95 protein-coding genes and 3 pseudogenes are annotated in these 105,946 nt (G+C 71.7%); 41 read left to right on the forward strand and 57 right to left on the reverse strand.

The features are described from left to right. Positions 1 to 737 precede the first annotated feature (737 nt). Entirely contained in the window at positions 738 to 1,736 is a 999-nt protein-coding gene (gene trpS / locus ABZ934_RS25880) for a tryptophan--tRNA ligase (RefSeq protein ID WP_361317571.1), read from the forward strand. Between the two features lie 47 nt (positions 1,737 to 1,783). Here the strand turns inward: trpS and proC are convergent, their stop codons facing one another. From proC to ABZ934_RS25905, 5 genes are all read right to left on the reverse strand, one after another. Continuing rightward, a complete protein-coding gene (gene proC / locus ABZ934_RS25885; protein ID WP_361317573.1) occupies positions 1,784 to 2,593 on the reverse strand; it encodes a pyrroline-5-carboxylate reductase in 810 nt (269 codons plus the stop codon). 65 nt (positions 2,594 to 2,658) lie between these two features. After that, a complete protein-coding gene (locus ABZ934_RS25890; protein WP_361317575.1) occupies positions 2,659 to 3,396 on the reverse strand; it encodes an ABC transporter permease in 738 nt (245 codons plus the stop codon). Then, positions 3,393 to 4,187: an ABC transporter ATP-binding protein gene (locus tag ABZ934_RS25895; protein ID WP_361317577.1), complete on the reverse strand. Its 795-nt coding sequence runs from the start codon at positions 4,185 to 4,187 to the stop codon at positions 3,393 to 3,395. Before ABZ934_RS25895 ends, ABZ934_RS25890 begins: the two co-directional genes overlap by 4 nt. 87 nt (positions 4,188 to 4,274) lie before the next feature. Further along, a complete protein-coding gene (locus tag ABZ934_RS25900) occupies positions 4,275 to 4,811 on the reverse strand; it encodes a hypothetical protein (protein ID WP_361317580.1) in 537 nt (178 codons plus the stop codon). A 90-nt stretch (positions 4,812 to 4,901) separates the two neighbouring features. Then, positions 4,902 to 5,201: a peptidase gene (locus tag ABZ934_RS25905; RefSeq protein WP_361317582.1), complete on the reverse strand. Its 300-nt coding sequence runs from the start codon at positions 5,199 to 5,201 to the stop codon at positions 4,902 to 4,904. A gap of 106 nt (positions 5,202 to 5,307) precedes the next feature. Here ABZ934_RS25905 and ABZ934_RS25910 point away from each other — a divergent pair, with 106 nt between their 5' ends. Next, positions 5,308 to 7,488, forward strand: a complete 2,181-nt coding sequence (locus ABZ934_RS25910; RefSeq protein WP_361317585.1) for a serine/threonine-protein kinase — start codon at positions 5,308 to 5,310, stop codon at positions 7,486 to 7,488. 43 nt (positions 7,489 to 7,531) lie between these two features. Here the strand turns inward: ABZ934_RS25910 and ilvD are convergent, their stop codons facing one another. The 4 genes from ilvD to ABZ934_RS25930 form a co-directional block, all read right to left on the reverse strand. After that, complete coding sequence (ilvD, locus tag ABZ934_RS25915; RefSeq protein ID WP_361317588.1) at positions 7,532 to 9,382, reverse strand: dihydroxy-acid dehydratase; 1,851 nt, start codon at positions 9,380 to 9,382, stop codon at positions 7,532 to 7,534. A 125-nt stretch (positions 9,383 to 9,507) separates the two neighbouring features. After that, positions 9,508 to 10,128 carry a TetR family transcriptional regulator gene (locus tag ABZ934_RS25920; protein WP_361317590.1) on the reverse strand — a complete coding sequence of 207 codons (621 nt, stop codon included), beginning with the start codon at positions 10,126 to 10,128 and terminating at the stop codon, positions 9,508 to 9,510. Then, the gene (locus ABZ934_RS25925; RefSeq protein WP_361317593.1) at positions 10,125 to 10,961 is read right to left on the reverse strand and encodes a sugar phosphate isomerase/epimerase; all 837 of its coding nucleotides are present in this window, start codon (positions 10,959 to 10,961) and stop codon (positions 10,125 to 10,127) included. The genes ABZ934_RS25920 and ABZ934_RS25925 overlap by 4 nt, the downstream gene beginning before the upstream one ends. A gap of 519 nt (positions 10,962 to 11,480) precedes the next feature. Beyond that, entirely contained in the window at positions 11,481 to 12,410 is a 930-nt protein-coding gene (locus ABZ934_RS25930; protein ID WP_361317595.1) for a Ppx/GppA phosphatase family protein, read from the reverse strand. Between the two features lie 87 nt (positions 12,411 to 12,497). Here ABZ934_RS25930 and ABZ934_RS25935 point away from each other — a divergent pair, with 87 nt between their 5' ends. Further along, positions 12,498 to 13,283, forward strand: a complete 786-nt coding sequence (locus ABZ934_RS25935; RefSeq protein WP_361317598.1) for a hypothetical protein — start codon at positions 12,498 to 12,500, stop codon at positions 13,281 to 13,283. 38 nt (positions 13,284 to 13,321) lie between these two features. On the opposite strand, the gene ABZ934_RS25940 is transcribed toward ABZ934_RS25935, so the two are convergent. Beyond that, entirely contained in the window at positions 13,322 to 15,049 is a 1,728-nt protein-coding gene (locus ABZ934_RS25940) for a hypothetical protein (RefSeq protein ID WP_361317601.1), read from the reverse strand. 203 nt (positions 15,050 to 15,252) lie between these two features. Here ABZ934_RS25940 and radA point away from each other — a divergent pair, with 203 nt between their 5' ends. Further along, positions 15,253 to 16,665 (forward strand): DNA repair protein RadA, encoded by a 1,413-nt coding sequence (gene radA, locus ABZ934_RS25945; RefSeq protein WP_361317603.1) that lies wholly within the window; start codon positions 15,253 to 15,255, stop codon positions 16,663 to 16,665. Between the two features lie 183 nt (positions 16,666 to 16,848). After that, complete coding sequence (gene disA / locus ABZ934_RS25950) at positions 16,849 to 17,973, forward strand: DNA integrity scanning diadenylate cyclase DisA (protein WP_361317606.1); 1,125 nt, start codon at positions 16,849 to 16,851, stop codon at positions 17,971 to 17,973. Between the two features lie 46 nt (positions 17,974 to 18,019). Here the strand turns inward: disA and ABZ934_RS25955 are convergent, their stop codons facing one another. Next, complete coding sequence (locus tag ABZ934_RS25955; protein ID WP_361317608.1) at positions 18,020 to 18,823, reverse strand: hypothetical protein; 804 nt, start codon at positions 18,821 to 18,823, stop codon at positions 18,020 to 18,022. Between the two features lie 268 nt (positions 18,824 to 19,091). On the opposite strand from ABZ934_RS25955, the gene ABZ934_RS25960 reads away from it, so the two are divergent. The 6 genes from ABZ934_RS25960 to ABZ934_RS25985 all read left to right on the forward strand — a co-directional run bounded on the left by ABZ934_RS25960 (position 19,092) and on the right by ABZ934_RS25985 (position 24,794). Next, complete coding sequence (locus ABZ934_RS25960; RefSeq protein WP_361317610.1) at positions 19,092 to 19,997, forward strand: A/G-specific adenine glycosylase; 906 nt, start codon at positions 19,092 to 19,094, stop codon at positions 19,995 to 19,997. Positions 19,998 to 20,205: 208 nt separating this feature from the next. After that, entirely contained in the window at positions 20,206 to 20,766 is a 561-nt protein-coding gene (locus ABZ934_RS25965) for a SigE family RNA polymerase sigma factor (RefSeq protein WP_136217549.1), read from the forward strand. Between the two features lie 44 nt (positions 20,767 to 20,810). Next, positions 20,811 to 21,452, forward strand: coding sequence for a hypothetical protein (locus tag ABZ934_RS25970; protein ID WP_361317799.1), 642 nt, complete (start codon positions 20,811 to 20,813; stop codon positions 21,450 to 21,452). Between the two features lie 13 nt (positions 21,453 to 21,465). Continuing rightward, complete coding sequence (gene cseB, locus ABZ934_RS25975; protein WP_361317614.1) at positions 21,466 to 22,176, forward strand: two-component system response regulator CseB; 711 nt, start codon at positions 21,466 to 21,468, stop codon at positions 22,174 to 22,176. 13 nt (positions 22,177 to 22,189) lie between these two features. After that, positions 22,190 to 23,509, forward strand: a complete 1,320-nt coding sequence (cseC, locus tag ABZ934_RS25980) for a two-component system sensor histidine kinase CseC (protein ID WP_361317617.1) — start codon at positions 22,190 to 22,192, stop codon at positions 23,507 to 23,509. Between the two features lie 88 nt (positions 23,510 to 23,597). Beyond that, a complete protein-coding gene (locus ABZ934_RS25985; protein ID WP_361317620.1) occupies positions 23,598 to 24,794 on the forward strand; it encodes a LamG-like jellyroll fold domain-containing protein in 1,197 nt (398 codons plus the stop codon). A gap of 64 nt (positions 24,795 to 24,858) precedes the next feature. On the opposite strand, the gene ABZ934_RS25990 is transcribed toward ABZ934_RS25985, so the two are convergent. Together ABZ934_RS25990 and ABZ934_RS25995 are read right to left on the reverse strand one after the other, a co-directional pair. Continuing rightward, entirely contained in the window at positions 24,859 to 25,479 is a 621-nt protein-coding gene (locus ABZ934_RS25990; protein WP_361317622.1) for a M23 family metallopeptidase, read from the reverse strand. Positions 25,480 to 25,870: 391 nt separating this feature from the next. Then, the gene (locus tag ABZ934_RS25995; protein ID WP_361317624.1) at positions 25,871 to 28,396 is read right to left on the reverse strand and encodes an ATP-dependent Clp protease ATP-binding subunit; all 2,526 of its coding nucleotides are present in this window, start codon (positions 28,394 to 28,396) and stop codon (positions 25,871 to 25,873) included. Positions 28,397 to 28,859: 463 nt separating this feature from the next. Between ABZ934_RS25995 and ABZ934_RS26000 the strand changes: the two genes are divergently transcribed. Then, positions 28,860 to 29,465 carry an SCO3374 family protein gene (locus ABZ934_RS26000; RefSeq protein WP_361317627.1) on the forward strand — a complete coding sequence of 202 codons (606 nt, stop codon included), beginning with the start codon at positions 28,860 to 28,862 and terminating at the stop codon, positions 29,463 to 29,465. On the opposite strand, the gene ABZ934_RS26005 is transcribed toward ABZ934_RS26000, so the two are convergent. The 11 genes from ABZ934_RS26005 to ABZ934_RS26055 all read right to left on the reverse strand — a co-directional run bounded on the left by ABZ934_RS26005 (position 29,447) and on the right by ABZ934_RS26055 (position 37,916). Next, positions 29,447 to 29,782: an Lsr2 family protein gene (locus tag ABZ934_RS26005; RefSeq protein WP_361317629.1), complete on the reverse strand. Its 336-nt coding sequence runs from the start codon at positions 29,780 to 29,782 to the stop codon at positions 29,447 to 29,449. The two genes, ABZ934_RS26000 and ABZ934_RS26005, sit on opposite strands and share 19 nt — an antisense overlap. A gap of 186 nt (positions 29,783 to 29,968) precedes the next feature. Beyond that, the gene (locus ABZ934_RS26010) at positions 29,969 to 30,499 is read right to left on the reverse strand and encodes an amino-acid N-acetyltransferase (RefSeq protein WP_361317632.1); all 531 of its coding nucleotides are present in this window, start codon (positions 30,497 to 30,499) and stop codon (positions 29,969 to 29,971) included. Between the two features lie 9 nt (positions 30,500 to 30,508). After that, the gene (locus ABZ934_RS26015; protein ID WP_361317635.1) at positions 30,509 to 30,940 is read right to left on the reverse strand and encodes a BlaI/MecI/CopY family transcriptional regulator; all 432 of its coding nucleotides are present in this window, start codon (positions 30,938 to 30,940) and stop codon (positions 30,509 to 30,511) included. 120 nt (positions 30,941 to 31,060) lie between these two features. Next, the gene (locus ABZ934_RS26020) at positions 31,061 to 31,228 is read right to left on the reverse strand and encodes a hypothetical protein (protein ID WP_361317638.1); all 168 of its coding nucleotides are present in this window, start codon (positions 31,226 to 31,228) and stop codon (positions 31,061 to 31,063) included. Positions 31,229 to 31,287: 59 nt separating this feature from the next. Further along, positions 31,288 to 31,947 (reverse strand): hypothetical protein, encoded by a 660-nt coding sequence (locus ABZ934_RS26025; protein WP_361317640.1) that lies wholly within the window; start codon positions 31,945 to 31,947, stop codon positions 31,288 to 31,290. 72 nt (positions 31,948 to 32,019) lie between these two features. Next, on the reverse strand, positions 32,020 to 32,211 hold the full coding sequence (locus ABZ934_RS26030; protein ID WP_361317642.1) for a DUF397 domain-containing protein: 192 nt from the start codon (positions 32,209 to 32,211) through the stop codon (positions 32,020 to 32,022). A gap of 152 nt (positions 32,212 to 32,363) precedes the next feature. Further along, a complete protein-coding gene (locus tag ABZ934_RS26035) occupies positions 32,364 to 33,173 on the reverse strand; it encodes a type III pantothenate kinase (protein WP_361317644.1) in 810 nt (269 codons plus the stop codon). A gap of 3 nt (positions 33,174 to 33,176) precedes the next feature. Then, positions 33,177 to 34,166, reverse strand: a complete 990-nt coding sequence (nadC, locus tag ABZ934_RS26040) for a carboxylating nicotinate-nucleotide diphosphorylase (protein WP_361317647.1) — start codon at positions 34,164 to 34,166, stop codon at positions 33,177 to 33,179. Further along, a complete protein-coding gene (locus ABZ934_RS26045; RefSeq protein ID WP_361317649.1) occupies positions 34,163 to 35,905 on the reverse strand; it encodes an L-aspartate oxidase in 1,743 nt (580 codons plus the stop codon). Before ABZ934_RS26045 ends, nadC begins: the two co-directional genes overlap by 4 nt. Further along, a complete protein-coding gene (gene panC / locus ABZ934_RS26050; protein WP_361317651.1) occupies positions 35,902 to 36,912 on the reverse strand; it encodes a pantoate--beta-alanine ligase in 1,011 nt (336 codons plus the stop codon). The genes ABZ934_RS26045 and panC overlap by 4 nt, the downstream gene beginning before the upstream one ends. After that, the gene (locus ABZ934_RS26055; protein ID WP_361317653.1) at positions 36,909 to 37,916 is read right to left on the reverse strand and encodes a DUF2520 domain-containing protein; all 1,008 of its coding nucleotides are present in this window, start codon (positions 37,914 to 37,916) and stop codon (positions 36,909 to 36,911) included. The genes panC and ABZ934_RS26055 overlap by 4 nt, the downstream gene beginning before the upstream one ends. A 109-nt stretch (positions 37,917 to 38,025) precedes the next feature. Between ABZ934_RS26055 and ABZ934_RS26060 the strand changes: the two genes are divergently transcribed. The 3 genes from ABZ934_RS26060 to ABZ934_RS26070 all read left to right on the forward strand — a co-directional run bounded on the left by ABZ934_RS26060 (position 38,026) and on the right by ABZ934_RS26070 (position 42,856). Continuing rightward, the gene (locus tag ABZ934_RS26060) at positions 38,026 to 39,150 is read left to right on the forward strand and encodes a beta-eliminating lyase-related protein (protein WP_361317656.1); all 1,125 of its coding nucleotides are present in this window, start codon (positions 38,026 to 38,028) and stop codon (positions 39,148 to 39,150) included. Positions 39,151 to 39,951: 801 nt separating this feature from the next. Further along, a complete protein-coding gene (locus ABZ934_RS26065) occupies positions 39,952 to 41,076 on the forward strand; it encodes a DUF5937 family protein (RefSeq protein ID WP_361317658.1) in 1,125 nt (374 codons plus the stop codon). A 220-nt stretch (positions 41,077 to 41,296) separates the two neighbouring features. After that, complete coding sequence (locus ABZ934_RS26070) at positions 41,297 to 42,856, forward strand: M28 family metallopeptidase (RefSeq protein ID WP_361317660.1); 1,560 nt, start codon at positions 41,297 to 41,299, stop codon at positions 42,854 to 42,856. 76 nt (positions 42,857 to 42,932) lie between these two features. Here the strand turns inward: ABZ934_RS26070 and ABZ934_RS26075 are convergent, their stop codons facing one another. After that, complete coding sequence (locus ABZ934_RS26075; protein ID WP_361317663.1) at positions 42,933 to 43,967, reverse strand: SAM-dependent methyltransferase; 1,035 nt, start codon at positions 43,965 to 43,967, stop codon at positions 42,933 to 42,935. A 107-nt stretch (positions 43,968 to 44,074) separates the two neighbouring features. Between ABZ934_RS26075 and ABZ934_RS26080 the strand changes: the two genes are divergently transcribed. Further along, a complete protein-coding gene (locus tag ABZ934_RS26080) occupies positions 44,075 to 45,277 on the forward strand; it encodes a sensor histidine kinase (protein WP_361317666.1) in 1,203 nt (400 codons plus the stop codon). 10 nt (positions 45,278 to 45,287) lie between these two features. Then, a complete protein-coding gene (locus ABZ934_RS26085) occupies positions 45,288 to 45,965 on the forward strand; it encodes a response regulator transcription factor (RefSeq protein ID WP_361317669.1) in 678 nt (225 codons plus the stop codon). 56 nt (positions 45,966 to 46,021) lie between these two features. Here ABZ934_RS26085 and ABZ934_RS26090 read toward each other — a convergent pair whose 3' ends face one another. Both ABZ934_RS26090 and ABZ934_RS26095 read right to left on the reverse strand, forming a co-directional pair. Beyond that, positions 46,022 to 47,365 (reverse strand): PH domain-containing protein, encoded by a 1,344-nt coding sequence (locus ABZ934_RS26090; protein WP_361317672.1) that lies wholly within the window; start codon positions 47,363 to 47,365, stop codon positions 46,022 to 46,024. Between the two features lie 29 nt (positions 47,366 to 47,394). Continuing rightward, positions 47,395 to 47,886, reverse strand: coding sequence for a PH domain-containing protein (locus ABZ934_RS26095; RefSeq protein WP_361317674.1), 492 nt, complete (start codon positions 47,884 to 47,886; stop codon positions 47,395 to 47,397). A gap of 31 nt (positions 47,887 to 47,917) precedes the next feature. Here ABZ934_RS26095 and ABZ934_RS26100 point away from each other — a divergent pair, with 31 nt between their 5' ends. The 3 genes from ABZ934_RS26100 (at position 47,918) to ABZ934_RS26110 (ending at position 50,395) form a co-directional block, all read left to right on the forward strand. Further along, positions 47,918 to 49,060, forward strand: coding sequence for an NADH-quinone oxidoreductase subunit D (locus ABZ934_RS26100; RefSeq protein WP_361317676.1), 1,143 nt, complete (start codon positions 47,918 to 47,920; stop codon positions 49,058 to 49,060). 133 nt (positions 49,061 to 49,193) lie between these two features. Continuing rightward, a complete protein-coding gene (locus ABZ934_RS26105; protein WP_361317678.1) occupies positions 49,194 to 50,060 on the forward strand; it encodes an arylamine N-acetyltransferase in 867 nt (288 codons plus the stop codon). 119 nt (positions 50,061 to 50,179) lie between these two features. Further along, entirely contained in the window at positions 50,180 to 50,395 is a 216-nt protein-coding gene (locus ABZ934_RS26110) for a hypothetical protein (protein ID WP_361317681.1), read from the forward strand. Positions 50,396 to 50,428: 33 nt separating this feature from the next. On the opposite strand, the gene ABZ934_RS26115 is transcribed toward ABZ934_RS26110, so the two are convergent. The 4 genes from ABZ934_RS26115 to ABZ934_RS26130 all read right to left on the reverse strand — a co-directional run bounded on the left by ABZ934_RS26115 (position 50,429) and on the right by ABZ934_RS26130 (position 54,134). Beyond that, positions 50,429 to 51,523, reverse strand: coding sequence for a hypothetical protein (locus tag ABZ934_RS26115; protein ID WP_361317684.1), 1,095 nt, complete (start codon positions 51,521 to 51,523; stop codon positions 50,429 to 50,431). A 112-nt stretch (positions 51,524 to 51,635) separates the two neighbouring features. Beyond that, positions 51,636 to 52,625: an ABC transporter substrate-binding protein gene (locus tag ABZ934_RS26120; RefSeq protein ID WP_361317687.1), complete on the reverse strand. Its 990-nt coding sequence runs from the start codon at positions 52,623 to 52,625 to the stop codon at positions 51,636 to 51,638. Between the two features lie 105 nt (positions 52,626 to 52,730). Further along, the gene (locus ABZ934_RS26125; RefSeq protein WP_361317690.1) at positions 52,731 to 53,402 is read right to left on the reverse strand and encodes an ABC transporter permease; all 672 of its coding nucleotides are present in this window, start codon (positions 53,400 to 53,402) and stop codon (positions 52,731 to 52,733) included. Positions 53,403 to 53,405: 3 nt separating this feature from the next. After that, the gene (locus ABZ934_RS26130; RefSeq protein ID WP_361317692.1) at positions 53,406 to 54,134 is read right to left on the reverse strand and encodes an ABC transporter permease; all 729 of its coding nucleotides are present in this window, start codon (positions 54,132 to 54,134) and stop codon (positions 53,406 to 53,408) included. A gap of 170 nt (positions 54,135 to 54,304) precedes the next feature. Here ABZ934_RS26130 and ABZ934_RS26135 point away from each other — a divergent pair, with 170 nt between their 5' ends. After that, positions 54,305 to 55,267, forward strand: a complete 963-nt coding sequence (locus ABZ934_RS26135; protein ID WP_361317695.1) for an ATP-binding cassette domain-containing protein — start codon at positions 54,305 to 54,307, stop codon at positions 55,265 to 55,267. A 104-nt stretch (positions 55,268 to 55,371) separates the two neighbouring features. On the opposite strand, the gene ABZ934_RS26140 is transcribed toward ABZ934_RS26135, so the two are convergent. Further along, positions 55,372 to 56,481, reverse strand: a complete 1,110-nt coding sequence (locus ABZ934_RS26140; protein WP_361317698.1) for an alpha/beta hydrolase-fold protein — start codon at positions 56,479 to 56,481, stop codon at positions 55,372 to 55,374. Between the two features lie 152 nt (positions 56,482 to 56,633). Between ABZ934_RS26140 and ABZ934_RS26145 the strand changes: the two genes are divergently transcribed. The 6 genes from ABZ934_RS26145 (at position 56,634) to ABZ934_RS26170 (ending at position 61,689) form a co-directional block, all read left to right on the forward strand. Continuing rightward, positions 56,634 to 58,490 (forward strand): phosphatidylglycerol lysyltransferase domain-containing protein, encoded by a 1,857-nt coding sequence (locus ABZ934_RS26145; RefSeq protein WP_361317701.1) that lies wholly within the window; start codon positions 56,634 to 56,636, stop codon positions 58,488 to 58,490. Between the two features lie 221 nt (positions 58,491 to 58,711). Further along, positions 58,712 to 59,581: a dihydropteroate synthase gene (gene folP, locus ABZ934_RS26150; protein WP_361317703.1), complete on the forward strand. Its 870-nt coding sequence runs from the start codon at positions 58,712 to 58,714 to the stop codon at positions 59,579 to 59,581. Positions 59,582 to 59,609: 28 nt separating this feature from the next. Beyond that, positions 59,610 to 60,053, forward strand: coding sequence for a nuclear transport factor 2 family protein (locus ABZ934_RS26155; RefSeq protein WP_136216386.1), 444 nt, complete (start codon positions 59,610 to 59,612; stop codon positions 60,051 to 60,053). 129 nt (positions 60,054 to 60,182) lie between these two features. Further along, on the forward strand, positions 60,183 to 60,542 hold the full coding sequence (gene folB / locus ABZ934_RS26160; protein ID WP_136216387.1) for a dihydroneopterin aldolase: 360 nt from the start codon (positions 60,183 to 60,185) through the stop codon (positions 60,540 to 60,542). Then, complete coding sequence (gene folK / locus ABZ934_RS26165; RefSeq protein ID WP_361317706.1) at positions 60,539 to 61,147, forward strand: 2-amino-4-hydroxy-6-hydroxymethyldihydropteridine diphosphokinase; 609 nt, start codon at positions 60,539 to 60,541, stop codon at positions 61,145 to 61,147. Before folB ends, folK begins: the two co-directional genes overlap by 4 nt. 53 nt (positions 61,148 to 61,200) lie before the next feature. Further along, positions 61,201 to 61,689: a DUF3180 domain-containing protein gene (locus tag ABZ934_RS26170; protein WP_361317709.1), complete on the forward strand. Its 489-nt coding sequence runs from the start codon at positions 61,201 to 61,203 to the stop codon at positions 61,687 to 61,689. Between the two features lie 40 nt (positions 61,690 to 61,729). On the opposite strand, the gene folE is transcribed toward ABZ934_RS26170, so the two are convergent. From folE to dacB, 6 genes are all read right to left on the reverse strand, one after another. After that, positions 61,730 to 62,338, reverse strand: a complete 609-nt coding sequence (folE, locus tag ABZ934_RS26175; RefSeq protein WP_361317712.1) for a GTP cyclohydrolase I FolE — start codon at positions 62,336 to 62,338, stop codon at positions 61,730 to 61,732. Positions 62,339 to 62,460: 122 nt separating this feature from the next. Next, positions 62,461 to 64,491, reverse strand: a complete 2,031-nt coding sequence (gene ftsH, locus ABZ934_RS26180; protein ID WP_361317715.1) for an ATP-dependent zinc metalloprotease FtsH — start codon at positions 64,489 to 64,491, stop codon at positions 62,461 to 62,463. A 238-nt stretch (positions 64,492 to 64,729) separates the two neighbouring features. Continuing rightward, positions 64,730 to 65,290, reverse strand: coding sequence for a hypoxanthine phosphoribosyltransferase (hpt, locus tag ABZ934_RS26185; protein ID WP_136216392.1), 561 nt, complete (start codon positions 65,288 to 65,290; stop codon positions 64,730 to 64,732). 69 nt (positions 65,291 to 65,359) lie between these two features. After that, entirely contained in the window at positions 65,360 to 66,478 is a 1,119-nt protein-coding gene (gene tilS, locus ABZ934_RS26190) for a tRNA lysidine(34) synthetase TilS (protein WP_361317717.1), read from the reverse strand. A 286-nt stretch (positions 66,479 to 66,764) separates the two neighbouring features. Further along, positions 66,765 to 67,928 (reverse strand): zinc-dependent metalloprotease, encoded by a 1,164-nt coding sequence (locus ABZ934_RS26195; protein ID WP_361317720.1) that lies wholly within the window; start codon positions 67,926 to 67,928, stop codon positions 66,765 to 66,767. 50 nt (positions 67,929 to 67,978) lie between these two features. After that, positions 67,979 to 69,403: a D-alanyl-D-alanine carboxypeptidase/D-alanyl-D-alanine-endopeptidase gene (dacB, locus tag ABZ934_RS26200; protein ID WP_361317723.1), complete on the reverse strand. Its 1,425-nt coding sequence runs from the start codon at positions 69,401 to 69,403 to the stop codon at positions 67,979 to 67,981. 162 nt (positions 69,404 to 69,565) lie between these two features. On the opposite strand from dacB, the gene ABZ934_RS26205 reads away from it, so the two are divergent. Beyond that, positions 69,566 to 70,060: an inorganic diphosphatase gene (locus tag ABZ934_RS26205; protein WP_030031597.1), complete on the forward strand. Its 495-nt coding sequence runs from the start codon at positions 69,566 to 69,568 to the stop codon at positions 70,058 to 70,060. 208 nt (positions 70,061 to 70,268) lie between these two features. Then, complete coding sequence (locus ABZ934_RS26210; protein ID WP_361317726.1) at positions 70,269 to 71,909, forward strand: threonine/serine exporter family protein; 1,641 nt, start codon at positions 70,269 to 70,271, stop codon at positions 71,907 to 71,909. Between the two features lie 88 nt (positions 71,910 to 71,997). Here the strand turns inward: ABZ934_RS26210 and ABZ934_RS26215 are convergent, their stop codons facing one another. From ABZ934_RS26215 to ABZ934_RS26235, 5 genes are all read right to left on the reverse strand, one after another. Beyond that, the gene (locus ABZ934_RS26215) at positions 71,998 to 72,705 is read right to left on the reverse strand and encodes a VTT domain-containing protein (protein WP_361317729.1); all 708 of its coding nucleotides are present in this window, start codon (positions 72,703 to 72,705) and stop codon (positions 71,998 to 72,000) included. Between the two features lie 175 nt (positions 72,706 to 72,880). Further along, a complete protein-coding gene (locus ABZ934_RS26220) occupies positions 72,881 to 73,639 on the reverse strand; it encodes a MerR family transcriptional regulator (protein ID WP_361317732.1) in 759 nt (252 codons plus the stop codon). An 83-nt stretch (positions 73,640 to 73,722) separates the two neighbouring features. Further along, the gene (locus tag ABZ934_RS26225) at positions 73,723 to 74,265 is read right to left on the reverse strand and encodes a DinB family protein (RefSeq protein ID WP_361317734.1); all 543 of its coding nucleotides are present in this window, start codon (positions 74,263 to 74,265) and stop codon (positions 73,723 to 73,725) included. A gap of 105 nt (positions 74,266 to 74,370) precedes the next feature. After that, positions 74,371 to 75,828, reverse strand: coding sequence for an aldehyde dehydrogenase family protein (locus ABZ934_RS26230; protein ID WP_361317737.1), 1,458 nt, complete (start codon positions 75,826 to 75,828; stop codon positions 74,371 to 74,373). A 92-nt stretch (positions 75,829 to 75,920) separates the two neighbouring features. Beyond that, on the reverse strand, positions 75,921 to 76,799 hold the full coding sequence (locus tag ABZ934_RS26235; RefSeq protein ID WP_361317739.1) for a helix-turn-helix transcriptional regulator: 879 nt from the start codon (positions 76,797 to 76,799) through the stop codon (positions 75,921 to 75,923). Between the two features lie 374 nt (positions 76,800 to 77,173). On the opposite strand from ABZ934_RS26235, the gene ABZ934_RS26240 reads away from it, so the two are divergent. Then, positions 77,174 to 77,662 carry an ATP-binding protein gene (locus ABZ934_RS26240; RefSeq protein WP_361317741.1) on the forward strand — a complete coding sequence of 163 codons (489 nt, stop codon included), beginning with the start codon at positions 77,174 to 77,176 and terminating at the stop codon, positions 77,660 to 77,662. 191 nt (positions 77,663 to 77,853) lie between these two features. Here the strand turns inward: ABZ934_RS26240 and ABZ934_RS26245 are convergent, their stop codons facing one another. The 3 genes and pseudogenes from ABZ934_RS26245 to ABZ934_RS26255 form a co-directional block, all read right to left on the reverse strand. After that, the gene (locus tag ABZ934_RS26245; RefSeq protein WP_190185982.1) at positions 77,854 to 78,099 is read right to left on the reverse strand and encodes a DUF397 domain-containing protein; all 246 of its coding nucleotides are present in this window, start codon (positions 78,097 to 78,099) and stop codon (positions 77,854 to 77,856) included. Positions 78,100 to 78,248: 149 nt separating this feature from the next. Beyond that, positions 78,249 to 80,291 (reverse strand): annotated as a pseudogene (locus tag ABZ934_RS26250) (FUSC family protein); the annotation flags it as partial. 146 nt (positions 80,292 to 80,437) lie between these two features. Beyond that, positions 80,438 to 81,610: a DUF2786 domain-containing protein gene (locus tag ABZ934_RS26255; protein WP_361317744.1), complete on the reverse strand. Its 1,173-nt coding sequence runs from the start codon at positions 81,608 to 81,610 to the stop codon at positions 80,438 to 80,440. 206 nt (positions 81,611 to 81,816) lie between these two features. Here ABZ934_RS26255 and ABZ934_RS26260 point away from each other — a divergent pair, with 206 nt between their 5' ends. Beyond that, a complete protein-coding gene (locus ABZ934_RS26260) occupies positions 81,817 to 83,496 on the forward strand; it encodes a bifunctional 3'-5' exonuclease/DNA polymerase (RefSeq protein ID WP_361317747.1) in 1,680 nt (559 codons plus the stop codon). A gap of 103 nt (positions 83,497 to 83,599) precedes the next feature. On the opposite strand, the gene ABZ934_RS26265 is transcribed toward ABZ934_RS26260, so the two are convergent. Continuing rightward, positions 83,600 to 84,118 (reverse strand): GNAT family N-acetyltransferase, encoded by a 519-nt coding sequence (locus ABZ934_RS26265; RefSeq protein ID WP_361317750.1) that lies wholly within the window; start codon positions 84,116 to 84,118, stop codon positions 83,600 to 83,602. 53 nt (positions 84,119 to 84,171) lie between these two features. Next, entirely contained in the window at positions 84,172 to 85,434 is a 1,263-nt protein-coding gene (locus tag ABZ934_RS26270) for a serine hydrolase domain-containing protein (RefSeq protein ID WP_361317753.1), read from the reverse strand. Positions 85,435 to 85,800: 366 nt separating this feature from the next. Between ABZ934_RS26270 and ABZ934_RS26275 the strand changes: the two genes are divergently transcribed. Further along, positions 85,801 to 86,505, forward strand: a complete 705-nt coding sequence (locus tag ABZ934_RS26275; RefSeq protein WP_361317755.1) for a LuxR C-terminal-related transcriptional regulator — start codon at positions 85,801 to 85,803, stop codon at positions 86,503 to 86,505. 106 nt (positions 86,506 to 86,611) lie between these two features. Here the strand turns inward: ABZ934_RS26275 and ABZ934_RS26280 are convergent, their stop codons facing one another. Further along, positions 86,612 to 87,562 carry a UbiA family prenyltransferase gene (locus tag ABZ934_RS26280; protein WP_361317802.1) on the reverse strand — a complete coding sequence of 317 codons (951 nt, stop codon included), beginning with the start codon at positions 87,560 to 87,562 and terminating at the stop codon, positions 86,612 to 86,614. Positions 87,563 to 87,878: 316 nt separating this feature from the next. Between ABZ934_RS26280 and ABZ934_RS26285 the strand changes: the two genes are divergently transcribed. The 7 genes from ABZ934_RS26285 (at position 87,879) to ABZ934_RS26315 (ending at position 94,645) form a co-directional block, all read left to right on the forward strand. Beyond that, entirely contained in the window at positions 87,879 to 88,649 is a 771-nt protein-coding gene (locus ABZ934_RS26285; protein ID WP_361317757.1) for a YqcI/YcgG family protein, read from the forward strand. Next, positions 88,646 to 89,464, forward strand: coding sequence for an arginase family protein (locus ABZ934_RS26290; protein WP_361317760.1), 819 nt, complete (start codon positions 88,646 to 88,648; stop codon positions 89,462 to 89,464). The genes ABZ934_RS26285 and ABZ934_RS26290 overlap by 4 nt, the downstream gene beginning before the upstream one ends. 167 nt (positions 89,465 to 89,631) lie before the next feature. Beyond that, entirely contained in the window at positions 89,632 to 90,636 is a 1,005-nt protein-coding gene (cysK, locus tag ABZ934_RS26295; protein ID WP_361317763.1) for a cysteine synthase A, read from the forward strand. A gap of 98 nt (positions 90,637 to 90,734) precedes the next feature. After that, complete coding sequence (locus ABZ934_RS26300; RefSeq protein WP_361317765.1) at positions 90,735 to 91,922, forward strand: homoserine O-acetyltransferase; 1,188 nt, start codon at positions 90,735 to 90,737, stop codon at positions 91,920 to 91,922. Positions 91,923 to 92,002: 80 nt separating this feature from the next. Further along, positions 92,003 to 92,749 carry an SDR family oxidoreductase gene (locus ABZ934_RS26305; RefSeq protein ID WP_361317768.1) on the forward strand — a complete coding sequence of 249 codons (747 nt, stop codon included), beginning with the start codon at positions 92,003 to 92,005 and terminating at the stop codon, positions 92,747 to 92,749. A 61-nt stretch (positions 92,750 to 92,810) separates the two neighbouring features. Beyond that, positions 92,811 to 93,743 (forward strand): hypothetical protein, encoded by a 933-nt coding sequence (locus ABZ934_RS26310; RefSeq protein ID WP_361317771.1) that lies wholly within the window; start codon positions 92,811 to 92,813, stop codon positions 93,741 to 93,743. Then, a complete protein-coding gene (locus tag ABZ934_RS26315; protein ID WP_361317773.1) occupies positions 93,740 to 94,645 on the forward strand; it encodes a DMT family transporter in 906 nt (301 codons plus the stop codon). The genes ABZ934_RS26310 and ABZ934_RS26315 overlap by 4 nt, the downstream gene beginning before the upstream one ends. Positions 94,646 to 94,733: 88 nt before the next feature. Here the strand turns inward: ABZ934_RS26315 and ABZ934_RS26320 are convergent, their stop codons facing one another. The 3 genes and pseudogenes from ABZ934_RS26320 to ABZ934_RS26330 form a co-directional block, all read right to left on the reverse strand. Further along, positions 94,734 to 94,910: an N-6 DNA methylase gene (locus ABZ934_RS26320; RefSeq protein ID WP_361317776.1), complete on the reverse strand. Its 177-nt coding sequence runs from the start codon at positions 94,908 to 94,910 to the stop codon at positions 94,734 to 94,736. A 64-nt stretch (positions 94,911 to 94,974) separates the two neighbouring features. Further along, a pseudogene (locus ABZ934_RS26325) lies at positions 94,975 to 95,160 on the reverse strand (N-6 DNA methylase); the annotation flags it as partial. Between the two features lie 275 nt (positions 95,161 to 95,435). Beyond that, complete coding sequence (locus tag ABZ934_RS26330) at positions 95,436 to 96,599, reverse strand: alpha/beta hydrolase-fold protein (protein ID WP_361317779.1); 1,164 nt, start codon at positions 96,597 to 96,599, stop codon at positions 95,436 to 95,438. Here ABZ934_RS26330 and ABZ934_RS26335 point away from each other — a divergent pair. Continuing rightward, on the forward strand, positions 96,579 to 96,941 hold the full coding sequence (locus ABZ934_RS26335) for a hypothetical protein (RefSeq protein WP_361317781.1): 363 nt from the start codon (positions 96,579 to 96,581) through the stop codon (positions 96,939 to 96,941). The two genes, ABZ934_RS26330 and ABZ934_RS26335, sit on opposite strands and share 21 nt — an antisense overlap. A 1,004-nt stretch (positions 96,942 to 97,945) precedes the next feature. Further along, positions 97,946 to 98,770, forward strand: a pseudogene (locus tag ABZ934_RS26340) (tyrosine-type recombinase/integrase); the annotation flags it as partial. Positions 98,771 to 99,392: 622 nt separating this feature from the next. On the opposite strand, the gene ABZ934_RS26345 reads toward ABZ934_RS26340, so the two are convergent. From ABZ934_RS26345 to ABZ934_RS26365, 5 genes are all read right to left on the reverse strand, one after another. Beyond that, positions 99,393 to 99,599, reverse strand: a complete 207-nt coding sequence (locus tag ABZ934_RS26345; RefSeq protein WP_361317784.1) for an MbtH family NRPS accessory protein — start codon at positions 99,597 to 99,599, stop codon at positions 99,393 to 99,395. 223 nt (positions 99,600 to 99,822) lie between these two features. Continuing rightward, the gene (locus tag ABZ934_RS26350) at positions 99,823 to 100,821 is read right to left on the reverse strand and encodes a TauD/TfdA family dioxygenase (RefSeq protein ID WP_361317787.1); all 999 of its coding nucleotides are present in this window, start codon (positions 100,819 to 100,821) and stop codon (positions 99,823 to 99,825) included. A gap of 22 nt (positions 100,822 to 100,843) precedes the next feature. Beyond that, positions 100,844 to 101,788 carry a TauD/TfdA family dioxygenase gene (locus ABZ934_RS26355; RefSeq protein ID WP_361317790.1) on the reverse strand — a complete coding sequence of 315 codons (945 nt, stop codon included), beginning with the start codon at positions 101,786 to 101,788 and terminating at the stop codon, positions 100,844 to 100,846. Positions 101,789 to 101,918: 130 nt separating this feature from the next. Beyond that, entirely contained in the window at positions 101,919 to 103,193 is a 1,275-nt protein-coding gene (locus ABZ934_RS26360) for an MFS transporter (RefSeq protein ID WP_361317793.1), read from the reverse strand. A 26-nt stretch (positions 103,194 to 103,219) separates the two neighbouring features. Beyond that, on the reverse strand, positions 103,220 to 105,946 hold a 2,727-nt coding region (locus ABZ934_RS26365), incomplete at its 5' end, for a serine hydrolase (RefSeq protein WP_361317796.1).

Here is a 105,946-nt window from a genome sequence, read left to right on the forward strand (position 1 = left end):
TTTTTGGCACGCTGTTGAGTTCTCAAGGAACGGACGCTTCCTTCGTACTCACCCTCGCGGGTTTTCCTCCGGGCGCTTCCTTTGTTCTTCGTTTTATTCTTGCGTTTCCGACTCTATCAGACTCTTTCGTGTCCGATTCCCGGTCGAAGCGGGGTTCGCTTTCCAGTTCTTCGCTTTCGCGCTTTCCCTATTCCGGCGAGTCCGACTCTATCAGATCCTTTCGGGCCTGACTCCCGGTCAGCGGGATGTGCCGCTCGGGCTGTTGGGCCCTCGCGGCGAGTGAGACAGTAGCGGATTCCCTGCCCCCGAAGCCAATCGGCGGCTGCGTACTCGGACGCGGATTCCTCATTCGCAAATACGCATGAAAACAAGACGACACAATGCGTCGTTCGTTCGAATGTGTAGTGCGGAATGGCTGTCCGGGGACCGACCGGGGTCGGCGCTCACTTCGGACAACTCGAAGAACCTTACGGACCTGCCACAGGTGTGTCAACCCTGGCGGGCGGCGGCCCCGCCCCGCTAGCCTCTGTCCATGACTACGCACGCGCTCACGCTCAACCTTCGTTGGTGGGCCGCCTAACGGCGGCCGATCTGCACCAGAGCACGCATGCGCTCACGGCCGCCGCTTCGGCGGCCGTTTCTGTTTCTCCCCCCAGGGAGTGGCTCGGTCGCCCCACGCGGCGCCACCGACCGGTCGGCCGCACGGCCGACCGGACACTCACACGAGGAGACAGGACATGACGAGGATCTTCAGCGGGATCAAGCCGAGCGGGCACCTGACCCTGGGGAACTACCTGGGCGCCCTGCGGCAGTGGGTCGCGGTCGAAGGCGAGCCGGACGACGCGCTGTTCTGCGTGGTGGACCTGCACGCGCTGACCGTCGACCACGATCCCGCGCGCGTGCGGCGGCTCAGCAGGCAGGCGGCCACCCTGTTCCTCGCCGCCGGGTTGGACGAGCGCAGGTGCACGTTGTTCGTGCAGAGCCACGTGGACGAGCACACCCGGCTCTCGTACCTGCTGGAGTGCACCGCCACCGACGGTGAGCTGCGGCGGATGATCCAGTACAAGGAGAAGACGGCCAGGGCGCAGGCGGCCGGGGACGGGGTGCGGCTGTCGTTGCTGACGTATCCGGTGCTGATGGCCGCCGACATCCTGGCGTACGAGACGGCCGAGGTGCCGGTCGGTGAGGACCAGCGGCAGCACGTGGAGCTGGCCCGCGATCTGGCGGTCCGGTTCAACCAGCGGTACGGGCACACCTTCACCGTGCCCCGGGTGGTGCTGCCCACCGTGGCCGCGCGGGTCATGGACCTCCAGGACCCGACGTCCAAGATGGGGAAGTCGCACGAGAACGCGGCCGGGATCGTCTATCTGCTCGACGAGCCGGCGGTGATCACCAAGAAGGTGATGCGGGCGGTCACGGACAGCGGGGAGGGCGGGGTCGTCTACGACCGGGCCACCCGCCCGGGGGTGGCGAACCTGCTCGACGTCCTCGCCGCTTGTACGGGTGGCGAGCCGGGCGCGCTGGCCGCCACATACACCGGCTACGGGGCGCTCAAACGGGACGTCGCCGAGGCCGTGGTGGAGCTGCTGCGCCCGGTGCGGGAGCGCCACGCGGAGCTGGCGGCCGATCCCGGGGGCGTGGAGCGGGTGTTGCGGGCCGGGGCGGAGCGGGCCCAGGGGCTGGCGCGGCCGGTGGTGGACCGGGCGTACCGGGCCATCGGGTTGCTGGAGCCCTGAAGCGGAAACGGCGTACGGTCCCGCCCCGGGGCGGGACCGTACCGCTGTCAGCTGTTGCCGGAGGCCAGTTCGCGGCTGCGGTCGCGGGCGGCTTCCAGGGCGGCGATCAGGGCCGCGCGGACGCCGTGCTTCTCCAGCTCGACGATGGCGTTGATGGTCGTTCCGGCCGGGGAGGTGACGGCCTCGCGGAGTTTGACCGGGTGCTCGCCGCTGTCGCGGAGCATCACGGCCGCGCCGATGGCGGCCTGGACGATCAGGTCGTGGGCCTGGGCGCGGGGCAGGCCGAGGAGGATGCCGGCGTCCGTCATGGCTTCGACCAGGAAGTAGAAGTAGGCGGGGCCGGAGCCGGAGAGGGCGGTCGCGGCGTCCTGCTGGGACTCGGGGACGCGCAGGGTCTTGCCGACGCCGCCGAAGATCTCCTCGGTGTGGGCGAGGTGCGCGGCGGTGGCGTGGCTGCCGGCGGAGATGACGGACATGGCCTCGTCGACGAGGGCGGGGGTGTTCGTCATGACGCGGACGACGGGGGTGCCGGGGGCGAGCCGTTCCTCGAAGAAGGAGGTGGGGACTCCGGCGGCGCCGCTGATGACCAGCCGGTCGGCGGGGACGTGCGGGGCGAGCTCGTCGAGGAGCTTGCCCATGTCCTGCGGTTTGACGGTGAGGATGAGGGTGTCCGCGCGCTTCGCGGCCTCGGCGTTGCTGACGGCCTCGACGCCGTAGCGGTCGTGGAGTTCCGCGGCCCGTTCGGCCCGGCGGGCGGTGACGAGGAGCTTGCCGGCCGGCCAACCGCCGCGGATCATCCCGCTGAGCAGGGCCTCGCCGATCTTTCCGGTGCCGAGGACGGCGACTGTCTGGGTCATGTCCTCATCCTTGCATCCGGGCGGGGCGCCGGGCCCTGGTGTCCGCAGTGCGGTCAGGGGTGGGTCTACGGGGTGCGTCGGCGGAGGGTGGCCGCGCCGACGGCGAGGACCAGCAGGGCGCAGGCGGCGACGATGACGGCGTCGCGGACGAAGTCGGCGGTCATGTCGGTGTGGGTGAGGACCTGGGTCATGCCGTCGACGGCGTAGGACATGGGCAGCACGTCGGAGATGCCTTCGAGGACCGGGTGCATGGTGTCGCGTGCCGCGAAGAGGCCGCAGAGCAGCAGCTGGGGGAAGATCACCGCCGGCATGAACTGGACGGCCTGGAACTCGGAGGCGGCGAAGGCGGAGACGAACAGGCCGAGGGCGGTGCCGAGGAGCGCGTCGAGGAGGGCGACGAGCAGGAGCAGCCAGGGGGAGCCGACGATGTCGAGGCCGAGGAACCAGAGGGCCAGTCCGGTGGCGAGGAGCGACTGGACGACGGCGACGAGGCCGAACGCGAGGGCGTAGCCGGCGATGAGGTCGCCCTTGCCGAGGGGCATGGCCAGGAGGCGTTCGAGGGTGCCGGAGGTGCGCTCGCGGAGCGTGGCGATCGAGGTCACCAGGAACATGGTGATGAGGGGGAAGATCCCGAGGAGTGACGCTCCGATGGTGTCGAAGGTGCGGTCGTTCGCGTCGAAGACGAAGCGGAGCAGCGTCAGCATCAGTACGGGGACCAGCAGCATCAGGGCGACGGAGCGCGGGTCGTGGCGGAGCTGGCGCAGGACGCGGCCGGCGGTGGCGGTGGTGCGGGATGCGTTCATCGGGTCTGCTCCCGGGCTCGGGCGTCGGCCTCGTCTACGAGGTGCAGGAAGCCTTCTTCGACGGTGGCGCAGTGGGTGCGGGTGCGCAGGTCGTCGGGGGTGTCCTGGGCGAGGATGCGGCCCTCGCGCATCAGGAGCAGGTCGTGACAGCGCTCGGCCTCGTCCATGACGTGCGAGGAGACGAGGATCGTGGTGCCGCGGCCGGTGGTGAGGTCGTGGAAGAGGTTCCACAGGTCTCGGCGCAGGACGGGGTCGAGGCCGACGGTGGGTTCGTCGAGGACCAGCAGTTCGGGGGCGCCGAGGAGGGCGACGGCGAGGGAGACGCGGCTGCGCTGGCCTCCGGAGAGGTTGCCGGCGAGGGCGGTGGCGTGGCTGGTGAGGTCGACGTCGGTGATGGCGCGGGTGACGGCGGTGCGGCGGCGTTCGGCGGCCGCCCTGCCCGGGTCGAGGACGGCGGCGAAGTAGTCGAGGTTCTGTCGGACGGTGAGGTCGTCGTAGACGGAGGGCGCCTGGGTGACGTAGCCGATGCGGGAGCGGAGTTCGGGGTGACCGGCCGGGCGGCCGAGGACGTCGAGGGTGCCGGTGACGTGGGCCTGGGTGCCGACGACGGCCCGCATGAGGGTGGATTTGCCGCAGCCGGAGGGGCCGAGGAGGCCGGTGATGCGACCGCGCGGGACGTCGAAGGCGAGGTCGTCGAGGACGGTGCGGGGGCGGCGGCCGGTGCCGCGGCGCACGGTGAGGGCGTGGGCGTGGACGGCGGGGCCGGCCCCGTCGGGCGGTTTATTCATCATGTGATGAATAATGCTCCCGCCGGTGCCGGGGCGTCAACCGGCCGGGCGGGTGGCCGGTGGCGGACCGTGAGGGTAGGGGGGCGGGGGTTACTTCTTGCGCTTGGGTCGGCGGGCGGCCGGGTTGCCCGTACGGGTGCCGCGGCGGCGGGCGAATTCGGCGCGGGCCTGCTCGTACTCGGCGCGGGCGAGCTTCTCGCCCGGCGCTTCGGTCAGGCTGCGCAGGAAGTACGCGATGAGGGAGCCGATGAAACCGATGGCCTTGAGCCCCTTGAGGGCGGCCTCGTCGGAGGACGGCCTGGGGCGGCGGCTGAACGACTCCCAGGTCTTGACGAACGCGATGGCGCCGGCGATCGCGAAGAGGACCACGACGGAGATGCTCAGGAACGGGCCGACGTCGCCGATCTCCAGCCCCTCGTAGGCGAAGCGCAGCAGGTACGCGGCGGCGAAGGCGGAGACCAGGGACCCGACGGCGACCCCGGCGCGGCGCAGGGCGTAGCCGCCGTCGTGGTCGACCCAGGTGGTGCCGAAGAACCGGAGGCGTTCGGGGCGCGGTCCGGCGGCGGCCGGGGCCGGCTCGGCGGGGGCCGGCCCGGCGGGGGTCTGGTCTCGCTGGTCGTCGCTCACGCCGCCGATTATTCCAGCCGGAGACGCACCCGACGGGTGCGTCTCACCTGGCAGACCAGTGGGACCGCGGCAGCGGTCCGACGCGGCCCGTCAGCCGCAGCGGGTGGCGACGTACCCGTCGCTGCCCGTCTTCACGTACGCGTCCGACACGAATTCGCCGTTGCCGACGCAATCCCAGATGTCCGTGGTGCCGTAGGGGCCCGAGACCGTGGTGCCGTCGCACTGGCAGTGGATGGAGACGGAAGCGCCGAGCGGCAGGACGCGGGAGATCGAGTAGCCGGTACCCGGGCCGGTGCGGACGTTGACCTGGTAACCCGGAGCGACCGGGAACGTCGGGAAACCGGAGCCGGACAGACTCTGGATCTGGCTCGAATCGTTCTCAACGGACATGCGAAAACTCCCCCCGTGGGCGTTGCCCCGCGCAACGCGCGCGGGGCGGCAAGCCCTTGGATGGTCGCACGGGCCATCGACTAGGCTCCGGCGGGGGTGGTGAGTGGTGCATGCGCGGCGCGCGGACTACGCGGGCTTTCCCGAGTACGCCGGGCATTACCGGCTCGAATCCGTGCTCGGCTCCGGCGGTATGGGCGTCGTCCACCTGGCGACCTCCAGCTCGGGGCTGAAACTCGCCGTCAAGGTGGTGCACGCGCAGCACGCGGTGGACCCGGAGTTCCGGGCGCGTTTCCGGCAGGAGGTCGCGGCCGCGCGGCGGGTGAGCGGCGCCTTCACGGCGCCGGTGGTGGACGCGGACCCGGATGCCGAACGGCCGTGGATGGCCACCCTGTTCATCGACGCGCCGACGCTGTCGGAGCGGGTACGGGAACGTGTGCTGGACCCCGCCGAGTTGACGCGGCTCGCCGCTGGGCTGGCGGAGGCGCTGCGGGACATCCACCGGGCGGGCGTGGTGCACCGGGACCTCAAGCCCAGCAACGTGCTGATGGCCCCCGACGGGGTCCGGGTCATCGACTTCGGCATCTCGCGTCCCACCGACAGCGACCTGCGGACCGAGACGGGCAAGCTGATCGGGACGCCGCCGTTCATGGCGCCGGAGCAGTTCCAGCGACCGCGCGAGGTCGGCACGGCCGCCGACGTGTTCGCGCTGGGCGCGGTCCTGGTGCACGCGGCGACCGGGCGCGGCCCGTTCGACTCCGACAGCCACTACCTGGTCGCGTACCAGGTGGTGCACGGCGAGCCGGATCTCACGGGGTTGCCGGGGCCGCTCGTCCCGCTGGTCGCCCGCTGCCTGGCGAAGGACCCGGCCGAGCGGCCGACCGCCGACGCGCTGATCGCGCGGATGCGGGAGCTGGCCTACCCCACCGGCGAGGACACCCAGAGGTTCACCCCACAGCCGCGCCGGGTCGCCGGGGCCGCGGCCACGAAGCTCTCGGAGGCCGCCCAGTCCGCCGAGGTCGACACGCACCGGCGGGAGGCCGCTGCCGTCGAAGGTCACCCCGGCGGGGCGAACGGCAGGCGTCCGGCGCGCCGGCGGGTCCGTACGGCGTGGGCGGCCGGGGTCGTGGTGCTGCTCGCGGGCGGCGCCGTCGGCGGCTACCTCGGCTCCGCGACGGGCGAGGAGTCCCCGGGGTCGCTGACGCCGAAGCGGGCGCAGGCCGGGCCGGCGAAGGGCTTCGCGCCCTGGTCGGTGCCCCTGGGCGGCTCAGGCCCCGGAAAGCGGCTCGGGGCCTGCTCCTGGGGGGCCGCCGCGCTGTACTGCGCGGGGCAGGGGCTGGCGGCGGCCCGGCTGGACCCCGCGAACGGCTCCCTCGGCTGGACGGTGCCGGCTCAGGCTCCGCCCGGACCGGCCGCCGCCCGGGCGCCCCTGTACGCGGGCGGCCTCGTCATCGCGGCCGGGGCGGGCAGTGACGTACTCCAGGCCCTGGACCCGGCGACCGGCGCGCGGCGCTGGCAGCGGGAGCTGCCCGGCGGGTCCCAGGTGGTCGCGGAGGGAGGGTACGTCCTGACGGCGGGACCGGACGGGGACGTGACCCTGCTGGACGCGGCGACCGGCACGCGGAAGTGGGGCCGGCGGATCGGCGGGACGGGCTCGGTGTGGTGGTCCGGCCCGGACGCCTCGGGCCGGCCCGCGCTGTACGTGGCTACGCGCGACCCGGACGGCTCCAAGACGCAGGTGGCGGCGGTCGATCCGGGTGACGGGGCGGTGCGCTGGCAGCTCCGCACGGCCGGGCTCCTCCAGCCGGTCGCCACCGTGCAGGGCGGCGCGTACCTGCTGGCGAACGACGCGCAGGGCAAGACGGACGCCGTGGTCCGCGTGGACCTGGCGACGCGTGTGGTGCGGCGGGTCGGTCTGGCGGTCCCCCTGTACGAGGTGCAGGCGACGGCGGGCCCCGACGGCGTCGTGTACCTCGTGGGCTCGGCGGGCGGGCTGGCCGCGGTGGGGCCGGAGCGGGAGCGGTGGCGGTCGGAGACGGGCCTGGCGGTCGCGTCCCGGCCGGCGGTCGCCGGAGGGCGGGTCTACCTGACGGCGCCCGACGGGCGGCTGCTCGCGCTCGCGGCTTCGGACGGGCGGATGGTGGGACAGACCAAGCCGCGGATGGACGGCGGCCAGGGCACGTTCACCGCGTCCCTGCCCGCGCCCGTCGTCGCGGAGGACGCCGTGTACGCGTCCGCGCCCGACGGGTCGGTGTTCGCCGTGGACGCGGCGAACCCCGCCGGGTGGTGAGGACGCCGGCGGGGTTCGGGGGTGGAGCGGGGGCGGCCGGGGCTCAGCCCAGGCGGGACACGTCGCGGACCGCGCCCTTGTCGGCGCTGGTGGCCATCGCGGCGTAGGCGCGCAGCGCGGCGGAGACCTTTCGCTCGCGGTTCTTCGGGGCGTAGACGCCGCCCAGGGCGTCGCGGCGGGCGGCCAGTTCCTCGTCGGAGACCAGCAGCTCGATCGAGCGGTTCGGGATGTCGATGCGGATCCGGTCACCGTCCTCGACCAGGGCGATGGTGCCGCCCGAGGCGGCTTCCGGGGAGGCGTGGCCGATGGACAGGCCCGAAGTGCCGCCCGAGAAGCGGCCGTCCGTGACCAGGGCGCAGACCTTGCCGAGGCCGCGGCCCTTGAGGAAGGAGGTCGGGTAGAGCATCTCCTGCATGCCGGGGCCGCCGCGCGGGCCCTCGTAGCGGATGACGACGACGTCGCCCGCCTTGATCTCCTTGCGCAGGATCTTGTCGACGGCCTCGTCCTGCGATTCGCAGACCACGGCCGGGCCCTCGAAGGTCCAGATCGACTCGTCGACACCGGCCGTCTTGACCACACAGCCGTCGGTGGCGATGTTGCCGCGCAGGACGGCCAGTCCGCCGTCCTTGGAGTAGGCGTTTTGGACGGAGCGGATGCAGCCGCCCTCGGCGTCCAGGTCGAGGGTCTCCCACCGCTCGGACTGGGAGAAGGCGGTCGCGGAGCGCTTGCAGCCGGGGGCCGCGTGCCACAGCTCCATGGCCTCCTCGGACGCCGTGCCGGACCGGGCGTCCCACGTGGCCAGCCAGTCTTCGAGGTTCTCGGAGTGGACGCTGGTGACGTCCTTGTTGAGGAGGCCGCCGCGGTGCAGTTCGCCGAGGATGGCGGGGATGCCGCCGGCGCGGTGGATGTCCTCCATGTAGTACGTGCCGCCGGGCGCCACGTTCGGCGCGACCTTGGCGAGGCACGGGACGCGGCGCGAGACCTCGTCGATGTCGGTGAGGTCGTAGTCCAGGCCGGCCTCCTGGGCGGCGGCGAGGAGGTGCAGGATCGTGTTCGTGGAGCCGCCCATGGCGATGTCGAGGGCCATGGCGTTCTCGAACGCCTGGCGGCTCGCGATGGCGCGGGGCAGGACCGACGCGTCGTCCTGCTCGTAGTAGCGCTTGGTGATCTCCACGATCGTCCGGCCGGCGTTCTCGTACAGGGCGCGGCGGGCGGTGTGCGTGGCGAGGACGGAGCCGTTGCCGGGGAGGGCCAGACCGATGGCCTCCGCGAGGCAGTTCATCGAGTTGGCGGTGAACATGCCCGAACAGGAACCGCAGGTCGGGCAGGCGTTCTCCTCGATGCGCAGGACGTCCTCGTCCGAGACGTTCTCGTTGGAGGCGTCGACCATGGCGTCGATCAGGTCGAGCTTGCGGACGGTGCCGTCGACGAGCGTGGCCTGGCCGGCCTCCATGGGGCCGCCGGAGACGAACACGACCGGGATGTTGAGGCGCATGGCGGCCATCAACATGCCGGGGGTGATCTTGTCGCAGTTGGAGATGCAGATCAGGGCGTCCGCGCAGTGGGCCTCGACCATGTACTCGACGCTGTCCGCGATGAGGTCGCGGGAGGGCAGGGAGTACAGCATCCCGGCGTGGCCCATGGCGATGCCGTCGTCGACCGCGATCGTGTTGAACTCGCGCGGGACCGCGCCGGCGGCCAGGATGGCGTCGGAGACGATCCGACCGACGGGGGCCAGGTGGGTGTGGCCGGGGACGAACTCGGTGAAGGAGTTGGCCACCGCGATGATCGGCTTCCCGATGTCCGCGCTCGCTACGCCCGAGGCGCGCATCAGCGCGCGTGCGCCTGCCATGTTGCGGCCGTGGGTGACGGTGCGGGACCTCAGCTCGGGCATCGGGTTCACTCCCCATGAGTACGGTGGCGTTCGCACGCCGCCGCGACTGTGGATATGGCTCGGTTACGAGGCTACGCTCCTCGCCCGGGATACGGACAAGGCGTCCGGATGCCGGGACGGGCGGCTCAGTCCTCGGTCAGGTAGCGCTGCAGCGTAGGGGCTACGAGGGCCACGATGGACTCCGGATCGGCCGACGCGAGGGGCTCGACCCGGACCACGTAGCGCAGGATCGCGATGCCGATCATGTGGGAGGCGGCGAGTTCCGCGCGGAAGGTGGGGTCGGGCACGTTGAGGTCGGCCGCGACCCGCTCCAGGACTCGACGCAGGATCAGCCCGCGCAGCACCTTCGCCGCCGCCTCGTGGGTGAGCGCCGACCGGATGACGGCGAGCAGCGGCACGCGGGTGACGGGGTTCTCCCACACGCCGAGGAAGTAGCGGGCGAGCCGTTCGCCGATGCCCTCGGGGCCGCTGCCGATGATCTGCGGGACGACGAGGGCGGGCTCCAGGCTCAGCTCGATCGCGGCGGCGAAGAGGTCGTCCTTGCTGCCGAAGTAGTGGTGCACCAGCGCCGGGTCCACGCCGGCGGCCTTCGCGATGCCGCGCACGGACGTCTTGTCGTAGCCGCGCGCCGCGAACTCGGCGCGGGCGGCGACGCGGATGCGCTCCTGGGTGCCGGGGCCCTCGTCGGCTTCGTCCTGCCGGGGGCGGCCGGGGCCGCGGCGGGGGCGGGGTGCGGGTTCGGTCATGGGCGGCGGGCCGGCTTGGGCGCGTGGGCCGGGACGGCGGCGAGGTGGGCACGGGTGAAGGCGAGGGCCTCGGCGAGGTCCGCCTCGCGTTCGGCGGAGGACATCGCGCGGCGGGTGTTGACCTCGATCACCACGTGCCCGTCGAAGGAGGTGCGGGCGAGGCCGGCGAGCAGCTCGGCGCAGGGCTGGGTGCCGCGGCCGGGGACGAGGTGCTCGTCCTTGGCGGAGCCGTTGCCGTCGGCGAGGTGGATGTGGGCGAGGCGGTCGCCCATCCGGTCGACCATGGCGGCGGCGTCGGTGCGGGCGGTCGCGGTGTGCGAGAGGTCGACGGTGAAGTGGCGGTAGTCGTCCTTGGTGACGTCCCACTCGGGCGCGTACGCGAGCATCTCGCGGTCGCGGTAGCGCCAGGGGTACATGTTCTCGACGGCGAACCGGACGTCGGTCTCGTCGGCCATGCGCCAGATGCCGGTGACGAAGTCGCGGGCGTACTGGCGCTGCCAGCGGAACGGGGGGTGCACGACGACGGTGCTCGCGCCGAGCCGTTCGGCCGCCGCCCGGGCGCGGCGGAGCTTGGTCCAGGGGTCGGTGGACCACACGCGCTGCGTGATCAGGAGGCAGGGGGCGTGTATGGCGAGCACCGGGACGCCGTGCCGGTCGGAGAGGCGGCGCAGCGCGTCGATGTCCTGGCTGACCGGGTCCGTCCAGACCATCACCTCGACGCCGTCGTAGCCGAGGCGCGCGGCGATCTCGAAGGCGGTCGCCGTGGACTCCGGGTATACGGAGGCGGTGGAGAGGGCGACCTTGGGAGTCGGGGTCCGGAGTGGTTTTGCCACGGGGACAGGTTACCGATGCCGCTGCCCTGGCCGGGCGGGGCGGGGGTACGGGGGCGCGCCTCGGCCCGGCGGGCCGTGTCACGAGGGCTCTCCCCCGGTCCGGGGTCCGGGGAAGACCCGCGCCTCGCCTGCCCCCGGGGCCCGGCGGCCGGGTACGGGGCCGCGCCCCGGGGGCCCGGCGGCGAGCCGCGCCCATGCCGGGGCGGGACCCACATCGGCGAGGACCGGCCCGCCCGGGCGGGGGCACGGCCAACCCGGCTCCGCCGGGCCCCGGGCTCCGCCCGGACCCGCGCCTCAAACGCCGGCGGGGCTGAGATGGCCCCGGCGCGGACGGGGCCGCGCACGACACCGCTGCCGGGGCGCAGTCGCGAGGCCGACATCCGGCGCAGCGGGGGTGGAAGTGCCGCGCCGCAGGCGTGGGGGCGGGCTTCGCGCAGGCCGCGCCGGCAGGCCCGCCGGGTTCCGGTTCGTATCCGTGCGGCGGCCGGAGCCGTGCATGGCCCGCCCACCGCCGGGGGCTCAGGTCGGGAGGTGGTCCAAGCGGCGGAGGATGACGCCCTCTCGGAGGGCCCAGGGGCAGATTTCGAGTTCGTCCACGCCGAAGAGGTCCATCGCGCCCTCCGCCACCAGCGCCCCCGCCAGCAGCTGGTGCGCCCGGCCCTCCGAGACGCCCGGGAGGGCGGCCCGCTCGGCGGTGGTCATCGTCGCCAGGCGCGGGACCCACTCCTCCAGCGCCTTGCGCGTCAGGTCCCGCTGGACGTACAGGCCCTCCGCGGAACGGGCCGCGCCCGCGATCCGGGCCAGTTGCTTGAAGGTCTTCGACGTCGCCACCACGTGGTCCGGCGTCCCGAAGCGGCTGAACTCCCCGACGGTCCGGGCGATCTGCGCCCGCGCGTGGCGGCGCAGCGCCTTCACGTCGGCCGGCGCCGGCGGGTCGCCCGGGAGCCACGCCGAGGTGAGGCGGCCCGCGCCCAGCGGGAGGGACACCGCCGCGTCGGGTTCCTCGTCTATGCCGTACGCGATCTCCAGCGAGCCGCCGCCGATGTCCAGGACCAGCAGCTTGCCCGCCGACCAGCCGAACCAGCGCCGCACGGCGAGGAAGGTGAGCCGGGCCTCGTCGTCGCCGCTGAGGATGGGCAGGTCGATACCGGTCTCGGCGTTGACCCGGGCCAGTACCTCGTCCGCGTTCGTCGCCTCCCGCACCGCGCTCGTCGCGAACGGCAGCAGGTCCTCGCAGCCCTTGTCCTCGGCTGCCTGGACGGCGCCGCCGATCACCGACACCAGCCGCTCTATGCCCTCCGGCGTGACCGAGCCGCGCTCGTCCAGCAGCTCCGCGAGCCGCAGCTCCACCTTGTGGGAGTGCGCCGACAGCGGGCGCGCGCCGGGATGCGCGTCCACCACCAGCAGATGAACCGTGTTCGAACCCACGTCAAGGACACCGAGTCTCATAACCGGAAACGCTACTGGGCTCGTCGCGTAGGGGTGAGGTAAGGGGCGCTTAGGCTTGGGTTTGTGCCAAATACGAAGAAGGCCAACATGTCCAAGACCCCCAAGAAGCCGAAGGTCGTGGCCGACGAGAAGGGGATCGACTTCCCCCGGGCCTGGGTCGAGTTCCCCGACCCCGCAGACGACGAACAGGTCTTCCGCTGCGACCTGACCTGGCTGACCTCCCGCTGGACGTGCATCTTCGGCAGCGGCTGCCAGGGCATCCAGGCCGGTCGGGCGGCGGACGGCTGCTGCACGCTCGGCGCGCACTTCTCCGACGAGGACGACGAGAAGCGCGTCGCCGGGCACGTGGCACGCCTGACGCCGGAGCTGTGGCAGTTCCACGACGTCGGCAGCGAGTCGGGGTGGACGCAGCTGGACGACGACGGGGAGAAGCAGACGCGCCGCTGGGACGGCGCCTGCATCTTCCTGAACCGGCCCGGCTTCCCGGCCGGCGCGGGCTGCTCGCTGCACATCCTGGCGTTGAACAGCGGCCAGGAGCCGCTGGAGACCAAGCCCGACGTGTGCTGGCAGTTGCCGATCCGGCGTACGTACGACTGGATCGACCGGCCCGACGACACCCGGGTGCTCCAGGTGTCGATCGGCGAGTACGACCGGCGCGGCTGGGGCCCGGGCGGCCACGATCTGCACTGGTGGTGCACCTCGGCCACCTCCGCACACGGCGCCGGGCAGCCGGTGTACGTGTCCTACCGGCCCGAGCTGACGGAGCTGATGGGCGAGGCGGCGTACGCGGAGCTGGTGAAGCTGTGCGAGGCGCGGCTGGCGTCGCTGCTGCCGATGGCCCCGCACCCGGCGGACCCGCCCGCGGGCGGCTAGTGCCGTGACCGCGGTCCGGGTGGCCGTCCGGGTGGCCGTTACGTCGGCGAGCCCGAGGGGTCGGGGCCCGGGTCGGGGGAAACCGTTCCTTCGGGTGCCGTCGGCGTGGGCGTGGGACTCGGCGGCGTCGGGGTCGGTGTCGGATCCGGGCTGGGGGTGGGTGTCGGCGTGGGCGTGGGACTCGGCGGCGTCGGGGTGGGCGTCGGGTCCGGGGTCGCCGGCGGCGTGGGCGTCGGCGCCGGGCGACCGCGGCCCCGGATGGAGACCACCGCGCCGTCGGGGTCGATGCCGACCCGGGCCGTCCAGGCGCCCACCGGCTGGGCGTCGGTGTCGACGGTGATCCACAGGATGACCGATTCTCCCGGCGCCAAGGTGCCCGCGCTCCGGCTCGCCCGGAGCCACGGCGCGTCCGACCACAGACGCCAGTCCACCGGGGCGCCCCCGGAGGCGGTGAGGGTGAGCAGCGTGGCGCCGCCGCGGGTCTCGGCGCTGACGCCGATGTGGCTCGGGACGCCCGGACCACCGGGTTGCGGGGTGCCGGACGCGCCGGGGCTGATCACCTCGACGGAGACGTCCGGTACGTCCGCGCCCGGCGCGAAGCCGGGCTCGCCGGTGGTGTGCGCGGTGTTGCCGGCGTTCTCGTAGGCGGCGAGGGGGTGCCCGTCGACATGCGCGGGCGCGAGCTCCGATTCGCTGGCCGAGATCCGAGCGCCGCCCCCGACGGGTTCGCCGGTGTTGGGGGCACCCCGGTAGGCGGCCCACAGCGCGAGGACGGGCGCGGCGACCACGGTGGCGACCACGGTGGTGGTGACCGCCCGCGCCCGCAGCCGGTCGCGGCGGGCCGCGCGGTCCTTGGGGTCCATCGGGAAGCCGGTGCGGTCGAAGCGCGGGCCGGGCCCGCCCCGGCGGCGCCGGCCGGAGCGCAGCATCGCGGCGTGCACGGCGGTGCGAGGGGCGGGGACCAGGGGGAGGCCGGGGGTATGGACACCGCCGGAGCCGGGCCAGGGGGCCGCGGCGCCCACCCGCTCGGCGACCCGGCGGCAGCGCGGGCAGTCGTCGACGTGGCGGACGAGTTCGGCGCGCAGGGTGGTGGACAGCAGCACCTGGCCGTCGCCGGTGAGCCGGGAGACGGCCGGACAGTTGCCGGTCTCGACGACGGCGAGGGCGGCGCGGGTGCGTTCCACCTCGCAGGCGGCGCCGGTCAGCAGTTCCCGGGCGGTGGCGGCCTGGGTGCCGAGGACGGCGGCCAGTTCGGGCACGGCGAGGCGGTGGCGGACGGCGAGTTCGAGTGCCTCCCGCTGCTCGGGGGTGGTTCCGGCGGCTTCGGGCCACGCGAGGCGGGCCAGTTCGGTACGGCGGTAGGCGTTGACGTCCAAGGCCTCCGGCGCACGTTCTTCCTCGGTGTGCTCCGGCGTGCGCCGGGCGGAATGCGCCCCCTGTCGTGTGCGCCGTTCTTCGCCCAGCCGGGTGAGACAGCCCCAGCGGGCCAGGGCGTAGAGCCAGGCGCGCCGGTCCCCTTCGTCGGGGCACCGGCCGGGATACCGTTCGGCGACGGCGAGGACATCACCGAGCACGTCGGTGGCGGTGTCGTGGTCGCACAGCACCGACAGGCAGTAGGTGAACAGTCCGTCGAGGTAGGGCTCGTGCCGGAAGGGGGGCGGCTGCTCGCCCGCGGGGGCCGGTTCCGGTCCCCGGGACGGCGTGCGCCCCTGCGCCCGGTGTGCGCCGGTGCGCGCCGGGGGGTGTGGTTGGTTGCTGCTGTTCACTCGGCGACCGTAGGCGGCGGGCCGGTGACGGTCCGGAAGCCTTCAGCGGTTTTAGCCCTTACGGGTGAACAGATCGGGCTCGTGCTGACAGCTCCCCTGACGCGGTGGCCGGCCGCCGGCCCGAGGCGGTGCCGACGTCACGGCGACGTCACGGCGACGCCACGGCCGGCGGCGGTGTCGGTGGCGGCGGCTACGGTGTGCGCATGGCTGCCCGTACATCTCGTTCATCCGCCAAGGACCGGCCGTCCTACCGCTGCTCCGAGTGCGGCTGGACGACCGCGAAATGGCTCGGCCGGTGCCCCGAGTGCCAGGCGTGGGGGACCATCGAGGAGATGGGCGCGCCCGCGGTGCGGACCACCGCGGCCGGTCGCGTCTCGGCCCCTGCCGTCCCCATCGCCCAGGTCGACGGCCGCACGGCGACCGCCCGCAGCACCGGCGTGGACGAGCTGGACCGGGTGCTGGGCGGCGGGCTCGTGCCGGGGGCCGTCGTACTGCTGGCGGGCGAGCCGGGCGTCGGCAAGTCCACGCTGCTGCTGGACGTCGCGGCGAAGGCGGCCAGTGACGAGCACCGCACCTTGTACGTGACGGGCGAGGAGTCCGCGAGCCAAGTGCGGCTGCGGGCCGACCGGATCAACGCGCTCAATGACCACCTGTACCTCGCCGCCGAGACCGACCTGTCGGCCGTCCTCGGACACCTGGACGCCGTCAAGCCCTCCCTGCTGATCCTGGACTCCGTACAGACCGTAGCCTCCCCCGAGATCGACGGCGCGCCCGGCGGCATGGCGCAGGTCCGCGAGGTTGCCGGGGCGCTGATCCGGGCCTCCAAGGAACGCGGCATGTCGACCCTGCTCGTCGGCCACGTCACGAAGGACGGCGCGATCGCCGGCCCCCGGCTGCTGGAGCACCTGGTGGACGTGGTGCTGAGCTTCGAGGGCGACCGACACGCGCGGCTGCGCCTGGTGCGCGGTGTGAAGAACCGTTACGGGGCCACCGACGAGGTCGGCTGCTTCGAACTGCACGACGAGGGCATCACCGGGCTCACCGATCCGAGCGGACTGTTCCTCACGCGCCGCGCGGAGGCCGTGCCGGGTACCTGCCTGACGGTGACGCTGGAGGGCAAGCGGCCGCTGGTCGCCGAGGTGCAGGCGCTGACGGTGGACTCGCAGATCCCCTCGCCGCGCCGGACCACCTCGGGCCTGGAGACCTCGCGCGTCTCGATGATGCTGGCGGTGTTGGAGCAGCGCGGCCGGATCACGGCGCTGGGCAAGCGGGACATCTACAGCGCGACGGTCGGCGGGGTGAAGCTCACCGAGCCGGCCGCGGACCTGGCGATCGCGCTGGCGCTGGCCTCGGCGGCGAGTGACGTCCCGCTGCCGAAGAACCTCGTCGCGATCGGCGAGGTCGGCCTCGCGGGCGAGGTGCGGCGGGTGACCGGCGTCCAGCGGCGGCTCGCCGAGGCGCACCGGCTCGGGTTCACGCACGCGCTGGTGCCGGGCGATCCGGGGAAGGTGCCGGCGGGCATGAAGGTGATCGAGGTCGCGGACATGGGCGACGCGCTACGGGTCCTGCCGCGCGGGCGCTCCCGTACGCCGGCCCGGGAGCGGGCGGCCGAGTAGGGGGTGTCGGGCCGGCTCCGGCCGCTGCCCGGGACCGCCCGGGGCCCCGCCCGCACGCCCCTCCGCAAGCCCGCGGCGGCGATACGGAACAAGGCACGGCGGACGCACAGACCGCGCCGGTAGACTTTGTGCTGGTCCGCCCGGCCGTACGCAGGCGGCGCAACCCGCGACCGGAGGAGTGCAGTGGCAGCCAAGGACGGTGCAGCAGCATCCGGGAAGTCGGGCGCGAGCTCCAAGCAGGAAGCCATGATGCGTGCCTCGCTGAGCGCGGTCGCACCTGGTCAGCCCCTGCGTGACGGTCTCGAACGGATCGTCCGAGGCAACACCGGCGGCCTCATCGTCCTCGGGATGGACAAGTCCGTCGACGCGATGTGTACCGGCGGCTTCGTGCTGGACGTGGAGTTCACCGCGACCCGGCTGCGCGAGCTGTGCAAGCTCGACGGCGCCCTCATCCTCGACAAGGACCTCACCAAGATCCTTCGGGCGGGCGTGCAACTGGTCCCCGACGCGTCGATCCCGACGGAGGAGACCGGCACCCGCCACCGCACGGCGGACCGGGTCTCGAAGCAGTGCGGTTTCCCCGTCGTGTCCGTGTCCCAGTCGATGCGTCTGATCGCGCTCTACGTCGACGGCGAGCGCCGGGTCCTGGAGGAGTCCGGGGCGATCCTGTCGCGGGCGAACCAGGCGCTGGCCACGCTTGAGCGGTACAAGCTCCGGCTGGACGAGGTCGCGGGCACGCTGTCGGCGTTGGAGATCGAGGACCTGGTCACGGTGCGCGACGTGACGGCGGTCGCGCAGCGGCTGGAAATGGTTCGCCGTATTGCCACGGAAATCGCCGAATACGTGGTGGAACTCGGCACCGACGGGCGCCTGCTGTCGCTCCAGCTGGACGAGCTGACGGTCGGCATCGAGCAGGAACGGGAGCTGGTGATCCGGGACTACGTTCCGGAACCGACGGCGAAGCGTTCCCGCACGGTGGAGGAGGCGCTGCCGGCGCTGGACGCGCTGACACATCCGGAGCTGTTGGAGCTGGGGATCGTCGCGCGGGCCCTCGGGTACACGGGCTCGCCGGAGACCCTGGACTCGGCGGTGTCGCCGCGCGGCTACCGGCTGCTGGCGAAGGTGCCGCGGCTGCCGGGGGCCATCATCGAGCGGCTGGTCGAGCACTTCGGGGGCCTGCAGAAGCTGCTGGCCGCGAGCGTGGACGACCTCCAGACCGTGGACGGCGTGGGCGAGGCCCGCGCGCGCAGCGTCCGCGAGGGCCTGTCCCGTCTGGCGGAGTCCTCGATCCTCGAACGCTACGTGTAACCGTCCGGGAGGCCGGCGGACCGGCCCGGGCCGTCCCGTTCGAGACTCAGTCCTGCTTGAGGACGAACGAGGTGCGGGCGACCGGCAGGCCGGGTGCCTTGACCTCGACCACGTACGTGTCCGGGGCGGCCGACCCCGCCGGGGGCGTCTGGCACTGGTCGGGCGCGCTCGGCTTGCGGTCCCACTCCAGCGACTGCTTCGCCTCGCCCTGCGCGGGCAGCCGGTAGAAGACGTTGCCCGCGCCCGCCGGGCAGTCCGCGCCCGACCAGACCGGCTTGTTGCCACTCGCCTGAGTGATCGTCATGACGGCCTGCTTCGGGCCGAGTCCGACCTTGCAGGTGGTGCCCGACACGTTGCGGACGACCAGTTCGAGCCGGGGCTTCTCGTTCGCCTCGTACTCGTTCTTCACGCTCTTGACCTCCCACTGCACCACGCCCGGCGCGCAGGTGGGCAGTGCGGCGTCCGCGGGAACCTGGGCCGCGGCGCCGGAACCGCCGGAGCCGGAGCCGTCGCCCGAACCTCCGCCCCCCGTCTCGCCGTTCTTGCCCGCACCGGCACCCGTACCCGCACCGGCCGCCGTCCCGGCGCCGCCACCGGAACCGGAACCCGAGTCCCGGCCGCCCGGCGCCTGACTGATCGCCGGGCCGGAGCCCGAGGGACCGGGGGTGATCGTGGCGGCGGGACGCGGGCCGCCCTTGCCCTCGCCGTTCGTACTGGGCTTCCCCCCGCCGGAACTGACGGTCCATACGGCGAGGAGCGCGAGGAGCGCGGCGACGGACGCCAGCACAGCCCTCCGTCGCCAGTAGATGGAGGAGGGGAGCGGCCCGACCGGATTGCGCAGTGATCCCACGAACGGAACTTTACGAGAACCGGGAGCGCGATCAGCGCCCCACATGCCGCGCAACCGGCTTGTTTTGCCGATGATCATCCTGCCGGCCCCATCCGGCCGAATGGATCCGGCCATACGAGGAGCCGAGCCGCGTACCGTTGGTGCCTACGGTCGGTAAGCGGGGGCGGCCCGCCACGCCCGGCCGGGTACGGCCTTCGGCTCCGGGAAGACGAGCTCCGGCGTCGGGGACCGGCGCGAAGGGGGCGAAACGTGCCAGGATGCGTGTGCCATGACTGCACCCACCTTCCCCTCCTCCGACGTCTCCCACGCGCTGCACTCCCCCGTCATCGCGTGGTTCGACGAGCACGCCCGCGACCTGCCCTGGCGCCGCCCCGAGGCCGGCCCCTGGGGGGTCATGGTCAGCGAGTTCATGCTCCAGCAGACCCCGGTCAGCCGGGTCCTGCCGGTGTACGAGCAGTGGCTCGCCCGATGGCCCCGCCCCGCCGACCTCGCCGCCGAGGCCCCCGGCGAGGCCGTCCGGGCCTGGGGCCGGCTCGGCTACCCGCGCCGGGCCCTGCGCCTGCACGGCGCGGCCGTCGCGATAACGGAACGGCACGGGGGCGACGTACCTCGCGACCACGCCCAGTTGCTCGCGCTGCCCGGGATCGGCGAGTACACGGCGGCGGCGGTGGCCTCCTTCGCGTACGGGCAGCGGCACGCGGTGCTGGACACCAACGTCCGCCGCGTCTTCGCCCGCACCGCGACCGGCGTCGAGTACCCGCCGAACGCCACCACGGCCGCCGAACGGCGCCTGGCCCGGGCGCTGCTGCCCGATGACGAGGCGACCGCGGCACGCTGGGCGGCGGCCTCGATGGAACTCGGCGCGCTGGTGTGCACGGCCAAGTCCCCGGACTGCGACCGCTGTCCGGTGGCCGGGCAGTGCGCGTGGCGGCTCGCCGGGAAGCCGCCGCACGACGGCCCGCCGCGGCGGGGTCAGACGTACGCCGGAACGGACCGGCAGGTGCGCGGCCGGCTCCTCGCGGTGCTCCGGGAGGCGGTGGGACCGGTTCCGCAGTCGGTGCTCGACACCGTGTGGGAGGAACCGGTGCAGCGGGCGCGGGCGCTGGACGGGTTGGTCTCCGACGGACTGGTGGAGCCGCTCGCGCAGGGCATGTACCGGCTGCCGCGCGGCTGACGCCCGACCGGGTACACGGAGCCGCACGAAGTTGACTCTGCGGCTCCGCTTCGGCCGGGGAAACCGCAGCTCAGCGGCGTTGTTACACAATCTACGGGTGTCCGTGCGCCCACCGAAGGCTGACCCGCACAGTGCCGTGACAACGCCTCCGTACCTTCGGATCCACAAGCGGCGAATGCACGGTGGGACGGAACGGAGGCGGTCTGAGATGGCGCACGGCGAGGTACTCGAATTCGAGGAGTACGTACGCACCCGGCAGGACGCGCTGCTGCGCAGCGCCCGGCGCCTCGTCCCGGACCCCACCGACGCCCAGGACCTCCTCCAGACCGCGCTGGTGCGCACGTACGGCCGCTGGGACGGGATCGCAGACAAGGCCCTGGCCGATGCGTACCTGCGCCGCGTCATGATCAACACGCGGACCGAGTGGTGGCGGGCCCGCAAGCTGGACGAGGTCCCCACCGAGCAGCTCCCGGACGCCTCCGTCGAGGACGGCTCCGACCAGCGCGCCGACCGCGCCCTGCTGATGGACATCCTGAAGGTCCTGGCACCCAAGCAGCGCAGCGTCGTGGTGCTGCGACACTGGGAGCAGATGAGCACCGAGGAGACGGCAGCGGCGCTCGGGATGTCGACGGGAACCGTGAAGAGCACCCTGCACCGCGCACTGGCCCGCCTCCGGCAGGAGCTGGAGAGCCGGGACCTCGACATGCGCGCGCTGGAGCGCGGCGACCACACGGCGCGGTACGAGGGGCGGGAGCGGTGCGCGGCCTGAACGGCCAGGGCAGGGACGCCGGCGGCCGTAGGCCGCTGGCGCTTATGTCGGCGGGGACGGTCGTCCTCGTCGGCACCGGGCTGCTCGCCGCCGGTTGCGCGACCGGCGGCACGGGGCTGCGCGACGGCGGCCCGGCCCGCACCGAGACCGTGGCCCGCACCGGCGGGCCGGTCGGCTCGGCCGCGTCCCCGCACGCCGAGGCGTCCGCGACGGCCTCGGGCCGGCCGGCCGTGAAGGTCGACCCGGTCGCGCTGCTGAAGGCGGACCCCAAGGTGAGCGCCGAGGTCAAGCGGGACCTCAAGCCCTGCACGGGCAAGGAGTACCCCGTCGACGTCAGCTACGGGAAGGTCACCGGCAGCACGGTCGTCGACATCGTGGTCAACGTGCTGTCGTGCGCCGACGCACTGGGGCGCGGCTCGTACGTGTACCGCGCCGAGGGGACGACGTACGAGAACGTGTTCGCGGACGAGCAGCCCCCGGTCTACGCGGAGATCGACCGGGGCGACCTCGTGGTCACCAAGCCGGTGTACGGCAAGAGCGACGCGCTGTCCTACCCGTCCGGCGAGGACGTGATCACCTACCGGTGGACCGGGGACAAGTTCTCCGAGCAGGACCGCATCCACACGGACTACAGCAACGTCGACAGCGGCGGCCAGCCCGCCCCCGCCGTGTCGCCCAAGAACTGAAGCGAGGCTCCGCATGGCCGAGACCCACGTGCTGTTCGTGGAGGACGACGACGTCATCCGCGAGGCCACGACGCTGGCGCTGGAACGCGACGGCTTCGTGGTCACCGCCATGCCCGACGGCCTCGCCGGCCTGGAGTCCTTCCGGGCGGACCGCCCCGACATCGCGCTCCTCGACGTGATGGTGCCCGGCATGGACGGGGTGAGCCTGTGCCGCCGCATCCGCGACGAGTCCACCGTCCCGGTGATCATGCTGTCCGCGCGGGCCGACTCCATCGACGTCGTCCTCGGCCTGGAGGCGGGGGCCGACGACTACGTCACCAAGCCGTTCGACGGCTCCGTCCTGGTCGCCCGCATCCGCGCCGTGCTGCGCCGCTTCGGGCACGCCAACGGGCTGCACGGCGGCGGCACCGGGAACGAGGGGGAGGACTCCGGGGAGCGCGGAGTCCTGACCTTCGGCGACCTGGAAGTCGACACCGAGGGCATGGAGGTGCGCAAGGCGGGCACCCCCGTGGCACTGACCCCGACCGAGATGAGGCTGCTGCTGGAGTTCTCCTCCGCGCCCGGCACCGTACTCTCGCGCGACCGGCTGCTGGAGCGGGTCTGGGACTACGACTGGGGCGGCGACACACGTGTCGTGGATGTCCACGTCCAACGGCTGCGCACCAAGATCGGGCAGGACCGGATCGAGACGGTCCGCGGCTTCGGATACAAGCTCAAGGCATGAGACGGTCGAAGCAGTGAAGCAGTTCACCCTGCGCACCGGGATCCGCTGGAAGATCGCGTTCGCCGTCGCGGCGGTCGGCGCGCTGATCGCCGTCGCGCTGAGCCTCGTGGTGCACAGTGCCGCCCGCGTGTCGATGCTGGAGAGCGCCCGCGAGGTCCAGTTGGACCGCGTGCAGTTCATCTCCCGCAACGCCGAGGCCGGGCGCAAGCCCCCCATGGGCGCCAAGCTCAACGACCCCGACCTGCCGGCCGAGCTGCGCGAGAAGGCGCGCAGCGGGCGGCGCGGGACGTACGTCCAGGAGAACCCGAGGGGACTCCCGGAGGTGTGGGCGGCCGTACCGCTCGGCAACGGTCAGGTGGTGTCGCTGCACACCCAGTTCCGCGAGAGCGCCAACATGGTGCGCGACCTGGACCGGGCGCTGGTCGTCGGCTCGCTGTCCGTGGTGCTCGCCGGCTCCGCGCTCGGCGTGCTCATCGGCGGGCAGATCTCGCGCCGGCTGCGCAAGGCCGCGGCCGCCGCGCAGCGGGTGGCGCACGGCGATCCCGACGTACGGGTACGCGACGCGGTGGGCGGCGTCGTACGGGACGAGACGGACGACCTCGCGCGGGCGGTGGACGCCATGGCGGACACCCTCCAGCAGCGGGTGGAGGCCGAGCGGCGGGTGACCGCCGACATCGCGCACGAGCTGCGGACCCCGGTGACGGGGCTGCTGACGGCGGCGGAGCTGTTGCCTCCGGGCCGGCCGACCGAGCTCGTACGGGACCGGGCGCAGGCGATGCGCGCGCTGGTCGAGGACGTGTTGGAGGTGGCCCGGCTGGACAGTGCCTCGGAGCGGGCCGAGCTGCAGGACGTGGCGCTGGGCGAGTTCGTGACCCGGCGGGTGAAGGCGCTGATGCCGGAGGCGTCCGTGCGGGTCGTCGCGGACGAGATCGTCAGCACCGATCCGCGCCGCCTGGAGCGCATCCTGGGCAACCTGCTGGCCAACGCCGGTCGGTACGGGCAGCCGCCGGTGCAGGTCGACATCGAGGGCCGGGTCGTCCGGGTACGGGACCACGGGCCGGGCTTCCCGGAGGCGCTGCTGCGCGAGGGGCCGAGCCGGTTCCGTACGGGGTCCACGGACCGGGCCGGGGTCGGGCACGGGCTGGGCCTGACCATCGCGGAGGGCCAGGCGCGGGTCCTCGGCGCCCGGCTGACGTTCCGCAACGTGGCGGCGGCGCGGGGCGCGGCGGCGGACGAGGGCGCGGCGGCCGGGGCGGTGGCGGTGCTGTGGCTGCCGGAGCACGCGCCGACGGCGACGGGCAGTTTCCCGATCCTCCAACCGCCGCCCGGGTAACCCCGCCCGCGGCTCCTGATCGGGATCGGTTCCCGATCGGAACACGGGGGCGTTCGCTCCGCCGGGCTGATGTCTTAGCATCCGTGGAATGACCGACGGTACGAATCCCCCCAGCAGCCCGCAGCCCGAGCAGCCCGCCCCGGGGAGCGGCGGCTACGGGTTCCCGCCGGGCACTCCCGCCTCCGGCGGCTACGGCTTCCCGCCCGGCGCTCCCGGCGCTCCCGGCGCTCCCGGCGGCCACCAGGCGGCGGGCGGCTTCGGCCCGCCGCCGCAGGAGGGCGGGTACGGCTACCCGCAGCAGCCCCAGCCCGGCCCCTACCAGCAGGGCCCCTACCCGCAGGGGCAGCCCCCGCAGCAGGTCCCGCCGCAGCAGCCGCTGCCGATCCCGGCGCAGCCCTCGCAGCCCGACTGGGACGCGCTCGCGGACCGTTCGGCGACGGCGCGCCGCAAGAAGCGGCTCTGGCTGATCGTCGGCGGGGTGACCGTGGTGGCGCTGCTCGGCGCCGGAGGAACGTTCCTGCTGCTGGGCGACGGCGACGGACCGAAGAAGGGCGCCGACACTCCCCCGGCGTCCGCCTCCCCCTCGCAGAACCAGGCGCCCACCGACCTCACGCCGACCGTGCCGGGCGACCAGACGACCATCCGGGACCAGATCGGCAAGTCCAACCTCAAGATGGGGCCCGACGCCGGGGTCTTCCCCATGGACAAGCGCTACGAGGTCCGCCTCAAGGGCAACCCCAACTCGTTCGCCGAGTCCCAGCAGCGCGTCGTCGACACCACCAAGAGTTTCACCGTCTCGACCCGCGTCTGGAACCGGACCGCCACGGGGCGCCAGGTCGCCATCAGCCAGGGCAACGAGAAGTCGTTCTCCTTCGAGCTGGGCCTGGACCAGGTGAACGGCAAGCCGGCCTGGGTCTTCCGGGTGCAGACCGGCGAGCAGGGCGCCGAGAACACCACCACGGCCGTCACCGGCGTGGGCCCGAAGATGGACCAGACCTGGTCGGAGCTGACGGCGACCTACGACGCCCCCGCCAAGAAGATCACCCTGTACGTGAACGGCAAGAAGGCGGACGAGGCGTCGGTGCCCTCCGGCATCTTCCCGGCCCCCGGCCCGCTCCAGCTCGGCCGCTCCCGCCACCAGGACAACTGGACGGGCCCCTTGAGCGGCGCCCTGGACAGCCTGCGGATCTACGCCGATGCCCTGCCGCAGGACCGCATCGACGCCCTCAAGGCAGGCAAGCTGGACCCGATGGCCCGCCGGACGGCTGCCTGGCTGCTGTACTGAGCTCCCGGACCGGGGTGGGGTCCGCGGCTGCTCGCCGCTGCCCCACCCGCGGGCGGGACGGGACTCAGACGGTGATGCCGACCTTGCGCAGGAAGGCGACCGGGTTGACGGCCGAGCCGTAGTTCGGGGTCGTGCGGATCTCGAAGTGCAGGTGCGGGCCCGTGGAGTTCCCGGTGTTGCCCGAGAGGCCGATCTGCGCGCCCATGGCGACCTTCTGGCCGATCCGGACCTGTATGCGCGAGAGGTGGGCGTACTGGGAGTACGTGTTGTTCGCGTGCCGGATCACGATGGCGTTGCCGTACGCCGGGCCGTCGCCGCCGCCATTCGGGCCGGCCTTGACGACGACGCCCGCGCTCGCCGCGTGCACCGGGGTGCCGATCGGGCAGGCGAAGTCCTGGCCGGAGTGCTTGTGCGCCCACAGACCGCCGGCCTGGGCGAAGGTCGCGGAGAGCGTGTAGTGGGCGACCGGCTTGTTCCAGGTGAGCGCAGGCTTCGCGGCGGTCACGGCGGCCTGGGCCTGGGCCTGCGCCTGGGCGGCCACGAGCCCGGCGGTACCGGTGAGGGCGCTCTGGGCCTCGTCGGCGAAGGCGGCGGTCGTCCCGGCCCCGAGAGCCAGTGCCGCACCGAGACCGGTGGCGACGAGGGCGAGACGGGTACGACGGGTGCTGACGCGCTTCGCGGACATGTGGGGACCTCCGGGGCCGGGTACAGGGCAACGAGTGGCCCGCGCGCTCGGCGGTTGCCGAAGGGCCGGGCGGGACTCGCACACTTTGGTAACCCGGCGCCCCGGTCTCCCCCAAACCGCCCTTTTACTACCGAAGGCCGTAGATGCCCGGAAGAGTCCGGCGCCTGTTGACGGCCCCCTACCAGGGGGAAGCGGTGGGCAAAACGGACACTCGATCTACGAAACGTCATAGGAGGTCCGATTTGCCCTGTGCGGCTTGTCACCGCTTCAACGACGTGTACGACCGGCGTCCCGGGGCAGTGCGACACGCCCCCGCGCACGCGAAAAAGGGCGGCCCCGGGACCTTCTCGGTCCCGGGGCCGCCCTTCGTACCGCTAGGTGCGGGTCCTGCTCACGCGCCCTTGGAGAGGTCCGGGCCGGAGCCCGTCGCCTCGATCGGAGGCATGTCCGGCAGAGCCGTCTTCTCCTCGCCGCGGAAGGTGAACTTGGCGTTTTCGCCCTCACCCTCCACACCGACGACCACGATGTGACCGGGGCGCAGCTCGCCGAAGAGGATCTTCTCCGACAGCATGTCCTCGATCTCGCGCTGGATGGTCCGACGCAGCGGACGCGCACCCATGATCGGGTCGTAACCGCGCTTCGCCAGGAGCTGCTTCGCCTCACCGCTGAGCTCGATGCCCATGTCGCGGTCCTTGAGGCGCTCGTCCACCTTGGCGATCATCAGGTCGACGATCTGGATGATGTCTTCCTGCGTCAGCTGGTGGAAGACGACCGTGTCGTCGACACGGTTGAGGAACTCGGGCCGGAAGTGCTGCTTGAGCTCCTCGTTGACCTTCGCCTTCATCCGGTCGTAACCGCTCTTGGTGTCGCCCTGGGCCGCGAAGCCCAGGTTGAAGCCCTTCGAGATGTCCCGCGTACCCAGGTTGGTCGTCATGATGATGACCGTGTTCTTGAAGTCCACGACCCGGCCCTGGGAGTCGGTCAGACGACCGTCCTCCAGGATCTGGAGAAGGGAATTGAAGATATCCGGGTGCGCCTTCTCGACCTCGTCGAAGAGGACGACGGAGAACGGCTTCCGGCGGACCTTCTCGGTCAGCTGGCCGCCCTCTTCGTAGCCCACGTAGCCGGGGGGCGAACCGAAGAGACGGGAAACCGTGTGCTTCTCGCTGAACTCCGACATGTCGAGGGAGATCAGCGCGTCCTCGTCACCGAAGAGGAATTCGGCGAGCGTCTTGGAGAGCTCGGTCTTACCGACGCCCGAGGGGCCGGCGAAGATGAACGAGCCACCGGGACGCTTCGGGTCCTTCAGACCCGCGCGGGTACGGCGGATCGCCTGCGAGAGGGCCTTGATGGCGTCCTTCTGGCCGATGACGCGACGGTGGAGCTCGTCCTCCATGCGCAGGAGTCGCGAGGACTCCTCCTCGGTCAGCTTGAAGACGGGAATGCCGGTCGCGGTCGCGAGGACTTCGGCGATGAGCTCACCGTCGACCTCGGCGACGACGTCCATGTCGCCGGCCTTCCATTCCTTCTCGCGCTTGGCCTTCGCCGCCAGCAGCTGCTTCTCCGAATCACGGAGGGAGGCCGCCTTCTCGAAGTCCTGGGAGTCGATGGCCGACTCCTTGTCGCGACGCACGTTCGCGATCTTCTCGTCGAACTCGCGGAGGTCCGGCGGCGCGGTCATCCGGCGGATGCGCATCCGGGAGCCGGCCTCGTCGATCAGGTCGATCGCCTTGTCCGGCAGGAAGCGGTCCGAGATGTAGCGGTCCGCAAGGGTGGCCGCCTGCACGAGGGCCTCGTCCGTGATGGAGACGCGGTGGTGGGCCTCGTAGCGGTCGCGCAGGCCCTTGAGGATCTCGATCGTGTGGGGGAGGGAAGGCTCCGCCACCTGGATCGGCTGGAAACGGCGCTCCAGCGCCGCGTCCTTCTCGAGGTGCTTGCGGTACTCGTCCAGAGTCGTGGCACCGATGGTCTGGAGCTCACCACGGGCCAGCATGGGCTTGAGGATGCTGGCGGCATCGATCGCGCCCTCGGCGGCGCCCGCACCCACGAGGGTGTGGAGCTCGTCGATGAACAGGATGATGTCGCCGCGGGTGCGGATCTCCTTCAGCACCTTCTTGAGGCGCTCCTCGAAGTCACCGCGGTAACGGGAACCGGCGACCAGGGCGCCCAGGTCGAGGGTGTAGAGGTGCTTGTCCTTGAGGGTCTCGGGCACCTCGCCCTTGACGATGGCCTGGGCCAGGCCCTCGACGACGGCGGTCTTGCCGACGCCGGGCTCGCCGATGAGGACCGGGTTGTTCTTGGTCCGGCGGGACAGCACCTGCATGACCCGCTCGATCTCCTTCTCGCGCCCGATGACCGGGTCGAGCTTGGATTCGCGGGCAGCCTGGGTGAGGTTGCGGCCGAACTGGTCGAGGACGAGCGAGGTCGAGGGGGTCCCCTCGGCCGGGCCGCCTGCCGTGGCCGACTCCTTGCCGCCTCCGGAGTACCCGGAGAGCAACTGGATGACCTGCTGCCGGACCCTGTTCAGATCGGCGCCCAGCTTCACGAGGACCTGGGCGGCGACGCCCTCGCCCTCGCGGATCAGGCCGAGCAGGATGTGCTCGGTGCCGATGTAGTTGTGGCCGAGCTGGAGGGCCTCTCGGAGCGAAAGCTCCAGGACCTTCTTCGCCCGCGGGGTGAAGGGGATGTGGCCGGACGGGGCCTGCTGCCCCTGACCGATGATCTCCTCAACCTGCTGGCGAACAGCCTCGAGCGAAATCCCGAGGCTCTCCAGGGCCTTAGCGGCGACACCCTCACCCTCGTGGATCAAGCCCAGGAGGATGTGCTCGGTGCCGATGTAGTTGTGGTTGAGCATCCGGGCTTCTTCCTGAGCCAGGACGACAACCCGCCGCGCGCGGTCGGTGAACCTCTCGAACATCGTTTATCGCTCCTCAGAGCGGTCGGGCAGTTCGGGGTCGGTCCCCGCCCTGTCCTTCCGCATGCTAGTCCCGCGGGGCGGGACAGCTCATTCCAACTGCCGACATCCGTCCGCGGCTCACCCCCACGTCCTGTGGGAAAAACCGGCCGTAAGAGCCGACACCTGCTCCAACCCGATGGTGCGAGACGATGTTCCCGCAGGCCAGGCAGATACCCGTCACACGTGTACGCCGATGGCGAACGTAAGCCCCTCGAAGGCCGTTCACCTCACCGTGTCGCCCCTATCCACTAGGAATGTCTTACCCCCGAGGACGCGCGGTCCATGCCGATGGGCACGGTCCCCTCCGCTACGGGCGAACAGGCTTCCGTCTTCTAATGTGGGACAGGGCCCGCCGGACGTTTACGTTCCGCATTCTTCCGTACGCGGCGCGTAACCCCGGAACGAATCCGGAGTTGCTCGGGACATGGCACTCATCGCCGCACAGAACGCCCCCGGTCTCGCCGTCGTCCCGCCGCCCCGGCTCGCGCCCGAGGCCGATTCACCCGCCGCCTGGTACGCCCGTGTGCCGGGCTGGGGCGTCGTGGGCACGGCGCCCCCGCGGCTCGCCACCGGGACCGCCTTCGACGTACTGGAGCTGCCCGCCGACGCGGGGACGCGGGTGCTGCGCCGCCGGATCGCCACCGGGCCGGTGGCCGTCGAAGGCCACCGGATGCGGTTCCTGGTGGCGCCGGGAAGCGCGGAAGAGCTGGACGGGCTCCTCGACTGGCTGGAATGGCGCGGGGTGGAGCTGGACCTGACCGCGCTCGGCGCGGGTGGTCTGATCACCGCCCCGGCGCCCCCCGGGCAGCCCGCGGCGCACGACCCTCGGGGGGCCGCGGTGTGGCTGCGGCCCCCCGAGCAGGGGTGCGAGGCGTCACTGCCCGCCCTGCCCGGTCGGGGGCAGGGCGCCGGACCCGATCTCGTACGCCTCGTCGCCGCGGCGGCGACGGAGTGCCACAGGGCGCGCCTGCGGCGGCGTACGGCCCCGGCGGGGCGGCCCGGTGCCGTGGGTCAGGCCCGGTTCTCGTAGGCCTCGCGGATCTCGGCGGGGACGCGACCGCGGTCGTTGACCGTGAGGCCCTTGGCCTTCGCCCACGCGCGGATCTCGGCGGTGTCCGGGTTGCCGGACGTCGTCGCGGTGCGGCCCTTGGCGCGACCCGCGGCGGCACGGCCACCGGTGCGGCGGCCGCTCTTGGTGTAGGGCTCAAGCAGGCCGCGGAGCTTTTCAGCGTTGGCGGCGGTGAGGTCGATCTCGTAGGTCTTGCCGTCCAGAGCGAACGTCACGGTCTCGTCCGCCTCGCCACCGTCGAGGTCGTCGACAAGAAGGACCTGAACCTTCTGTGCCACCGGATTTCCTTTCATCGAAAATGCAGTACGCGGAAAGGAAACCGCTTTTGCGGGGAAAACACAAACCCCCCGGGTGAGGTTCAGGACCGCCACGGAGCGGGAAACGTGCGCGATTCGGACATAGGCCACAGGCGGGCGGGGTCCGTAAAAGCGGCCGCGGTCGAGCACCCGCCGATCGCCCCCCGATCACAGGTTCAGAAGCATCCGACTGTTGCCCAAGGTGTTCGGCTTCACTCGTTCGAGACCGAGGAACTCGGCGACACCCTCGTCATAGGAACGCAGGAGCTCCATGTAGACATCGGTCTCGACCGGAGTCTCCCCGATCTCGACGAAGCCGTGCTTCGCGAAGAAGTCCACTTCGAAGGTGAGGCAGAAAACCCGGCTCACACCGACCCGGCGCGCGGTCTCCAGCAACTTGGCCAGCACCCGATGTCCGACGCCGGCCCCCTTCAAACTGCGGTCGACCGCGAGAGTGCGTACCTCCGCGAGGTCTTCCCACATGACGTGGAGAGCGCCGCAGCCGACGACCTGGCCGTCGGAGTCGCGTTCCGCTACCCAGAACTCCTGGATGTCCTCGTAAAGGACCACGGGGGCTTTGTCGAGGAGGATCCGCTGCTGCACGTACTGGTCGAGCAGGCGGCGCAGCGCGGGAACATCTCCGGTGCGCGCGCGGCGGATGGTCACTGTTTTGGCGTCTTCGGCGGAAAGCTCTCCCATGCGGCGACGTTATCGCTCCGGAGCGGGCGGTCGCTCCCCGGTGTCCCCTTCGGCTTCCGGGACTTCCGGGGGCGCCTCGTCGTCATGACTGACGATCCGTACGGCGTCCCGGAGGGCTTCGCGCTGTTCCTGGGACATCATGCCGAAGAAGGCCACGAGGGCGGCCGCCGGGTTGTCGCTGGTCGACCACGCCTCGTTCATCAGTGCGGCCGAGTAGGCGGCGCGGGTGGAGACCGCCGTATAGCGATAGGCGCGGCCTTCGGCTTCCCGACGGACCCAGCCCTTCTGATGGAGATTGTCCATAACGGTCATGACCGTGGTGTACGCGATGGACCGTTCCTGCTGAAGGTCTTCCAGGACTTCACGAACGGTGACCGGGCGGTTCCACTGCCACACCCGTGTCATCACGGCGTCTTCGAGTTCTCCCAGGGGGCGAGGCACAACAGCACGATAGTGCGGGTTGTGGGGAATTGCCCGACTATTCGGACGACAACGCGCGACAAATGTGGGGGCCCCGACGAAGTCAGGGCCCCCAAGGGGTTCTCCGGGTCAGTTGCCGGGTCAGTTGCCGGTCTGTCGGGCCGCCTCGGCGCGGGCGAGAACGGCGTCGACCGCCGCGTCTTCCTTTGCCTTGTTGGCGCCGCCCTGGCTCTTCACGATCGTCTTGACGAGGAAGATGAAGAACACGGCCATCACGAGGGGGGGCACGATCGCGGAAACGTAGTCCATGCCCTCCAGCGTAGCCAGTGCCGCGGCCGGGACGGTGTGCCGGGTCGCGGGCCGCGGGGTCAGCCGACGGCGCGGCCGTCGGCGGGAGGCGGGGTGGGCTTGCGGCGGGGCGGGAAGACCTCGCCCGGGGTGGGGATGGGCCGCTCCGGGTGCGGGGCCGGCTTCTCGCCCGGCTCGGCGGGCTTGGTGGCGGGTTTCTCCGCGGGCCGCTCGGCGGGCTTGGGGGCGGGCCGGGGTTCCGGGCGCCGATCGGGGCGCCGTTCCTCCTCGCGACGGCCCGCCAGGGCCAGCAGCCGGGTCCGGGGCGCGGGCGTGGTGGAGAGCCGGCGGCGTACGGAGCGCTCCGCGATCGTCTGGGCCCGTTCCAGCACCGCGGCGGCGACCGGGTTGGCCCGCAGCGCCCGTAGCGCCGCGAGGTCGTCGGGGACGGGCTCGTACCCGGCGGCCAGGGCGTCCTGGAGCAGCTCCAGGTACCCGGGCAGGCTTCCCGGCAGGGCGGCTCTGTAGCGGGCCAGGTCGGCGAGGAGGAACGCTCTGAGCCGCCCCGCCTCCTGCACCGCGTCGTCCACCGACGCGGCGAGGCGCAGGCAGTCCTGGACCTCGCCGGCCGTCAGGGGGGCCGTGGAGGACTGGAGGGCGTGGGCGAGCGAACGCCTGAGCAGGTGCAGCTCAGCAGCGCTGAACGCCATGCCGCCGCGGGAACCGTAGGGCGTGGGCATGGGGCGAAGATACGCGCTAATCGGACAAAATCCCCCGATGTCGCCTTTTCCCGGCGCGCCGGGCCGGCCCGCTCAGGGTTGCGCCTTGACCGCTTCCAGGAAAGCGGCCCACGCGGCGTGGGTGGTGGCCATCACCAGGTGGGCGGGGTCGGCGCGGTCCGCGACGCGGACCAGGACGCCGGGGGCGGAGGCGACGTAGACGCATGTGTCGCCGTCGCCGCAGTAGGACGACTTCTGCCAGGTGAGCCGAGCGGTCGCGGTCATGGTGGTCTCCTCCGCCGGGGAAGGGTTCGGGTGTTTCCCGGTGGGACCGTATCCCCGCCGGCCGGCCTTTCCGGCCATTTTCGGGAAAATTCCTCGCACGACGACGCGGGGCCGGCCCCGGGAGGCGGGGCCGGACACCGGCGTCGGTGGGGTCAGTCGAAGTTCGGCGCGTTGCGCTCGTAGACCAGCCTCAGGCCGATCAGCGTCAGCCACGGCTCGTGCTCGTCGATCGCCGAGGACTCGCCGAGGACCATCGGGGCCAGCCCGCCCGTCGCGATGACGCGCACGTCGTCCGGGTCGCCGTGCGGGCCGGCCAGTTCCTTGGCCATGCGCGCGACGACGCCGTCCACCTGCCCGGCGAACCCGTAGACCACGCCCGACTGCATCGCCTCGACCGTGGACTTGCCGATCACGTTGCGCGGGCGGGCCAGCTCGATCTTGCGCAGTTGGGCGCCCCGGACACCCAACGCCTCCATCGAGATCTCGATCCCCGGGGAGATGACCCCGCCCACGTACTCGCCCTTCGTCGACACCGCGTCGAAGGTGGTCGCCGTACCGAAGTCGACCACGATGGCCGGCCCGCCGTAGAGCTCGACGGCCGCGACCGCGTTGATGATGCGGTCCGCGCCGACCTCCTTGGGGTTGTCCATCAGGATCGGCACGCCGGTCTTGATGCCGGGCTCCACCAACACCGCCGGGACGTCCCCGTAGTAGCGGCGGGTGACCTCGCGGAGCTCGTGCAGCACCGAGGGCACCGTCGAGCAGATCGCGATGCCGTGGATGCCGTCGCCCAGCTCCGTGCCGAGCATCGGGTGCGTACCCATCAGACCCTGCATCAGGACGGCCATCTCGTCGGCCGTACGGCGCGGGTCGGTCGAGATGCGCCAGTGCTCGACGATCTCGTCACCGTCGAACAGGCCCAGGACCGTTTGGGTGTTGCCCACGTCGATGGTGAGGAGCATCGGTTACACCGCCTCGCGCAGATCGAGGCCGATGTCGAGGATCGGCGACGAGTGGGTCAGCGCGCCGACCGCCAGGAAGTCCACGCCGGTCAGGGCGTAGTCGCGGGCGGTGTCCAGGGTGAGCCGGCCCGAGGACTCCAGGGTGGCGCGGCCGGCGACGAGGGCGACCGCCTCGGCCGTCTGGGCCACCGTGAAGTTGTCCAGCAGGATCAGGTCGGCGCCCGCCGCCAGGACCTCGCCGATCTGCTCCAGCGTGTCGACCTCGACCTCGATCGGGACCTCCGGGAACGCCTCGCGGACGGCGGTGAACGCCTGGGCGACGCCGCCCGCCGCGACCACGTGGTTGTCCTTGACCAGGGCCGCGTCCGAGAGGGACATGCGGTGGTTGACGCCGCCGCCGCAGCGGACCGCGTACTTCTCCAGCGCGCGCAGCCCGGGCGTGGTCTTGCGGGTGTCGCGGACCTTGGCCGTCGTGCCCTCCAGGACGTCCGCCCAGCGACGGGTGGCGGTCGCGATGCCGGACATCCGGCACAGGATGTTCAGGGCGCTGCGCTCGGCGGTCAGCAGGTCGCGCGTGCGGGCGCGTACGGAGAGCAGCACCTGGCCGGCCTTGACGGTGTCGCCGTCCTCCGCGTGCCGTTCCACCTCGAACGCCTCGGTGCACACCATCGAGAAGACGGCCTCGGCGACGCGCAGACCGGACACGACGCCGTCCTCGCGGGCGACGAAGTCGGCGACGGCCTCGGCCTCTTCGGGCACGGTGGCGACGGTGGTGACGTCGACCCCGCCGTCCAGGTCCTCGGACAGCGCCATGTGCGCGATGTCCTCGACCTCGATCGGGTCCAGGCCGGCGTCGGTCAACAGCTGGGCCAGCGCCGGGTCCAGGCCGGACTCCTCGCCGTCACCACAGGCACAGTCGTCGCCGCAGCCGCCCTCCGCCGAGTCGAGGAGGGGAAGTTCGTCGTGCCGGTTGTCGTGCTCGTGCGTGCTCACGCTGACTGCTCCATGCTGTCGGAGATGAGGGGGTGCCGTACGGACGGGAAGTCCGCGGAGTCGGTGGGGGTGACGACCAGGGCCCGCTTCTCGGTCGCGGAGAGCCGTACGACGAGGTGGCGCCGCCAGCCGGCGTCGTCGCGGTCGGGGTGGTCCTCGCGCCAGTGGCAGCCGCGGGTCTCCTCGCGCCGCCGGGCGGCGGCGACCAGGACCCGGGCCACGCACAGCAGGTTGGTGGCCTCCCAGGTGTCGACGCCCGGTTCGGCGGTCTTGCCGTGGGCCTCCAGGCCGTTCAGCGCGGCGGCGTACAGGTCTTCAAGCGCGGCGGCTGCCCCGGCGAGGGAGTCGGCGGAGCGCAGGACGCCCGCGCCGTCCGTCATGATGCGCTGGACCTCGTAGCGCGCCCCGGCGGGCTGGAGCGGGCCGGTGGAGGGGACGGGGACGACCGGGCCGCCCACGGCCGGCGGGTGGGCGACGATGTCCTCGGCGATCCGCTCGGCGAAGACCAGGCCCTCCAACAGGGAGTTGGAGGCGAGCCGGTTCGCGCCGTGCACACCAGTGCAGGCGACCTCGCCGCAGGCGTACAGGCCGGGGACGGTGGTGCGGCCGTGCAGGTCGGTACGGACGCCGCCGGACGCGTAGTGGGCGGCGGGCGCGACCGGGATGGGCTCGGTCACCGGGTCGATGCCGTGGGCGCGGCAGGCGGCGAGGATGGTGGGGAAGCGCTGCTCCCACATCCGGGCGCCGAAGTGCCGGGCGTCCAGGTACATGTGGGCGGTGCCCTGCTCCTGCATGCGGCGCATGATGCCCTTGGCGACGATGTCGCGCGGGGCGAGTTCGGCGAGTTCGTGCTGCCCCACCATGAAGCGCACCCCGTCGGCGTCGACGAGGTGTGCGCCCTCGCCGCGGACCGCCTCCGACACCAGCGGCTGCTGGCCCTCGGCGTCCGGACCCAGGAACAGCACCGTCGGGTGGAACTGCACGAACTCCAGGTCGGAGACCTCCGCGCCGGCGCGGAGGGCGAGGGCCACGCCGTCGCCGGTGGAGACGGACGGATTGGTGGTGGCGGAGAAGACTTGGCCCATGCCGCCGGTCGCGAGGATCACGGCCGGGGCGTGGACGGCGCCGACTCCGTCGTGCTGGCCCTCGCCCATGACGTGCAGGGTGACGCCGGCGGTCCGACCCTCGGCGTCCTGGAGGAGGTCCAGGACCAGCGCGTTCTCGACGGTACGGATACCGGCCGCGTGGACGGCCTCGACCAGGGCCCGGGAGATCTCGGCGCCCGTCGCGTCGCCGCCCGCGTGCGCGATGCGGCGGCGGTGGTGGCCGCCCTCGCGGGTCAGCTCGATCTCGCCCGTCTCGGCGGAGGTGTCGAAGACGGCGCCGGTCTCGATGAGGCGGCGTACGGCGTCCGGGCCCTCGGTGACGAGGAGCCGTACGGCGGCCTCGTCGCACAGGCCCGCGCCGGCCACCAGGGTGTCGTCCAGGTGCTGCTCGGGGGTGTCGCCCTCGCCGAGGGCCGCCGCGATGCCGCCCTGGGCCCAGCGGGTGGAGCCGTCGTCGAGCCGGGCCTTGGTGACCACGACCGTACGGCGGCCGGCGGCGGCGCAGCGCAGCGCCACCGTCAGGCCCGCCACGCCCGAGCCGACGACCACGACGTCGGCGTCGACGGCCCAGCCGGGGGCGGGGGCGTGCAGCCGTATGCCGGTGCCGGCGGTGCCTGTGCCTGGGGTGCTCACGTGTGTGCTCCGAACTCCAATGGGATGTTGTCGATCAGCCGGGTCGTGCCAACCTTCGCGGCGACGGCCATGACGGCCTGACCGGTGAAGTCGGGGCCGACCTCGGTGAAGTCCTGCGGGTCCACCAGCGCCAGGTAGTCCAGGGCCAGCGGCGGGTCCTGGCGGCCCGCCTCGTCCAGGACGTGCCGGGCGGCCGCCCGCACGGCGTCGGGCAGACCGGCCCCGGCGGCGGAGACCGCCACCGAGACGGCGTGCGCGTCGGCGGAGGCGCGGATCTCGCCGAGCCGGGCCAGGGCGGTGGCCCGCTGGTCGCTGGCCGGGGAGGCCACCGCGCGGGCGCGCAGCGCGGCCTGGGCGGCGAGCCGGTCGCGGCCCGCGAACAGGGCGCGGGACAGTGCCAGGGCCGTGCGGCGCTCGGCGGCGGAGAGGTAGCGGTTGCGGGAGGACAGGGCCAGGCCGTCCTCCTCGCGGACGGTGGGCACGCCCACGACGTCCACCGCGAAGTTGAGGTCGGTGACCATCCGGCGGATCAGGGCCAGTTGCTGCGCGTCCTTCTGGCCGAAGAGGGCCAGGTCCGGGCGGGTGAGGTGGAGCAGCTTGGCGACGACGGTGAGCATGCCGTCGAAGTGGCCGGGGCGGGTGGCCCCTTCGAGGCGCCCGCCCATGGGGCCGGCGCTGATCCGCACCTGCGGGTCGCCGCCGGGGTAGACCTCGTCGACGGCTGGGGCGAACACGGCGTCCGCGCCCGCCGCGCGGGCGATCGCCAGGTCGGCGTCGAGGGTGCGGGGGTAGCGGTCGAGGTCCTCGTTCGCCCCGAACTGGAGGGGATTGACGAAGACGGTGACGACGACCTGGCCGGTGGGGCCGGCCAGGTCCCGGGCCGTACGGACCAAGGTGGCGTGGCCGTCGTGCAGGGCGCCCATGGTCATGACGACGGCGCGGCGTCCGGTGCGCGGGAGGCGGTGCAGCGCGTCGGCGGTGTTCAGCAGCAGCGGGTGCTCGGTCATCGGCCGTCGCCCTCGGGGTCGTCGCGGTCGGTTTCGGGGTCGGTTTCGGGGTCGGTGCCCGGGTCGCTGCGGGGGCCGGCCGGCGGGGCGGTGTCGGTCTGGGCGAGGGCGCCGAGCAGGTCCTCGGCGAGCTCCGCCTTGAGCAGGCCGTGCGCGAGGGCACGGTCGGCGGTGGTGCGGGCCATCGCGAGGTAGCCGGGGACGGCGGCGGGGGCGTGCTTGCGCAGTTCCGCGACGTGCGCGGCGACCGTACCGGCGTCCCCGCGGGCCACGGGGCCGGTGAGGGCGGAGTCACCGGAGCGCAGGGCGTTGTCCAGGGCCGCGCCCAGGAGCGGGCCGAGCATCCGGTCGGGGTGTTCGACACCGGCCTTGCCGAGCAGTTCCATGGCCTGGGCGACCAGGGTGACCAGGTGGTTCGCGCCGAGGGCGAGGGCGGCGTGGTAGAGCGGACGGTTCTCCTCCGCGATCCACTCCGGTTCCCCGCCCATCTCGATGACCAACGCCTCGGCGGCGAGCCGCAGCTCGTCGGGGGCGGTCACGCCGAAGGAGCAGCCGGCCAGGCGCTGTACGTCGACCTCGGTACCGGTGAAGGTCATCGCGGGGTGCAGGGCCAGGGGGAGGGCGCCCGCACGGCGGGCGGGGTCCAGCACGGCGGTCCCGTAGCGCCCGGAAGTGTGGACGAGGAGCCGGCCGGGGCGGATCGCGCCGGTCTCCGCGAGGCCCTCGACGAGGGCGGGCAGGGCGTCGTCCGGGACGGTGAGGAACACCAGGTCGGCGTGTTCGAGCACCTGCTCGGCCGGTACGAGCGGCACGTCGGGCAGCATCCGGGCGGCCCGGCGGCGGGAGGCGTCGGAGACACCGGAGACGGCGACGGGGCGGTGTCCGGCCTGCTGGAGGGCGCGGGCCAGCACGGGGCCGACCCGGCCGGCGCCGACGACGCCCACGGCGAGCCGGGCAGGGCGGTCGGACGGATCCCGGGGCTCCGTCTGATGGGGTGCGTTCACGCGGGCGATGCCTTCCGTTCCAGTCCGCGGGGGGTACCGGACGATACGCCGCCATGCTAGCCCCTGGGCGTGTCGGCCGGTCCGACGGCGGCCGGGCGATGATCGGGGCATGACGGATGACGAAGACCGGACGAAGCGGCTGGTGGCGGCGTGGCGGGGGGCCGACCGGGTCCTGTCGCGGAGCCTGCTGGAGCCGACGGTGGGCGAGCTCTTGGCGGCGCTGCCGGGACTGACGGAGGCGGACCCGGACGAGGGCGTGGACGTGTACGGCGACGGGGTGGTGGCCCGGCTGGAGCGGCGCGTCGCGGAGCTGCTGGGCATGGAGGACGCGGCGTTCTTCCCGAGCGGGACGATGGCGCAGCAGGTCGCGCTGCGGTGCTGGGCGGGGCGGACCGGGAACCCGGTGGTGGCCCTGCACCCGATGAGCCACCCCGAGCTGTGGGAGGACGGCGCGCTGTCGACGGTGTCCGGGCTGCGGACGGTGTACCCGACGCGGGAGGCACGGCAGCCGACGGCGCGGGAGGTCGCGGAGCTGCCGGAACCGTTCGGCACGCTGATGCTGGAGCTGCCGCTGCGGGAGGCGGGCTTCCTGCTGCCGACGTGGGAGGAGCTCGTCGCGCTGGTGGAGACGGGGCGGGAACGGGACGCGGTGGTGCACTTCGACGGGGCGCGGCTGTGGGAGTCCACGGTGCACTTCGGGCGACCGCTGCCGGAGATCGCGGGACTGGCGGATTCGGTGTACGTGTCCCTCTACAAGTCGCTCGGGGGGCTGAGCGGGGCGGCGCTGGCGGGTCCCGCGTCGCTGGTCGCGGAGGCCAGGGTCTGGCGGCACCGGTACGGGGGCCAGATCTTCCGGCAGTTCCCGCAGGCCCTGTCGGGCCTGGCCGGGCTGGAGCGGGTACTGCCCGAGCTGCCGTCGTACGTGGCCCGGGCGCGGGTGGTGGCGGCAGCGCTGCGGGAGGGCTTCGCGGAGGCGGGGCTGCCGTGGTTCCGGGTGCATCCGGAGGTGCCGCACACGCACCAGTTCCAGGTGTGGCTGCCGTACGAGGCCGAGCGGCTCACGGAGGCGGGCCTGCGGCAGGCGGAGGAGACGGGCCGCGTCCTGTTCCGCCGGTGGTCACCCGGCGGGCCGCCGGGTGTCTCCCTGACGGAACTGGAAATCACCGCCCCGGGCCTGTCCTGGACGGCGGCGGACGTCCGCGAGGCGGTCGCGGACTTCACCTCCCGCCTCTAGGGGGTGTGGCCGGGCAGACCTTCCCGGTCACGGCCCTAGCCTCTGGCGGGGATGGGTGCGGGGCTTCCGGACCCGGTCCGGGCGTGGGTCGGCCGGACCGGGCCCGCGCCGCCTGGCCCCGCCCGGCGGGGGCCGGGCGGGCGGGGACTGCGCCGCCGCGCGAGGGCCGGCCCGGCCCGGGACCCCGCCGTGCCCACGTGCGGCGCCGCTGCCGGGGGCCGGCCCCCGGACCCCCGCGCCTCAATCGCCGGCGAGGCTGAAAATGCCCACCAGCCGACCCGGGCAGCACCCCTGCCCCCCACACGATCCGGGCCGAGCCCCACCGCAGCCCCGACGGCGATGAAGGGGCAAGGCCGGGCCCAGACCCACCACCCAGCCTCGCGGCGCTTGAGGCGCAGGCTCCGGGCCCAGCCCGACCACCCAGCCCCGCCGGCGCTTGAGGCGCGGGGCCGGGCGGAGTCCGGGGAACGGTGGAAGGGCGGGTAGGGGATCGCTCCGCGCAGCGGTCACCCGCGTCGCGTAGCCGCCGCCCGGGGGCCGGAGTCCCCGCCCCCAGCCGCCGGCGGGCGTTGCGAGTGCCCGGCGCAGCCGCGCAGCCGGCCCCCGGACCGGGCGTCCGCCCCAGTCGACCCGGGGCCGAGCCCCACCGCAGCCCCGCCGGCGATTGAGGCGCAGCCCGGGCGGTGGCCCGGTACGGCCGCCCCCGGGGCGGAGCCGCACACCGCCCCCGCCCGGGGCGGGGTGTCGCTCGGACGGACCGGTGCGGGGGACGGGGGCGAAGGCCACCGGGAGAATGGGGCGATGAGCGTCACCATCGACATCGCCGGGCTCCCCGCGGAGCGCATCCGCTTCGCGCCCTCCCCCCTCGCGGAACTCTGCATGGCCCTGCACGCTCTCTCCCAGCCCGCCCACCACCCGCACCTCGCGTCCTGGGCCACCGCCACCACCACCGCCCTCGACCCCTGCCTCGCCGACCGGCTGCTCGAAGCCGACTTCCTGTGGCGCAGCTCCTTCTCCGACATCTTCATGCCCTTCGCCGGCACCCCCGGCGGCACCGGCCTGCCCGCCGCGACCCTGGCCGAGGAACTCGACGTACTCGACCTCCTCGACGACGAGCGCTTCGTGACGGCCGCCCTCGAACACTGTTGGCTCGCGCTCTACGACGAGGGCGGCGCGCGGTCCCCCCTCAAGGACCCCGCCTCCCGCGCCAAGGTCCTGGAGGCCGCCGCCGCCCGCGGGCCGGCGCAGCTGCGGTTCTCCTTGCGGCTGCTGGACGACACCGCCGCCGTCCGCGTCTGGCTGCGCCGCCTCCTGGAAGACTGCGACGAGGCGTTCTTCGCCGAGACCTGGCAACGGATCGGCCCCCAGCAGGTCGCCGACACCCGGCACAAGACCGAGGTGCTGCGGCACAAGGGCCTGCCCGCGGTGCTCCGGGAGGTCTCGGCGGCGCTCAGCGTCGACGAGGCCGGGACCACCATCACCGCCGACAAGATGGTCAACGGCTCCACCACCGCCACGGACCCCCGCGTCGGGCCGGGTCTGGTCCTCATACCCACCAATTTCGGCCGGCCGCACCTCCTCGTGCTGCACGCCCCCGGCTGGCGCCCGGTCCTCCATTACCCCCTCGGCTCCCCCGAACCGGCCTCCGCGCCCGGCTCGGTGGAACTGCTGCGGCTCCGCATGGACGCCCTCGCGCACCCCATGCGGATGCGGTTGTGCCGCAGCCTGGCCCGGGCCCCGTACACGACGGGCGAGTTGGCGACCGTCCACGGCGTATCCGCCCCGGAGGTTTCCCGCCACCTCGCCGCGCTCAAGAAGGCCGGCCTTCTCCACACCCGCCGCCAAGGCCGTTACGCGCAGCACCAGTTGGACCTCCCGGCGGTGGCCCGCATCGGTTCCGACTTCATCGAGGGGATCCTGCGGTAACCGACCGGACGGTGACCCCGGTGACCACAGTGATCTCGGCGATCTCGGCCATGTCGGCGCTCACGGACGCCACGCCGGCCGGGAACCGACGGCGCGGACACACCGATATCCGGATTTCACAAACCGGAAGCAGTGAAAGGTCTGGCGAGAGCGACGCTTCGCTGCTTACCGTGCGTCCACCGCCCAGCCTGCTTGCCCCTGTTGTCGTGAAAGGACCTTCATGCCCTCACGCCGTATAGCCGCGGCCACCACCGCCGCCCTTGCCGCACTGGCCCTCGCCTCCCCGTTGCTGCTCGCCGGACCCGCCGCTGCCGGCAGCCCGCAGAGCGACGCCGCCCAGGGCGACGCGCTGGCGAAGAAGCTGGTCAAGGAGGCGACGGGCAAGGGCGCCGAGAACCATCTGAAGGTCTTCCAGTCGATCGCCGACTACAACAACCGCACGCGCGTGGCCGGTTCGAAGGGTCATGTGCAGTCCGCCCAGTACGTGGAAGCCGTCATGAAGGCGGCCGGGTACAAGGTCACGAAGAACGCGTTCGACTTCGTGTACGTCGAGACGATCGCCGAGACCCTGAAGGTGAAGGGCGCCGCCCCTCGTGACGTCCCGATCAAGCTGATGACGTACACCGCGAGCGGTCCGGCCGACGGCGTCACGGCGCGGCTCGCCGTGGTCCCCGTCGACGCGGACGGCACGAACGGCTGTGAGCCCGGCGACTTCGCCCCCGGCGCCTTCACCGGGCGCATCGCGCTCGTCAAGCGCGGCGGCTGCGCGTTCGCCGTCAAGCAGGCCAACGCCGCGGCGGCCGGCGCGGTCGGCGCGATCATCTACAACAACACCGAGGGCGCGCTGAACGGCACCCTCGGTACCGCCGACGCCGGCAAGGTCCCCACCGGCGGCGTCAGCCAGACGGAGGGCGAGAAGCTCGCCGCCGAGGCCGCGGCCGGACCGGTCGAGGTCACCCTGGACATCCGCGAGCTCCGCGAGAACCGCACGACGTACAACGTCATAGCCGAGACCAGCGGCGGCGACGAGAACAACACCGTCTTCCTCGGCGCGCACCTCGACTCGGTCGCGGCCGGTCCCGGCATCAACGACAACGGCTCCGGCTCGGCCGGCATCCTCCAGGTCGCACAGCGCCTCGCGAGCAGCCAGAAGCACATCAAGAACAAGGTCAAGTTCGCCTGGTGGTCGGCCGAGGAATTCGGCCTGCTCGGCTCCGAGGCGTACGTGGGCGGCCTGACGGACGCGCAGAAGAAGCAGATCCGGCTCTACCTGAACTTCGACATGATCGCCTCGCCGAACGCCGCCTACTTCGTCTACGACGGCGACGACTCGGACAAGGTCGGCTCCGGTCCCGGACCCGAGGGCTCCGCCCAGTTGGAGAAGGGCATCACCGACTTCCTCGACTCGCGGAACATCCCGCACGAGGGCTCGGACTTCACCGGCCGCTCGGACTACGGCCCCTTCATCGAGGCCGGGATCGCGTCCGGGGGCACGGACACGGGCGCCGAGGGCATCAAGACCGCCGAGCAGGCGGCCAAGTTCGGCGGCCAGGCGGGCGTGGCCTACGACGTGAACTACCACGGGAAGGGCGACACCATCGCCAACATCGACCGCAAGGCGCTCGACATCAACGTCGACGTGATCGCGAACGCGGTCGGCCACTACGCCTACGACCTGGCCCCGCTCGCGCGGCCGGTCGTCCCCGCCCCCGCGGGTGGCGGCGCGTCCGGCAGCGGCGGGGGCCTGCGCGAGGGCCACGACCACGGCGTGACGCAGTAGTCCGGCGCTCCGGCCGGGCGGCGCCAGCCGGCGTCAGCCCGGCTGCGGGGGCGGGGGCGCCCGGCCGCGCCCGGCGTCAGCGCGGCCGGAGCCCCAGTCCGTCCAGCCGGCCCAGTCCGTCCAGCCGGCCCGAGCCGTCGGCGCCGCCCGCGCCGTCCAGGCCCACCGGCTGCACCAGCCACCCGAAGTCGCCGAGGCCGCCGCGAGCGGTGAGTTCGGCCGCCTCCCCCGCCGAGGCCAGGGCGCGCACGTACCCCGCCGGGTCGCTCGACGCCAGCGCCAGTGGCGGGCGGGCGCCCGAGACGCCGAGTGCGGCCAGCGCCTCCCGTTGCGTGAGCAGCGCCGCGTCCGGTCCCGCGCAGGCGTCGAAGGCGACGTGCGCGGTGATGTCGCAGCTCCCGTCGGGGACCGGCGGGACCTCACGGCCGCCGCGGAAGCCGGTCAGGGTGCCGTACGGGGGCCGGGCCTCGCGGGTGTGCGCGTAGTCCACGGCAACCGCCAGCCCCCGGTCGAGGGTCGCGACGGCCGCCGCCCACGCCTCGTCCCGGGGGCGGCCGATCTCCGCCCGGCCCGGGCCCGGCCACCACCGGTCCAGCCAGGCGCGGTCCCGGCCCTCCAGCGGGCCGCCCGGGGTCTCCGTACCGTCCGGCGCGACCAGGACGTACCGCCCGTCCTCGGCGACGTCCAGCGGTACGTTGTCCAGCCACTCGTTGGCGAACAGCAGCCCGGTGGTCCCCTCGGGCGGCGCCGCGACCCAGCGGACACGGGGGTCCAGCCCCTCGGGCCGGCCCACGCGCTCCACGGCGTACGGCCGCACCCGCGCCGCCGTCGCCGCCGGCAGGGCGTCGAGCACCCCGGTCAGGAGCTCCCCGCGCCCTGCCCCAACGTCGACCAGGTCCAGCCCCTCCGGGCGGCCGAGGTCCTCGTCCACCGCGAGGAGGAGCCGGGCCACGGCGCCCGCGTAGAGCGGCGAGACGTGCACGGAGGTACGGAAGTGCCCGGCGGGACCGGGGCCGCGCGGGTCCACGTAGAAACCGCCCTGCCCGTACAGCGCGGCCTCCATGGCCGTCGACCACCGGACCGGTCCGATCCCATCACCCTGAGCGTTCATCCCCCACAGGCTAAGCCGACCCTCCACCTTGGGGAGTACGCCCCCTTCGTACGGATCGCCCCTGTGGTTGACTCCCGCACCTGTCTCCTTTGCCTACGCTGGGTTACGTGCAGCGCCTCTACGATTTCCTCCGCAGACACCCGACCGGGGTGGACGCCTTCTGGGCCGTCCTCCTGTGCGGGATCGCGCTGCTGGACCTGGCGTCCGCCGACCACTACAGCACCGGGAAACGGCTGCTCATCGTCCCCTCGGTGCTCGCGATGGGCGTCGTCATCGCGCTGCGCCGCAAGTGGACGCCGCAGATGTTCTGGCTGGCGGTGGGCACGGGCGTCTACCAGCTGGCCGTCGGGGTCGAGGTGCACAACGGCGACTTCGGCATGCTGGTGATCCTCTACACCGTGGCGGCCTCGGGAGAGATCTCCCGCCGGCTGTCCCGCCTAGCGTTCGCCCTCGGCCTGACCGCCTCGCCGCTGTACGCCCTGCGCTTCCACGTCGACAAGGGCGACACGAGCGACAACTTCTTCTTCACGCTCTTCGCCGTCGTCCCCTTCGCCCTGGCGTGGGTGTTGGGCGACTCCCTGCGCACGCGCCGCGCCTACTACGCGCAACTCGTCGAACGGAACCAGCGGCTGGAGAGGGAGCGCGAGGCGCAGGCCAAGGTGGCCGTCGCCGCCGAGCGCGCCCGGATCGCCCGCGAGCTGCACGACGTCGTCGCGCACAACGTCTCGGTGATGGTCGTCCAGGCGGACGGCGCCGCGTACGTCATGGACGTGGCACCGGAACAGGCCAAGGAGGCGCTCCAGACCATCTCCGGCACCGGCCGGCAGGCGCTGGCCGAGATGCGGCGGCTGCTGGGCGTGCTGCGCACCGGTGAGCCGCAGGAGTCCGAGGACTACGTGCCGCAGCCGGACGTCGAGCAGATCGAGGTCCTGGTCGAGCAGGTCCGCACGGCCGGGCTCGACGTCGACTTCGCCGTCGAGGGCGCGCCGCGGCGGCTGCCGAGCGGGGTGGAGCTGACCGCGTACCGGATCGTGCAGGAGGCGCTGACCAATACGCGCAAGCACGGCGGCCCGGAGGCGAAGGCGAGCGTGCGGCTGGTCTACTTCGACGACGGGCTCGGCCTGTTGGTCGAGGACGACGGGCGGGGCGCGGCCCACGAACTGTACGAGGACGGCGGCGCCGACGGCGCCGGGCACGGACTGATCGGCATGCGGGAGCGCATCGGTATGGTCGGGGGCACGCTGGAGGCCGGCCCGCGGCCGGGCGGCGGTTTCCGGATCAGCGCGCTCCTCCCACTCAAGAAGAGGTAAGAGGTAACTGATGTCCATCCGCGTGATGCTGGTCGACGACCAGGTGCTGCTGCGCACGGGCTTCCGGATGGTGCTCGCCGCCCAGCCGGACATGGAGGTCGTCGCCGAGGCCGGTGACGGTCTGGAGGCGCTGGAGGTGCTGCGGGCCACGAAGGTGGACGTGGTGCTGATGGACGTCCGGATGCCGAAGCTCGACGGGGTCGAGGCGACACGGCGCATCTGTGAGCCCGACGAACACCCCAAGGTGATCATCCTGACCACCTTCGACCTGGACGAGTACGCCTTCTCGGGCCTCAAGGCGGGCGCGAGCGGCTTCATGCTCAAGGACGTCCCGCCGGCGGAGCTGCTGGCCGCGATCCGCTCGGTGCACAGCGGCGACGCGGTGGTGGCGCCGAGCACGACGCGGCGACTGCTGGACCGGTTCGCGCCGATGCTGCCGACGACCTCCCAGGAGCCGCGCAACAAGGAGATCGAGCGGCTGACGGAGCGCGAGCGGGAGGTCATGCTGCTGGTGGCACAGGGCCTGTCGAACGGCGAGATCGCCGCCCGCCTGGTCCTGTCGGAGGCGACGGTGAAGACGCACGTGGGCCGCATCCTGACGAAGCTGGGCCTGCGCGACCGCGTCCAAGTGGTCGTCCTGGCCTACGAGTCCGGCCTGGTCCGCGCCGGCGGCGGCCCGACCGCCTGACCCGGGCCGGGCCGGGCCGGGTCAGGTCAGGTCAGGTCAGGTCAGGTCAGGTCAGGTCAGGTCATCCAGCGGTCCGGGCGGGATGTCGCGCGGGAGGTGCGGGAGCGGTCCGCCTGGGCGTAGAGGAGGGCGGTGGCCTCGGCGGACGGTCGGAGGCGGGCCGTCACCGTGCCGTTGGCGCCGGTGTCGACGTGGACGTCCGCGACGCCGTGGAGCCGTTTCCAGGGCCCCCGGGCAAGCCGGACGCTCTGTACCTTCGCGTGCGGGACGATCTCCGTACGCCGGCACAGGAGCCCCCGCCGGGCGGCGAAGACCTCCGCGGAGACGGCCACGCCGTAGCCCCGCCACCAGACCGGGACCACCCACCGCGCGCCGGACCGCGGGGCGCGGTCGAAGCTCAGGGCCGCCAGGTCCACGCCCGGCAGCACCCGCGCGATGACCTCGTACGCGGCGGCCCGCGCGGCCACCGGCACCAGGACGTTGTTCTTCGAGCCCGCCACCGCCAGCTCCACCCGGACCCAGCCCCGCCACCGCCACAGCAGCGGCTCGACGATCCGGACGGTCTGCACCCGACCCGGCGGTACCGTCTCGTGCGCCCGGTCCGCCAGCCCGTGGTCGAGCCGCAGCCCGTCGGGGGACTCCGCGACCGTCCAGTCGTATTCGGCGAGGAACCGGCCCGCGCTGCTGCTCCAGGCCCAGCCGAGCAACGGCAGCAGCGCGACCGCGGCCGCCCAGGGGTTGGCACTGAACCACCACACCACCACCGGTACGAGCAGCCCCCCTGCGACGGCCGCCAGCACCCCCAGGCTCAACAGCAGGGAGGCCACCAGCTCCCGCGGCCCGACCCGCAGCAGCGCGCGCTCCGGGGCCTCGCCGAGCGCGACCGCCTCGGCCGGGGCGAATCCGGCGGCCCTCGCGAGGAGTTCGGCGCGCAACGCGGCGGCGTCCCGCTCGGCCAGGTACGCCAGCTCGTCCTTGTCGTCGGCGCCGATGACGTCGATCCGCAGCTTCGCGACCCCGGCGAGCCGGGCCAGCAGCGGCCGGGTGACATCCACCGCCTGGACCCGGTCGAGCCGGATGTGGGCGGTGCGGCGGAAGAGCAGCCCGCTGCGGATGCGCAGCTCGGTGTCGGTGACCGCGTAGTGGGTGAACCACCAGCTCAGCAGGCCGTACGTACCGAAGACGAGGAGCAGCGCGACGAGCACCAGGAAGCGGAACGACACGGGCAGCTCGGTGATCCACTCCTCGGCGCGGTCGCCCTGCTGCGCGATCACACCGATGATCGCCGCGATCGGCACCCAGGCGCGCAACAGCGGGGTCAGCGGGTGCAGCCGCCGCTCGTCCGCGGGCCGGGCGCGGGCCCCCGACGCGCCGGCAGCCCCCGACAGCGGGAGCTCCACGCCCTCGACGCCTTTTCCGCCCGCCGTGCTCACAGGCCGGCCGATCGGGCCTCGCCCAGCTCCGTCAGCCGGTCGCGCAGCCGCTCGGCCTCCTCCGGCACCAGCCCGGGGATCTTCGCGTCGGTCGCCGCGGCCGCCGTGTGCAGTTGTACGGAGGCCAGCCCGAAGCGCCGCTCCAGCGGCCCCGAGGTCACCTCCACCAGCTGCATCCGTCCGTACGGGACCACGGTCTGGGCCCGCCACAGGACCCCCCGGGTGATCAGCAGGTCATCGGCCCGCTCCGCGTACCGCCAGGACCGCCAGTTCCGCCCGAGCAGCACCCAGCCCCACGCGAGCGCGCCCAGCCACACCGCGCCGCAGGCCGCCCACGCCGGGCCGACGACCAGCCCCAGTACGACCCCCGTCACCACCGCGAGGAGCAGCCCCCAGAACGCCAGCAGCAGTCGGCGGAGCCTGAGCAGGCCGCCCGGCAGTCCCACCCAGTCGGGGAGGCTCGTCTCACCCGTTGTCCCGGTTTCCATGCGCACAGCGTAGGGCTGAGACAATGCGGCCATGACGGAGACCACGGTCGGCATCGGCGGAGCGGCGGAGAGCACCGACATGGTGCTCAACATCGGGCCGCAGCACCCTTCCACGCACGGCGTGCTGCGCCTGCGCCTCGTCCTGGACGGGGAGCGCATCGTGAGCGCCGAGCCGGTGGTCGGCTACATGCACCGCGGCGCCGAGAAGCTCTTCGAGGCCCGCGACTACCGGCAGATCGTGATGCTGGCCAACCGACACGACTGGCTGTCGGCGTTCTCGAACGAGCTGGGCGTGGTCATGGCCGTCGAGCGGATGCTGGGCATGGAGGTCCCCGAGCGGGCCGTGTGGATGCGGACCCTGCTCGCCGAGCTGAACCGGGTACTGAACCACCTGATGTTCCTCGGGTCGTACCCGCTCGAACTGGGCGGAATCACCCCGATCTTCCACGCGTTCCGCGAGCGCGAGGAGCTCCAGGCCGTCATGGAGGAGATCTCCGGCGGCCGGATGCACTACATGTTCAACCGGGTCGGCGGCCTCAAGGAGGACCTGCCGGCCGGCTGGCTCGGCCGGGCCCGCGCCGCCGTCGCCGACGTCCGCACCCGCATGGACGTCTACGACAAGCTGGTCCACGGCAACGAGATCTTCCGCGGACGCACGCGCGGGGTGGGCGTGCTGTCGGCGGAGGCCGTGCACGCGTACGGGGTCTCCGGCCCGATCGCCCGCGCCTCCGGCGTCGACTTCGACCTGCGCCGCGACGAGCCGTACCTGGCCTACGGCGAGCTGCAGGACGTCCTCAAGGTGGTCACCCGCACCGAGGGCGACTGCCTGGCCCGCTTCGAGGTCCTGCTCGACCAGACGCACAACGCGCTCGACCTCGCCGAAGCCTGCCTGGACCGGATGGCGGAACTGGCGCCCGGGCCGGTCAACCAGCGCCTGCCGAAGGTGCTGAAGGCGCCCGAGGGGAGCACGTACGCCTGGACCGAGAACCCCCTCGGGATCAACGGCTACTACCTCGTCTCGAAGGGCGAGAAGACCCCGTACCGGCTCAAGCTGCGCTCGGCGTCCTTCAACAACATCCAGGCGCTGGCGGTACTGCTGCCCGGGCAGTTGGTCGCGGACATGGTGGCGATCCTCGGTTCGCTGTTCTTCGTGGTCGGCGACATCGACAAGTAGGCCGCCCGCCCCGTACCGGGCCCCCACCGGCACCGGCACCGGCCCCCGCCCGCGCCGGGCGCACCGCCGCGGACTTGACATGCGGGGCGAAAAGACCGGCGGCGCGACCGCGGGCCCGGCCTAGGGTGCCGGCATGACCTCTGGGACCTTCGCCGCGATATACGCCGACTACCTGCGCCGGCTGGGCATCACCGACCCGGGCGCCACCCCGTCCGCCGAAGTCCTGTTCGCCCTGCACCGGGCCCACGTGGAGCGCGTCCCGTTCGAGAACCTCGACATCCAGCTCGGCCGGCCGCCCGGCATCGACCCGGAGCTGTCGGTACGCCGCTTCGCCGCCGGGCGGGGCGGCTACTGCTTCCACCTCAACGGCGCGTTCGCGGCGCTCCTCGAAACCCTGGGCTACGGCGTGACGCGCCACTACGGCGGCGTGAACAAGGACCCCGCCGCGCGGAAGGTCAGCGGTGACCACCTCACGCTGACCGTGCGCGTCGAGGGCGCGGAGTACCTCGTGGACGTCGGGCTCGGCGACGGCCCCCACGAGCCGCTGCCGCTGCGGGAGGGCGCGTACGAGCAGGGCGGCATCCCCTACGCGCTGGAGCGCCCGGAGCCACCGACCGGCGAGGGCGAGGGGTGGAGCCTGCACAACCCGACCCGCCCCATGACCCGGACGAACTTCCGCTCCGCCCCGGCCGCGATGGCCGACTTCGCGCCCATGCACGCCTGGCTGTCGGCCGACGAGGATTCCCCCTTCGTCCGCACGCTCGTCCTGTGCAGGCGTGACGCCGGGGGCATCGACGTGCTCCAGGGACGGGTGCTGAGCCGCGTCGACCCGGTCGGCGGCGGGAGCAGACGGGAGTTGTCCGGCTCCGGGGAGTTCTTCGACGCCATCGCCACGGTCTTCGGGCGGAACCTGGACGACCTGACCCCGGCGGACCGCACGGCCCTGTGGTCCCGGGTGCTCCGCGCCCACGAGGCGTGGGCCGCGGCGCAGTCGGCCTGAGCCCGGTCCGGGATGCCCGGCCCGGGTGCCGGGACCGGTTGTCGGGTCCGGGTGCCGGGACCGGTTGTCGGGTCCGGGTGCCGGGACCGGTTGTCGGTGGCGGGGTGCAGACTGGGGGCATGTCCCACTCCCCCCGGCGGGCCTGTCCCGCCTGTGGCCGCGACTGCGCCGTGACGGCCGGGCGGATCGCCCGCCACGACCCGCCCGCCGGCCGGGAGCGCGGCGAGCTGGTGTCCTGCCCCGGCTCCCGCGCCCGCGTGGTGCTGGGCGCTTCCGCCCCCACCTTGGACGGCTTCACCCTGGGCCCGCACCCGGGGCAGCTTCCGTTGTTCTGACCCCACGGGCCGGGATCGGGCCGCGGGTACGTCCTACGAGATGGCGCTGCGCAGGCGGGCCACGTCGACCGGCTCGGTCTCGTCGTGGGCCGTCAGGTCGATGACCTGTCCCAGCGCCCGCTGTTCGGCGGTCGGGGCCTTGAACTCCGGTTCGGCGTCACCCTGTCCGGTGGACTCCGCCTTGTGCACCGCGAGCGCCTCCGCGCCGACGACGTCCGCGAGGTCCTCGTTCTGCACGGACTCGATCACGGCGCGGGCTTGGGCGGCGGTCTTGGTGCCGAAGAAGTCGAAGCCTCCCTCGACGCGCGAGGCCGGCCGCCGGGGCGCCGCGTACGGGGCCACCGTCGCCGCGAGCCGCCGGGCCGGAACCTGCGCTCCCGCCGCACCGGCGACACCGCCCGCAGCACCATCGGCGGCACCGCCCGCCGCACCCGCGGCCGTACGGCCGTGGGTGCCCGAGCCACCCGCGGCAGCGGCATCCCCGGACGCCCCCGCGACCCCCGAGACGCTTGACGCGCCGGAGGCACCCGACGCTGCCGCCCGCTCCTCCGCCTTGCGCACCAGCGCCGCCATCGCCGCGTTGGCCCGGGCGTAGCCGACGGCCGTGGGCGCCCCGCTGCCGTCGCGCTCCTGCGACACCGCCGGGAGTTCCTTCGGCCCGGCCGATCCCGAAGCCGCCTCGATGGCGAGCAGTCTGCGCCGCTCCAGCGCGCCGGCGCGCTCCGTCTCGGCGGTCGCGTACCGGCGCAGCAGCGCGGCGTGTTCGCCGCGCAGGCCCGCCAGTTCGACCCGCTTGGCGCGCAGCTTGGCGTCCAGCTTGGCGCGCAGCACTCGGGCCTCTTCGAGATCGGATTCGAGCTCGGCTATCCGCTCTTCCGTCTTCCACTCGTCCTTGACCCGCTCGCGAGCGAGCTCCGCCACCCGGCGACCGGCCGAGCGGTCCCAGGAGCGCATGACGACGGCGCCGGCCACGCCCGCGGCTGCCGTGAGGGCCACGAGCAGGCGCAGCGCCACCGGTTCCGCGAGTAGCCAGGCCGCGCCGGCGCCGGCCACGGATACACCGGCGACGGCAGTCGGCGTGAGCAGACGGTGCAGAGGTTCTGGATTGCGGTGGCGTCCACGGGGCATGGCCTGAAATTTACAGGGCGTAGACGCGGTGTGGGGTAGCCGCCCGGAAATCTCTTACCAGGCGGTTACCCGTCATTTCCGCATCAAACGCGTAACTGATCTTCGTAGGGCCCTACTTCTTGAGCAGACCCTTGGATTCCAGGTACGCCTTGGCGACATCGGCGGCCTTCGCGCGCTCCGCGTCCACCTTCCGGTTGAGGTCGACGAGGTCGGCCGTCGTCAGCGTCTTGGTGAGCCCGTCGAGCGCCGCCGCGACCTCCGGGGAGCCGGCGTCCTTGGCATTGACCACCGGCAGGACGTTGTCGGCGTTCTGGAGCTTCTTGTCGTCCTCCAGCAGGACCAGGCCGTAGCTGTCGAGCGTGGCGTCGGTGGTCGTGGTCAGCACGAGCTGGTCCACGCCGTCCTTGACGGCCTGCTTGGCCTGCGGGGTGCCCACGCCCTTCGGGTCAATACCGGAGACCGAAATTCCGTATGTCGTCTCCAAACCCGGCCGGCAGAAGGGTCGGACGGCGCATTCGTCACCGGCCGCGATCTTCACCTTGAGTCCGGACTTGCCGAGATCGGAAAGGGTCTTGAGGTTGTTCTTCGCGGCGAATTCCTTCGTGACCGCGAAAGCGTTCTGGTCGACCGCCGAGCCGGCCGGCAGGGCCTTGAGGCCGAGCGGGGTCGCGAGCTTCTCCAGCGCCGCCACCGTCGCCGTGGCGTCGCTCGATGCGACGGGCTTGTCCTTCGGCGCGTCCTTGCCGTTGACCTTGGCGTTCAGGAACTCCGCGAGGGTGGCCGCGTACTCCGGGACGACGTCGATCTCGCCCTTCTCCAGCGACGGTTCGTACAGCTCACGGTTGTTGACGGTGGTGACGGAGGTGGAGTAGCCCGCGTTGCGCAGGACCTGCGCGTACAGCTCCGCCAGCACGTTGGACTCGGTGAAACCGGCCGCGCCGATCACCAGCTTGCCCTTGGCGCCGCCCTCCGAGGACGACGAGGAGGAGGCCGAGCCGCCGTCCTTCGACTTCTCCAGGCTGTCGCCGCCGCAGGCGGTGAGCGATGCGGCCAGGGCGGCCGCACCCAGCACCGCGCCGAGGACGTGCAGGGACTTGCTCATGTGGGGCTCCTCCAAAGGAGTGGGGCGGACGTAAAAAATCGAAAGTCAGGGGGGGACGGCAGGGCGACGGACAGGGCTTCGGACAGCGCGGCGGCACCGGGACGGTCAGCGGGCCGCCGACGGGTGGCGCGGCAGCAGCCGGTCCGCCGCCACCAGCGCCCCCTCCACCAGCAGGGCCAGCAGCGCCACGAGCACGGCGCCCGCCACCACCTGCGCGGTGTTGTACGTGTTGAACCCGGCGGTGATGATCCGGCCCAGACCCCCCTGGCCGACCATCGCCGCGATCGTGGCGGTGGCGATGACCTGGACGGCGCCCGAACGCAGGCCCGTCATCACCAGCCCCCGCGCCAGCGGCAGTTCCACCCGTAGGAAGAGCTGGCTCCCGGACATCCCCATGCCCCGGGCCGCCTCGACCACCGAGCGGTCCACTTCGCGCATGCCCACGTAAGCGTTGGTCAGCAGCGGCGGGATCGCGAACAGCACGAGCGCGATGACGGTCGGCAGATAGCCGGCGCTGCGCAGCGGCGAGACCATGAACAGGGCCAGGACCGCGAAGACCGGGACGGCCCTTCCGACGTTGGACACGTTCACCGCGAGGGTGCCGCCCTTGCCGAGGTGCCCGAGCCACAGCCCGAGCGGCAGCGCCACCGCGCAGGCGACGCCCAACGCGACCCCGCTGACGAACACGTGCTCGCCGAGTCGGTGCCAGACGCCGTTCTCCCCGGCCCAGTTGGCGCCGTCCGTCAACCAGTCCCACGCCCCGCCCAGTACACCCATGGCTCAGGCCCCCTCGGCCGGGACGGACACCGGTACATCGGGCGCCGCCGCCTTGCGCGGCGCCCGGCCCGCCCGGGTCCACGGCGTGAGCAGCCGCTGTACGCCGAGCAGCAGCAGGTCCGCGACCAGCGCGAGCAGCACGCACAGCGCGGAGGCCGTGAGCACCTGCGCCTTGAAGGAACTGTTCACGGCGGGGGCGATGAGGTTGCCCAGCCCGCCCTTGCCCACGATGGAGCCGACGGTCGTCAGCGCCACGGTGGACACGGTGGCGATCCGCACCCCGGCCAGCAGCGCGGGCAGCGCCAACGGCAGCTCGACCTGCCACAACAGCCGCCCCGGGCCGTACCCCATCCCGCGCGCGGCTTCCCGTACCTCCTCGGGCACGGCCGCGAGCCCGGCCATCACATTGCGGACCAGGATGGTCAGCGAGTACAGCACCAGACCCGTCACCACGAGCGCCGCCGACAGCCCGAAGAACGGCAGCAGCAGCGAGAACATGGCGAGCGAGGGGATCGTGTAGAGCAGGGTGGTCAGGCCGAGGACGGGAGCCGCCCAATGGCGGCCCCGGCGGGCCAACAGCGCGAGCGGTACCGAGACCACGAGACCGATCAGCACCGAGACGGCGGTGATCCACACGTGTTGCACGGTCGCGTCGGTGAGCTCCTGGGATCGGGAGGTGACGTAGTCCCAGCAGAACCAGTCGTTGGCCACGAGGCAGTTCCGGTTGTCCACGCCGCTCACCTCCTCTCACCGGACGCATACATTTTCGATCAAGGGCCCGCCGCGTGGGGGCACGGCCGGAACCGACCATAACCCCCGGCACCGACAACGGCCGGAATCCTTCGCACTCGGGCAACACGCCCTTCACACAACTTGCCCGCCGGGTGAGGAAAGATGGCGAGGTGATCCGATTCGAGCATGTGACCAAGCGCTACCCCGACGGGACCACGGCCGTCGAGGACCTGTCCTTCGAGGTGGCGGAGGGTGAGCTGGTCACGCTGGTCGGCCCCTCCGGCTGTGGCAAGACGACCACCATGAAGATGGTCAACCGGCTCATCGAGCCGACCTCCGGCCGCATCCTGCTGGCCGGCGAGGACATCTCCGCCGCCGATCCCGTCGAACTGCGCCGCCACATCGGCTACGTCATCCAGCAGGTCGGGCTGTTCCCCCACAAGACGGTGCTGGAGAACACGGCCACCGTGCCCCAGCTCATCGGCACCCCCAAGGCCAAGGCCCGCGCCCGCGCCGCCGAGTTGCTCGAACTCGTCGGCTTGGACCCGTCGGTGTACGGCGACCGGTACCCGGAGCAGCTCTCCGGCGGCCAGCGCCAGCGCGTCGGCGTGGCCCGCGCGCTCGCCGCCGACCCGCCGGTGCTGCTGATGGACGAACCGTTCGGCGCGGTGGACCCGGTGGTGCGCGAACGCCTCCAGAACGAGTTCCTGGAGCTCCAACGCACCGTCCGCAAGACGATCCTGCTGGTCACGCACGACTTGGAGGAGGCGATCCGGCTCGGCGACCGGATCGCCGTCTACGGCACGGGCACCATCGAGCAGTTCGCCCGCCCGGCCGTGGTACTGGCGTCGCCAGCCACCGCGTACGTGGCCTCCTTCGTCGGCGCCGACCGGGGTCTGAAGCGGCTCGCGGTCACCCCCGTCGACGCGGCCGACCTCACCCCGGCGGGCGACGCCGCCCCGGCCGTCGAGGTCCCGCTCGGCGCCACGCTGCGCGAGGCGCTCGCGGCGCTGCTCCAAGAGGACTCCGGCCGGATCGGGATCAAGGACCCGGACTCCGGCGCGCTGCTCGGCGTACTGACCCCCGAGGCCGTGCACCGGGCCCTGCGCCGGGCCCGGCTCCAGGAGGCATGAGGGCCGCGAGCGGGGAAACAAAAGGAGAGTGACCGGCCGTCAGGGCCCGTCACTCTCCTGCCTTCCACCCGCCGGATTCCCGCCGGCGGCCCGACTCGTACCGCTCAGGCCTGCATCCGGCCGCTCACCCACACCAGCATCGGAGCGATCTCCCGGCGCCAGGTGTTGAAGTTGTGGCCGCCGCTGTCGAGGACGATCGAGGAGACCCGGTCCGAGCCCTTGACCAGCTTGATGAACTTCTTGGTGTCGCCCAGGTTGTCCTCGCCCTTCTCGCTGGTCGTGACGAGGAAGGACGTACCGGTCGGCTTCTTGTGCTCGACGCTGTGCAGGACGTCGGCGCGCTTCTTCAGCTTGTCGTCGCCCTTGAACAGGTCACCGGTCGTCGGGTCGTCCGCGGCCTGGTAGTACGCGGACAGGCCCACACCGACGCCGAAGGTCTGCGGGTAGTGCGCGGCGATCTTCAGCGCGCAGTAGCCGCCCGTGGAGTTCCCGATGAAGCCCATGTTCTGCGGCTTCTTGCCCACCCGGAAGGTGGACTGGATCGCCTGCGGCAGGTCCTGCCCGAAGAAGGTCTCGGTCTGCGGGCCGCCCGGGATATCCACGCACTCGGTGTCACGCGGAGGGGCGATCGTCGGGCGCAGCATCACGAGGATCATCGGCTGCATCTTGCCCGCTTTGGCCTGCTTGAAGGCCGTTATGGGGTAGTTCAGCCCTTTGATCAGGTTTTCGGCCGTACCCGGGTAGCCCGTCAACACGATGGAGGCCGGGAAGTTCTTGTTCTTGTAGTGCGGCTGGAAGTACTCCGGCGGCAGCCACACGTACCCGGGGCTCGTTATCTTTGACTTGGGGCCGCTTATGGCAACCTTCAGGATCTGACCGGCCACCTGGGGCTTGGCGCCACCCGGCACGTCCAGGCTCTGCTTGTCGACGACCTTGATGTCCTTGCTGCTCATCGAGTGGTCGACGACCTTGCCCATGGACGTCTGCTGGCCGAACAGGTCGGCCCAGGAACCGTAGAAGAGGAAGGATTTGTTCGCTGCCAGGCCGACCGCCGAGAACAGGGCCAGCTGGGTCACCAGCAGGAGGCCGATCCGGCCGAGCATCGCGCGCCAGGTGCGGCCCGAGAGCCGTGGCCAGAACCACACCGTGGCCGCGAACAGCAGCACACCGAGGATGATGGCCAGGACCAGAACCGTATTACTGGTGAGACCCATGAGCAGTCAGTCGACTTTCTGATGGCAGGGCTGGTTTTTCTCGACGGAAGAGTGAACCCGCTGGCCCTTGATGTCGTCCTAGGGGACGCACCACACTCCGGAGGCTGTCGCGGCCTTCGGCCATATGATCTCTCGCGGAGCAACGGGAAGCGATGTCTAGCAGGATAGATGGCGATAAGTCGGGACAGGTTCCGAAGGCGGTCCGCCGAATCTTCCGCGGACCCAAGCCGGAGTCGGTGCCCGGCCTGGTAGGTACGGCCGTCATGATCGTCGGCCTTCTGGACATCGCGGCGGGCGTCTTCCCGCGATTCCGGCACAGCCGGTTCCACTCGTTCACCGAGGTGCTGCCCGGCTCCCTGGGTCCGTTCGCCGCCGCGCTGTCCATCAGCGCGGGCGTACTGATCCTGCTGCTGGCCCACGGCCTCAAGCGGCGCAAGCGGCGTGCCTGGCGGGCCGCGGTCGTCCTGTTGCCCGCGGGCGCGGTGGCGCAATTCACATACCGGCACTCCTTCATCGGCGTGGTCATCTCGGCGGTGCTGCTCGGCCTGCTGCTGCGCCACCAGAATGAATTCAAGGCGCTGCCGGACCCGCGCAGCCGCTGGAAGGCGCTGGCCAACTTCGTCCTGATGAGCGCCGGCTCCATCGGTCTCGGCCTGGTCATCGTCAACGTCCACCCGAACAAGGTCGTCGGCAACCCCGGCCTGTACGAGCAGATCACCCACGTGGTCTACGGGCTCTTCGGCTTCGAGGGCCCGGTCGCCTACGCGGGCCGCGTCTCCTGGACCGTCGGCTACTCCCTGGGCGCGCTCGGCATGCTGACCGCCGTCACCACCATCTACCTGGCCTTCCGCCCCGAGCACCCGGCCGCCCGGCTCACCGCCGACGACGAGGCCAAGCTGCGCGAGCTGCTGGCCAAGCACGGCGGCCGCGACTCTCTCGGCCACTTCGCGCTGCGCCGCGACAAGGCCGTCGTCTTCTCCCCCAGCGGCAAGGCGGCCGTCACCTACCGCGTCGTCTCCGGCGTGATGCTCGCCTCCGGCGACCCGGTCGGCGACGTCGAGGCATGGCCCGGCGCCATCGAGCGGTTCATGGAGGAGGCCAAGGCCCACTCCTGGACCCCGGCCGTCGTGGGCTGCAGCGAGACCGGCGGCGAGGTCTGGACCCGCGAGACCGGGCTCGACGCCCTGGAACTGGGTGACGAGGCGATCGTCGACGTCAAAGACTTCTCCCTCTCCGGACGCGCCATGCGCAACGTCCGCCAGATGGTGAAGCGCATCGAGCGCAACGGCTACACCACCAAGGTCCGTCGGGTCAGCGAGCTGTCCGAGGAGGAGCTGGGGCAGGTCCGCGGTGCCGCCGAGGCGTGGCGCGGCACCGACACCGAGCGCGGCTTCTCCATGGCGCTGGGCCGGGTCGGCGACCCGGGCGACGGGGATTGCTTCATCGCCACCGCGCACCGCGTGGAGGAGGGCGACACCAGTCCCTTCGGCGACCTCAAGGCCATCCTGCACTTCGTGCCTTGGGGCAAGGACGGCATGTCGCTGGAGCTGATGCGCCGTGACCGCGCCGCCGACCCCGGCATGAACGAGCTGCTGATCGTCGCCGCCCTCGGAGCCTGCCCGGGCCTCGGGATCGAGAAGGTCTCGCTGAACTTCGCGATGTTCCGAGCGGCCCTCGCCCGCGGCGAGAAGATCGGCGCGGGACCGGTGCTGCGGATGTGGCGCGGCCTGCTGGTCTTCCTGTCCCGCTGGTTCCAGATCGAGTCCCTCTACAAGTTCAACGAGAAGTTCCGGCCCCGCTGGGAGCCGCGCTTCATGGTCTACCGGCACACCCGCGACCTGCCCCGCATCGGTTTCGCCGTGATGCAGGCCGAGGGCTTCGTGACCCTGGCCTTGCCCCGGCTCTTCGAGAGCCGCCGGCGGCCCAAGCCGGTCCGCCCCTGCGCCCACACGCACGAGGGCGCGGCGGTACCCGCCCAGGCGGGCGAGCGCGAGGTCCGGGTGGCGTAGCCGGCGGGAGCGGGACGCCCGGCCCAGGGCGGCCCGCCCGCGTCGGCCACGGCCGGCGCCCACGGCCGGGGCGGCCGGGGCCCGCAGTCGGCGACCGTGGCCACGAAGGGCCGCGGCCCGACCGCGAAGGCCGCCGCGGCCCGCGAGGGCGCCGGCGGCGGGCCCGGCCGGGGCCCGTCCCGGCCACCGCCCGGCCAGGGCCCGGGCCCTACCCTTGAGCTATGAACACCAACCACGGGGCCACCGCCAGGGGCCGGGTGACGGGCCTGCCGGAGTGGGACCGCTGCGCGGTCATGGGCGTCGTGAACGTCACCCCCGACTCCTTCTCCGACGGTGGCCGCTGGTTCGACACCACCGCCGCCGTCAAGCGCGGCCTCGACCTCGTCGCCCAGGGCGCCGACCTCGTCGACGTCGGCGGCGAGTCCACCCGTCCCGGCGCCACCCGCGTCGACGCCGAGGAAGAGCTGCGCCGCGTGGTCCCCGTGGTGCGCGGCCTGGCCGCAGAGGGGGTCGTCGTCTCCGTCGACACCATGCGCGCCGAGGTCGCGGCGCGGGCCGTCGCCGCCGGCGCGCGCCTGGTCAACGACGTCAGCGGCGGACTGGCCGACCCGGGCATGATCCCGGCCGTGGCCGCCGCGGAAGTGCCGTTCGTGGTCATGCACTGGCGCGGCTTCAGCGCCGGCATGAACAGCCTCGCCGTCTACGGGGACGTCCTCGCCGAGGTCACCGCCGAACTCCGCGACCGCGTCGACGCCGTCGTCGCCGGCGGCATCGCGCCCGAGCGGCTCGTGGTCGACCCCGGCCTGGGCTTCGCGAAGAACGCCGAGCACGACCTGGCCCTCGTGGCCCACCTTCGCGAGCTGCGGGAGCTCGGCTACCCGCTGCTGGTCGCCGCCTCGCGGAAGCGTTTCCTCGGACGGGTCCTGGCCGGGGCCGACGCCGCCCCGCCGCCCGCCCGGGAACGGGACGCCGCCACGGCCGCCGTGTCCGCGATCGCCGCCCACCAGGGCGCCTGGGCGGTACGGGTCCACGAGGTACGGGCGACCGCCGACGCGGTTCGGGTGGCCCGCGCCGTGGAAGGGGCACTGTGATCCGTCAGACCGACCTGGAAGGGGCACGGTGAGCCGTACCGACATCGAGGCCGTCGAAGAGATCAACACCGCCTTCTACGAGGCCATGGAGCAGGGGGACTTCGACGCGCTGTCGGCGCTCTGGCTGGAGGACGAGATCTCTTGCGTGCACCCCGGCTGGCCGGTGCTCTCCGGGCGCGGCGAGGTGCTGCGCTCGTACGCCCTGATCATGTCCCACACGGAGTACATCCAGTTCTTCCTCACCGACACGAAGGTGGCCGTCCTCGGCGACACCGCCCTGGTCACCTGCACCGAGAACATCCTCAGCGGCGGCCCCGCCGAGGACAGCGGTGAGCTGGGCCCGCTGGTCGGTCAGCTGGTCGTCGCCACGAATGTGTTCCGACGCACATCCGAGGGCTGGCGGCTGTGGTCCCACCACGGTTCACCGGTCCTTACGGACTCCGAAGATGAGGACGAAGGGGACACCGACTGACCCCATGGGCGGGGCCGGAGGTCTATCGCGGGTAAATTCGAAGGCGGACGACGCCGACCGCACTCGGCGTAGGCCCATGGCCCCGGGAGTCCCGGGACCGGAAGCACCTACGAAACAGGAGTGATTCGCGTGGATCGTGTCGCGCTGCGCGGCCTCAAGGCTCGCGGGCACCACGGCGTCTTCCCCCGGGAACGCGAGGAGGGCCAGACCTTCATCGTCGACCTGGTGCTGCACATCGACGCCCGTCCCGCGGCGGCCGACGACGACCTGGCCAAGACCGTGCACTACGGAGTGGTGGCCGAGGAAGTCGTCGACGTGGTCCAGGGAGAGCCGGTCGACCTGATCGAGACCCTCGCCGAGCGGATCGCCCAGCAGTGCCTCAAGCACGAAGCGGTGGCGCAGGTCGAGGTCGTCGTCCACAAGCCGGACGCGCCGATCACCGTCCCGTTCGACGACGTGACCATCACGATCACCCGGAGCCGCGCATGAACAACGGACTCAACGCCCAGAGCGACCCCACCGTGCAGCCCGTTCCCGCCTCGGTGGTGGAGACGGTCGACGCGGCGGACACGACCCTGTCCAACCCGAAATGGGCCGTCATCGCGCTCGGCGCGAACCTCGGCAACCGCCTGGAGACCCTCCAGGGCGCCATCGACGCCCTCGGCGACACCCCGGGGCTGAGGGTCAAGGCCGTCTCCCCCGTCTACGAGACGGAGCCCTGGGGCGTCGCGCCCGGCTCGCAGCCCTCGTACCTCAACGCCGTCATCAGCGTGAAGACCACCCTGCCGCCTTCCTCCCTGCTGGAGCGCGGGCACGCCATCGAGGAGGCGTTCGACCGCGTCCGCGAGGAGCGCTGGGGGCCGCGCACGATCGACGTCGACATCGTGGCGTACGCCGACGAGGTCCGCGACGACCCGGTCCTCACCCTCCCGCACCCCCGGGCGCACCAGCGGGCGTTCGTGCTCGCGCCCTGGAACGACATCGACCCCGAGGCGCAGCTCTCGGGCCGCGGAGCGGTCTCCGCGCTGCTGGCCGGAATCGGCCTGAGCGGCGTCGCGCCGCGCCCGGACCTGGAACTCCACCTCCCCGAGTAGTCGTTAGCCTGTTCACTGCTGACGAAACGGCTCAGAAAGCGGGGAACGGGCACGTGAAGCAACTGAGGCCGGCGGTCCTGGCGGGCATCTTCGTGGTCGCCGGGGTGCTGTCCTGGGCGGGCGCCAGGCTGTGGAACGCGTACGGCAACCTGCCGGGCGTTCCCCTGGCCGCGCCGATCGTCCTCGCGGTGATCGCGGCGATCCTGTTCGCGACGGGGCTGTCGATGCGCACCCGCCTCAAGGCGCAGCGCGAGCGCCGCCCGGGCGCCAAGGGGGTCGAGCCCCTGATGGCGGCCCGCGCGGTCGTCTTCGCGCAGGCCAGCGCCCTGGTCGCGGCCCTGGTCGCCGGTATGTACGGCGGTGTCGGCGTGTTCCTGCTGACCGACTCCCTCGATGTCCCCGCCCGCCGCGACCAGGCGTGGTACGCGGGCGGCTCCGTCCTGGCGGGAGCGGCGGTCGTCGCGGCGGCCCTGTTCCTGGAGCACGTCCTCAAGCTCCCGGAGGACGACGACACCAACCCCCACTCCCCGGCCCGCGCCTGACGCCCGCGGCCGGCCCCGGACCGGACCGGCCGCGGGGTGGTCAGCGGGCCATGATGAGGCTCATGGCCTCGTTGCGGGTCGCGGGGTCGCGGAGCTGGCCGCGGACCGCCGAGGTGATGGTCTTCGCGCCGGGCTTGCGGACCCCGCGCATGGTCATGCACATGTGCTCGCACTCGATGACCACGATGACGCCGCGCGGCTCCAGGATCTCCATGAGGGAATCCGCGACCTGCGTCGTCAGCCGCTCCTGCACCTGCGGGCGGCGGGCGTACACGTCCACCAGGCGGGCGAGCTTCGACAGGCCGGTGATCTTGCCGTCCGCCGACGGGATGTAGCCGACGTGCGCGACGCCGTGGAAGGGCACCAGGTGGTGCTCGCAGGAGCTCATCACCTCGATGTCCTTCACCAGGACCATCTCGTCGTGGCCCAGGTCGAACGTCGTCGTCAGGACCTCCTCCGGCTTCTGCCAGAGTCCGGCGAATATCTCCTTGTACGACCGTGCCACCCGCGCCGGCGTCTCCAGCAGGCCCTCGCGGTCGGGGTCCTCACCGACCGCGATCAGCAGCTCGCGCACGGCCGCCTCGGCGCGCTTCTCGTCGAACGTGCCGATCGTGCCCTCGCCGCCGGTCAGGGTCACTGGGTCGGTCATGTCTTCCTCGTTCCTGTGTGCACAGCGCTCGCGGGCAGGTGAAAGTGCCGCGCCCCCCAGGCTAGAACCTGGGGGGCGCGGCATGCATTCCGGGGCCGGTGGGGGCCGGCCCGCTACACCGACTACTCGGTGCGGTCCTCCGGAGAGACCTCGGGGGCCTTCTCCACCGAGACCGCCGGCGAGCCGGCCGCCGAGGCGCCGTTCGCCGAGTTCGTCAGCTGGAGCTCCTTGGGAGAGAGCACCGGCGGACGGGTGGAGGGGGTGCGGCGGGCGGAACCGGTCCACGCCGGACGGGCCGGACGCTTCACGATCGTGGAGAAGATCTCCGCGATCTCCTCCTTGCCCAGCGTCTCCTTCTCCAACAGCGCGAGTACGAGGTTGTCCAGGACGTCCCGGTTCTCGACCAGGATCTCCCACGCCTCGTTGTGCGCGGTCTCGATGAGCTTCTTGACCTCTTCGTCGACCAGCGCCGCGACCTCTTCCGAGTAGTCCCGCGGGTGCGACATCTCGCGGCCCAGGAACGGCTCGGTGTTGTCGCCGCCGAACTTGATCGCGCCCAGCCGCTCGGTCATGCCGTACTGGGTGACCATGGCCCGCGCGGTGGCGGTGGCCTTCTCGATGTCGTTCGCCGCGCCCGTGGTCGGGTCGTGGAAGACCAGTTCCTCGGCCGCGCGCCCGCCCAGCATGTACGCGAGCTGGTCGAGCATCTCGTTGCGCGTGGTCGAGTACCTGTCCTCGTCGGGCAGGACCATGGTGTAACCCAGGGCCCGGCCGCGGGACAAGATAGTGATCTTGTGGACCGGGTCGGAGTTCGGGGAAGCCGCCGCGACCAGGGCGTGGCCGCCCTCGTGGTACGCGGTGATCTTCTTTTCCCGGTCCGACATGATCCGAGTCCGCTTCTGCGGGCCCGCCACGACGCGGTCGATCGCCTCGTCCAGCATGTCGTTGTCGATCAGCTTCTTGTTCGAGCGGGCCGTGAGCAGCGCGGCCTCGTTCAGAACGTTGGAGAGATCGGCACCGGTGAAGCCGGGGGTGCGGCGGGCGACGGCCGAGAGGTCGACGTCCGGCGCGACCGGCTTGCCCTTCTGGTGGACCCTGAGGATCTCCAGACGGCCCTGCATGTCCGGACGGTCGACCGCGATCTGCCGGTCGAAGCGGCCCGGGCGCAGCAGCGCCGGGTCGAGGATGTCGGGACGGTTCGTGGCGGCGATCAGGATGACGCCGCCCTTCACATCGAAGCCGTCCATCTCGACCAGCAGCTGGTTGAGGGTCTGCTCGCGCTCGTCGTGACCGCCGCCGAGGCCCGCACCGCGGTGCCGGCCGACGGCGTCGATCTCGTCGACGAAGACGATCGCCGGCGCGTTGGCCTTGGCCTGCTCGAACAGGTCGCGGACGCGCGAGGCACCGACACCGACGAACATCTCGACGAAGTCGGAACCGGAGATCGAGTAGAAGGGAACACCGGCCTCGCCCGCGACGGCACGCGCGAGCAGGGTCTTGCCGGTGCCGGGCGGGCCGTACAGCAGCACGCCCTTGGGGATCTTGGCGCCGACGGCCTGGAACTTCGCCGGCTCCTGGAGGAACTCCTTGATCTCGTGGAGCTCCTCGACGGCCTCGTCGGAGCCCGCGACATCGGCGAACGTCGTCTTCGGGGTGTCCTTGGTGATGAGCTTGGCCTTGGACTTCCCGAAGTTCATCACCCGGGAGCCGCCGCCCTGCATCTGATTCATCAGGAACAGGAAGACGACGACGATGAGGACGAACGGGAGCAGCGAGAACAGCACGCTCAGGAACGGGCTGGTCTTGTCCGGCGAGACGGTGTACCCGTCGGTGATCTGACCGGCTTCGTACTTGGTCTGGAGGTTCTGGGCGAGCTGGACGCCCTGGTCCCCGATGTAGTTGGCCTGGAACTTGGTGCCGTCGTTGTTGCCGAGCTTCTGGTCCTTCTTGAGCTCGATCTTGATCATCTGGCTGTCGCCGGTGGTGAGCTTGGCGCTCTGCACCTGGCCACTGTTGATCGCCTTGATGACCTCGCTGGTCTCCACCGACTTGTAGCCGCCGCCGGAGCCGACGACGTTCATCAACACGACCACGGCGAGGACGGCCAGCACGATCCACATGACCGGCCCACGGAAGTATCGCTTCACGTCCATCCATACGGGGCGCTAGGCACCCCGTCCCTCCTGCCCGTAGGTAAATGCTGCTGTGAGTAAAGACTGTTCTTCGGAATGTACCCCTGAATTGTCACCCGCGGCCTCGTGGGACGGCTGACAGACCCGCCTTCCCCTGGTCCAACGGCGGGAAGCGCCGCCAGGTTCCCCCGGGAGCCGCAGGTTTCCCTGAGTTCCCCGGGGGCGGGCGCGGGGTTCACCGCACGGCCCGTGCGGCCGGTCAGCCGCCGTAGACGTGCGGGGCGAGCGTGCCGACGAACGGCAGGTTGCGGTACTTCTCCGCGTAGTCCAGGCCGTAGCCGACCACGAACTCGTTCGGGATGTCGAAGCCGACCCACCGGACGTCGATGGCGACCTTCGCGGCGTCGGGCTTGCGCAGCAGCGTGACGACCTCCAGGGAGGCCGGTTCGCGCGAGCCCAGGTTCGACAGCAGCCACGACAGGGTCAGCCCGGAGTCGATGATGTCCTCGACGATCAGGACGTGCTTGCCCTTGATGTCGGTGTCCAGGTCCTTGAGGATCCGCACGACGCCGGAGGACTGGGTCCCGGCGCCGTAGGAGGACACCGCCATCCAGTCCATGGTGAGCGGGGTGGACAAGGCGCGCGCCAGGTCCGCCATCACCATCACGGCGCCCTTGAGCACACCGACGATGAGCAGGTCCTTGCCCGCGTACTCCGCGTCGATCTTCGCGGCCAGCTCCGCCAGCTTCGCGTCGATCTCTTCCTTGGTGATGAGCACCGACTGGAGGTCGTCGCCCATGTCCTTCTCGTCCACCCGCATCACTTTCGTCGTCGGCCGGGACTCCGGAGGTGGGTGCCCCCGGAGGACTCAGCCGCGTTTCAGCACCAATCAGCCCTGCCGGATGACAAGTCTGCCACCCTGCCGCTGGGCCTCGACCCTGCCGGGCAGGTTGATGGCGCCCTGACCGCGCCATCCGGTGATGAGGCGGTCCACTTCCTCGATGTGACGGGCGAAGAGCGAGCCCGCGGGGGACCCGGCGGCGACCACGGCCCGGCGCAGTACCCGGCGGCGGACGGCCGGGGGCAGGGCGTACAGCTTGGCGCACTCCAGGCGGCCGTCGTCGTCGCGTACGCGGGTCTCCGCGTCGGCGGCCCAGGCGTCCAAGGCGTCGGCGTCGTCGCGGGAGAGCTGGGCGGTACGGGCGAGCGCCTCGACCACTCCCTTGCCGAGCGCCTTCTCCAGGGCGGGCAGTCCCTCGTGGCGCAGCCGGGAGCGGGTGTAGGCGGGGTCGATGTTGTGCGGGTCGTCCCAGACGGGGAGGGACTGGACCATGCAGGCTTTGCGGGCGGTCTGCCGGTCGATCTGGAGGAACGGGCGACGGTAGCGGTGGCTGCGGCCGGGGCCGCCGGACACTTCCGCCATGCCGGAGAGCGAGCGGATGCCGGAGCCGCGGGCGAGGCCCAGCAGGACGGTTTCGGCTTGATCGTCACGCGTGTGGCCGAGCAGCACGGCGACGGCTCCGAGCCGGTCCGCCGCCTCGTCCAGGGCGGCGTAGCGGGCGTCGCGCGCGGCGGCCTCCGGGCCGCCGTCGCGGCCGACGCGCACGGCGACGGACTCCACCGGGTCCAGGCGGAGCGCGGTCATGCGGGAGACGACCTCGGCGGCGCGCAGGTCGGAGCCGACCTGGAGCCCGTGGTCGACGGTGATCCCGCCGGCCCGCAGGCCGAGCTTGGGGGCCTCGAAGGCGAGGGCGGAGGCGAGCGCCATGGAGTCGGCGCCGCCCGAGCAGGCGACGAGGACGAGCGGCGCGGCGCCGTCCGCGGCGGCGGGGGTCGCACCGGACCGGTTCCGGGGCACTGCCGTGTGACGGCCGGTGGGGCCGTGGGCGGGAGCGCCGATCGCGCTCCGGTCCCCCGGGTCGGTCAGGTCGGTCAGGTCGGTCAGGACGTCGTGGAGTACGCGGCGGACCGCCAGGCGTATCGCCGCGACCGCAGGATGGGGACCCATGTCCGGTGCCCTTCGTGGAGTTCGGATGCCTCGGAGGCGTGGGGTGGTGCGCAGGGTGTCCTCGGTCTGCCCGGTACCGCCGGGTTACCCGCGAGGGGTCCCGGGATTCCGGTTGTCACTCCTGTTGTCACTCAGAGTGCGTCGATGGTGACAGAACCGAGCCGTTCCCTGAGCATCGCACGCCCTTCCACGGCCCACGGTCCCTCGGAAGGGTGATGCTGCTTCCCCCAACGAGACAAGTTCACACCTGCCCGCCGCGGAAACGCGCCCCGCGCCGCGCCCGGGTTCACGCCCCTTCGCTCCCGTCCCGCCCCTCGCTCCCCTTGCGGTGGACGCGTGCCACCCAGTCCGCGGGCTTGGCGATCTCCGCCTTGGTGGGCAGCGTGTTCGGGGAGGTCCAGACGCGGTTGAAGCCCTCCATGCCGACCTGGCCGACGACGGCGCGTACGAACCGCTCGCCGTCGCGGTACTGGCGCATCTTGGCGTCGAGGCCCAGCACCTTGCGCAACGCGGCGTCGAGGCGGCCGGCGCCGCTGGCCCGGCGCTGCTGGAACTTCTCCCGGATCTCGGCCACCGAGGGCACCACCTCGGGGCCCACGCCGTCCATCACGAAGTCGGCGTGGCCCTCCAGCAGCGACATCACGGCGGTGAGCCGGGCCAAAACCTCCCGTTGCTCGGGGGTCTGCACGAGGTCGACCAGCGAGCGACCCTCGTCGCCCTCCTCGGAGTCGGGGCGGGCGCCGGCGAAGGACTGGGCGGCCTCGCGCAGCCGTTCCAAGATGGTCATCGGGTCCATCTCGGTGGCTCCGAGGAACGTCTGGATTTCGCCCTCCAGGTGGGCGCGCAGCCACGGGACGGCCGCGAACTGCGTACGGTGTGTCTCCTCGTGCAGGCACACCCAGAGGCGGAAATCGTGCGGGTTGACCGCCAACTCCCGCTCGACGTGCACGATGTTCGGGGCGACGAGCAGCAGCCGGCCGCCGCCCTGGGCCGAACCCGGCAGGTCGAGCGTCGCGGGCGCGAAAGTCTCGTACTGGCCGAGCACCCGGGAGGCCAGGAAGCTCAGCAGCATGCCCAGCTCGACGCCGGTGACCTTGCCGCCGACCACACCGAACACGGCGCCGCCGGGGGTGTTGCCGCGGCGCTCGTGCATCTTGCCGAGCAGCGGGCCCAACAGTTCCCGGAAACCGGCCACGTTGGCCTTGACCCAGCCGGCCCGGTCGACGACCAGGACGGGCGTGTCGTGGACGGTGGTTCCCTCGGGCAGCGCACCCATCATCCGGGTGAAGTCGCGCACGTGCCGTTCCGAGGTCCTGGCGTGCCCGCGCAGCTCCGCCACCACGGCCCGTGCCTCGTCCCTGCTGACCTCCGGGCCGGACCGGACCAGCCGGGTCGCGGTCGCCACCGCGAGGTTCCAGTCGACCATCTCCGCACCACCGATGCTCGTCATGCGTCAACCGTACGTGGACCGGCCCGCCCGCGGGATCCCCTCGACGCCGGCTACGGTGTAGCCGCCACCGTGGACGCCAGTTTGTCCAGGGCCCGCTCGGCGGTCGCGCCGTCGGGTCCGTTCGCGCTCAGGAACGCGAAGGCGACCAGCCGGCCGGAGGGGACGACGACGGTCCCGGCGAGGGAGTTCACCCCGGTCAGGGTGCCCGTCTTGGCCCTGACCAGGCCCGCGGCCTGGGAGGCGCCGGCGTTGCGGGTGCGCAGGGTGCCGGTGAACCCGGCGACGGGGAGTCCGGTGAGGACCGGCCGCAACGCGGGGCGCTGCGGGTCGGCGGCCCGGACGAGGAGGCCGGTGAGCAGGCCGCTGCTGACCTTGTCGGCGCGGTTGAGCCCGCTGCCGTCGGCGAAGCGGGCCCCGGCGGTGTCGACGCCGAGGGAGGCGAGCTTGTCGGTGACGGCCTTCTCGGCGCCCTCGAAGCTCGCGGGTTGCCCGGCGGCGAGGGCCGTGTGGCGGGCGAGGGCCTCGGCGATGTCGTTGTCGCTGTTGGTCAGCATCCGCTCGACGAGACCGCCGAGCGGGGTGGACAGGGTGGTGGCCAGTGGCTGGGCGCCCCCGGGCGCCTTGGCTCTCGCGGGGTCGGCGGTGACCTTGATGCCGCGTTCCTTCAGCAGGGCGGCGAAGGCGCGGGCGGTGTCCCGGGCGGGGTCCTTGCTCCGCTCGACGGGTCCCGAGCTGCTGTCGTCGGGCCTGCCTTCGTCGGCCATGAGGGCGGTGACGGGGGCGAGGTTGACGTTCTCGCCGATGGGGTGGCGGGCGGGACCGGTGTAGAGGGAGTCGTCGTAGCCCAGGGTCACGGAGTGGGTGCCGCCGGCCTTGAGCGCCTGGGCGGTGTCGGCGGCGAGGGCGACGAGGCTGCCGCCGGACCCCGCGGGGCTCTTCTTCTTCGCGGTGAGGGAGGGGTCGCCGCCGCCCACCAGGACGACCTGTCCGGGCCCGGCCCCGGGGACCACCGTGGTGCGGATGCGGTACTCGGGGCCGAGGGCGGCCAGCGCCGCCGAGGCGGTGGCGATCTTGACGGTGGAGGCGGGGGTCATCGCTTCGCGCGGCCCGGATTCGTACAGCACCTCGCCGGTCGCCGCGTCCACGACGGAGGCGGTGCGGAGGGTCCCCAGAGCGGGATCGGCCAACAGGGGCTCCAGCGCCTCCGCCAGTCCGCCGGAATTCGACGCTCCGGCCTCGTGGAGCGTGCCCGGACCGATCCCGGCGAGCACCCCGGGCGCGCTCGGGGCGGGCTGCGGCAGCGATCCCGCCGCGTGATCTGCGCCACCCGTGAGGCTCCAGGAGGCGGCCCTGTCCCGCTCGGCCTTACGCTGGCCGGAGTCCCACGGACCCGCGGCGCCCACCGTCACGGCCGACAGGGCGAGGCCGGCCACGGCCGACCCCGCGATGAGCTGCCACGTCTTGACCGGAGGCACCTCGGACCAGCCCCTTTCGCGATCACACATATGCGTGAGGGACACTTAACCATTGCGTCTTGCCGCGAGCATGGCACCCCACCCGGCTGGGCCGGGGCGGACGCGCACGCAGGTGAATCAACGCAGTCTCGTAGCAATGAGCTGATCATGGAGGAGCAGGACGTGGAGTTCGACGTCACCATCGAGATCCCCAAGGGTTCGCGGAACAAGTACGAGGTGGACCACGAGACCGGCCGGATCCGTCTGGACCGTCGCCTGTTCACCTCCACCAGCTACCCGGCGGACTACGGCTTCGTCGAGAACACCCTGGGCGAGGACGGCGACCCGCTGGACGCCCTGGTCATCCTGGACGAGCCGACCTTCCCGGGCTGCCTGATCAAGTGCCGGGCGATCGGCATGTTCCGCATGACCGACGAGGCGGGCGGCGACGACAAGCTGCTGTGCGTGCCGGCCTCCGACCCGCGCGTCGAGCACCTGCGCGACATCCACCACGTCTCCGAGTTCGACCGCCTGGAGATCCAGCACTTCTTCGAGGTCTACAAGGACCTGGAGCCGGGCAAGTCGGTCGAGGGCGCCAACTGGGTGGGTCGCGCCGAGGCCGAGGCCGAGATCGAGGCGTCGTACAAGCGCCTGGAGGCCCAGGGCGGCCACCACTGAGCCCTGTGCTCGGACGTGGGTGAGCGGGATCTCCCGCCGCCCCTGTGACACCGCGGGCGGTGCCCCCAGAGGGGGGTGCCGCCCGTTGTCGTGTCCGGACCAGGGGTCCGGGGGACTGCCCCTCCGGACCCGCGGGGGGTTCCGCTTTCGCCGGGGAGGAAACGATTCCGCATACTGATACCGCTGGTGATCGCTGACTGGAGGACGCGTGGCGGAAGCCGACCGGGCAGAGGACAAGAAGCCCACGTCCGACGAGGCGCACAGCGCCTTCGCCCGGCCGTCCGGGACCGGGACCGACGCGCCGGAAGAGGACCAGCCCACCTCGGAGTTCGCCTTTCCCGACGGCATGGCGGCGCAGCCCGCCGAGCCCGAAGGTTCCGCTTTCGCTCCTCCGGCCACCTACAGCGGCCGGCACTCCCCGCCCGCGTACACCCCCGGCCACGGCTTCCCCGTGGCCCGCATGCCGGAGTCCCCGTGGCAGGACCGGATGCGCACGATGCTGCGCATGCCGGTGGACGTACGGCCCGTGCCGGAGCCGGTGCAGAAGCAGAGCGAGGCCGGGCCGGCCGTGGGCCGCGTACTCGACCTCACGCTGCGCATCGGCGAGCTGCTCCTCGCGGGCGGCGAGGGGGCGGAGGACGTCGAGGCCGCCATGTTCGCGGTGGCCCGCAGCTACGGGCTGGACCGCTGCGAGCCCACGGTCACCTTCACCATGCTCTCCATCACCCACCAGCCCTCCCTGGTCGGCGACCCGGTCTCGGCGAGCCGGACCGTCCGCCGTCGCGGCACCGACTACAACCGGCTCGCGGCCGTCTTCCGGTTGGTGGACGACATCAGCGCCCACGAGATCGACGTCTCCCTGGAGGAGGCGTACCGGCGGCTCGCGGAGATCCGCCGCAACCGGCACCCCTACCCCGGCTGGATGCTCACCGCCGCCGCCGGGCTGCTCGCCGGCGCCGCGTCCACGCTCGTCGGCGGTGGGGTGCTGGTGTTCCTCGCCGCCGCGATCGGCGCGGTCCTCGGCGACCGGCTGGCGTGGCTCTGCGCGGGGCGCGGGCTGCCGGAGTTCTACCAGTTCGTGGTGGCCGCGATGCCGCCCGCCGCGATCGGGGTGGCGCTGAAGCTGGCGGACATCGACCTCCGCGCCTCCGCCGTCATCACCGGTGGGCTGTTCGCGCTGCTTCCCGGGCGGGCCCTGGTCGCGGCCGTGCAGGACGGCCTGACCGGCTACTACATCACCGCCTCCGCCCGCCTGCTGGAGGTCATGTACCTGTTCATCGGCATCATCATGGGGGTGCTGGTGGTGCTGTACGTCGGGCTCCAGCTGCACGCGAAGCCGAACCCGGACGAGGTGCTGCTGATCACGCAGCGCCCGCTGATCCAAATCGCGGCCTCGATGGTGCTGGTGTTCACCTTCGCGATCCTGCTCCAGCAGGAACGCTCCACGGTGTGGATCGTGACCTTGAACGGCGCGGTGGCCTGGGTGACGTACGGGGCCCTGCACTACGCGGGCAACATCCCGCCGGTGCCGTCCACGGCCATCGCCGCCGGCCTCGTCGGCCTGTTCGGGCAGCTCTTCTCCCGCTACCGCTTCGCCTCCGCGCTGCCGTACACGACGGCGGCCATCGGCCCGCTGCTGCCGGGCTCGGCGACGTACTACGGCCTGCTGCTGATCGCGGAGAACCGGCTCAGCGAAGGCCTCGGCTCGCTCGTGAACGCCGCGGCCATCGCCCTGGCCATCGCGATCGGCGTCAACCTGGGGTCCGAGACCTCACGGCTGTTCATGCGCATCCCCGGCGCCGCGAGCGCCGCCACCCGCCGGGCGGCGAAGCGGACCCGCGGCTTCTGAGGCCGCCGACGCCGGGCGGCCGCGCGGGGCGCACATGACGGCGCCCCGGAGGCTCGTGTCCTCCGGGGCGCCCGTACGCGGGGGGGGATCAGCGCTTGGCGTGGCGGCGGCGCTGGGCGGAGGCCGGGGGCTCGCCCGCCCTCTGGCGGCCCAACGCGGCGGGCGCCTCGGCAGCCGCGGCCTTCTTGTACTTGCGCGCCTTGAGCACCTCGAAGACCACCGGGATCACCGAGATCAGCACGATGCCGATGAAGATGGTCTCGATGTTGTTCTTGATGACGTCGAACTGGCCCAGGTTGTAGCCGAGCACGGTCACGCCCGCGCCCCAGCCGATACCGCCGATGACGTTGAACACCAGGAAGGTGCGGTACTTCATCGCGCCCGCGCCGGCCACCATCGGCGCGAACGTACGGATGATCGGGACGAAGCGGGCCAGGACGATGGCCTTGGGGCCGTGCTTGTCCATGAAGTCGTGCGCCGCGTCGAGGTTCTCCCGCTTGAAGATCCTGGAGTCGGGCCGGCTGAACAGCTTGGGGCCGAAGAACTTGCCGATCAGGTAACCCACCTGGTCACCGAGGACCGCGGCCGCCACGATCAGCGTGCAGACCAACCACAGCGGCTTGCCGATGTCACCGCTCGCGGTGAACAGGCCCGCCGTGAACAGCAGGGAGTCGCCGGGCAGGAACGCGAAGAGACCCGATTCCGCGAAGACGATGACCAGGGTGCCGATCAGGCCGAACTGCCCGATCAGATACTCCGGCGACAACCACTCAGGGGCGAGCGCAAGCGTGTACACGAGTTCCGGGCTCTCCTGGATCGGGGGATGTCCGCTGCGCGGCGCGCGCCACGGGTGGCTTCAAACACGGGCGGTTTCAAACACGGGTGGTTTCAATTATGAACGCACACCGCCCCCACCGGGTTCCAGGGACCCGGAGGGGGCGGTCGGGCTCACACGCCGGCGCCGGCGTGGGTCACACGGATCGGACCGCGTTCGCCAGGATCGCGTCCCGGAGGAACACCGCCAGCCCCGGACGGATGGCGTCGTAGTACGCCGTGAACCGCTCGTCCGCGACGTACATCTCACCGAGGCAGGTGTGCATCTCGTACGAGCAGTCGTAATGGTTCGCGGTGATGGATCCGCGGTGCTCCTCGGCCAGGTCCATGGCCGCCTCGGAGTCCGGGGCCGCACCGGACCCCAGCAGCCGGGCCAGACGCCGGTGGATGTCGTCCGCCTGGGCCTGGATCCGCCGCCAGTCCTCCTTCGTATAGGAAGCCGCCCGTCGGGCGGACTCCTTGTACGCGTCGGTGTCGCCCCACCGCTGCCGGACCTCGGCCGTGTGCTCGTCGGGGTCGAAGTCCCCGAAGACCTCGAACTTCTCCTCGGGCGTGAGGTTGATTCCCATCTGCTGCGCCTCCATGGCGTGCTCAACGGCCTTGGCCATCCGCTGGAGCCGGTCGATCCGGTCGGACAGGAGGGCGTGCTGCCGGCGCAGGTGCTCCCTCGGGTCCGAGTCCGGGTCGTCCAGCAGGACCGCGACCTCTTCGAGCGGGAAGCCGAGCTCCCGGTAGAACAGGATCCGCTGCAGCCGGTCGAGGTCGGCGTCGTCGTACCGCCGGTGCCCCGCCCCGCTGCGCCCGCTCGGACTGAGCAGGCCGATCTCGTCGTAGTGGTGCAGCGTGCGCACCGTGACTCCGGCGAAACCGGCGACCTGGCCCACGGAGTAGCCCATCGCTTCCGCTCCTCTGGTTGGGTACGCCCTTCACTGTGGGCCCTCACGCGGCGTGAGGTGCAAGTCCCGACCTCGGCGGAGGGTTACCGGGGCGTCCCGGCCTCGGCCACCAGCTCGAAGGCCGTCTTGCCGTCCAGGGACTCGCGCACGATGTCGGCGTGGCCGGCGTGCCGGGCGAACTCCTCGACCAGGTGCAGCAGCATCCAGCGCATCGACACCTTGCCGTCCTTGGGGAACCAAGGGGCGTCCGGCAGCGGGAACGTCTCGTCCAGGCTGTCGAGACCCGCGACGAAATCGGCCGTCTGCGCCGCCACGTCGTCCCAGAACGCGAGGACCTCCCCGACCGTCTCCTCCCCGACCAGCCGGAAGGAGTCGCCCCAGGTCTCCTGCGTGCGCTGCCGTTCGTTCGGCCGCTGCTGTGCCATCCGCAGCCAGTTGAGCTCGCACTCCGCCGAGTGCTTGAGCAGCCCCGACAGGGACAGTTCGCTCGCGCTCGGACGGCTCGCCGCCTGCTCCTCGGTGAGCCCGAGCACCGAGCGGCGGATGCCGCCGCGCTGGGCCTCCACGAAGGAAAGGAGCGCGCCGCGCTCATCGCCGTAGGACTCCGCGGGAACGTGCGTGACCATGCTGAACCGCCTCCGTAGGGGTGTCTCTTCCCGTCTCCTGCTGACAGGGAACACGCTACGGAGGCTTGCGGTCAGCCTCTGTCCGCAACCGGGCCGTCTTGCCGATCAGAAGGGGAAGTGCGTCCGGCCGTGCTGGACGGAGATCCACTTCTGGGTGGTGAAGGCCTCCACCGTCGCCTCGCCGTTCAGCCGGCCCAGCCCAGACGCCTTCTCGCCGCCGAAGGCCGCCAGCGGCTCGTCTCCGATGGTCGAGTCGTTGACGTGGATCATCCCGGTCTCGATCCGCTGGGCGAACCGCACGCCGCGCTCCACGTCCCGCGTGTGCACGGCGCCGCTGAGCCCGTAGGGCGTGGCGTTGGTCAGGCGCACGGCCTCGTCCTCGCCGTCGAACACGACCAGCAGCGCGACGGGCCCGAAGATCTCCTGGCCCAGCAGCGGGGAGTCCTCGGGGAGCCCGGCCAGCACCGTCGGTTCGACGAGGTTGCCGCGCGTAGAACCGCGTACGAGCGCCTGCGCGCCCTCCTCGACGGCGCGGTCCACGAGGGCGGTCAGGGCGTCGGCCTGGAAGGAGTTGATCAGGGGGCCGATGTGGGTGTCCGCGTCGTGCGGGTCGCCGGTCTTCAGGCTCCGCACCCGGGCGGTGAACTTCTCGGTGAACTCCCCGGCGACGGAGGCGTCCACGAGGATCCGGTTGGCCGCCATGCAGACCTGACCCTGGTAGACGAAGCGGCTGAAGACGGCCGCGTCCACCGCGTAGTCGAGGTCGGCGTCGTCGAGGACGACCAGGGCGCTGTTGCCGCTGAGTTCCAGGACGGTCCGCTTGAAGTGGCGGGCGGCGACGGCGCCGACGTGCCGGCCGACCCGGTCGGAGCCGGCGAAGGAGATGACCTTGGGGACGGGGTGGGTGAGGAGCGCGTCGCCTATCTCGGCGATGTCGGTGACCAGGACGTTCAGCAGTCCGGCCGGGAGCCCCGCGTCCTCGAAGATTTTGGCGATGACCCCGCCGCCGACCACCGGGGCGTTCTGGTTGGGCTTGATCACGACGGCGTTGCCGAGCGCGAGCGCCGGGGCGACCGACTTCATGGTCACCAGGAACGGGAAGTTGAAGGGGCTGATCACGGCTATGACGCCGACCGGGAGGCGCTGGACGCGGTTCTCCTTGCCCTCGACCGGGGAGGGCAGGATCCGCCCTTCGGGGCGGATGGCCAACTGGATCGCCTCGCGGATGAACTCCATCGCGAGGTGGACCTCGTACTCGGCCTTGGGACGGGTCCCGCCGAGCTCGTCGATCATGGTCTCGACGATCTCCTTGCGGCGGTCCTCGGTGATCCGCAGGGCCCGCTCCAGGACGGCGCGTCTCGCGTAGGGGCCGGTGGCCGCCCACTCGCGCTGCGCGCGTTCGGCGGCGCGGTACGCCTGGTCCACTTGGTCGACCGTGGCCGCGGTGATCGCCGCGAGCTTCTCGCCGTTGTAGGGATTGACGTCGATGATGTCCCACGAACCGGCCCCGGGCAGCCATTCGCCGTCGATGTACTGGTGGGCCAGGTCGTCGAATATGGACATGCCATCCCTTACTGCGAGCGCGCACCCGTGCGCTGCACCGGAGACCGATCGGTCGTCGTCATGCACTGATCAGACGTCATAGTACGTGCGAATCAAGACAGTTGAAGGAGACCGCGCAGGAGATCGCGGGTCTGGTCGGGGTCGGGGCAGTCCGCCTGGAGCCGCTCCATCGCCCGGGCGTACTGCGCCACTTCCTCGTCTTTGTCCAGGTAGAGCGCGCTGGTGAGCTGTTCCAGATAGACGATGTCCTGGAGGTCGGACTCGGGGAAGCGCAGCAGGGTGAACGCGCCGCTCTCGCCGGCGTGGCCGCCGAAGGAGAAGGGCATCACCTGGAGCCGGACGTTGGGGCGCTGGGACACCTCGATCAGGTGCTCCAACTGACCGCGCATCACGGCGCGGTCGCCGTAGGGACGCCGCAGCGCGGCCTCGTCGAGGACGGCGTGGAAGACGGGGGCGTTCTCGGAGACGAGGGCCTTCTGGCGCTCCAGGCGCAGCGCGACGCGGCGGTCGATCTCGGCCGGGGTGGCGCCCGGCATGCCGCGCTTGACGACGGCCTGGGCGTACGCCTCCGTCTGCAGCAGCCCGTGGACGAACTGGACCTCGTAGATACGGATGAGGGAGGCCGCGCCTTCGAGACCGACGTACGTCTGGAACCAGCCGGGCAGCACGTCGCCGTAACTGTGCCACCAGCCCGCGGCGTTGGCCTCGCGGACCAGCCCCAGGAGGGACTCCCGCTCCGCGCCGTCCGTGACTCCGTAGAGCGTCAGGAGGTCCTCGACGTCCCGGGCCTTGAAGCTCACCCTTCCCAACTCCAAGCGGCTGATCTTCGATTCTGATGCGCGGATCGAGTAGCCGGCCGCCTCACGGGTGATGCCGCGGGATTCTCGGAGTCGCCTGAGCTGTGAGCCCAGGAGGATGCGGCGCACCACGGAACCGCTGGCTTCTGCGGTCACTAGTCCTGCCCTCCCCATCGCAATGGTGTGCGCGTGGTCAGCGCTGTCGTCTGCGTGCTGCGTCGCCGGGGCCCCCGAACCCCAGGGGCCGCAGTCTGCCACCAAAACGCACCCACCCGTACTCGTTCTGTAACGGAATCCGGCGCCCCGGAAAAGAAGTCCGCCAGTATGCGTAGGAAGAAATGAGCAAGAACCATCACGGACGGGACAGGTTCGGCGCGTGCACGTGCATCTGCCCTTGCATCCGGCTTCGGCATTCGGAACGATGGTCCCCGCGCACCTGCGTGCACTTCGCGCCGGCGCCGGACCCACCCCGCAGTTCTTTCTGGCCGGAGACGCCGCTCCGTCCGCGAATCCCGGGAGTGCCTCGCATGGGGACGAATGGATCGACCATGCTCGAGCCGTTACGGCAGGGGCTGCCCCCGGTCGACCCCACGGCCGTCTCGGGGTCCGCTTCCTGCGCCCTGCCCGCCCGCTTCGAAGCGGTGCGCGGAGCGCGCTCGTTCACCCGCTCGACGCTGTCCCGGTGGGGCCTGGACCAACGCTTCGACGACGTGTCGCTGGTGGTATCCGAACTCGTCACCAACGCGTTGCGCCATGCCCTGCCCGACGACGCCCGGGCAACGCTCCCGGACCCGGACGTTCCGGTACGGCTGCACCTGATGCGGTGGAGCACCCGGCTGGTGTGCGCGGTGCGGGACCCCAGCGAGGACCGGCCCGGCGGCGCCTTCTCGCCCGAGCGGACCGACGAGAACTGCGACCTGGAGTCCGGGCGCGGGCTGTTCCTGGTGGACTCGTACAGCGACAGCTGGGGTTGGCACCCGCTGGCGGGGCGGCTGACCGGCAAGGTCGTCTGGGCGCTGTTCCTGCTGCACGACTGAGGCGCCGCCGCAGGGGAGGTCGTGACGGCGGGTGCGCGCCGCCGATGCCGACCGCACCGACCCGAACACGCCGGCCGAGCGCACCGACCGGAGCACGCCCGCCGGCCGGGACTGATCTCTGCGATCAGTCCCGGCCGGTGCACGTGCATGGCTGGATATGGCGCTGTGCCTGGTTCCGGACGATCGACGGGTCAGATGACCAGATGATCGAACTCGCCGTCCTTGACGCCCAGCAGCAGCGCCACTATCTCGGCCGGCGTGTAGATGAGCGCCGGGCCGTCCGGGAAGCGCGAGTTGCGCATCGCGACGTCGCCGCCCGGCAGTTTGGCGAACTCGACACAGGAACCTTGCGAATTGCTGTGTCTGCTTTTCTGCCAGGTCAGCCCAAACAGGGAAGTGAGTTCTGCAGCTGCCATCCCGTTGTACGCGTGGTCCACAGGAAGCCCCCGATAGTGCAGATGTCAACTGCACCGGATCATAGCTCTGTTCAAGCACTGCTGCATGGGCAGATGCACGTGCACGGAGGGTGCCGTTGTGATCACCCGTCAGCCGGACCCTGCCCCCGCACCCCCGCTGATCAGGGACGCAGCGCTTCGGAGAGCTCCTCCAGTGCCTCCAGCACGTGTCGAGCCGCCGCCCGCAGCACCCCCGACTCCTGGGCCTCCCACCCGGGATCGGCGAGGACGCCACGCACCTCCTCCCACGCCGGCATCCGCCGTTCCCGCACCGCTTTCGCGCCCGCCTCGGTGTCGGCGCGGACCGCCGCCGCCAACGCGGCCGCGCCCGGGACGGGGGCGTGGTCCCGGTCCGGGATGTGCGCCTCCAGCAGCATGACGGCCCGGCCCAGCGCGGCCAGGGCGTCCGCCGCGCCGTCGGCCGCCGCGCGGGACAGCCCCCGGTGGCGCACCGGCTCGCCCGCCGCCCGACCGAGCGCCTCCTGCCAGGCGATCCGCGCGTCCCGGGTGGCCAGCAGCGCCCGCCGGACGTCCTCGCGCCGCGCGTCGCCCGGACCGGCGTACTGGGTGAGCACCGCCTGCGCGTACCGCCCGACGGCCGCCAGCCAGTCGGCGAGGCGGGTGCGCAGCCGGGGGGTCTCCCAGGCCGGGTAGAGGGCGTACCCGGCCATCGCCAGGGCCCCGCCGACGAGGGTGAGGGTGACCCGGTCGGGCACGGTCTGGTCCCAGCGCAGCCCGCCCATGCCGAGGAGGAACACCACGTAGGCGGAGACACACGCCTGGCCCACCACGTAACCGGTGCGCATCAGCGCGTACATCAGGCCCGCACAGAGCACGGCCAGCAGTCCGGAGAGGTACATCCCCGGCTGTGCGAGCCGCACGGCGGCGGTGGCGACGGACACCCCGACGAGGGTGCCGCCGAAGCGGGCCACCGCCCGGGACCACGTCTGGGAGAAGTCGGGGCGCATCACCATCACGGAGGCCATCGGCGCCCAGTAGCCGTGCCCGAAGGGCAGCGCCCGGCCGATGGCGTAACCCGCACAGGCGACGGCCGTGACCCGCAGGGCATGCCGCAGCACCGGTGACCCGGAACGCAGCTCGGCCCGTACCGCCTTCGCCACCAGCGGCACCAGCGCGGGCAGCGTGGGCCGCAGCATCGCGGCGCCCGGGTCGGCGGTCCGGCCGGACCCGGGCTCGGCGGTCTCCAGTACGTCGTCCAGCAGCGCGGTCAGTCGGCGCGCGGCGCGCAACGGGGCGCCCCGGAGCAGGTCGCCCTGGTCCGGGGACTTCATCACGGCCAGGGAGGGCGCGGGGATCCGGACCGGCTCCCCATGCCGGATCGCCCGGGCGGCGGCGTCGAGGACCGCCCCGGCGGCGGCGAGCAGCTCGGACACCCGCTCCCGCGCCGGGCCTTCGGCAGGGGCCCCGACCACCGGGTCGGCCAGCGAGGCCAACACCGGACGGATCCGCTCCGCGAGACCCCGCGCCCCGTGCAGCTCGGCGGGCCGCCGGCGGGCCTGGCGGACGGTGACGGTGGCGGCGTCCCGCGCCTTCATCAGGGGCTGCGGGTCGAAGGAGGCGAGGGGGTCGCGGCGCAGCCGGCGGGCGTAGTCGGCCTCGGCGGCCAGCGCGTCGGCGAGGGCGTCGCGATGGGCGCCCCAGCGACGGACCGGGAACAGGACGATGAGCAGCGCCTGCACGACACCGCCGGCGGCGATCATGGCGGCGTGTCCGGCCGCCTGCGGGACGGACGTCGGCAGGGTGACGGTGACCAGCATGATCGCGACGTTGCCCGAGGCGATGATCCCGGCGGTGGGGCCGGCCGCCCACAGCATGCCCGCGGCGAAGGTCCAGACGGCGAGAAGGGCCAGGAACGCGAGGGTGTCGCGGGAGCCGACGAGGTAGCCGACGAAGGTCGACACGGCCAGGGTCAGCCCGGAGGCCAGGGCCAGTACCGGGTGCGGACGCCAGCTCTGCTGCAAAGTGGCGATGGCGGCCGTGAACGCCCCGAAGGCGGAACTGGCGGCGGCGCCCGGCCCGAGCAGGGCCAGCCCGACACCGATGACGATCGCCAGCCCGACCGCCGCGCGGACGGCGACGAGGGGCTCCAGCCGGGCCCGCTCGACCTTCATGCCGGCCCGGGCGGTGTCCTTCAGCGCCCGGAACCAGCTCATGAGAGCGAGCGTAACGGGACCGGCGCGGCCGACGGGCTCGCGGCGCGGGCGTCAGCGGGGCTGGGGGGCGGGGGCAGAGGCAGGGGGGCGGGGGCAGGGGCAGGGGGCGGGTGCAGGGGGGCGGGGGAGGCGGGGGAGGCGTCGGCTCAGCCGGGGAGGGGGTGTCGGCGCCCGGCCACGTGGGCGCGGTCGGCGGCGGCCGTGCCGTCCTCCCAGCCCGCGTGGTCGGTGGCGCCGCGCAAGCGGGTGGTCGTGGTCTTCGGGAACATCTCCTCGGCCCGGGAGGTGACGGCGACGTCGCGGGCGACGAGGGCGGGCAGGTTCGCGGGCGCCTCGGAGGCGGTGTGCTCGGCCGTCTCGGCGAGACGGTGGCCGAGCCGGCTGGCGTAGGCGAGCAGGAAGGACTGCCGGAAGGTCTTGGTGCGCTTGCGGCCGCCGGAGCGCTGCGCGGCCTCGGCGCGGGTCATCGCCGCCGTGCCCTGCACGAGCAGCGAGGTGTACAGCAGTTCCACCGCCTCCAGGTCGCTCTCGAAGCCGACCACCGTCGAGAAGAAGAAGCCGCTGTTCCACACGGCGCGGCAGCGGTTGGCGGTGGCCACCGCGTCGAGCAGGACCGCCTTGGCCTCCTCGTACGGCGGCTCGACGCCGATCCGGCAGGCGCCGGGCGTCCGGGCCGGGCCCCCGCCCCCGCCGGCGGCGGCGAGCAGGGCCTCGTCGACGGTGTGCCGGGCCATCAGCTCCTGGGCCTTCGCGCTCAGCGCCTCCGCCTCCTCCGGGTAGGTGGTGGCCTCGGCCTTGGCGAGCAGGGCACGGATCCGGCCGAGCATGCGCGGCTCGATGTGGACGTGCTCGGCGAGGTCGGTGGGATCGCCCGGGAGCGGGCCGACGGGTTCGATCGACGGCAGCCGGATCAGCAGCCGGAACACCTCCAGCACCGCCGTCGCCAGCGTGAATCGGTCCGTCTTCTCGCGCTGCGCCAGCCGGTCGCCGTAGCGGCCGTCCTGCGACCACCACACCTCGGCGTCCGTCCACCGCTCCGGCAGCCGGGCGTACCGGCGCGCCTCGGCCGCGATCAGGTCGGCGGTGATCCGCACGTGCCGCTCCTCCAGCTCCCGGCGGACCAACCGGAGGACGTCCGCCGGCCGCCAACCCCGCTCCCACGCCTGCCGTACGTACGACTCCCCCCGCGCCACCAACTCCGCCACGACCCCGCTCCAGCGGGCGCCGTCGGCGGCGAGCAACGAGGCCCCGGTATCCAGCGCGGCGTCGTCCTGGGCATAGAGAGCGGCTCCGCAGGCGCGGTCGACGATGTCTTTCACCCCTTCAGCCTGGCACGCCCCCCAACCCCCTTCCCCCCGACCCCTGCCAACCCGCCCCCGCCCCCGCCGAGGCTTGGAAACCCAGCCCCGCCGGCGATTGAGGCGCGGGGTCCGGGGCGGAGCCCCGAAAGCCCGGCGCAGCCGGGGCAGCGCTACGCCGCCGCAGCGCAGCGCCACTGTCACCCCCCGGTGGGACACTCGCACTCATGACCGCGCACACCCCCCGCTGGGCCCTCGCCGAGGACGCCGACGGCTGGTGGTACGCCGCCCCCCTGACCCCCACCAGACCCCCGCCACTGCGCGTGCGCGACCCCGCCGAGGCGGTACGCGCCGCGCCCGAGGACACCCGGTGGGTCTGGCAGTCGACCACCGCCGTCTACCCGCGCCTCCTCACCGCCGGTGTACGGGTCGAGCGGTGCTACGACGTCGAGGACGCCGAACAGCTGCTCCTCCGCCACGAGGGCCGCTTCGGCGAACCCCGCTCCGCCGCGGCCGCCTGGGCCCGACTGAGCGGGTTGCCGGTCCCGCCCGACCCCCCGACCCGCGCCGCGGAACCCGGAACGCAGGACTCCCTCTTCGATCCGCGCCCCGCCCCCGTCCCCCTGGACGCCCTCATCGCCGTCCACGCCGACCAGGCGCGACGCCACGACACCACCGCCCACCCCGACCGCACGCGCCTGCTCACCGCCGCCGAGTCCGCCGCGTTCCTCGTCGCCGCCGAGATGCACGTGGCCGGACTGCCCTGGCGGGCCGACGTACACCGGGCCCTGCTCACCGAACTGCTCGGCGAGCGCTACGCCGGCAGCGGCCAACCCCGGCGCCTCGCAGAGCTGGCCGACAAGATCTCCACCGCGTTCGGCCGCCGTGTGCACCCCGAGCTGCCCGCCGATGTCGTCAAGGCTTTCGCCGAGGCCGGAATCAGGCTCAAGTCCACCCGCCGCTGGGAGATCCAGGGCCTCGACCACCCGGCCGTGGCCCCGCTCATCGAGTTCAAGAAGCTGTACCGGATCTACACCGCGCACGGCTGGTCCTGGCTCGGGGACTGGGTCCACGACGGCCGCTTCCGGCCCGAGTTCATCCCCGGCGGCACCCTGACGGGCCGCTGGGTGACCAACGGCGGCGGCGCCCTGCAGATCCCCAAGGTGATCCGCCGGGCCGTCGTCGCCGACCCCGGCTGGCGGCTCGTCGTCGCCGACGCCGACCAGATGGAACCCCGGGTACTCGCCGCGATCTCCCGCGACCCTGCGTTCATGGAGGTGGCCGGCCGCCCGGAGGACCTCTACACCGCCATCTCCCGCCAGGGCTTCTCCGGCGACCGGGACAAGGCCAAGCTGGCCGTACTCGGCGCCGTCTACGGACAGACCTCCGGAGACGGCCTCAAGAACCTGGCCGCGCTCCGCCGCCGGTTCCCCCTCGCCGTGGCGTACGTGGACGACGCCGCGAAGGCGGGTGAGGAGGGTCGACTGGTGCGCACCTGGCTCGGCCGGACCTGCCCGCCCCCGGCCGGCTCCCCCGAGGACGACGGCGAGGCCGGCATCCCGCAGGACCGGGAGGACGGCGCCTGGACCCCCGGCTACGCCTCGACCGACACCCGCGCCCGAGGCCGCTTCACCCGCAACTTCGTCGTGCAGGGCAGCGCCGCCGACTGGGCGTTGCTGATGCTCGCCGCGCTGCGGCAGTCCCTCGCCGCCGCGGGGCTCCGGGCCGAGCTTGTCTTCTTCCAGCACGACGAGGTGATCGTGCACTGCCCCGCAGAGGAGGCCGAGGCCGTCGCACACGCCATCCGCGCCGCCGGTGATCTGGCCGGCCGCATCACCTTCGGCGACACCCCGGTCCGGTTCCCGTTCAGCACGGCCGTCGTGGAGTGCTACGCCGACGCGAAGTGAGCCCGACGGTCGTCCGGGCGGTCGCCGTCTTCCTGAGGGCTCCGCCTGTTTCACGTGAAACAGGCCTGGTTCACAGGCGGTTCGTCACGACCCGACGCGGCTCTCAGCCGAGGTCGTGGAAGTAGATGTGGTACCCCTCCCGGACGAACCCCTCCGACTCGTACAACCCCTGCGCGATGTGGTTGTCGTAGGCCGTCTCCAACTGGACGCCCGCGACCCCGGCCTCCGCCGCCCGGCGCAGCACCTCGCGCAGCAGGGCCCGGCCCGCGCCGGTACGACGGCCCGAGGGGGCCACGTACAGGTCGCTGAGGATCCACATGGGCCGCAGCAGCAGTGACGCGAAGGTCCGGTAGACCTGGGCGAAGCCGACCGTTCCGACCTCCGGGACGTCGGCCAGCAGGACCAGCGACTCGTCGCCCCGGATTCGTTCGGCGAGGAAGGCGCCCGGGGCGCCGGGGTCGTCGACCTTCACCTCGTAGAAGTCGAGGTAGCCGCGGAACAGCTCCGCGGCCACTTCGACGTCCGCCGTTCCGGCCACCCGCAACCGCACCCGCTCGTCCCCCTCGTCCCCCTCGTCCCGCTCGTCCCGCTCGTCCGTCCGTCCCACCGTCTCATCGTCCATGCGGCCCATTGTGCGGGAGGGGACTCACGGGAAGCGGTTGAGCGGAAGCGGATTCAGTGGCCGGTCACGGGCTGGGCGGGCAGGTCGAAGACGTGCTCCGGCGTCACCGTCTTGGTGATCGCCTGCCCGAACAGGGTGCTGGGCTCGGAACCCTGGTAGGTGATGTCGGTGTTGAGGAGCACCACCAGAGTGGCCTGCGGGCCGGGCAGGTAGATGGTGAGGGACTCGTAGCCGGGCAGCGAGCCGTTGTGCCCGATCCACCCTTCGACGTTGAAGATGCCGAGCCCGTAACCGGAGTCCGGGATGTTCTCCGCGTTCAGGACCTTCAACCGCTGGGCCTGGGTCTGCGGCGTCAGCAGGGTGCCGGTGGCCAGCACCTTCGCCCATGTCCTCAGGTCATCACGGTCGGAGATCATCGCCCCGGCGGCCCAACCCCAGGACGGGTTCCAGTCCGCCGCGTCCTGCGTCTTCCCGGAGGCCGTCTGGTTGGTGTAGCCCTGGGCGTGCGGGTTCGGGAACTCCGCTCCGGTGGGGAACAGGGTGTGGTGCAGCCCGGCGGGTTCGATCACGTTGTGTCGGACGTAGTCGGAGAGCTTGTCCCCGCTGACCTTCTCGATCACCAACCCGAGCAGGATCAGATTGGTGTTGCAGTAGAAGAACTGCGCTCCCGGCGCGAACATCACCGGATGCTTGAAGGAGTACGCCAGCAGCTCCTGCGGGGTGAACACCCGCCGGGGGTTGCCGGTCAGCGCCTTGTAGAAGCCGGGGTCCGCCGAGTAGTTGAACAGGCCGCTGCGCATCTCGGCGAGTTGACGCAGGGTGATCCGGTGGCCGTTGGGAACCCCGGAGACGTACTTGTCGATGGGGTCGTCGAGGCCGACCTTGCCCTCGTCGACCAGCTTCAACAGGGCGGTGACCGTGAACGTCTTCGTCTCGCTGCCGATCCTCATGTTCAGGTTCGGTCCCATCGGGGCGCCCGTCGCCTTGTCGGCCACGCCGAAGGCGCGCTCGTAGGTGCCCTTGCCGGGCGCGGAGAGGGAGACGATCACCCCAGGGACCTTGGCTTCCTTCATCACCTTCTGGACGGCCTCGTCCAACTGCCGCATCACGGCCGGGGTCAGCCGGGCGAATTCGTCGGACGCCGGGGACGCCGAGGGCGACGGCTGGGCCGTCGTACGCGTCACGGAAGCGGGGGAAGCGGGGGAGGCCGGGGAAGCAGCCGTATCCCAGGCGTATCCGGCGCTCACTCCGAGCGGTACCACCACGAGCCCCACCGCGGCCGCCCCGACCGCCGCACCGCGCCACCGTTTCGTCATGCCTGGCCTCCTACCACGAGACCCCCGAGCACCACCAACCCAACCTAGCCCGCCACCCCTGCCACGGCGACCGGAACCAGCCACCGGTTCGCGGGTCCGGCCGCGCCCGACATGGCGCAGACCATCGGTCGAACCCGCGAACGGTCGGCCGGCGAAGGGCCGTTGTGCGGCCGGCTCGAAGAAGTAGGGGCGACTCACCCCCGGCACCACAGCCAGGGACGACTACGCGCGGTGATCCCCGGTCCCACCAAGTGGATCTTCTCTTTCCGGTGCACCGATCGGATGTTAGCTTGCCCCACGCCATCACACGCCAGAGCGTCACCGGGACGGGCGGCCACGACGCTTCGTGGCCGGAAGGAGACACCAGTGGGTCATCAGGCGGCTGCCCAGCAGCTCCGTGCTGCCACACCCGAGATCATCGAGGCGTACCGGACGGCGCTGGGACGACTCGGCAGCCCACTGGTGTCCCGCGAGGACATCTGGCGGCAGTGCCGCCATCAGGCGGAGAACATCGTGTCCGAGTGCGCGCAGGCCCTGGAGGCCGGCGAGCACGCGGAGCCCCCGGGGGTCCGCGAGTACTCCCGGCTGCTCGGAGCCCACCGCGTCGTGCAGCAGGTGCCGGTGTCCGAGTCGGTGCGGGCGGCGGAGGTCCTCTGGCAGTCCATGCAGCTCGCCGTCGGGGAAGCCGTCGGCCTGGTGGAGGCCGAGCAGCGGCACACGGCGGCGCAGACGGTGAGCACCGCCTTCCGGGCCGCTGCCGGGAGCCGGCTGTACCAGGGGATCCGGGGCTATGAGGAGGCCCAGCGGCCGTCCGCCCCGGAGGCTGCTGCGCCCGATCGGGGTTCCGACGTATCGACGGACGTAACGGACGCGCAGGTCCTCGACTTGCTGACGCTGCGGGAGCGTCAGATCCTGGAGGCGGTCCGCGCGGGACTGACGAACCGGCTCATCGGCCGCCGGTTCGAGATCAGCGAGGCGACCGTCAAGCGCCATCTGCACAACGCCTACCGCAAGCTTGGCGCCGGCTCCCGGGTGCAGGCGCTGAACAAGGCGTTCCCGGGCCAGGGTTGACCGTGCGGAAGCGCAACAGGTCGCAGCGCGCCCCCGTTCACAGCACACCCGCCCCGGGCGCACTCAGCCACAACACACCCGGTCGTGGCTCACGCGCGCCCGCGGCTCACCCGGCGGAGAGCGCGGCGCCGAACGCGGCCAGCACCAGCAGGTTCGCGATGTACTGCGTCACCATGAACGCCCGGTAGGCACCGCGCCGTTGCTCGCGGTCGGCGCTCTCCCGCCGGCCGTCCCACACCACGCGGAACACGACCCACACCGCCCCGGCCGCCACGGGCGCCGTCCCCACGAGCGCGAGCGGGGCCCACACCGCGGCCGCCGCGGTGCCGGCCGCTGCGACCAGTACGGCACCCGCCACGGCCAAGACCCGCGCCGCCGCCACCCCCCGGACGACCGCCACCGTACGCCGCCCCCCGGCCGCGTCCCCGCCGACATCGCCCAGGTCCTTGACCACGGAGCCGACCAGCGCCATCCAGGCCGCCATCACGCAGCCGAACACCGCTCCGGTCGCGGTCCACCCGGAGCCGGCCGCCGCGACCCCGGCCGCGTACGAGGTCGCGCCGAGGCCGAACACCACCACCGCGCAGAGCCCGCTCGACTCCTTCGCCCGCACCGGGGAGGCCGAGTACGCCCAGCCGAGCAGCAGGAAACCCACCACCCACCCGAGCACCCCGGCCCCGGCGAGGCCCCCGAGGACCAGTGCGGCGACGGCCAGCAGGGCCGTGACCACCGCAGCGGTCCGGACCGGGAGGTCGCCCCGGGCGATCGGCCGCCGGGAGCCGTTCGCGCGGTCCTCGCGGACGTCCGTGACCCCGTTGAGCAGGTACGCGCAGGCCACGGCGCACCACCAGGCCGCCATACCGAGCACGATCCGGCCCGCGGCCTGCGGCAGCCCCGGGGCGGACACCGTCCCGACCGCGAACCGCAGCAGGAAGACGAGCTGTACCGACGGGCGTGCCTCGGCCCAGCACAGACGCGCCGTCTGTGCCGCGGTATGCCGTCGGAGCCCTGTCATACGAGCCGAGACGGGGACGCTCAGGTAAGCGGCAGAATTCATCACGGCCGCAGCCTAGGAATGGTCTCCGGCGCATCGCCATACAACCATCGGCGTACACGGAGTACACCCCCACTGAGCCCTTGGTGGCAAGGCGTTGCGGAATCCAGAATTCCTGCGACACGATGGCGATGCCGCGGAGCCCGGTGACACGAATCCGGAGGCCACGGTGGGGATATGACCGACACCCGCACCGGAATCTCTGCCTCCGCGAATGTGCCGGCGTGCGCGGTACGCCCCCGGAAATGGGCACCGACCCTCTCACCCCCCCTCATTCGAAACGGCAGGGCCCGTAGAAATGGATGCTCAGGTGGAAAGGTTGCAGCAGACCACGAAGCTGATCTCCCAGACGCAAGTCCTCGAAGGCGGAGGAGGATGGCACCGCGCCGCCTTCGACGAGATCGCATCACGGCTCGCCGGTCCGGACTTCCCCTGCGTCTTCTCCCGGAACGCGTTCCGCAAGCACCTCCTGAGGTTCGCCTTCGTGGAGAGCGCCGACAGTGAGGGCTTCCGGCACCTGGCGGACGCCCTCACCGAGTACGTCGAGCTCTCCCGCGACTGGGACGGACAGCTCGACACCGCGTATCCGCTGCTCGTGCTGTTCTCGAAGGACGCCGTCACCGCGCGCACCGTCGAGGAGTACCACGCCTTCGGCTGGCGGGTGCTGCAGGAACTGCACCACCTCGATCCCGCGCCCTGGCCGGCCGACGTAGGGCAGGACCCGGATTCCGCATCCTGGTCCATGTGCTTCAACGGAATGCCGTTGTTCTGCAACATGAGCAATCCCGCACACCGGAACCGACGCAGCAGAAATCTCGGCGAGCATTTCGCCATCGTCATCAATCCGCGGGAACGGTTCGACGCGTTCGCCGGCGAGACGCCGAGCGGCCGGAAGGTCCGTGCGAACATCCGCGACCGAATACACCGCTACGACGGAATGAAGCACTCGCCGCAATTGGGTTCCTACGGCGTCGGAGCACTCGAATGGCTCCAGTACGGACTCATCGAGGAGAACGCCGAGCGAAAGGGAATCTGCCCTTTCCTGCCCCAACCGGCTTGTGAAAACGAACAGGAGATTCTGACCAAATGATCGAGCTCATCGTGTCCCAGGGTCGGGTGGCCGACCGGGAGCCCCGGATGATCGAGGGCGCCGCCCGCATCGCGCGGGCCCTGGAGGAGCGCTACGGACTCACCGCCCGCTTCATCGGCGAGCCCGCGCCCCCCGCCGACGACGACTGGAGCGTCAGCCTTCCGCAGGCCCGGGAGACATTGACGGGGCTGCGCCGAGCGGTCACCGACAGCATCGCGAACGGCAGCCGGACGGTCATGATCTCCAACACCTGCTCGGCGAGCCTCGGCACCCTGCCGGTGGTGGCCGAGGAACACCCGGACGCCGTGGTGCTCTACATCGACGGACACGGCGACTTCAACACACCCGAGACGACGGGCACCGGCTACCTGGGCGGCATGGTCCTCGCCGGCGCGTGTGGACTCTGGGACAGCGGCCACGGCTCCGGCCTGCGCCCCGACCGGGCCGTCCTGGTCGGCTCCCGAGACATCGACGAGGCCGAGGCCGAGCTGATCGCGAAGCACGGCGTCCGGCTCATCCCCCCGGCGCAGACCACGGCGGAGAACATCCTGGCCGCCATCGGCGACTCCCCGGTGTGGGTGCACATCGACTGGGACGTACTCGAACCGGGACACGTGCCGGCCGACTACACGGTGCCGGACGGCCTGCTCCCCGAGCAGATCCGGGCGATCTTCGACGCGATTCCGACCGAGCAGCTCCGCGGGGTCGAACTGGCAGAGTTCAACGCCCCCTTGGACGACGAACTCAGCGCGCGGGCGGTCGAAACGATCCTCGACATGGTCGCCCCGGCCTTCGAGAAGACCCCGGCCGCGTAGGCCGTCTCCTTCGGAACGCGCACGACGGGCGCGGCCGGTCGCCGGACCCCTGCGGCCGGCCCGCCCCGTCGAACCCGCCCCGTCGAACCCGCCGCCGCCCCACCGGACCCCCACTCCACCGATCCCCGCGGACAGCACCGCGGCTCGCCTGCCAAGGAGACTCTCCGATGCCCCTCCACCACAGCATCCTCGACACCATCGGCCGCACCCCGATCGTCAGACTGAACCGCATGGCTCCCGCGCACACCACGGTCTACGTGAAGGTGGAGTCGTTCAACCCCGGCGGATCGGTGAAGGACCGCCTCGCGCTCTCCGTCGTCCTCGACGCCGAGGCGAAGGGTCTCCTCAAGCCCCGCGACACCATCGTCGAGTGCACCTCCGGGAACGTCGGGATCGCCCTGGCGATGGTGGCCGCGGCCCGCGGCTACCGGTTCGTGGCGGTGATGGGCGACACGTACTCGGCGGAACGGCGCAAGCTGATCCGCGCCTACGGCGGCAAGGTGCTCCTCTTCCCGGGCCACCTCGGCAGCAGCGGCGGCAACCGGATCGCGGACGAACTCGCGGAAAAGCACGGCTGGTTCAGGGCCAACCAGTTCGACAACCCGGCCAACCCGGCGTACCACCGCGAGACCACCGCCTCGGAAATCCTCGGCGACTTCGCGGGCAAGCGGCTCGACTACTTCGTCACCGGCTTCGGCACCAGCGGCACCCTCACCGGTGTCGGTCAGATGCTGAAGACGGCCCGCCCCGAGGTCAGGATCGTCGCCGCCGAGCCGGACAACGCCGCAGTCCTCGCCGGACAGGAGTGGAACGTCCATCGGATCCAGGGCTGGGCCCCCAACTTCGTACCGGGCGTGATGGACGCGAGCGTCATCGACGACCTGGTGACCATCGACGAGGTGGAAGGGCGCGACACCGCGCGCCGGCTCGCCGCCGAGGAAGGCATCTTCACCGGCATCTCGGCCGGCGCCACCCTGGCGACCGCGCTGCGCGTCGCGGAGACCGCGCCGGCCGGTTCCGTACTCCTCGCCATGCTCCCGGACACCGGCGAGCGCTACCTGTCCACGTTCCTCATGGAGGGGATGGTCGAGGGCTCGGACGACGAGTGGCTCGCCTCCCTGGAGACGGACACGGAGGCAGAAACGGAGACGGCCGACGACGGCGTGGCCTGACCCGGCGGACGACTCGGCATCCATCACCACGCGGCCCACCGCCACCACGCGGAACACGTCACCACGCGGCACACCATCACCTGGCAGGAACCAGATCCATGAGGGAATTCATCCCGCCCGCGGCCCGTTTCATCGCCCTCCCCAGCCCCTTCGCCATGCGGCGCGGCGGAGAACTGGCCGGCGCGCGCATCGCGTACGAGACCGTCGGACGGCTCACCCCGGAGCGCGACAACGCGGTCCTGATCCTCACCGGCCTCTCACCCGACGCCCACGCGGCCTCCCACCCGGCGGACACCGACCCCGGTTGGTGGGAGGCGATGGTGGGGCCCGGAAAGCCCGTCGACACCGATCGTTGGTACGTGATCTGCCTGAACTCGCTGGGCAGTTGCAAGGGCTCCACCGGCCCCGCCTCCCCCGACCCCACCACCGGTGAGCCGTACGGGCCCGGCTTCCCGGAGCTGTCGATGGAGGACATCGCCGACGCCGCCGCCCACGCGGTCCGCGCCCTGGGCGTCGACCGGTTGGCCTGCGTGATCGGCACCTCCATGGGTGGCATGAGTTCCCTGTCCCTGCTGGACCGCCACCCCGGCCTGGCCCGCGGTCACATCAACATCTGCGGCGCGGCGAGCGCGCTGCCGTTCTCGATAGCGATCCGTTCCCTGCAACGCGAGGCCATCCGGTGCGACCCTCACTGGAACGAAGGCCGGTACGACGACGGGAACTACCCGCAGCGCGGCATGTTCACCGCGCGCAAGCTGGGCATGATGACGTACCGGTCCGCCCTCGAATGGGACAGCCGGTTCGGCCGGGCCCGCATCGCCCCGCAGGACGGCGGGGACAACGGGGCCTACGGGGACGGCGGGGACAACCGGGACGCCGGGGACTACGGGAACGGAGATGCCCCTCTCCCCCGTGACCCCTTCGGCCACGAATTCCAGGTCGAGGACTACCTGGAGCGCCACGCCCGCCGCTTCGCGCGCCGGTTCGACCCCAACAGCTACCTCTGCCTCAGCCGCTGCATGGACCGGTTCGACCTCGGCGAGTCCCGCGGTGGCAGCACCGAGGCGGCCCTGGCCCGTATCCGTCTGGAGAAGGCGCTGGTCATCGGCGTGGAGACCGACATCCTCTTCCCCCTACGCCAACAGCGGCAGATAGCCGACGGCCTCGCCGCCGGCGGCACCGACGTCACGTTCCTGGCCATGGACTCGCCGGAAGGGCACGACGCCTTCCTGATCGACACCGCCCGTTTCGGAGCGCCCGTCGCGAAGTTCCTGACCACGCTCTAGCCGAACCGTCCGCCCCTCCCTTCCCCTTTCCCCTCCTCCCTCGCCCCTCCTCCCTCCCCTTCTCGTGCCTTGGAGACCGCATGTCCGACCCCTCCTCCAGCATCGCCCTCGTCACCGGCGCCAACCGGGGCATCGGCTTCGAGACCGCACGCCAACTCGCCTCCGCCGGCGTCCGCGTCCTCCTCGCCGGCCGCGACCGCGCGGCGATCGGCGAGGCCGCGGAGAAGCTGCGCGCCGATGGCCTCGCCGCCGAACCCCTCGTACTCGACGTCACGGACCCACCGACCATCCGGGCCGCCGCCGCGGAGGTCGAGCGCCGCCACGGTCGCCTCGACATCCTCGTCAACAACGCCGCCGTCCGGATCGAGGAGTACGGGAAGCGGCCGTCCGAGCAGCCCATGCGGCAGTGGCGCGAGACCTTCGACACGAACCTCTTCGGCGTGGTCGAGGTGACCACGGCCTTCCTCCCGCTCATCGGCAGGTCCGCGGCCGGGCGCATCGTCAACGTGTCCAGTCTGCTCGGCTCGCTGACCACCCACAGCGACCCGGACTCGTACGCGTACACCCCCATGTTCAAGTCCCTCCCGGCCTACAGCGCCTCCAAGAGCGCGGTCAACTCCTGGACCGTGCATCTGGCCTACGAACTGCGCGGGACTCCGGTCAAGGTGAACGCCGTGCACCCGGGCTACACCAAGACCGCGATGAACGACGGCGCGGGCGACCTCGACGTCACGGACGGCGCCCGGACCAGCGTGGCCATGGCCCTGCTCGACGCCGACGGCCCGAGCGGCACCTACACCCACGGCGGACGGACCGTCCCCTGGTAGCCCCGGCCGCCCCCCTTCCCCCGTGCTCCCCTCCTCCCCCCACCCGTATTGGAGTCACCCGATGGGCAACCATCTGGCCCTGGTCACCGACGAGACCAGCCTCGTCATCGACTACGACATGCCACTGCTGCTCGACGCCTGCCAAGCCGCCGGCATCCGAGCCGAGATATGTTCCTGGCGCGACCCGGACATCGCCTGGGACCGCTTCGACGCCGTCCTGCTGCGCTCCCCGTGGAGCTATGTGGAGAGCCTCAAGGAGTTCGTGGAGTGGTGCGAGTACGTCACCGACGTGACGTACCTCTTCAACCCGCTCCCGGTGGTGCGGTGGAACCTCGACAAGCACTACCTCGCCGATCTGGCCGAGGCGGGCGTCCCCGTCGTCCCCAGCGGCTTCGTGGCCCCCGGCTCCGACCCGGAGGCCGCCCTGCGCTCCTTCCTCGACCGGCACACGGAAGCCCGCGAGATCGTGGTGAAGCCCACCGTCGGCGCCTACTCCCGCGACGTGCAGCGCTTCTCCCGGTCGTCGGAGGCCGAAGCCGCCTCCTACGTCGCCAAGCTGCTCGACCAGGGTTCCCACGTCATCCTGCAGCCCTACCTGGACTCGATCGACCGGCACGGCGAGACCGACCTCATCCACTTCGGCGGCGTCTACAGCCACGCCATCCGCAAGCGCGCGCTGCTCCGGTCGGACGGCACGGTCGACGAGCCGACGCAGGACGCCCGGACCGCGCAGGACGCCGCCGAGGACGAACGCGCGGTCGCCGCGGCCGCGCTGGACGCCGCCGCCGCCCACCTTGAGCTGCGGGAACCGCTGCTCTACAGCCGCGTCGACCTCATCCGCGACGACGACGGACAGCCCCTGGTCCTCGAACTGGAGCTCTGCGAACCTTCGCTCAGCATGCCGTTCTCGGAACCCTCCGCCACCCGGTTCGCGCAGGTCATCTCCGCCCGGCTCGAAGAAATCGCCCACAACCGCAAGAACGGACAGTCATGACCGCACAACAGGGTTCCCTCACCCCCGTCACCGCACCGGCGGTCTCCAGCGGCACCGTGTTCGCCGCGCTCGGCGTGCTCAGCTTCTCCTTCAGCTTCCCCGGCACGGTGTGGGCCCTCGACGGGTTCGGACCGTGGAGCGCCATCGGCGTACGCGGCGTCCTGGCCGCCGTCATCGCGGTCACCGCACTCCTCGTCACCCGGGCTCCCCTCCCGGCGCGCCGGGACTGGCCCGCGCTCGCCGTCGTCGCGGGCGGCTGCGCGGTCGGCTTCCCGCTGCTCACGACGCTCGCGCTGCAGACCTCGTCCACCGCGAACTCGGCGGTCGTGATCGGTGCGCTGCCGATGGCCACGGCGGTGTTCTCCGCCGTCATCACCCGGCGCAGCCCTTCGAAGGTCTTCTGGGCCGCGGCCGGAGTCGGAGCCGCGACCGTCATCGTCTTCACGCTGTCGCAGAACCACGGCCGGCCGACCGTCGCGGACCTCTACCTCTTCGGCGCCCTGCTGGTCTGCGCGGCCGGCTACGCCTTCGGCGGCCGGCTCTCCGCGGCCGGCATGCCGGGCTGGCGCGTCATCGCCTGGGGCGTGGTGCTCGCCGCCCCCGTCAACATCGCCGTGTCCCTCTGGGCGCTCCCGCACGAACCCGTGCACCTCACCGCGAAGGCCCTGATCGGCATGGCCTACATCGCGGCCATCTCACAGTTCGGCGGCTTCGTCGTCTGGTACAAGGGCATGGGCCTCATCGGCGTGGCACGGGCCAGCCAGCTCCAACTGGCCCAGCCCCTGCTGACCCTGGTCTGGGCGGTCCTCCTGCTCGGTGAACACATCACCCCCGCCGTCCCCCTCACGGCCGCCGTCGTCCTCACCTGCATCGTGGTCACCCAACGCGCCCGCACGTCCTGACCCACCCGTGAACCCCGGCGGCCCCCCGCCGGCTTCACCGTCCCACCCCAAGACAAGCAAAAGCCCCAGGTCACGGCGAGCGCATCCGTCAACACGCGTTCTGCGCGGCCGACCATCGCCCCCATCGCGCCGGCATCATGAAGAGCACTTCACCACGACGGTCGACCAGACCCCGTACGCCTTGCGGTGACTTGTCCTTCGTCAGAAGCCAGACACATGCGGGAATCGAGGTACTCCGAAAAAGGCATGCGGGCAAAGCGATCATTCAGGGCAAAGTTCGCATTCCCCGACGGTGGGACCCCGTACCGCCAGCGCGGATCGAACTCATCGGGCGCCCAATCACTGATGTTGAAGGGCGGGACCGCCAGCACGAAGTCCGCTGTGAGCCCCGGCAGCAGGTCCTCCGCGAAGGTGTCGGCCCATCGATGGCCTATGCCGCTCGAAGCCATCCCATGGAGATCCACATTCATCTTCGCCAGCTGCCAGGTGCGCTGATTGATCTCCTGCCCGTACACCTGGAGCGCCTCGACGTGGTCACGCCCCCCGGTGTGCCTCTACGAACCTCCCGGCCTCGACCAGCGGTCCGTAGAACTGGAAGCGAACGCGGGACAGGATGCGCAGCCCGGTGTCAGCGGACTGTTCAGGAGCAAGACTCTCCGCCAGCGGCCGTCCCTCACGCGACGTTGCTCGATGCTTCGAAGTGAAGAAACGGCTGCCCTTCTGTCTCAGCGACAAACCAGGATCAGCAAGCCGGGTGACCGGCGAGGTTAAAGATAGGGTGGATGTCCGGTTATTCGACCGGGCCTTCCATGACCTGGCTGATGAACTCGATCGGGCCCAGGCCCATGTTCGGCACGTAGGTCTTGGCGTTGTGCTGGCCGCCCGGGATGATTCTCAGAGTGGTGTGGATCGGCCCCTTGTTGCCGTACGTGGCGATGTATTTCTGCACGTTCGGCAGGGTGTCCTTGTTGCTCTCGTTGTCACCGACCTGGAAGGCGATGTAGACGTCCAGCGCGCCCTTCTTGTCGATGAGCGCCTTGGAAAGCAGGTTGGGGTTGTTCTCGTTCTTCTCCTTGTCGTGGCCCTTCCACAGCGGGGAGTCCGGGACGATGTCCGGGCCGGAGGCGATCGCGGCCTTGAACTTGTCCGGGTACTTCAGCACGGCCTTCAGGCTGGCGAAGCCGCCGGTGGAGGAGCCCATGAAGGCCCAGCCGTCACGCGATTTGATCGTACGAAAATTCTCCTTCATCAGGTCCGGGACGTCCTCGGTCAGCCAGGTGTCCATCTTGGGCTGGCCCGGGATGTCGGACGCGTCCCAGTAGATGCCCTTGTCGTCCGGCCCCGGGTTCAACACGGGCATGGCCAGGATGAAGGGCTTGCTCTTGCCCTCGCTGTACCACTTGCTGATGCTCGGCTGGAGGCCCATTCCGGGGTCCATCCAGTAGTTGGAGGGATAGCCAGGGCCGCCGGGCAGGGCGATCATGACGGGGAAGCCGCTCTTGGCGAACTTCGGGTCGCTGTACTCCTTGGGCGCCCAGACCCAGACCTTGCCGGTGAAGCCGGACTTCTTGCCGGTCACGGTGGTGACGGCGACATGAGTGCCGTCGTCCAGGGTCTTCGCGTTCTTGAATTCGGCTGCCGGGCCCGTGGGCATCAGCATCTTCGAGGTCGCCGCCTGCTTGGCACCGTCCCCGCCGGCCTGAGGCGCGCCGAAGGTCACCGACGAGCCCTTGTCGGTGAAAGGCGGTATTTCGAAGTGGTACATCACGAGCGAAGTGATGCCCAGGAGTGCCGCCACGGTGGCACCCACGATCACCCAGCGCTTGGTCTTGGACTTCCGCCGCGGAGGCTCCTGGTCGTACTCGTGCTCGTACGGAGGCTCGTACTGCGGCTCGGCCCGGTCGTACGCGGGCTGCCCCTGAGCGGGCTGCTCGTGGGAGCGCCGCTGGTACACGGGCTGGTGGTGCAGGGTGGCCTGGTCGTCGTACGCCTGCTGGTCGTAGCGCGGCTGGTCGTACTGCGGGCGGGCCTGCTGGGCCTGCTGCCCGTACGGCGGGCGGCCGGCCTGCTGCTGGCCGTAGGACTGCTGAGGGGCCTGCTGCTGGCCGTAGGCCGGCTGGCCGTACGGCTGCGTCTGGTCCTGCGGGCGGACCTGCTGCTGGCCCTGGGGCTGCTGTCCGTACTGCTGCCGGCCCTGCTGGGGCTGGCCCTGCTGCTGTCCACCGTAGGGCGGCTGCGGCTGCTGCGGATACTGTCCTTCCGGCCGGTACGGCGGCTGATACTGCCCGTCGGGTGAGTACGACATGTGCGGTTGCTCTCCGGCTGGTTGCTGCCCCATGGGGGGTGGACTGCCCCGTCGGGGGATAGACTGCTTCCGTTCGAATGATGAACGAAAGCGCTTCGGGGTTCCGCATTTTCCCTTCTCTTGAGATCTCCCGGAGAAGGATATTGCCCATCGTCTGGTGGGCCCACGGAGTTCCCGAGCTGTTCGCCCAGTATCCCTGGCCCATGCACGTGCCTCAGGGCATGCTGCCTTCGCGCACCCCTCAGACCGACCCCCCATGCCTGGCGCCCAGCACAGCACCACCCCTCCGGGATGGCAGCAGGAGAACCGCCCAGACGACGCCACCTAGTGCCCGGGCCAAGGCCCCGGCCCAAAGATGCGCGTCTGCGCGCCCCGCGTAGGCCGGGCTCTCCCAGCCGCCCGGACACCCGGCTATCGGGGCTGCCCGGGAAAGCCGGGCTGCACAGGGTACGGACCGGCCTGGCCGCCGGGCCACCCTTGCTGAGGGTGGCCCGGATAGCCGCCCGGCGGTGCGGCTCGCCGGGGCTGTGAGAACCCCTCGGCGACCAGGGCGCACAGCACTCACAGACGGGTGCGGCTCTTCCCCGGGGAGCTTTGACCTGCGTGGTGGCTGGAGGAGATCGAGCGGCGGGAGGCTGCCGCGCGGGAACAGATCGATGAACTGCGCTCCCGGATCGAGGAGTCGACCGGGCGGCTTGCCGGGCAGGAGACAGTGTTGTCGCGGCTGGAGATCACGCGGGATGACGATGACGGAGATCCTGATCGACGACGACGGACCGGTCACGGAGCCGGCGGACGACAGTGAGACCCGTCGGGTCGGAGGCCGCCGGCCCGAACACGTCCGGCTCGGCCCGGGACGGGCGAGTCGGCGGGTCAGCCGGGGTTTGGCAGGATGTCGAGCCGGCGGATCGCGCCTGTGATCACGTCCGACGGGTCGTCGGTTATCCGGCGGCCCGTTTCTGCTTGGCGGGTCGCTCGTGGCCATGGTGAGGGCCCTGGCGGCTGCTGCCAAGCGCCCGACGTTCATGCGGTGGGCCATCGGGGTCGGTATGGGCTTCCGGCAGGGCGAGGCCCTCGGACTCCGCTGGCCCTACGTCGGCTTGGAGCAAGGGTTGTTCCACCCGGCCTGGCAGCTCAAGCGCCTCACGTGGAAGCACGGTTGCAGGGACGCACACGCCTGTGGGGGCCGACTGCACCGGTTCGAGCCGTGGCCGCCCGACTGCGGGGCCCACAAGGGCTACAAGCGCGGCTGCCCGCAGCCCTGCCCAAGACCTGCCGCCGGCACGTCAGCACCTGCCCGGAGCGGAAGGGCGGGGGACTCGCCTTCACCCGGCCCAAGACTGAAGAAGAGCCAGAACCCCGTCCCGATCCCGCCGCCCTTCCTGCCCTACCGGCTGGAGCACAAGGCGAAGCAGGACGAGCAGCGGCAGGCGGCCGGAGAACTGTGGGAGGGGTGCGGCGCCGCCTTCACCCGGCCTGACGGCCGACCGCTCGACCCGCGGGCCGACTGGGAGGAGTTCAAGGAACTGCTTGAAGAAGCCGGGATCAGCGACCGCCGCCGGCACGACGGGAGTCGCCACACAGCCGGCACCCTCCTGAACGAGTTGGGCGTGGACATGCCCACGATCACGGAGATCCTCCGGCACACCCAGATCAGCCAGACCCGGCGCTACGTCAAAGGCCGATCGGAACTCTCGCGGGAGGCAATGCGCCGCATGGGCGAGGCGTTCATGCCGGGCCCCAATCCGCCGTCTGAGACCAGAACTGAGACCGAGAGCACACGAGTAGCCCGCGCGCGTCGCCGTCGCAAGATCCGCTAAATAGCAAAACCCCCAGGTCACGGCGAGTGAGTCCTGGGGGTTCTACAGAGCCGCCTTCGGGATTCGAGCCCGAGACCTACGCATTACGAGGCCCCACAAGATCATCCCAGAACACGCCGGGCCGTACCACCGAATCCTGTTTCCCCAGGTCAGGAGGGTGCGGCCGAGCCCCCGCGTGCCGCCCAATCCGTCTGCGCGTCATCATGAAGGTCCCTACGGGGTGCATGTTCACCCATGTCGTACGGGCAAAGGCAAGAAGATCGTCCGCCCTGGCGGGCCGGGCGGACCACGCGATCACGCGCGAGATGCTCCGGCAGCACGGAGCGGCGCATCCTGACTGGTCAGCGCGAGGTCGTGCGCAGGATCTCCTCCGCCGGGGAAGGCCGGCCGCGCAAGGTGGCATCGATGCCTGCAAGGCACGAAGGGCTGTCGCGCTCGCCGTGGAACGACAGGGCCAGGAAGGAGCGACGAAGGCCCGACACGTTCGAGCCGATGGCTCCAGGCGCTGCCTGCCGGCAGCCGCGCCCGTCTCGCCGATGCGAGCCGGTCACATCAGACCCCGGCCGAGCACCCCGGCAGGCTTCCGGAGCAGCCGGGCCGTCGAGCACGAGGCGCTGGTGAATCAACTCGCGATGGCCTTCTCCATGCGCTGGCGCAGGCTCAGGGGCCGCATGTCGGTCCAGATTTCCGCGATGTACTCGAGGCACTCCTCGCGCGCGCCCTGCTTACCGACGGCCCGCCACCCGGCCGGAATCTCGCGGCCCTCCCACCAGATCGAATACTGTTCCTCGTGGTTCACAACAACCGTGTACTGCGCGTTGTCACCCATAACCATTCCCTCTGGGGTCGAAGCAACCGAATGTGGCACAGCTGGGAGAGGTCGATGTGGGCACGTCTTCGTCTGCAGACGCTCCCAGCCAGCCCACAAAAAAACTAAAAGCGCTGCCTATAAGGCATCTATATGACAACTTCGAGCCACCGGTACCGAGTCGGACGGACGCGGCCCTGCAGGGCGACGGGTCGGGCCGCACCGGCCGGCCCCCTCGTCGGCTTCATACCAGGACGGCCCCGTTGCCCACCCGGTGGGACCTGCTCCGCCGGTTGTCCAGGTGCACGAAGGTACGGTGCAGCCAGCGGTCGCGGCCGTCATAGCGGGGAGTGAACGCCGTACGCCCGTGGATGGCGACCCGGTTGTCGACGAACGCCATCTCTCCCGACTGCAGTACCAGCGAGGTAGAGACCTCCAGGAAGGCGTCCCGGAGCCGCTCCATGGCCAGCTTGGCCACGTCGTCAAGGGCGGAAGTGGCGCTGAAGTCCACCTGCACGTTGGGATCCGCCAGGTCGCCCTCGAGTACGGCGTGCACCGGAGTCGCGTCGCCTGCGTGGAACGAGGGTGGCGGCGCGGTCACGAACCGCGGTTGGTTCAACACCGCCTTGTCGTCTTCCGACAGCAGCTGCAGAGCCCTGCGAATCGAGGAAACCAGCGTGCCGGCGGTCTTCGTGTGGTCGTTGCGGAGGCACAGCAGTCCCACGTAGTCGGGCCTGTAGGGGTGAAACGCGTTCTCCACATGCAGTTCAAGCGGAACGGAACCGGCGTTGCTCTGCGAGAACTCCCGCCCGGGCACCGGAACCACGTTCTGCACCAGGGCGCCGGACTTCTCCTGCCGATAGGCGATGATCTCGCCCAGCTGCAGTCCGATCAGAGTGGCCAATGAGGACGGGGCGGCGGCGATCCGCTCCACGGATTCAGGCACGGTCGGGGTGTCGGGCAGTCGATGCTCGTCCACCGGCAGGTTTCCCAGGATGAGAATCCCGTCCTCGGCGGGGTCGTGCCGGTAGCGCCGTATCACCTCCCGCAGCCGGACCGGCAGACGGCAGGAGAGAGAGCGCGCCTCCTCAAGCCACTTCAGATCGTCTATGAGTCTCGGCTCGACCATGGCCAGGGAATCGGCCAGCAGCCCGAGTTCGGAACGCTCGGTTTCGTCGAGGTTGAGCCGCAGCGGGCCGGCAGCAATCGGCAGTGCCTGCGGCAAGTGGGTCATCGGTGTCATGCGTACTTTCCTCTCAGCGTTACTAGCTGGACATCGCCACGAGTACGCGGCGACTGCCCGTGAACGGTCGCCGCCCGTGGCCGACGAGCACGTTGTCGATCAGCAGCAGATCTCCTCGACGCCAGTCCACGTCGACTGCGGTGTCCAGCCCGCAGTCCCGGATGTGATGGACGTACTCGGCGGGGATGGGGCTTCCGTCCGCGAACGTCACGGACTGGGGCAGCTCGGCGGCAGGCAGGACCTTCGCCAGTTCGGCGGCGGTTTCGTCCCCGAGCCCTGCCGGGTGCCACTGGTCGGCCTGGTTGAACCAGACCTCCTGCCCCGTGACCGGATGGCGGGTGGTGGCCGGCCGTATCTGGGTTATCCGGAGGCCACCGTCGCGCTGCCACTCGCATTCCGCCTCGGCCGCCGAGAGGAAGGCCTCAACCTCTTCCCGGCTCTCGGCCTCGAAAGTGGCCTGCCAGCTCTTCCCCAGGCCCCGCCCGCCGTGCAGGTTCTGGCAGTACCGGACTCCGCCGGCGAAAGCCTCCCGCACCTCGTCCTTCAGGGAACTCAGCCACAGCCCGCCGTCCACCACCGGCGTAGCGCCGCCCGTCTCGGCGGCCTGGGCGCAGAAGAACAGCAGCCGTGATGGCCAACGGTGCGCGTAGGAGAGTTCGTTGTGCATGGAAATCGCATACTCGGGCGGGTACTCCGTGGAGGTGTACACGTTCCTGCCGACCTTGGTGCGCGGTGAATTCCCGTGTACATAGGCGAGCCGGTCTGGGAGCAGGGCGTCCATTACGGAGTCGAGGCCGTCCTCCGGGACATCGAAGCCCCGGAACACCACGGCCTTCGCGCGCACGAGCACCTCGTCCATGCCATTGGCCGACGAGAGGTACTCCGCGAGCCCCTCCGGGCTGGGGTCGGCGCCGGTGCTCTCCGGATCTATCTCCAGCGGCTTCCATGCCGCTCCGGCGTGCGTCATCACGGTTCCCTTCTATAAGAGGTTGAGGTCCTCAGACCGACGCGCGCCGGCGCAGCCCGCGCCGAGATGGCGCGGCACGCAGCGCTCAGTGGTGTGTCGGTGCGTCGGTGTGAGCAGGATCAGCGAGTCGTCAGGAGTGCGCTTCGCCCGCCGCACGGGATTCGGCGCGTACGACGCGGCTGCTCGCCACGGAGACCGTGAGCAGGATCAGGCCGACCGACATGCCGAGGCCGATCCAGGATGTACCCACGGCCTCCAGCAGGAAGCCACCGAGCAGGGCCCCAACGGCGTTGGCGCCGGAGGAGAGGAAGCGCGAGACGGACGACACCCGGCCCTGCAACTCGTCCGGGGTGGTGCGCATCTGGTACACCGACGCGACGACATTGAACAGCGCCCCGACGAACCAGATGCCGGCCAGGGTGGCCGCGATGGCCGCCGGGTGGCGCAGCATCACGGCAGCGGGCATCAGGACCGTCCAGGCCGCCAGGCCCATAATCGCCGTCGGGTAGAGGCCGAAGCGCCGCTGCCACGGCCTCGCGGCGAGCGCCCCGGCCACCCCGCCGATGCCTCCAACGGCGAGGATCGTACCGAGCGTCGCGGCAGAGCCACCCTCACGGTAGACCACCACCATGATGGTGACGCCGAGTACCTGAAAGACGATGTTGGTGCTCGCGAAGAGCGCGACCATGATCCGCAGGAACCGGCGCCGCCACAGCCAGACTGCGCCTTCCTTGATCTCCAGGAGCAGGGACTTCTTCTCCTGAGGTTTCGCCAGCCGGAGATCCTTCCGGATCAGCAGCAGGCAGACCAGTGCGACCCCGTTGGCGAACGCGGTGAAGACGAAGGGCAGCCAGCGGGCCAGACCGAACAGCAGTCCACTCATCGGCTGGGCGAGCAGCCCGATCGCCGCTCCGCGTGCCTCGTTCTGGGACAGCGCTGCCGGTAGTTGTTCCGCCGTGACCACCTTACGGACAGTCGCTTGTTCGGCCAGTTGGTAGAAGATCCCCAGCGCCGACTGCAGGAATGCGGACGCCATGATCACAGGGAGCAGGATCCACCCCTGGAAGGCGGCCAAGGCCACCCCGAGGACGGCCAGGATGCCGATCACATCGCAGTACACCATCGCCCGCTTGCGGTCCCAGCGGTCGATCAACGCACCCGCGGGGAGTTGCACCAGCAGACTGGGCAGGGTGGCCGCGAAGGTCACCATCCCGGTCGAGGCGGCCGAGCCCGAATCCCAGAGCACGAGCATGGGGTTGGCCACCATGCTGACCGTTGCGCCGTAGCGGGAGAGGCCTGCGCCAATCCACAACTTGGTAAAGTCTCGGTTCTTGCGCAGTGGCACGGAAGGAGCGCCGGCGGCCTCGACCACCTCCGGCGAGTCGAAGCGCTCTTCCGTCACCACGTCCGGGCCCTGAGTCTGATTCTTGCTCACGACTCGTAACTCGCCTTCGTCGACGCACCGTTGACCTGTTGTTCACGTGCGACGGCTTCATCGATCGCGCGCTGCCAGAGCGTGGCGAGCCTCGCCTGGTTGGACCACACCGTGGCGATCAGGTGCTTAACCAGTTCCCGGCCGGTGGTGGCGTTGGTGAGGACCACCGCGCCATCACCCGAGTGAATGCGCAGTCCGGACATCGCCTGGTACCCGAACGCCTGTCCGCCGTGGCCGAACTCAAGGTCCGCGCCGGTGTTGTCGATGACCGTGCTCCATCCGTAGGGACGACCTGACTGGGGAGTAAGCATCTGACGGGCGAGCGGTTCGGACACGAGTGCGTCTGAATGGCCGAGGTAGCAGTGCCTCAGTTGAACGGCGAGTTTGCCCAGGTCACCGGCTGTGCTCCACAGGCCGCCGGCTGCTGCCTCCGGATAGACGTGGTAACCCCCCTCGACCGGTTCGCCGGAGGCGTCATGAGCATGGGCGAAGGGCCGCCCCGAACTCGCGGGGAAGACCGGGTCGAAACTGCTGTCCGTCATGCCCAGCGGATCGAACACCAGATCCTGCATCACGGCGGAAAACGGCCGTTCGAACATGTCAACCAGAGCCTGTTGCAGGATGCAGTAGTTGTACGGGTTCTGCCGGAAGACCTCGCCGGGCAGGTGTTCGCGCCGTACCGCAGGGGTGCGGGCCGGCGGGCGACCGTCGAGCAGATCCAGGACGGTCGGTACCGCCTCCCCCCTGTGGAAGTCACGGGGCGGCATGTAGGGCGCCAGGCCTGCCAGGTTCGACAGCAGCAGCCGGGGCGTGACCGGTACGTCCGGGTCGCCGGGGACACGCCACGAGGTCAGGTAGCGGTTGATGTCCTCGTCGAGGTCGAGCCGCCCGTCGCCGACGAGGCGCAAGACTCCGAAGGTGGTGACGTGCTTGCTCAGCGATCCGGCCGCGAACAGGGTGTCCGGGTTTACCGGATCGCGCTGCTGCGAGCCGGTGTGACCGTATCCCTCGACCGTCGTCACTACGCCGTCACGTATCACCGCGAGCTGCGCCCCCGGGATGCCGTGTGTCGCCATCACCTCCAGCAGCGAAGAGCGTGACGGTCCCGACTCGGACCGGCGGCTCCGCCGCACCGGCCGACGGGAAGCCTCCGGGCCCAGAGGACCCTCCGGGCCGCGCGGTCCGTCAGGTTCCTCCGGCCCGCTGGGCCCCTCGTCGTCCCCGTCGAGCAGATTCGCGAGCAGGTTCAGGTGGTCGTGGGCCAGCCGTTCGACGGTCGCCGGGTCATGCAGCGCCGTGCTGTGGGTCCAGCGCAGGTAGAGCTGTGCGCCGGAGACGTGCGCGCGGATGTCCAGCAGGTGCGATCGGGGAGCGGTCGGGTCCTCCGTCACAGCAACGTGGTCGGGGACGAAGGCCAGGGGTGCCCACTCCTGCTGCGCGGGTCGCTGCTCATCCATGCTGAAGGCGAAAGCGACCGGCGAAGGGGCGAGTTCGGTCATCTCGGTGGCCAGCTGAGCGTCCGAGGTGAGGTAACGGAGCAGTCCGTATCCCGCCCCCAGATCAGGTATTGCGCGGAGCTGCTGCCCGACGCCCCGCACCAGGGACGAAAGCTTCCTGCCCTTCGGAATCCGGAGGGCCAGCGGGAAGCTCTCCGTGAGCGGACCCGCCAGCCGGCCGATGCCGGCCCCGTACCGCGGATCCGTCCGAGGATCGGCGACGAGGTCGATCTGGACCCTGTCGCCGCCCGACCACTCGGTGAGGGTGCGTCCGAGTGTGGCGAGCAGTGCCTCCTCCGCGCGTCCACCGTCCAGCAGCTCGGCGGTCAGCGCGGTGGACAGTGCCACCGTGACGGTGTTGTCCGTGGCATGGGTGAGCGCGATCTCATCGTCGACATGGTCCAGCGGCAGTTCGGCACCGGGCATCAGGTTGAGCCAGTAACCGGCCTGATCGATCACTTCGTCGGAGGACGCCTGCTGCACCAGCTGCCCGGCCCAGCTCGGCATGGCCACCGCCCCCTGGGGCAGGACCACCGGCAGATGGTTCGCCCGCTGCTCGTAAGCGGCGTTCAGGTCATCGAGCAGCATGCGCCAGGATGCGTGGTCGACGGCCACCGCACTGATCGCCAGCCAGAGCTCGTCCGGCTGCCCGTTGCCGAAGCGGAACAGCGTGGCACCGAGAACCGGCCCCTTCTCCAGGTCGAGGTCGCGATACCGGGCCTCCGCCGCACCGGCCATCACAGCGGAGCGCTCCGCCACGGGAACAGTGCTCAGGTCGATGACATTCAGCAGTCGTGCGGACTCCGCGGGGGCGATCCACGCGTGACCGCTGCCGTCATCGGAGACACGCAGCCGGAGGGCGTCGTGGTGCGAGACCAAGGCCTGCAGTGCCTGCTCCAGCGTCTCGGCCTGGGGCTGCAGTGCGAGCGCCAGGCGCACCCTTTGGGCTCCTGCCCCACCCTGTTCCAGCAGTCGAAGCTGGCGCGGCATCAGCTCCACGGACGTGCCGGTCTCTTCATCGCCGCCCGCTTCCGCGATCAGTTCGGCCAGTTCGGCCAGGCTGTTCGCCTGGTAGATCATCCACACCGCCAGCGGCAGCCCGGCCTCCCGTCCGGCGGCCAGAACCTGGACGGCGCGGATGGAGTCGCCGCCGAGGTCGAAGAAGCTGTCCTCGACGCTGAGTTCGTCGAGGCCGAGGACGTTCTGCCAGATCGCGGCGAGCTGTTC

It is taken from the genome of Streptomyces sp. NPDC046557, assembly GCF_040645975.1.
GTDB lineage: Bacteria > Actinomycetota > Actinomycetes > Streptomycetales > Streptomycetaceae > Streptomyces.

Excerpts from the sequence above, each read along its gene's own strand:
- trpS (WP_361317571.1), top strand. The coding sequence starts at position 738 with ATGACGAGGATCTTCAGCGGGATCAAGCCGAGCGGGCACCTGACCCTG.
- proC (WP_361317573.1), bottom strand. The coding sequence starts at position 2,593 with ATGACCCAGACAGTCGCCGTCCTCGGCACCGGAAAGATCGGCGAGGCC.
- ABZ934_RS25890 (WP_361317575.1), bottom strand. The coding sequence starts at position 3,396 with ATGAACGCATCCCGCACCACCGCCACCGCCGGCCGCGTCCTGCGCCAG.
- ABZ934_RS25895 (WP_361317577.1), bottom strand. The coding sequence starts at position 4,187 with ATGATGAATAAACCGCCCGACGGGGCCGGCCCCGCCGTCCACGCCCAC.
- ABZ934_RS25905 (WP_361317582.1), bottom strand. The coding sequence starts at position 5,201 with ATGTCCGTTGAGAACGATTCGAGCCAGATCCAGAGTCTGTCCGGCTCC.
- ilvD (WP_361317588.1), bottom strand. The coding sequence starts at position 9,382 with ATGCCCGAGCTGAGGTCCCGCACCGTCACCCACGGCCGCAACATGGCA.
- ABZ934_RS25920 (WP_361317590.1), bottom strand. The coding sequence starts at position 10,128 with ATGACCGAACCCGCACCCCGCCCCCGCCGCGGCCCCGGCCGCCCCCGG.
- ABZ934_RS25930 (WP_361317595.1), bottom strand. The coding sequence starts at position 12,410 with ATGAGACTCGGTGTCCTTGACGTGGGTTCGAACACGGTTCATCTGCTG.
- ABZ934_RS25935 (WP_361317598.1), top strand. The coding sequence starts at position 12,498 with ATGTCCAAGACCCCCAAGAAGCCGAAGGTCGTGGCCGACGAGAAGGGG.
- radA (WP_361317603.1), top strand. The coding sequence starts at position 15,253 with ATGGCTGCCCGTACATCTCGTTCATCCGCCAAGGACCGGCCGTCCTAC.
- ABZ934_RS25960 (WP_361317610.1), top strand. The coding sequence starts at position 19,092 with ATGACTGCACCCACCTTCCCCTCCTCCGACGTCTCCCACGCGCTGCAC.
- ABZ934_RS25965 (WP_136217549.1), top strand. The coding sequence starts at position 20,206 with ATGGCGCACGGCGAGGTACTCGAATTCGAGGAGTACGTACGCACCCGG.
- ABZ934_RS25970 (WP_361317799.1), top strand. The coding sequence starts at position 20,811 with ATGTCGGCGGGGACGGTCGTCCTCGTCGGCACCGGGCTGCTCGCCGCC.
- cseB (WP_361317614.1), top strand. The coding sequence starts at position 21,466 with ATGGCCGAGACCCACGTGCTGTTCGTGGAGGACGACGACGTCATCCGC.
- ABZ934_RS25985 (WP_361317620.1), top strand. The coding sequence starts at position 23,598 with ATGACCGACGGTACGAATCCCCCCAGCAGCCCGCAGCCCGAGCAGCCC.
- ABZ934_RS25990 (WP_361317622.1), bottom strand. The coding sequence starts at position 25,479 with ATGTCCGCGAAGCGCGTCAGCACCCGTCGTACCCGTCTCGCCCTCGTC.
- ABZ934_RS25995 (WP_361317624.1), bottom strand. The coding sequence starts at position 28,396 with ATGTTCGAGAGGTTCACCGACCGCGCGCGGCGGGTTGTCGTCCTGGCT.
- ABZ934_RS26000 (WP_361317627.1), top strand. The coding sequence starts at position 28,860 with ATGGCACTCATCGCCGCACAGAACGCCCCCGGTCTCGCCGTCGTCCCG.
- ABZ934_RS26010 (WP_361317632.1), bottom strand. The coding sequence starts at position 30,499 with ATGGGAGAGCTTTCCGCCGAAGACGCCAAAACAGTGACCATCCGCCGC.
- ABZ934_RS26020 (WP_361317638.1), bottom strand. The coding sequence starts at position 31,228 with ATGGACTACGTTTCCGCGATCGTGCCCCCCCTCGTGATGGCCGTGTTC.
- ABZ934_RS26025 (WP_361317640.1), bottom strand. The coding sequence starts at position 31,947 with ATGCCCACGCCCTACGGTTCCCGCGGCGGCATGGCGTTCAGCGCTGCT.
- ABZ934_RS26030 (WP_361317642.1), bottom strand. The coding sequence starts at position 32,211 with ATGACCGCGACCGCTCGGCTCACCTGGCAGAAGTCGTCCTACTGCGGC.
- ABZ934_RS26035 (WP_361317644.1), bottom strand. The coding sequence starts at position 33,173 with ATGCTCCTCACCATCGACGTGGGCAACACCCAAACGGTCCTGGGCCTG.
- panC (WP_361317651.1), bottom strand. The coding sequence starts at position 36,912 with ATGACCGAGCACCCGCTGCTGCTGAACACCGCCGACGCGCTGCACCGC.
- ABZ934_RS26060 (WP_361317656.1), top strand. The coding sequence starts at position 38,026 with ATGACGGATGACGAAGACCGGACGAAGCGGCTGGTGGCGGCGTGGCGG.
- ABZ934_RS26065 (WP_361317658.1), top strand. The coding sequence starts at position 39,952 with ATGAGCGTCACCATCGACATCGCCGGGCTCCCCGCGGAGCGCATCCGC.
- ABZ934_RS26070 (WP_361317660.1), top strand. The coding sequence starts at position 41,297 with ATGCCCTCACGCCGTATAGCCGCGGCCACCACCGCCGCCCTTGCCGCA.
- ABZ934_RS26075 (WP_361317663.1), bottom strand. The coding sequence starts at position 43,967 with ATGAACGCTCAGGGTGATGGGATCGGACCGGTCCGGTGGTCGACGGCC.
- ABZ934_RS26085 (WP_361317669.1), top strand. The coding sequence starts at position 45,288 with ATGTCCATCCGCGTGATGCTGGTCGACGACCAGGTGCTGCTGCGCACG.
- ABZ934_RS26095 (WP_361317674.1), bottom strand. The coding sequence starts at position 47,886 with ATGGAAACCGGGACAACGGGTGAGACGAGCCTCCCCGACTGGGTGGGA.
- ABZ934_RS26100 (WP_361317676.1), top strand. The coding sequence starts at position 47,918 with ATGACGGAGACCACGGTCGGCATCGGCGGAGCGGCGGAGAGCACCGAC.
- ABZ934_RS26105 (WP_361317678.1), top strand. The coding sequence starts at position 49,194 with ATGACCTCTGGGACCTTCGCCGCGATATACGCCGACTACCTGCGCCGG.
- ABZ934_RS26110 (WP_361317681.1), top strand. The coding sequence starts at position 50,180 with ATGTCCCACTCCCCCCGGCGGGCCTGTCCCGCCTGTGGCCGCGACTGC.
- ABZ934_RS26115 (WP_361317684.1), bottom strand. The coding sequence starts at position 51,523 with ATGCCCCGTGGACGCCACCGCAATCCAGAACCTCTGCACCGTCTGCTC.
- ABZ934_RS26120 (WP_361317687.1), bottom strand. The coding sequence starts at position 52,625 with ATGAGCAAGTCCCTGCACGTCCTCGGCGCGGTGCTGGGTGCGGCCGCC.
- ABZ934_RS26125 (WP_361317690.1), bottom strand. The coding sequence starts at position 53,402 with ATGGGTGTACTGGGCGGGGCGTGGGACTGGTTGACGGACGGCGCCAAC.
- ABZ934_RS26140 (WP_361317698.1), bottom strand. The coding sequence starts at position 56,481 with ATGGGTCTCACCAGTAATACGGTTCTGGTCCTGGCCATCATCCTCGGT.
- ABZ934_RS26145 (WP_361317701.1), top strand. The coding sequence starts at position 56,634 with ATGTCTAGCAGGATAGATGGCGATAAGTCGGGACAGGTTCCGAAGGCG.
- folP (WP_361317703.1), top strand. The coding sequence starts at position 58,712 with ATGAACACCAACCACGGGGCCACCGCCAGGGGCCGGGTGACGGGCCTG.
- folK (WP_361317706.1), top strand. The coding sequence starts at position 60,539 with ATGAACAACGGACTCAACGCCCAGAGCGACCCCACCGTGCAGCCCGTT.
- folE (WP_361317712.1), bottom strand. The coding sequence starts at position 62,338 with ATGACCGACCCAGTGACCCTGACCGGCGGCGAGGGCACGATCGGCACG.
- ftsH (WP_361317715.1), bottom strand. The coding sequence starts at position 64,491 with ATGGACGTGAAGCGATACTTCCGTGGGCCGGTCATGTGGATCGTGCTG.
- hpt (WP_136216392.1), bottom strand. The coding sequence starts at position 65,290 with ATGCGGGTGGACGAGAAGGACATGGGCGACGACCTCCAGTCGGTGCTC.
- tilS (WP_361317717.1), bottom strand. The coding sequence starts at position 66,478 with ATGGGTCCCCATCCTGCGGTCGCGGCGATACGCCTGGCGGTCCGCCGC.
- ABZ934_RS26195 (WP_361317720.1), bottom strand. The coding sequence starts at position 67,928 with ATGACGAGCATCGGTGGTGCGGAGATGGTCGACTGGAACCTCGCGGTG.
- ABZ934_RS26220 (WP_361317732.1), bottom strand. The coding sequence starts at position 73,639 with ATGGGCTACTCCGTGGGCCAGGTCGCCGGTTTCGCCGGAGTCACGGTG.
- ABZ934_RS26225 (WP_361317734.1), bottom strand. The coding sequence starts at position 74,265 with ATGGTCACGCACGTTCCCGCGGAGTCCTACGGCGATGAGCGCGGCGCG.
- ABZ934_RS26230 (WP_361317737.1), bottom strand. The coding sequence starts at position 75,828 with ATGTCCATATTCGACGACCTGGCCCACCAGTACATCGACGGCGAATGG.
- ABZ934_RS26235 (WP_361317739.1), bottom strand. The coding sequence starts at position 76,799 with ATGGGGAGGGCAGGACTAGTGACCGCAGAAGCCAGCGGTTCCGTGGTG.
- ABZ934_RS26240 (WP_361317741.1), top strand. The coding sequence starts at position 77,174 with ATGCTCGAGCCGTTACGGCAGGGGCTGCCCCCGGTCGACCCCACGGCC.
- ABZ934_RS26260 (WP_361317747.1), top strand. The coding sequence starts at position 81,817 with ATGACCGCGCACACCCCCCGCTGGGCCCTCGCCGAGGACGCCGACGGC.
- ABZ934_RS26265 (WP_361317750.1), bottom strand. The coding sequence starts at position 84,118 with ATGGACGATGAGACGGTGGGACGGACGGACGAGCGGGACGAGCGGGAC.
- ABZ934_RS26270 (WP_361317753.1), bottom strand. The coding sequence starts at position 85,434 with ATGACGAAACGGTGGCGCGGTGCGGCGGTCGGGGCGGCCGCGGTGGGG.
- ABZ934_RS26280 (WP_361317802.1), bottom strand. The coding sequence starts at position 87,562 with ATGAATTCTGCCGCTTACCTGAGCGTCCCCGTCTCGGCTCGTATGACA.
- ABZ934_RS26290 (WP_361317760.1), top strand. The coding sequence starts at position 88,646 with ATGATCGAGCTCATCGTGTCCCAGGGTCGGGTGGCCGACCGGGAGCCC.
- cysK (WP_361317763.1), top strand. The coding sequence starts at position 89,632 with ATGCCCCTCCACCACAGCATCCTCGACACCATCGGCCGCACCCCGATC.
- ABZ934_RS26300 (WP_361317765.1), top strand. The coding sequence starts at position 90,735 with ATGAGGGAATTCATCCCGCCCGCGGCCCGTTTCATCGCCCTCCCCAGC.
- ABZ934_RS26305 (WP_361317768.1), top strand. The coding sequence starts at position 92,003 with ATGTCCGACCCCTCCTCCAGCATCGCCCTCGTCACCGGCGCCAACCGG.
- ABZ934_RS26310 (WP_361317771.1), top strand. The coding sequence starts at position 92,811 with ATGGGCAACCATCTGGCCCTGGTCACCGACGAGACCAGCCTCGTCATC.
- ABZ934_RS26315 (WP_361317773.1), top strand. The coding sequence starts at position 93,740 with ATGACCGCACAACAGGGTTCCCTCACCCCCGTCACCGCACCGGCGGTC.
- ABZ934_RS26320 (WP_361317776.1), bottom strand. The coding sequence starts at position 94,910 with ATGATCGCTTTGCCCGCATGCCTTTTTCGGAGTACCTCGATTCCCGCA.
- ABZ934_RS26345 (WP_361317784.1), bottom strand. The coding sequence starts at position 99,599 with ATGGGTGACAACGCGCAGTACACGGTTGTTGTGAACCACGAGGAACAG.
- ABZ934_RS26350 (WP_361317787.1), bottom strand. The coding sequence starts at position 100,821 with ATGACACCGATGACCCACTTGCCGCAGGCACTGCCGATTGCTGCCGGC.
- ABZ934_RS26355 (WP_361317790.1), bottom strand. The coding sequence starts at position 101,788 with ATGACGCACGCCGGAGCGGCATGGAAGCCGCTGGAGATAGATCCGGAG.